Raw genomic sequence first — 115343 nt, 5'->3', positions numbered from 1 at the left:
CAGATCAGCAGGACGTCGATGTAGATGCTGAACGTCTGGACCAGGCCCTGCTTGCCGGGATGCGAGGTCCGCGCCGCCGCGGCCGCGAAGGTGGCCTCACCGATGCCGTTCGCCGACGCGAAGACCGCCCGGCGAACACCCCACGCGACTGCGGCGCCCGCGATACCGCCCAAAACGGGATCGATACCGAACGCCGAGTTCACGATGAGCTTGATTGCGTCGGGGACGCTTTCGAGGTTCGCGAAGATCACGGCCAGTGCCAGCACGAGGTACCCGATTGCAAGAGTCGGAACGAGAGTCTGGGTGACTTTGACGATCCGCGTCGTGCCGCCGAAGATCACCAAAGCGATCAGCGCGGTGACGAAGACCGCAGGCACCCAGCTCGGCAAGCCGAACGCCAGCTGAGCACTGGAAGCGATGGTGCTGACCTGGAACCCGGGGAACATGAAGCCGTAGCCGACCAGCCCGAGAAACGCGATGAGCGCCGCGACCTTCGGAAGCTTCAGGCCGTACTTGATGTAGTACGGCATGCCGCCGATGTCCTCGCCGGCCTTCTTCCGGTCCTCGTCCTCCACCTGACGTTTGAACACCTGCGCGAGGGTGGCCTCGGCGTACCCGACGGTACAGCCGACGAGACCGGTCACGGCCATCCACAGCAGTGCGCCCGGTCCACCACCGCCGACCGCGGTTGCGACGCCCGCGATACTTCCGACACCGACGCGGCTCCCGAGAGCGAGCACGAGCGCTTGGAAGGAGGACAGGCCTCCCTCCCCCTCGCTGTGCTCCCTCAGCTGGCGAATCATGTCGGGAATGCGCCGGAATTGAATGCCTTTCATGGCGATGGTGTATGCCAACCCCAGGCCCAGGACGACATAGGCCATCGGTCCCCAGATTCCGTCTGCCAGAGTCGTGAGTAACTCGGCCCAGTCGATTTCCGGCACGATTTACCCGTTCCGGTCAGCGAGCTTCTTCAGAGCTCGTCCGATTCGCTCGACCTGCTCGGCGGGGAGCTCGGCCGTGGGTCGACGGGGAGCGCCGACCGGCTCGCCCTGCAGGGCAAGTCCCGCCTTGACGGCGGAGATGAACGGAACGGAGATCATCGAATCGATCACCGGGTACAGGTCACGCCACTTGGCGAGCGCGCCGTGGAGGTCGCCGTCGGCGATGAGCCGGTTGACTGCGACGATCTCGTCCGGAACCACGTTTGCGGCACCTGCCATGACTCCGGCAGCGCCCTCGACCAGAGCACTGTAGATGTAGGAGTCCCAGCCGATGAACGTACCGATCACGTCACTGTGGTGGTGGATCAGCTGCAGTGCCTGTTCCCAGTTCGCGCTCGAGTCCTTGATGTAGCGGATGTTGTCGACCTCTTCGGCCAGCGAGCGAACGGTGGCGGGGTCCAGGTTCACACCGGTGACCGCGGGGATGTTGTACAGCATGATCGGCAGTTCCACCGACGAAGCGACATCCTTGATGTACGCCACCGTCTCTTCGGTCGAGAGCGGCTCGTAGAACGGGGTGATCAGCATGAGCACGTCTGCACCCGACTTCTCGGCGGCGCGGGAAAGGCGGATGGCTTCGGCAGTTGTCGTGGCACCGGTCTGAGCGATGACGGGCACCCGGCCATCGGCATGTTCGATGACCGTGTCGACGAGCCGCCGGCGCTCGTCCGACGACAGCGCCCCGACCTCACCGGTCGATCCCGCGGCGACGACTCCGTCGACGCCCGCCTTGATCGAGCGGTCCACCACGACCTCGAGCTTGTTCACGTCGATCTGCTCGTCGGCGTCGAACGGGGTGGTCAATGCAGTGAGGACACCGCTGAGTTGCTTGGACATAAGAGTGACTCCTGGATCGTTGGCGGGTGTTGGGGGGTGTGCGGAATATCAGGCGCTGGCGGCCTGTGCGGCTACGGGGCTGCTGTGAAGTGTCTGACGGTGTGTGGCGAGCACACTGGTCACCTCTTGTGCGGCGGAGAACCCGGAGGTGATCGACGTTTCCGTGTAGAGCGTTCCGAGATAGTCGCCGGCCAGGAAGACGCGACCCGCTCCACGAGTCAGCGTGGGCTGCAGCTTCGCGCGACCCGGGAAGCTGTAGGGCGACGCATTCTTCCATCGCGCGGCCTTGGCCTCGACGACCGTGTCGGAGAATCCGGGCCCGAGGATCTGCTCGAGATCGGCGAGGTGGGTCTGTACGACCTCTTCGTCGCTCTTGTCGAGCAGTGCCTGACCCAGGGCTGCCGGCGAGAACGTCATGAAGCTGCCACCCGGCTGCCGTACGGACTCGCTGCCGCGCACGATGCTTGCCTGGTTCAGGGCAATCGCGAAGGAACGCTTCGGGGCAGCGATGGCGTAGATGTCGTCCCACGGCTGCTTCGTCTTCTCGTCGGTGAGGAACGCCGAGCTGACGTGGGGTCCGTACTTGACCTGCGCGAGCGCTTCACGCAGCTCCTGCGGCAGATCGACACCGACGCGATGCGACACGTCCGCGGTCGTGGCGAGAACGACGGTTCGCGCCTCTACCTCGTGGTCACGGCCGTCTTGGCGGTAGCGGACGACGACCGAATCCTTCTTGTGGACGACCTCCTGCACCTCCGCACCCAACTGAACGCGCTCGCCCAACGACGCGGCGAGGGCTTCGGTGAGGGTGGAGGGTCCGCCGACGATGCCGCGGCTCAGACCCTGTCCGAATCCGAGCACCAAACTGAAGTATCCGATGCCTGCACCGGCTGAGATCTGGTCCATGTTTCCGGCCGACCGGGTGACGGTGGTCTTGAACAGGGCGGCCGCATCCTCCGGCAGGTCTCCGACGAAATCGAGGAACGACTCGTCGTTCGCGAAGTTGTAGATTCGCTGCTGTCGCATTGCGCCGGACTCACCGGCGCGCGTCCGCACCACTCCGGTGTACTTTCCGACGCCCGCAACGATCTTCATTCCGGCACGCATGGTCGCCATCCGCGCCGACAGGGACATCGGGATCCGGAACGGGTAGGTGGCGATGTGTCCCTTTTTGAGGAACTTCCCGTTCATGGAGAGCGCCTGAAGCGACCCGGGAATGTCGACCGACATGACGCCTGCCTCGTTGAGCAGGGCTTCGGTCGACGATCCGGGGCCGGCGAACACGTGGCCACCCCAGTTCAGCCAGTACGACCCGCGACGCTCGGAGCGAATACGGCCACCGACGCGCTCGTCGGACTCCAGAACAAGAGTGTCCCAATGACGCAACCGCCAACCGGCAGAGAGTCCGGCCAGGCCCGCGCCGACAACAACTACATCTCGCACTTCGTATCTCCTTGACTAGCGCCGCGTCCCCCACCGGAGGCATCGGCGAGTTGCTGGCGAATCCTTGTTTCGGGACGCCCGTCCTGGCTTGCGGTAGCGCCGTTGAAAGCCAGGCCGGGTCGAGTCGCACATATCGGGTGTGATGGTGATGCCCGTCATACCCGGACCACCTAAGACTAAAGTGTGATCACAGATCACGCAATCCCGAATCGCGGAAATTTCGGCGATTCCCAAGACTGTGGCGAGCTGACCGTCCGGTCAGGAAGTGATACTGCTGGCGATCCCGTTCGCCGCCGCATTCGGAACGACCACCCACACCCGGCTCGAACATCAAGCCCTCGCGCTCCGCGCTGGTGTGCAGCAGGTCCCGGCCGTCCTGCTCGACGACACCCACCCCGCACCCGACACCCCCGAAGACGCCCTCCGCCCCACCGGCACCAAAGACAGCGCCCGCGCCCGCCGGTCGACACCCCACGGCGAGCACACCGCCGTCGTGCCCATTGACACCCCCGCCAAGGCCGGTCAAACAATCACCATCAGCATCGGCGCCGATGGCAAACTCACCGGACCCATCCCCAGCAGCCGGCAGAACACGGCCCTCGCGGCGACCGCGGCGACCGCGGCCTGCGGAGTCTGGGCACTGTCCGCCGGCGCCCTCCTTGTCCCCACCACACTCACACGCAAACTGCTGCACCGAAAGCGACTGCGGCAATGCGCGTACGAATGGAAACAGCTCGACACCCCACCGGGATAGCACTCGATAAGCCAGAGTGCGGCGATGCAGACTGATCTGGTGATGCTCACTGCGTCGAGCGCGATGTGGGGTCGAGTCCACGGAGGAAGGCCGCGAGGCCGGTGTCGAACTCGTGGTCTTGGCCGAGGGCGACGACTCGCCGTGCGATGTCGACGAAGTGAGACGCTGCCGCGTCGGTTCGATCGGTGGCGACGACGATCTCACCCCCGTCACCCGCCGTCTGCTGTTCGATCGCCGAACCGATGGTGTACCGCGAGATGGCGATCAGAGCCAGCGCGGCGTCCGTATCGCGGAAGCCCGCATCCTCCAGAAGCGCTATCTGTTCGATCGCGTTATCGAGACTCGGACTTCGCGCGCCCGTCGACGCGATCAGTCGGGCGCCGTCGACGAACTCCACCGCGCACCCGCCGAAGTGCGAGCCGATCTTCTTGCACGGCATCGCAGTACCAACTACTCCGTCGTCGACATCGAGCTCATCGACGAGCTCTATCGCGCCGAGTACGCCGAGCGAGTCAGCGGCGACCGTCGGCTGTTCATGCGCCGCGCATCGAGTGTCGACTCGGTCGTCGACACCGCGACCGGTATCAACGTCGTGGTCCGCGACCACATCAGCGGGGCCACCGACACACTCGAGTGTGACGCACTTGTGCTCGCGACCGGGTTTGAGCCGGCGCCACTACGTCCCATTCTCGGTGAGCTCGCACCGACGCAGACCGCCGAGCAAATCGTGTCCCGCGACTACCGACTCGCAACACCCGCAACCGTGACCGCGGGAATCTACCTGCAAGGCGGTACCGAAAAGACACACGGAATCACCTCGTCACTGTTGTCCAATGTCGCGGTGCGCGCAGGGGAAATTCTCGACTCCGTCGTCACCGGGCGAGGTGGCGAGGGCTGCAGCGTACGGGTCGACCCCAGTACCGAAACATCCCGCCGGGTGACTCCGGCAACAACGTTCGCAGGGAGCGCAACACGATGAGCACGAACCCGTTCGACGATGAAGACGGCCGCTTCCACGTTCTGGCGAACGCCGAGGATCAGCACTCGTTGTGGCCGATCTTCACGCAGATCCCGGCGGGCTGGGATGTCATGTTCGGAGAGGCGAGTCGCCCCGCTTGCCTAGCGTACGTCGAGAAGAACTGGACCGATATGCGTCCACGCAGTCTTCGCGAGATGATGGGCACCGTCGCTGCAGTGCCTGTGCCCCAGCGCTGAACTGTCGCAGTCAGAGCGGATTCACCCTCGTACAGGTCCATGGCGCTCAGGCCGCTGTCGACATGCAGCGGCTGCTGGCGCCCCTCTCCACCGGTTGCCGGTGGACGGCGGCTCAGCGGTCCCTTCCGGTCGGGGCGGGCCTTTCGTCACTGCTCATCCGGTGTAGTCCGAGAGGTCGTACACGGTGGCCGACCCCACGGTCGTCGGCTGGAAGTGGGCCGTCACCCAGTCCGCGATCTCGGAGTGCCGGTTTTCCCGTCCCGCGGCGTTCGCCGGGATCCCGCCGGCACCCGCCGCGCTCGGCCGGGTGGTGCCGGCGCCGGGTGCCGTGTTGGGTGCGGTGTTGGGCTGGTGGTCGTCGCCTCGGTTCTCGACGATGTAGTAGGTCACCCGGTGGCCGGTGATGTCGTCGATGAACTGTCCGAGCGTCGGCGCCGGGTCACTTCCGGTGAACCCGCCGACCGCCATGACCGCTGTGCCGGTGGAAAGTTCGAGGTCGGCGGCGGCCGAGGAGCGGTCGATCGCCACCGACCATGTGGTGCCGGTAGCCGCGAGCAGGTGATCGAGTTCGGGATTGTCCGCGTTCTCACCGAACATCCCGCCGCCGCGACCGCCGGGCTGCGACGTGGCCGCGGGCCCGACGGTCGGGCCGCCCCCGAGGTGCGGCTGCCCGATCGTCTCGATCGCATACGCGGTGGGGCCGCCGAGCGCGGCGACCACACCGGCAATGAGCGCTGCTGTCGAGAGCCACCGGACCGGGCGCGCAGCCCGGGACAGCACGATCGCGAGGGCAGCGAACACGGCTAGCAGTAGTAGCGCCCACCGCAATTGCGGAAACCAGCTGCTGTTGCGGCCAAGGATCCACCAGCCCAGACCCCGGCGGTGAGCACCAGCGAGGCCAGGCCCACCAGGCCCAGCCACGACCCGCGCCGGACCCACATCTCGTGTCCACCGATGGCCACCATGCCGGCGATCGCCGGCGCAATCGAGAGACTGTAGTAGGGGTGGATGGTCCCCTGCATGTAGCTGAGCACCAGCCCGTCGACGATCAACCAGCCGCCGAACACGATCCCGCCCGCCCGGACGAGATCGGTGCGTGGTGCCCGCCACCGGGACACGATCACCAGGACGGCGGCGAGCAGTGCTGCGGGCAGCAGCCAGGCGATCTCGTACCCGAATTCACCGGTGAACAGCCGGGGCAGCCCCTGCGTCTGCCCGCCGAATCCGCCGTGGGCAGATTGTTCTGTCGCGGGAGTGCCGGCGTCGGGCAGCTGACCCGTCGCGAACGCGGACGCGCCCGGGCCGGGTCCGGGCCCCTGCCCATCGGGGTGGTTGCGGCCGAGGACCCTGGCGAACCCGTTGTAACCCAGCACCAGGTTCATGAAGCTGTTGTCCGTCGACCCAGCCAGGTAGGGGCGGGCGGACGACGGCCAGAGCACGGTGAGCAGGACGTACCACCCGGACGAGACGATGAGTGCGGTCGCTGCGCCGACCAGGTGCACCAACCGGGTACGCAGCGGCGTCGGCGCTGCGATCAGGTACGCGAGCCCCAATGCCGGCAGCACCATCAGGCCCTCGAGCATCTTCGACAGGAACGCAAATCCCAGGACGACACCCGCCAGGGCGATCCACTTCGCGCTCGCGCGTTCGAGAGCACACACCGTGCCGTAGGCCGCCGCGGTCATCAACAGCACCATCACCGCGTCGGGATTGTTGAACCGAAACATCAACGCCGCCACTGGGGTCACCGCGAGGACGGCACCGGCGAGTAGACCGGCTGCGCGGCCACCGATGCGGGCGACCGCCGCATACAGCAACGCCACCGCGCCGACCGCCATCAGCGCCTGCGGGATCATCATGCTGGCACTACCGAAGCCGAACATTCGGCCGGACAGCCCCATCACCCACTGCGACAGCGGGGGCTTGTCGACGGTGATGAAATTCTCCGAGTCGAGCGAACCGAACAGCAGCGCCTCCCAGTTCCTCGAACCGGCCTGCGCAGCCGCGGCGTAGAACTGGTTACCCATCCCGTTGACGGTGATGTTCCACAGGTACATCACCGCGGTTCCGACAAGCAGCACAATCAGACCCGCGCGTTCCCACCCTGCGATCCGGCCGGGTTCTGCGGGGTCAGTCGACTGTTCGGGCGCTTCCGTCGTAGTGGTCACACCGCATTCACCCACGCCCAGCTGCTCGGGAACTGTCAGCACCCTGTGAAGTAGCTGGCAACTCGGGCTCGTTTTCGTTCGGCCATCCATGGCAGCGCCTCCGAGAACGCGCCGGCGGCCAACTGCCAGGTGTGCCTGCTGCTGACCATGTGCACCGAGCAGGTGATCGCCTACGCGCTCGCGGCGGCGCAGAGATTCTCTGCGGCGCCCTGATTGTCGGGGTTCGAGGCACGGTCCCGCCCGCCGTACCCGTCCGCGGCCGCATCGGCCTGCGGAGGCCGAGACGCGGCGCCACCACCGCGGCCGCCGCCCCGTCCGGCCGTGGTGGTGTCCTCGAACCAGCCCGACACCCCGGTGTAGGGCCCATGGTCGGCGAGCACGATCATCGGGTCGAATCGGGACCACTGTGCCTCGTCGCCGCCGTAGAGTCGTTGCGGGCTACCGGCCCGGGACGGCACAGCTGCCGGTCATCATCTTCCGCAGCTTCTCGAGATCTGACGCAAGATCAACACCGTGCGCTCACGCGCGGGCAACATCGGAAGCAGCTCCTGCTCGGCGCGGATCCCCGTCGGTGCACATGACCGCGTGCCGGTGGAGTTCCTTTCGCACAGCCTTTTCCTGGCTGGACCTGATACCAGGGGGTGTCCCCAGCGCCGTTGCCCCTCGGGGTGTGCAGTTTCAGGCCGCATGTGCGGTCTGATGGACCGTCTCGTATTCGACGGGCGTCAGTCGACCGAGCCCCCGCTACCGGCGCCGACTACACCGCCAGTCCTGTCGTCATCACGAAACTCTCCACCAACACCGAACACTCCTCCAGAAACTCCCCGAACCGCATCAACGCCTCCGTCGCGAACTCGACACCATCGCATACCTAGAAGGAGACGAAGTCTCGCCCGCAGCACTCAAACCGCAGAAGCAGGTACCGCCATACGCCAAACGACCCATGCGCAACCTCGCAGATCACACCACAATTGAGACCACTCGGATCACAGTCGAACCGTCAGAAGGAGGCCGCCGGACACAACGTCCGCACCACAACTTCACTCGCAGACACGCAGGCAGCACACCCCGCGCAGCCGCAGACAGGCAACATGCGCCCCCTTTTGAGGGATCGGTGCTGCACTCCCCGATCGCACCACCCCTGGTGCGGTCGGGGGATCACCCCGCCCGTACGACGGCACCGTCGTACGGGCGGGCCTCCCTGCGCCCGACACCGACCGCCGGCCCCGACCGGACAGCTTCACCGTCGCTCTCCACACCGCCAGCTTCATCGCCGTTGCCGCTACCCGCCCGGCCATCGACCGCGCCAAACTCGACGATCTGATGCCCACGCACAGAACACGATTAACGCGCATCGACTGAATCCAAGGTGCGGGTTGTCGGCGCCAAACCCCGTCGGCACGTAAGTACGGCCCGCCCGAGAAAGTCATGTGTCGTGGGTCACACTTTGGCGATGCGGGCTGGCGGCGGATCTACCATTTCCTCGCACCGGAACACGAAGGAGTAGGTCGACAAGCCACTGCTGCGCCAGCCAAACCTCCACTGGTCAGCAGGGATTGGTGAGCACCAGTCCTGCCGAAAACCGTGAATCCGGTCGACAGTTTCACACGCAGCAAACGTCCGAGGAGATATCAGCGAGTCCAACTACCCAGGTACACCATCGCCGAACCGCACGTCCCGGCGAGGTCCCTGCCGGACCGCTTTGACTCACCTGGGTAGCACACCGAATCTCGGAGCGACGACGCGCGTATGCCACAGCGGCCGAGATGGTTTCAGCTTCCGCCGATACTCCAGCCGTGGGCTCGACGCTCCGAGCTCAGCCCGGTCCGACTGACACCCGCGAAAAGCACACCGGCACACTCCCTGCACCCGTCGTCGACCTCAGCCGACACAGATCAGGACACCCACCACCGCTACTGCGACCAGCGAGGCGCCGCCGCAGATCAGCCACGCCCGCGTTGCCAGCTGCCGGCACTGATCGCACCGCTCGTCCACGCCCGCGACCGGTCCCCTCGGGTTCGGATCAGGGGCTCGGGACTGCGAGAGACGGCGGACCTTCGCGTCCGCCCGTGCTGCCACACCGAGCGAGACGGGAACAACCACCAGTGCAGCCACCAGTAGACCGACCATTGCGCCGATGTTCGTCCCGAACATTGTCGTTCCTTCCACACCACCAGGGCCCGCTATAGGTACCGCGCGTTGATCACCGGTCGTAACGCCGCCACCGGCCCAGGTCCATGAGCCGCGGCGGGCCTACACGCCGGGCATCGGGAACTTCCACACCGCCACCACGACCACGCCCATGATGAGCCCGGCGTACAGGACAGTGCCAACCACACTGACCCGCAACGTATTCAGCAGATTGGTACCCGGATTCTCGGCGATCGGTGCCATGACAACTCTTCTCTCAGGTGCAGATATTCTCGGTTGCCACGTCGATGACGTGGCGTACCAGCTACCTTGGACCGACTTCGGCACCTGCACATTGACCGAAATACCTGCACCCATACCCGTATTTGGGTATGGGGGCTTGGGTCTCGGCTAAGAGTTGCAACCGAACATCCCCGAGCGCCAGGCTTCCCCCATAGATTCAGCTGTGTTTTACGTCACATATTCGGCGTCTGCACTCTGTCGCCCACGCATTTCGCGTCACCGGCACAGATCATGCGGCGGTTGCCGACCAGCTCCGAGCACAATCAGATATGCTGTAGCACAGAGCAATCGGCCGTCTCGACCGATCGGGGTTCTCACGCAACTGCTCGATAACCAAAGTGCGCCGCCACTGCGGTGGCGAAGTACAACACATCAGGTCCGGTCGCACACCCCTGTCGCAGCTCGCGACGATCGCGACTGAGCAACTCCAACCGGATCATGCATGGCGTACGAGGACGTGAAATAACACTTACTGGTCGGTAATTCGGAAGGTGCGAAAATAGTGCAATGGCATGGATCACATTCCCTGGACTTCCATGCGCCGGCTCACCAACATCATTGATGCGCTGCTCGTTACTACGTGCAGGTTGTCCGTGTAGCGCCCCTGCCAGCTGATATACATCGTTGGCGGGGGCTGCGCTTGGCTACGCCACAACAGTCAACCGGGGCCGCCCGGACAAGACGCCGGCCATCGGCGTACCCGAACTCGGCAGACCGCTTCCGACTCGTACATGAAACCCTCTGTCCTCCAGTCACAGTCGCCGTCACTGCGCAGAGCCGACACCGACAACCGGCCCCACGGCCGACATCTCCACACGATGTCGAAGCGTGTGCGCCGGTCACATCCACGACCTTCACCGCGTGCGGATCCCACCCTACGGACAGCCCCCGGGCACGAAATAGGTATATCTACCGGTCGTTCTACCGTCGTCGGATGGACATCTCGCGAGGAGTGTTGGAGTCGAACAACCCCCGAACCCTGCAAGTCGAGGCCCCCTATGCACGATCAGCTCCACTGCTCCCCCCTCGTCGCACGCGACGTGTGCACCATCCGCCACTGCGATCAGTGCCACACCATGCTCGCCGCCAACCCATCCACGTGCTCGTCGTGCCGCAGCACCGAACCGAGCAATGCTCCCTCGTCGGAAACGGCAGGGTCGTGTCGTAGATCGTCGTCGAGTCGCCCGGTCGGACGGGCACCGACTTCACCACCTGTCACCGTCGCGATCGTCGCGCTCGACGATCGGACCGTCAGGCATACACCTGAGTCGACGACTCCCTCACCCCGGGTGCCCGGGGCAAACTCCGCGTCCGCGATGACCGGATGAATGCGGGCCAGCCGACCTCGCCGTTCTTCAGAACGATGTCTGTGCCCTGACTGCCTTGCCGAAGGCTGAGCCTGAAGCCCACGGCCACCGGCAGACAGAGTCCCGCTGCTTCAGGCTCCCGGAAGTCAGCGTGGAGAAATCGTCACATCGAGCCCAGCTCGCCGCCACGAAGAGCGGCCTCGAGATAGTTGCTCGAGGCCGCGAAGAAGAGAGAACTCAATTGAGAAGGCAATACGGGTTTCTAGCGTGTCTCGCAGTCACCCTCGGCGCATTCCTGGTCAACACGCCGACGGCATCGGCCACCGGTGTCGTCTCCAACGGTATTCCCTGGACCGACGACCTGAACCCGATCCCACAGCCCCCCGGCGTCATCGATTTCTGCACGATGGGCGTCGTCGGTACCGACTCGATCGGCAACAAGATCGGCATCTCCGCCGCCCACTGTGTCGACGACGCACCCGACGGTGCGCCCGTCTACCGCTACACGCCGACCGGACCGCGGGAACACCTCGGGAACATCGCGTACCGCAGCCCCGGCGGCGGCACCGGCGTCGACTGGGTGGTCATCCGCCTCAACGCTGACGCGGTACTCACATCAAATGGTCCCAGTGCCCGGGTCGACGGGATCGGCGCCTCCGACCCGGTCGGTCCTCATTGCAAGGACGGGGCCGGTACCGGCGTTCATTGCGGGTCGATCACTTCGCAGAACATGACACGGTTCTACAGCAACGCCCAATCAGGCGGTGGCGACTCGGGTGGTCCCGTACTTCAGAACAACACCGAGATCGTGGGCATGGTCCGCGGATTCGACACTGCGCTCTTCGCATTCGAGTACATCAAATTCGCTGCCGTCCTCGACGGCATCTACGCCCAACCCAACCCTGTCGGCAAGGGCTTCGTCGTCACCAATAACTAACCCGCATCCCAGAAACCCCGAAGCTGAGAAAACGTCGCGGACTCAGGTCGGGTAGAACCGGGGACTACCAGAGCTGCTGCACAATCAGCCACAACCATTCTCGGACAGGTTGAGGAAACGGGCTGTAGTACAACCACCAATTGTCCATTGTCCGTCCTTCCGCATGGGCGCCCCGGCGGTCCGTCGATCATACGTCCGACGTCTCGACAACGACGGGCGATCCGACCTGTCCGACCCCGTAGTTCTTGTCACGCAGCGGCAGACGCGGATCTGTTGTCCCAATTTACGCTGACACGCGAAACGAAGCACATGCCCCGCAATCGAACTGGCGTGGCCCCGACCATGCTGCGGGCACTCAGACTCCGCTGAGACTTGATACGAATTCGTCGACGGCGCCGCTGCGGCCTGGGACGACCACTTTCTCGAAGAGGGTCAGGATCAGCTCGTCAAGGTGGTCGGTGTGCGCGTGGGTGGTGCGCGTGACGCTGACAGAACGGCGTCCGCGTCCGCGCACGAGTTCTGCGAGCAGTGCTCCGTCACGCTCAGCGGTCGCCTTACGGCCGGACGTGTGCCGAAGTGTGTATACGCGTCCGGAAAGGGTGACTTCGGCTCTTTTGTACTTGCGGCGCATCCTTCCGGCCATTTGGTCCGTGACGGCCCCGGTGGTTCCGTCGGCCAGTTCCAGAGATGCTGGTACGCCCTTGCGTAACGCGGCACCGTAACGGTCAATGCGCTCGGCCAGGGATTCTCGCGTGAGGCGGGAGAAGTGGGCGGTGAACTCGTCACCGGGTCCCGGGCGCAGTGTGGCGCGGGCGATATGCGACGGATCGATCAGCGTGACCGAGGACAGGTCGTTGCTGATTCGGGCGGTCCATCCGGTGATTGTTGGTTGATTCCACGACATGTGGTGATTCTGTCAGGCCCGTGTGCAGACCGCGTGACCCGCATCGCGGGCCTTACTCCCCACGTGCCATCAAGCGATCGAGATCAGTAGATCTTGACGGGTACCGTTGCGGCGGACGTGAGTTCCAGCAGTTCGGCGTAGGCCGCGCAGCACCTGGTGTGTGGATCTGCACCGCCGGCCCACGCTAGATCCTGCTGGGCCAGGTCGGCATCGAGGATGGTCCGTAGGGGCCGTGGATGCCCGATCGGCGAGACCCCGCCCCGACGCACCCCGATGCACGTATTGCCTGTTCAACAGCATCTTCGAGGTCCGTTTCTACAAATGTAGGGCAGATCGCGGAAAGCTCTCGTCATTTGCCGGTCGTGACCCAGCTCACGAATTCGTAGCGTTGAGGTCGGTAACAAACGGCCTCGCAGATCGCGAGAAGTCCCCCTCGATAGGAGCATCTGATGACATCCACCGTTGGCTTTGTCGGCCTCGGCAACATCGGTAGCCGGGTGGTCGCACACCTGGTCAAGGCAGGTCACGACGTCGCGGTGTACGACCTGAACACTGCGGCGGTGGAGGCGGCGGTCGCGCTCGGTGCCCGCTCGGTGTCCTCGCCGGTGGAGTCCGCGACGAAGGCGGAGGCGCTGTTCCTGAGCCTGCCCACGCCGGCGATCGTCGAGGGCGTCGTCACCGAGGTGCTGTCACTGGGCAACCAGGGACTGATCATCGTCGATCACAGCACCATCGATCCCGACACCTCCCGTCGCCTCGCCGAGAATGCACAGGCCGCCGGCGCGAGCTTCCTCGACGCTCCTGTCAGCGGCGGCGTGCAGGGCGCCGAGGCCGGCACCCTCGCGGTGATGCTCGGCGGCGACGAGGCCACGGTGAAGAAGGTGATCCCGCTCATCGAGAGCTACGCGGGCAACATCTTCCACATCGGCCCGTCGGGCAGCGGTCAGGCGATCAAGCTCGCCAACAACCAGATCACGGCCGCGAACATCGTCGCTCTCGGTGAAGGTCTGAGCAGTGCCGTCGCGGCCGGTGTCGACCTGGACACCGCGGTCGCGGTGCTGACGAAGAGCTCGGCAAACAGCAACGTGCTGAGCAACTACTTCCCCAAGACGCTGTTCACCGAGGAGCGCCCCACCGGGTTCGCGCTCGATTTCATGCACAAGGACCTCGGCCTGTTCCTCGCCGCGGCGGGCAAGGCCAAGCTCCCCACCCCGGTCACCGGCCTGGTGCGTGATCTGTTCAGCATCGGCCAACGCGACGGCCGCGGCGGCAAGGACTTCACCAGCGTCGTCGAATTCTACGAAGACTTCACCGGCATCCGCCTGCAGACGAAGGGAAATGACAAGTGAGCACCCCCACCCTGACCACCGCCACCAAGGTCAGCCAGCTCATCGGCGGCCAGTGGGTCCCGGCCGACTCCGGCAACTTGATCGAGGTCGAAAACCCCGCCCGCCGAGAGGTTCTGGCCCTCATTCCGGACTCCGGTGCGGCCGACGTCGACCGGGCTGTCGCCGCGGCGAAGGCCGCGTTCGGACCGTGGAAGGCGTTGCCGGCCCGCGACCGCGGCGCCCTGCTGATCAAGATCGGCGACACGATCGCCGAGAACTCCGAAAAGCTGGCCCGGATCATCGCCTCGGAAACCGGTAACGCGCTGCGCACCCAGGCCCGCGGCGAGGCGGCCAGCGGTGCGGACATCTTCCGCTTCTACGGTCAGATCGCCTCCGAGCAGAAGGGCGAGACCCTGCCGTTCGGAGAGAACCTGGTCAGCTACACCGTCCGTGAGCCGCTCGGTGTGGTCGGCGGTATCGTCCCGTGGAACGCGCCGGTCACATTGTCGTCGTTGAAGATCGCGATGGCCCTCGCGATGGGTAACACCCTGGTCCTCAAGACCGCCGAGCTGGCCCCGCTCGCGGTGCTCCAGCTCGCCGAGTGGGCGCACGAAATCCTGCCGGCCGGCGTGCTCAACGTGCTGACCGGTTCGGGCCAGAAGGTCGGGGTGCCGCTGTCGAAGCACCCCGACGTCGCGAAGCTGACCTTCACCGGTTCCACCGGGGTCGGCAAGGAAATCCTCGCCGCGGCCGCGGACCGGATCGTGCCGGTCACCCTCGAACTCGGCGGCAAGTCCCCGGCGATCGTGTTCCCCGACTCCGACGACGACGCCACCGTCGACGGCGTCATCTCCGGTATGCGGTTCACCCGGCAGGGTCAGTCCTGCACCGCAGGGTCGCGCCTGTACCTGCACGAGGACATCTTCGACTCGTTCCTCGAGAAGCTGAAGACCAAGCTCGCCGCCTTCACGATCGGTGACCCCCTCAACGGCGCCACCCGCCTCGAGTTGCACCTCGCGCTCAAAGCCCGCCGCTGGACCCGACGCCCGCGGATCTGAACCTTCCGAACCAGGCGGGCGTACCCGGTCCGGCGATCGGCGACTTGCCTCCACGCGAACCCCGATCAGGCAGACTGAAAGCGCTGGTCGGCCCGCGCCCGCGAGCGCGTGGTGCCCGGACCGACGGGCCTGGAGGAGCACCGTGTTCCAACGCGCGACCGACACCACCGGAGCCGGGCACGTCCTCGACGAATCGCAGGTCGCCGAGGACGCCCCACCTCGCCGACCGTGGCGCGAACTGCTGATGTCCACCCCGGGCCGGCTCACCCTCCTCGGCGCTCTGTTGATTTCAGCCACCCTGGTCGCAGGGGTGGTGCCGTCCGTCTCGGTTGGGGCCCGCCAACAACAAATCCAGACGCTGCGCGGCCATACCGAACCGCTGGCGGTAGCAGCGCAGTCGCTGTACAGCTCACTGTCGATCGCCGATGCAGCCGCCACCACCTCGTTCATCTCCACCGACGCCGATCCGACGACGCTGCTGCACACCTACAATCAAGCGCTTGCGGACGCCTCGGCAGCGCTGGTCGTCGCCGGCACCGGAGTCGACCCGCAGAACCGGGACGCCGTGCAGCAGTTGACGGACATCTCCCGACACCTCGGCGTCTACGCCGGACTGATCTCGACCGCCCGCGCCAACGACAACGCCGGAAACCCGATCGGGGTGGCCTACCTCGGTGACGCGTCCGCGCTGATGCAGGACACCGTGCTGCCGATGGCGCACACCCTCTACTCGGACCAGATCCGTGCCGTCGCCGATACCCAGACCCGAACCGAACAGCTTCCCACGGCTGCGCTCGCGACCACGATCGCGGTCCTGGCGTTGCTCGTCCTCGCACAGCTGTATCTGGTGCGCAAGACGCACCGGCGACTGAACCCTGCCCTGCTCGCCGCCACCGCGCTGGTGGCAGTCATCGCGCTGTGGGTGGGCACGGCCGGTCTGGTGTCCTCGACAGCCGGCGCGCGTGCACGGGTGGAGGGCACCGAGCCGCTCAGTGCGATCGCGAGCGCCGGAATCCTCGCGCAGCAGGCCCGCGCCGACGAAACGCTGTCGCTGTTGCAGCGCGGTTCCGACAGCCGGCCCGAGGTCGACTACACCGCGCACACCGCCGCGCTCGCACACCTGATCGCACAGACCCCGCCGGGATCTGCGGCCGCCACCCCCGTGGCCACGGCGAACGCGGACCTCGAACGGTGGCGCCAGGCTCACACTCGCCAGCAGCAGGCACTCGACCGCGGCGATTATCACGGCGCCGCACGCATTGCGGTGGGTACCGGTGCCGACGACTCCGCGGCCGCCTTCGACGACCTCACCACACACATTCAGGAGGCGATCACTGCGTTGCGGGAAGAGGCAGTGAACGCCACCACCGAGTCGTATCGGGCCCTGTCGGCCCTGGCGGACGGTGCGGTCGCGTTGAGTGTGCTCGCCGCGCTCGCCGTCGGCGCCGGGGTGTGGCCCCGAGTGAACGAGTACCACTGATGCGGCCCCACCCCCTCATGACCGCGTGCCGGAACCTCTTCGGCGTGTTGATCACGGCCGCGGTCCTCCTCTCGGGATGCTCCGCGCCGCAAAAGCTCTCGCCGCCGTCCAACGAATCCTACGGTGACCTCCCCCTCCCGAACGGCGCGACGATCATCACGCCCATCGCCGCCACCGGCGGCACTGCCCCGCCCGAACCGCAATCACCAGCAGAGTGCGGCGCCCTTGCCAGCCTTCGCCCCGCACCGCCGGGCGCGGCATCCGCAGGCGGGGCGGTCGCCGCGATTCGCGCGCGCGGCCGGTTGATCGTCGGTGTCGACCAGAGCACCAACCTGATGAGCTTCCGCGACCCGGTGACCGGCACCCTGTCCGGTTTCGACGTCGACATCGCACGGGAAATCGCACGGGATCTGCTCGGGGATCCGTCCCGGATCGAATTTCGCCTCCTGACATCGGCCGCCCGACTCGACGCACTGGAGAACAACGACGTCGACATCGTCGCCCGCACCTTCACGATCACCTGCGCACGTGCGGAACGAATCGCGTTCTCGACCGTATATTTCCGGGCGAGCCAACGCCTGCTGGTGCGCACCGACGACGCACCAGAGACTCCGGTGAACCTGGAGAGTCTGGCGAACCGGAGAGTGTGCTCGCTCGTCGACACTCCCTCGCTCGATACCGTGCAGCGGCTGGTGCCCACCGCGACGATCGTCGCCGTCCGGGACCTCGACGATTGCCTCATCGTTCTCCAACAGCGCCAGGCCGACGCCGCGAGCACCGATGACGTCATCCTGGCGGGGATGGCAGTGCAGGATCCGCACCTCGAGGTCACCGGCCCCGAGCTGCAGTTGGATCAGTACGGCATCGGCGTGAACATGGACCACGACGACCTCGTGCGGGCAGTCAACGGCACCCTCGAACGCGTACGCTCCGACGGGACCTGGATGCGTTTGTACGACCGCTGGCTTGCCGCCCCGCTCGGTCCGGTGGCCGGCCCGCCCACCCCGACCTACCGTGATTGACAGCGGCAGGCAACGTTGATGCGGTCGGGCCTTCCCCTGCGCCGGGCTCGCCCTCGGCGGCGACGAATCTCCCAGCTGACCGCCCGGTGAACGCGAAACGCTGCACACACATCGGCCACGAGGGCTAGCATCCCCGATCGTGACAACATTGCGCGGCGTGCCGATGACATTTTTGCGAATTAATTATCAATTGCTGCGCATCCCTTTGCAATTCGTGGAGTACGTCGCAATCACGCAACTCGACGAACGAGCGCCGGCGCGCCTCGCCTACGAGCAATTGCTGATTCGGTGCGATCGCGCGGCCGCCTATTTTCTCGACGACGAGAACGCCGACGGCCGAGCGGCGGAACTTCACCGACATACGACTGCCGTTCGAGCCGGGATCGCCCGTCGACAACAGCAAGTAGATGCCGACAGCGCGACGCTCCTGGATCTCCAGCGCGCCCGGTTCCATCAGCGCCGCCACCCCCGCAGGGCCACCGACCCGGCGTGACGCACCGCGCTTCGCCGGCGCGGCAGCGGCCGATGAGGTCGAGCACCGGGCCGACCACTCACCGGCACAGGCTCCGTTCGGCGGTGGCGATCAGGATGCGAGCGACCTCGTCGACGGGGAGGCTTCGCCCCGAGAAGAGCTGGTCGAAGCTGTCGAAGCTCGCCAGCAACCAGAGCAGGTCTGCGGCCTCGTCGACGGTGACGTCCGGCCGCAGGACGTCCTGCTCGGCCAGCCGCCGGGCGAGGTGGACCATCCCCCCGGCCCTGTTCTCCTCGATCCGCTCGATGGCCCCGCCGACGGCATCCGCGTCGAGTTGAGCCATCGAGAACAGTGCCCGGAAGACGTCGCGGTGGGCTGCGAACACCCGGACTCCCGCATCCATCCCGCCGCGCAGGTGCTCGCGCGCGTCCGGGTGCTCCACCGCGTCCACCACCCCCTGGAAACCTGCCCGGTTCCACCACAAGTCGGTGGTGAGTGCGTCGAAAAGCCCGGCTCGTGAACCGAACACCAGGTAGACGGTGGAGCGGGAGACACCCGCCGTCCGGGCCACTTTGTCGACACTCACCGGTGTGGCCGGCGCTTCCCGCAGCCGCTCGTAGACCGCGTCGAGGATGTTGCGCCGTGTTTCCTCGGCCGCCTCCGCACGCAGGCGCTGCTGGTACTTCCTGGTCGCCACAGGCGTCACTCTAACATTTTCACTTGACATGTCGTCTCGTGAAGTTCACGCTTGTAATCGAAAGACATACTGTCCGGCGAAATTGGGAAGTGTCTGTGCACTCCCCTGGCACCGGGACAACCCGCCTTCCGACGAAGGAGCTGACGTCGTGAACAGCCCGACCACACCCACCCACCCGCAGAGTCCCCCGGCGTCCACTCCTGTCCTGGTGGTCGGTGCGGGACCGGCGGGACTGACCGCGGCCATCACCCTGGCTCGCCACGGGATCGAGGTCCTGGCGGTGGAGCGGCGACCGGCCCCCTCCGGCCTACCGCGGGCGGCCTCGGTCAGTACCCGCACGATGGAATTGCTGCGTTCCTGGGGCCTGGAACAGGAGATCCGGGCTGGCGGGGTGGAGGTCGAATGGAAGCAATGGGTCGGTCCCACGCTCGCCGCGACCGGTGACGCACACCTGACGAGCTTCCCGACCCGTGAACAGAGCGCGGTCCTCAGCCCGACCGCCCCTGCCTCGGTTCCGCAGGATCACCTCGAGCCCGTGCTGCTGGACCACCTACGGTCGTTCGGCTCCGCTCGAGTGGAAATAGGTACCGAGGTCGCCGGCCTCGACAACCGATCCGACGGTGTCGACGTGACACTGCGCGACGTCGAAAGCCGCGAAACCCGATCCGTCCACGCCCGCTTCCTCGTCGCGGCGGACGGCGCACGCAGCACGGTGCGTGCTGCCCTCGGGATCGCCATGCGTGGGCCGGGCCGTCTGTCCCAGGCCATCGGAACCGAGTTCCGCGCCCCGCTGTGGGAACTGCTCGGCGACCGCCGCTTCTGCATCTACGCCGTCACCCACCCCGAAGCCGCGGGGGTCTTCGTACCGGCCGGCCGCGGTGACCGATGGGTGTACGGCGTGGAGCACGACCTCGCCCGGCAGTCCGTGTCGAGTCTGACGAAGGAGCAGGCCGCCCGCCTCATCCGGCTCGGCAGCGGACTGGCCGACCTGGAGCCGCGCATCGAACGCATCGGGACGTTCACGTTCGCCGCACAGCTCGCGGACCGCTGGCGGGACGGCGCCGTGTTCCTGACCGGCGACGCGGCGCACCAGATCACGCCACGTGGGGGCACGGGAATGAACACCGCCATCCAGAGCGCCCACGACCTAGGGTGGAAACTCGCTTGGGTGCTGCACGGTTGGACCGGCCCGCAGCTGCTGGACACCTACGAAACCGAACGCCGACCGGTGGCCGCGCACAACGTGGCCCGCTCGGCCGATCCGCTCGGCGGAACCCGGCTCGCCGCGCAGGAATTGCCTGCAGACCTCGGCGGCCGAATCCCGCACGTCTGGCTGCCCTCCCACGCCCACACGGTGTCCACCCTGGACCTGCTCGAACCCGGGCTGACGCTGTTCACGACGCACCCGAGCGCGTCCTGGCAGCGCGCCGCGACCACTCCTTCCGGGCCACCGCTCGTCGTCCACGACCTCGACGCCATCACCGCCCGCGGAATGGGGATCCCCCACGGCGGGGCGCTCCTGGCCCGGCCGGACGGGTCGACGGCCGGATGGTGGCCGGCAGGCACCGAACCAGGCACTGCACTCCGCCACGCAATCCAGGCCCTGGTGACGCCAGCGGAGACTGCGGATCGGCTTGCGGAAGGTGCCGGCTCCCGTTGAGCGGAGCAGGAAGTACCGGAGGAGGCTCGCACGTGCGGCGACGAAACGCACATCCGGGCAACAGAGCCGGGTGGCGAGGTGTCGATTTGCCGCGGCGGAAGTCTCAGCCGATCGGATGGCGTGAGAGGAAATCCATCAGGCCCTGAGCCACTGCCGTCGGGTTTTGCACCATCAGAAGGTGCCCGGCCTCCGGCACGGAGAGGCGCTCGGCCCGCGGGAACCAGGACTGCACGAGCTCGCTCCCTTCGACGAACCGCGTCGCGCTCTCGGCGCCGAGCACATTGAGCACAGGCTGCGTGACGCGTCCGGCCGCCCCTGTCCCGAAACTCCACTGCTGCACGGCCGGCATCTCAGATTGGAAGAACAAGTCGGCCTCGTCGAGCGCCTCGTCGAAGGCGTGTGGAATCACCCGATCCAGCACGGCACGGTAGCCATCTCCGCACACATGTCGCAGGAACCCGTCCACCGCGGCGGCCTTGTCGCCTGATCTATAGGCGGCGATGACCGGCTGTAGCGCGGCAGCGACCTGCTCGGAGCTGGAGATCCCCCGGACGGCGGGTTCGAGCAGTGCCACCGTGCCGACGCGCTCGGGATTCTCCGTCGCCAAGTAGAGTGCGACGAGCGCACCGTAGGAGTGCCCCACGACGTGAGCCTTGTCCCAGCCGACGTGGTCCATCAACCTGACGCAGATTGCAGCATCTTCGGCGACTGTAAGGGCCCGGTATCCCCCAGTGTCCGATTCTCGAAGTCGGCGCCGGTACCGCAAGGTCGAATAGTCCATCAACTGCTCGGCCAGTGGGTCGTACCACGAGACGAAGGCGCTCGCGTGTACGAGGACGACGCGCTCACCGCCCTCGCACAGCTGATAGGTCAGTTCGACGTCGCCGAGCCCCAGACTATCCACGGCGTCCCCCACGGATCCGCTCCATGGAGTCAGTTGTAGCGGAATGGCTCACGAAGTCAAGGGCATCCACGGCACGTCGCACGTAGCGCGAAACGCCTCTAACGAAGCGGGAACCCGAGGCGGATGAGCGATTCCTTCAGCCGATCCCGCCCGTTCAGCCGCGCCGCGGACGCGAGTCGGTCCAGAACCCGTTCGATCCAGGAATGTTCGAGCTGCTGCGCAGAGTAAAAGGCTGCGATCCGCCCCTCGTAGGCGCCGACGTGGTCACGCTGGGCGGGCAGGTCGTATTTCTCGTGGTGCAACACCGCCGCTCGGGGCAGGCGCGGTTTGATCTGGGCGTCGGCGTCCGGATGCGGATGTCCGACGACGAGCCCGAACACCGCGAAGACGTGGGGCGGCAGCCCGAGTTCCGCGGCGACCTCCTCGGGCTTGTTGCGGATCGCACCGATGAAGACCGTTCCCAAGCCGAGGGACTCCGCCGCGGTCACGGCGTTCTGCGCCGCCAGGGCGGCGTCGATGAACCCGAGGTAGCTGCTCTCGAGGAAGTCGGCTCCCTCGATCGGCGCGCCGCGGTCGCCGGCGAGTTGTCGGACGCGGGCGAAGTCGGCGAGCCACACCAGCAGGACGGGGGCCTCGACGATGTGGGCCTGATCGCCGGCGAGCGCGGCCAGACGAGCCTTCCGGTCGGGGTCGCGGACCGCGACCACACTCCACGCCTGGAGGTTCGACGACGTGGCGGCCGACTGCGCCGCCGAGACGAGGACATCGAGGGTCTCGTCGGTCAGCGGATCGGGCAGGTAGCGGCGAACCGACCGGTGCGAATGCAGGGCTTCCAGAACCGGATTCCACTGCGCGGGTTCGGTGAGGGCGGGGTCCCAGTAGCGCTGCTGCAGTGCGGTACGAGGTGCGATGTCTGCGATGGTCACCGGGACAGGAAACCCGACTCCGCGTCCCCACTCCAGGGTTCGGCGCACCGTGATTCCTGCGGGCACCACGAACCGGCCGACCGAACGGCGGCTGTCGAACACCGGCGATCGGCGACAGTTCGATGGTTACCATCAGTTGGTCGTGAGCATGTGTTGTCGACCGAATTGAGGAGTGAACGTGACGGAACGGGTCATCGTCGTGACGGGTGCCGGCTCGGGCATCGGACGATCCATCACGACCGCACTACTCGACGCCGGACACCACGTGGTGCTGACCGGACGGACACGCGACGCCCTCGATCAGACGGCGTACGGGCACGACCACGCGCTCGTGGTACCGGCCGACGTCTCCTCACCCAAGTCCGTGCACAGCGTCTTCGCCGCCGTCGCCGAACGGTTCGGCCGCCTCGACGTACTCGTCAACAACGCCGGCACGTTCGGCCCCTCCGGCGCGGTGGACGAGATCGAACCGGAGGACTGGGACCGGACAGTCGCCGCAAATCTGACTGGGGTCTTCCTCTGCTCCCGAGAGGCGGTGCGAATGATGAAGTCGCAGACACCTCGCGGGGGACGCATCATCAACAACGGCTCACTGTCCGCGCACACGCCACGACCCGCGAGCGTCGCTTACACGGCAACCAAACACGGGGTGTCGGGGTTGACCAAGTCGATCGCGCTCGACGGACGCGACCACGACATCTGCTGCACCCAGATCGACATCGGGAACGCCGCAACCGCCATGACGGCCGGCATCGGCCAATCCGCCCGCCAACCGGACGGATCAGTGCGAGCGGAACCCACCTTCGATCCGCGGTACGTCGCGGACGCGGTGACCCGGCTGGTCGAGCTGCCCCTCGACGTCACCGTGCCGACGATGACGATCATGGCCTCCCGCATGCCGTACATCGGCCGCGGCTGACCACAGTCCGGCGGCGCCCCCGCGGCCGCTACTTGTCCAGTCGACTCGGGCGGCCAGTGCATGCAGCGAACGTTTCCTGCTCTCGTTCGATTCCCCGACCCAGGCGATGCGCCCGTAGACGTACTCGCGAAAGTGCGGTCTTTCGTCACGATTCTGCGAATCCGGTCCGTGCCGAACGCAATTGAACAGCAGCGCCTTCACGTCGTCGTACTCGGCACGGGACGCCTGCGGACGAGTGTTGACCACCAGCCCGGCCAGGTGCTGCCGCCGGTGTGCTCGCATCACCCGGGTCTTGCCGGGGTGGACGGCGAAGCCTTCGTCCGTCACGATCCGGCCGACGGCGTGGATCAGTCGATCCACCGCCAGATCCGAGCCGGAGAACGCGAGGTCGTCGGCATACCGGGTGTACGCGACGCGGTGGGCGCGCGCAAGTCCGGCCAGCCTGCGATCGAGCCGGTGTGCAACCAGATTGGCGAGAGCCGGCGACGTCGGCGCCCCCTGCGGTAGGTGCGCACCCCGGAGCCGGCTCGCCGCGTCGAAGGGAAGCTGCGCGAGGACACCGGGTGGGGTCGACGTCGTGCAGAGCCCGGCGAGCACCCGCGACACCCGGGTCGGATAGCCGAGTGCGTCGAAGACCGCCCGCACCCGCGTCCGCGAAACCGAGGGAAAGAACGCCCGAAGGTCGATGCGCAGCACGACCTCATGCCCCGCATGCGGGCCGGCGAAGGTGTGGACACTGCGGCCTCGGACGAATCCGTGCGCCGCCGCATGAGGCGGAACGCGATCGAGGACGGTCCGCAGAATCCGGCGCTGTACCTCCCTGAGGCGTTCCTTCGGCGCTTCGAGCAGGCGGTTGTCCGGCCGGATCCGATAGCGGTAGTGCTGCAGCGGCGGCGCCTTCGTGCGCAGCCACCCGCCGGGATCGGCGAACCAGTCGAGTTCGGCGGGGGTGAGGCCGACCGCCTCGGCGACCGCGGCGGTGCGCGACCACTGCGGGACGTCGAACCTCCAGTCGTTGCCGGAGACTTCGTCGACAATCGGCTCTGCTCGCTCGATCAGCGGGAGGTCCGACAGCAGCCGAAAGACGCTGTCGATGCCGTCGATCGGCGGCGTGGGCATGAGGTCGTGGAGCCGTGCCGCGATCCGGGCGGCGTCCGGCACTCCGGATTCCTCGAAGCGGAGGACGAGGCCGGCCCTCGTCCAGGTTCCATCGATCGCCGCCGCTGCGAGGCGACGGGCGAACTCGGGCGGCAGGGCCGGACGTTCCGTCATGTGTGCGACGGTGCGAGGTGACCGATACCTGTCGTCTGCGGCGCGCCGGAGCACGCGGAGCATGCGGTCGCGCGTCGGACGGTGTCTCCGGTGAACACTGTCGAGCCAGGGGTTACCCCTGACGTGGTCGCGGTCGGCGAACCGGCCACACCACTCTCACCTCCGCACCGTCGCACCTCGTGAGAATGCCACATGACTTCTGCCGTGCGGGGCCCTATCGGTCTTGCTTTCAAATCGAGCGACTCCGCCGGTCGGAGTGCGCCATCGACCCGGTCAGCGGGGGCACAGGGCGACGACGTCGATTTCGACCAGGAAGTCACCGAGGTGCGATCCGACGGTGGTCCGCGCCGGATACGGGTGCGAGACGAACTTCTGATAGGTCTCGTTGAAACCGGTGAAGTCTCGCGCCGGATTCTGCAGGTGGACGGTCGCTTTGACCACGCGCGAGAAGTCCGAGCCGCACGATTCGAGTACGGCTGCGAGATTGCGCATCGCCTGGTCCGTTTGTTCTTCGATGGTGGAGCCGACGAGCTCCCCCGTATCGGGGTGGTGGGGCGTCTGACCTGCTGTGTACAGGACCCCGTCGGCAATGATCGCCTGAGAGTAGGGCCCTGCGGGGCTGGGTGCATGTTCTGTGCTGATCTGTTGCCTGTTCATGTGCATCTCAATCCTGATTGTTCGTTGCTATCGGTCGCGGGCGGGCGGGTGAGGTGTTCACAGCACCTTCGAGAGAAACGCGCGGGTCCTCTCCTGGTGTGGGTTCCCCAGAACCTCGGCCGGCGGGCCCGCCTCGACGACGACACCCTGATCCATGAAGACGATCTGATCGCTGACCTCGCGGGCAAACCCCAGCTCGTGGGTAACCACGACCATGGTCATACCGGCTTCGGCAAGGGACTTCATCACGTCCAGTACCTCACCGACGAGTTCCGGGTCGAGCGCGGAGGTCGGCTCGTCGAAGAGCAGCAACTTGGGCTTCATCGCCAGGGCGCGGGCAATCGCGATCCGCTGTTGCTGTCCCCCGGACAGCTCCCGTGGGTATGCCTGACCTCGGTTCCCCAGTCCGACACGATCGAGCAGCACGTGTGCCTCCGCCGTCACCTCGTCGCGGGGTCTGCCGAGAACGTGGATCGGGGCTTCGATGATGTTCTCGAGCACGGTCATGTGCGGAAACAAGTTGAAGCGCTGGAACACCATGCCGGCATTCAGTCGAGACCGTGCCGTCTGGCGGGGCTTCATCTCGTGAAGCCGGCCATTGCGTTCCGAGTAGCCGATCAACTGTTGATCCACGTACAGGCAGCCCGCATCAACCTTCTCGAGGTGATTGATGCAGCGCAGGAAGGTTGTCTTCCCAGATCCGGACGGTCCGATGAGGCAGGTCACCGAGCCGCGCTCGACACTGAGGTCGATGCCCTTGAGGATCTCGGTGGCACCGAATCGCTTCCGGACTCCCTCTGCTTTCACCATGACGGTGTTCATTTCGCCCTTCCCAGTGCAAATCGACGGCGTGCGGGGGTGACCGCCGCGGTGAAACCGCGCGCGTAGTGCTTCTCGAGCTTGTCCTGGAAGAAGCTCAGGATGGTGGTCATCAGGAGATACCACAGGCTCGCGACGATGAGCAGCGGGATCGTCTGGTAATTCAGCGAATAGATGATCTGCGCGGAGTACAGCAGATCGGAGATCGCCAGAACGCTGACGAGGGTGGTCCCTTTCAGCATCGAGATCACCTGGTTCCCCGTCGGCGGTAACACCACACGCATCGCCTGAGGAAGAATGACCCGGCGCATCAGCTGAGTCTTGTTCATTCCCAGCGCCTGAGCCGCGTCGTACTGGCCGTTGTCCACCGATCCGATGCCACCGCGGATGATCTCTGCCATGTAGGCCGCTTCGTTCAGGGACAGCCCGAGGAGGGCGGCCCCGAGTGGCGTGATCAGCGTGTTGACGGAACCGATCATGAATTCGGGTCCCCCGAAGGGGATTCCGATCGAGATGGTGGGATACAGGGCTGCGATGTTGTACCAAAAGATCAGTTGGACGAGGAGCGGAGTTCCCCGGAAGAACCAGATGTAGCCGCGGCTGATCGAACTGACGATCGAGTTCTCCGACAGTCGCATGACGGCAAGGAGCGTTCCGAGCGAAATACCGGCAGTCATCGAGACGATCGTCAGGATGATCGTCAGAACAACCCCTCGAAGTATCTCCGGCGCAAAGAGATAGGACGACACGACATTCCAATGGAACCGGTCGTTGGTTGCGACGTTCCACGTCACCGCCACGGCGACGATGAACAGTGCCAGTCCGAATGTTTGCCGGACAGGATGTTTGAGTGGCACAACCGGGATGGACGTGTCCGGGGACGCCGATACCGCCGACGGCGGAGGGAAGGCGTCTCGCGAGGCCAATTGGTGCATGGTAGGTCTCCTTATTGGGCCGCGTTGACGCGAGCTCGGGTGATCATCGCGGACTCCGCACCATATTTCTCGAGGACTTCCCGGTACGCGTCGCCGGCGATGACGGAGTCGAGTGCCGCGGATACGGCGTCGACGAGTGCTGGTTCCTTGGTCACGCCGACCGCGACGGGGGTGTAGTCGAACGTGTCCGACACCTCGATTGCCGGATTGTTGGCCGTGGCGTACTCGAGGATCGGTGAGTCTGCCAGCACAGCATCTTGCCGGCCGCTGGTCAGCGCAGAGATCGCCTGCCGCGTGTCCTGGAACTGGCCGATCCGGATCGGCGGCTTGCCGGCGGCCGCGCAGTCCTGCTCGTAGGCCGGAACGTTGACGGTGAGCTGATACGAGCCCGTCAGGACGCCGACTCTCCTGCCGCAGAGAGTGTCCCTCGTGACGGGCTCCGCTCCCTTCGCGACGACGATGGCATTCCCCATTCGCATGTAGTCGACGAAATCCATTGCCGCCATTCGCTTGGTGGTGGGCGTCATCGAGGACACCGTCATGTCGTAGCGTCCGGCAGCGATGCCGGGAATGATGGAGTCGAAATTGACAACCTTGATGTCGACATCCAGGTTCAGGGCCTTCCCGATGAGTCTCGCAATGTCGGGGTTCGTGCCCGTCATGTACCGGGTGCCCTCCGAATAGAACTGGGTAGGAGGTTCGTTCGTCGGGATCGCCACCCGCAGCGTGTGCCGTGCGGACACCGAACCGGGCAGCAGTGCGACGGCCGATTCGTTCACCGCAAGCGACGGCGTGCTGTCACCCTCGACGGGAGCCGAGGCCGGCGGGTCCGCAAATTCCTCGAGCCGACCGCAACCAACCGTGGAGAGGAGAAGGGCGGCGAGTGCGCCGGCACACAGGAATCGGTGAGAGTAGCCTCCGGGACGACTCGTCATGACGAGGACTTCCGCTTCGGGGTGGCCGTGCGCGGTCCGGTGGACGCGTTCGTCGAGCGGGCGAAGGCGGCGTGGCGGTTCCTCACGAGGGACGGCCCGCTGTCCTGCAGTTCCTTGATGCTCGACACCCCCAGCAGCATCATCGTTCGGGTCATCTCCTCCGCGAAGATCCGCAGCACGTGCGCAACACCCTCCTGGCCCGCCGCCGCGAGGCCGTAGAGGTAGGGACGGCCGATCGCGCACGCAGTCGCCCCCAGCGCCAGCGCCTTGATCGCGTCCGAGCCACGGCGGATGCCGCCGTCGACGATGATCTCGACCCGACCGTTCACGCGTTCGACGATCTCCGGCAGAACGTCCAGCGGGGAGGCCATGTGATCGAGTTGCCGACCGCCGTGGTTGCTGACCTGGATGGCGTCGATCCCGATGTCGGCGGCGATCGCCGCATCGTCGGCGCTGACGCACCCCTTGAGGGCGATCGGACCGCTCCATCGGGAGCGCAAGTCGCAGAGGGTGTCCCAATCGGTGGGTTCGTAGGAACCCGACAGCAGGGTTCGCCACATATCCGGCGTGCTCGCCAGCGGCCCCTCCGCGATGGTTCCGTCGAGATTGGGGAAAGCGATCGCGTCGTTGCGCAGAAACCTCCACGCCCATACGGGATGGAGTGCCCCTTCGACGACCGTCCGCGGTTTCAGGGACGGGGGTGCAGTGAAGCCGTTGCGGTAGTCGCGTTCGCGATGACCGATCGCTCGGCAATCGACGTTGACCAGCAAGGCCTCGTATCCCGCGTTCGCTGTCCGGTCGAGCATCGCCTGGAGCATGCCCTTGTCCGCCATCGGTTCGATGTTGAACCAGCGACGAAGGCCCGGGGTCTGCGCGCTGACCAGTTCCATCGGCGTCGTACTCAGGTGTGCCAGACCGTACGGGACATTCGCTGCGAGAGCAGCACGCGCCGCACCGAGTTCGCCCTCCGGGTGAAAGAGGCGTGTTCCCCCGGTGGGAGAGAGCATCAACGGCATGGCGACCGGCTTGCCCAGGAGACTCGACGCCAGGTCGAGGTTCTCCACCGCGCCCCAGCGTGGCACGAAGGACCAGTCGTCGAACGAGCAACGATTGCGGCGGACCGACGCTTCGTCCTCGCCGCCGCCCTCGATGTAGTCGAAGATGCTCAGCGGGAGACGGGCGGCGGCCAGCTTTCGTACGTCCTCGATGCTGTGGCATCGCCGTGCAAGCCGTTGTGACGCGGACCGAGCGGGGCCCTCGACATTCACTAACGACCTGATATCTCTGAGTTTCATCGGGACTCCTCGAAGTGGTGCTGACACCCGGTGCGCGGGGTGGAACCAATAGTGATCCAGACCTCACCTGGTTCATATGGAGGAGTTTCCAAGCTCGAAAACAATGCTTGTAAGATGTTCCAAATGGATCGAACGGAGGAATCGTCGCCTCATCGCGACACGACACCTGCGCCGATCGCGCTGTCAGCCTGGAACAGGCTGGTGCAGGAAGATCTGCTGCACGTCAACCCGACCGCCGAGAATCTCCGCCGTCCCGTCGCCGACGTACAGCTCTACGACGCACTCGACGACCAGGCGAACGTCAGGAACACCGTCGTCCTCGCGATGGGGGTGTCCTGTGGGTCCGCCGGATTCGAGCGGATACTCGTCCACGCCGCCGACGGCGAGGCCGCCGCCGTGATCGTCAAAGCACGAGGAACACCGATCGAGGACCTGCGGGCCGCGTCCAGTCGTCACGACGTTCCCGTGCTCGTCGTCGGCGACGACGCGGATTGGACACGACTGATCGCGATGGCACGAACAGCGGTCGCGGGTGCTGCGGTCGATTCGGTATCGGGCGTGCGCCTGGGCGATCTGTTCGCCTTCGCCAACGCCGTTGCCTCGATAACCAATGGCGCCGCCAGCATCGTCGATCCTTCGGGCCGCATCCTCGGATACTCCACGGTGCCGGGCCAGCCGATCGACGACCTACGGCGCGAGACGACTCTGACCCTGCAGGAGCGGACACCTCCAGCCCTCGACGCCGATTTCAAGGTCGTCTACTCCTCCACCGCCGCACTGTTCGTGCAGTCGCCCAGCGGGATCGCGGACCGGCTGGCGCTCGCGGTCCGGGCGGGCGGGGAACTGCTCGGATCGATCTGGATCATCGATCCCGGAGGTGAACGCCGCCAACCGGCCCTCGATGCGCTCGACAGGCTGGCGCCGCTGGCCGGACTGCACATGCTTCACGCCCGGTCCGCTTCCGATTTCACCGAACGACGCAACGCCGATCTCATGCGGACGTTGATGGACGATCCGGCCCGGGCCTCGTTCGCCGCCGCGCAACTCGGTCTCGAGTTCACCGACGGATTCGCCATCGCGGCGTTCGCCCTCACCCATCCGAACGGCGGCAGCCTCGACGCCATGCGCGAGCAACATCGGCTACTGCAGCTCGTGACCGTCACGTGCAACGTCCAGTTCCGCAGTGCGTACAGCGCCCTCATCGACTCGGTCGTGTATGCGCTGTTGCCCTGCGCGGGCGACTCTCCCCGTGCAGCCCACCGTCGCGTCATTCGTGACATCGGCTCCTACGCGACGACGATCAGCGCGCATCCCGTCGTCTCCGCTGTGGGCGGGATCGCCGAGCAGATCAGCGAGCTACCTCGATCCCGGACCGAGGCGCTGCGCACACTGCGGTACCTGATGCACCACCAGTCGGTCACGCGAGAGAATCCGACACCTCGAGCCCCGGCAGCGGCTGTGTTCGAAGACTATTGGACCGAGCTCAACCTACTGGAGATCGGTAAGTACATCACCGAGAAGCATCTGGACAAGTTCGACGTCATCGATGCGATCCGGGCGTACGACGCCACCCATCACACCGACTTTCTGATCACTCTACGTGCGTACTTCGATTCGAACGCGAACGTGTCCAAGGCGGCTGACCGAATGCATGTCCACGGCAATACCATTCGGTACCGGATCACCCGTCTCGCCGAAGAGTTTCAGATCGACTTCGACAATCCGACCACGCGGCTGTGGCTGTGGCTCCGACTCGTTTCGACAGACCTCATGTGAGTGGACGCAAGTAGCGTGGCGGCGAGTGCTGCCGCCAGAACGATGCCCGACGCGACGAGCAATGCCAGGTGGTAGCCATCGGAAAGCAGTGGTGTGACGATGAGCGGGCCCCCGATCTGACCGAGACTGTATCCGGTCGTCAGGATCGCGACCGCCCGTGGGAACTGGAGGTGAGCGCCGATCGTCAACGACATCTGACTGATGCCGAGGAATGTTCCCCCGAACAGGAAGGCAGAGATCAGGGCGGCCCAGATGCCGTCTGCCACCGCCGGCAGCGCAATGCCGGCGGCCTGAACGACGAGGGCGGTCACCAGCAGGATCGGGCGAGACCATCGCCGGCCGAGCAACGCCCAGAGTGGAGCGGACGGTAGCGCCGCCAGCCCGACGATCACCCAGGCGCCACTGCCGGCGAAGCTGCCTGCGGTGTGGTCGATCGCTGCGACGAGAAAAGTGCCGGCGATGATGTATCCGACGCCCTCGAGGGAATAGCTGATGAACAGCATGCTGAACCAGCGGCGCTTCCTCTTGGGCGATTTTCGGCGCTCCACCGTCGGCGCCATGGGAGCGCGTTCCGGCGTGAGCGTCCACGCGGCGAGGGTGCAGATCAGGGTCAGCAGTGCAGCCGCCCACCACACCGCCTCCCACGTGCTCATCGACCGCAGGATCAGGACGACGAGTCCCGACAGGGCGATACCCGCCCCGATTCCGCCGAACGCCCACCCCGACAGGTGCGCTGCGTGCCCACTCAGGTGGAAGTGCATGGCGCCGACAGCGACGACGAACACCAACGCACTGGTGACACCTGCGATGAATCGCAACACGCCCCAGAAGGTTTCGTTCGATGCCACCGGCATCAACGCCAGCGTGAGGGTCAGGACGAGCAGCGAGAACCGCAGGGTTGCCGCCGAGCGCATCATCCCGGGAAGGACGATTCCGGCGAGCGCCCCGATGAGATATCCGAGATAGTTTGCCGTCGCCAGAGCGGCGCCCGCCGACGGTGTCAATCCCGCCTGGGCCTCCATCAGCGGAAGTACGGGTGTGTAGACGAACCGCCCGATACCCATGCTGGCCGCCAGTGCAGCCCCCACCTGGCCGACCGTGATCCACGGCGAGGTCGGTGTTCGGAACGTGAATCGCTCGTCGGCGCTACTTAGTGCGTTCATGCCTTCTCTTCCAAGGACGTTCGCCGCCGAACCTAGCGAGCGACGGATCTCAGCGAGGCCGGACGGCTGGACTGGTGGGTGTGGAACAGGAACCGGGACAGGGCCGGTGTCGTCGTCGAGTCCTTCCGGCGGATGAAGAGCGTCTCCGCGCGCGCGTCGGCCGGCGCGAGGTGATGCACCTTCAGGGCCGACGCCAACGGAGACGCGGTCACCACGCCCAGCGGCAGCAGCGTCACACCCACTCCCGCGGCCGCGCACCCGAGGATGCCCTCGAGGCTTCCGAACTCGAGGACGTCCGGGCCCGGCAGACCGTGCTGCTCGAAGAGTCGCTCGAGTCGGGCGCGGTAGGCGCATCCTGCGCGGAGGACGAGGACCTTGTGCCGCCGTCCGTCAGCAGGCACCGAGTCCAGATCCGCGAGGCGAACGCCGCTCACCAGCACCAATTGCTCGACGAACACCTGCTCGGAGACCAGGTCCGGATGCCGCACCGGTCCGCAGACGAACGCCCCGTCGAGTCGATGCTCGAGCACCTGGGTGGTGAGGGCGTCGGTCGTGTCGGTCGTCAGGGTGAAGTCGACTCGGGGGCAGTCCTCGCTGAAGGCGGCCAGCACCCCGGGGAGCCGCAATCCCGCGGTGGTCTCCATGGAGCCGATCGCGAGTCGTCCGGAAGGATCCAGGTCGTCGCCGACGACCTGCGTCACTTCGCGTACGAGCCGAGTGATGTGTTCGGCGTACGGCAGCAGACGTTCGCCGGGGTTTGTCAGAGTCACTCCGCGCGCATGGCGGCGAAACAGTTCCACTCCGAGTTCGTCCTCGAGCGCCCGGATCCGTGAGCTGATGTTCGACTGCACCGTCAGAAGTTCTTTCGAAGCCCGAGAGATTCCCCCGGCGCGGGCCACTGCCAGGAAGAAGCTCAGGTCGCCGATGTCCATCAGACGTCCCGCGCTTCTCTCCACAGGTCCCGGACGATCTCTTCGGCGGGGGCCGACCGGGCACTGCGATACCCGAGGCCGGCCCACAGGGCGAGGCCCTGCGGATCGTCCGCGGCGCCCGCCGCGGCCCGCAGCCCACTGGTCAGCAGGTGAACCTGCGGATATGCCGTCACCGCGTAGGCATCGAAGTCGATGATGAAATCGTTGACCAGGCCGCGGGCGGGACGACCCGAGAACGCGCGGGTGACGACGCTGTCGGTGAAGCGGGCGTCGTGCAACGCGGCCCGGTGGGCGGGTTTGGTCCCTGCCTCGTCGGCGTCGAGGAGAGCGGTACCGATCTGCACGGCAGTGGCACCGGCTTCGAGTGTTGCCGCAACGTCTGCGCCCGTCGCGATCCCTCCCGCCGCGACGAGGGGAAGGTCGACCGCGGCGCGGGCCGCCTCGACCAGTTCTCGGGTCGGACGTGGGTCCGGCTCCGCATCCGGATCGAGCGTCGCCCGATGCCCGCCTGCGTCGACTCCCTGCAGACAGATCGCATCGACGCCCCGCTCGGCGGCCGCCCGCGCCTCGTCGACATCCGACACCGTGGCCACGACCGCAGTGCCGGCAGCGTGCAACCGATCGACGACGCCCCGCGGCGGAAGGCCGAACGTGAAGGACACCACGGACACGGCGAGCTCGACCGCGAGGTCGACCTTGGCGTCGAACGCGTCGTCGTCGTGGTCGACGACCTCGGGCAGCACCACGTTCCGGCGTTCGGCGAGCGGCTGCAACCGCTCCCGATAGGTCTCCACGGCCGCGCGGTCGGCCAGGGGACGGCCTGGGACGAAGAGATTGAGTCCGAATGGTGCGTCCGTCAGAGCGCGAACCGCGTCGACCTCATGGCGAACCGCGTCGACGCTCTTGTACCCGGCCGCAAGGAAACCGAGGCCGCCGGTGGACGAGACCGCAGCAACGAGTTCGGGGGTGCTCGGCCCTCCCGCCATGGGCGCCCCGACGATGGGAATTCGGAGGTCTTCCTCGAAATCGAACACCAGGATCCTTTCGGTGGATGGGTGCGTGAGGAACGAGGTTCACCCCTTCTCACGCTTCCGTCCACCATCGTGCACCGCCGCATCGGGGAGCGGAAATGCCGTTTCGGCTGGATCTATGCTTGGCAGTTATGACCATCGAACTGCGGCATCTGCGAGCGGTCGTGGCGGTCGCCGAGGCGGGCTCGTTCACCGCCGCGGCGACCGCGCTCCACATCACGCAACCGGCACTGACCCGAACGGTGCAGCAACTCGAGGCCTCGCTCGGCGTGCGTTTGTTCGACCGGACCTCGCGTGCGCTCACCCTCACCGAGGACGGCGCCGGGTTCGTCGAGAAGGTGCGCGTCATTCTCGGTGATCTCGATTCCGCGGTGGCGCTGTACACCACCCGAACCCTCGCCCTGGGCTTCAGTTGGCTCCTCCCCGATCCGTGGGCGCAGCAGGTGATCGACGACGTCGAGAGGAACTCCCGCGCCACCGTGGTTCCGCGTCGCTGCGACGACCCCATCGCCGCACTGAACAACGCCACCGTGGACGCCGCGGTCGTCCGCCGGGACGTCCCGGGCGACGAGTTCGTGCAGCATCCGCTGTTCGAGGAGCAGCGGATCGCGGCGGTATCCGCTGCCTCGCCTCTCGCGAGCCGCGAGTCCATCGACTGGGCGGAGTTCGGAACTCTTCCTCTGGTCATCAACACCCTCAGCGGCACCACGTCCGAGGATCTGTGGCCGAACCACGACGGCCCGGTGGTGACGTGCTCGAACTTCGACGAGTGGCTCGAACTGATCGCTGCGGATCGCGGTGTGGGCACGGTTCCGGAAGTCGCCCGGCGGCGGGTAAACCACCGCAACGTCCGGTTCATCCCGCTGGTCGGTGCGCCGCCCGCGGTCGTGAGGTTCGTGTACCGCCGCAACCGGGTGACGCCGCTCCTGCGAGTTCTGCGGGACGCCGCGATCCGCAACTCTCCCCCACCCGGCGCCACCGTCCGTCAACGGCGCTGACCGTCACCGCCGCCACGCAGTTGCGCGATCTCCCGCTCCAGTTCGGCATTGCGGGATTTCAGGATATCGATTTCGTCCTGCAATCCCTTGCGGGCCAACGTGAGCGATTCCTGCATCCGCGCCTCGCCGTACTTCGGGGGAATGTTCTTCGTGCAGTTCCGGTCCAGCGCCTCGACGTGGACGACGAGCGCGCGGTCACAGCCGGCCTTCACGACCCCGTCAGCCGTGGCGAGGAGCCTGGCGACGAGATCCGGATCGTCGGCACGCTCGACGACCTCGGCTCGTCCGTAAACCTTGACTCTGGTGCGGGTGGGGTAGTCGATGAAGAAGAGGGCCACTGCGTCGTTCTCGTCGAGGTTGCCGACCGTGACGAACTGCTGATTTCCCGAATAATCCGCGAGCGCGATCGTCGAGGGATCGAGCACGTGCACGAAGCCGGTCGGACCGCCCCGGTGTTGGATGTAGGGCCACCCGGAGGGCGTCACCGTCGCGACGAAGAACGAATCGGTGGCACGGATCAGTGCGGTCACAGTTGTGTCGAGTTCGTCGGGCCTGCCGGTGTTTTCGCCCTGAGCTCGCCTCCGCCCGTACCAGTGGATGCTTCCCGTCGCCTTCTGCCGCTCGGCCACCGGGGCGGTGAACGCGATCGCACCGTACCGGGTCGGGTGTCTCATGACGAGCACTCGGAATCGATCTGCTTCCACGCCCGCCGGACTATCGGGCTGTCCACTCCCCGCCGCAACGTCAGCACGAACACCACTGCCGTGACCGCGGTGATCGCGACGGGATAGATCAGCCCGGCAAGGACGTTCCCGGTCGCGGTGTTGAGCGAGAGCGCCACCAGAGGGGTGAAGCCACCGAACACGCCGGTCCCGATATGGTAGGCCAGGGACAGTCCGGTGTAGCGGATCTGCGGTGGGAACAATTCGGACAGGAAGGCCGCCGTGGGCCCGTAGATCATGGTGACGAAGACGACCTGGATCGTCAGTGCCAGGACCATCTGGAACTGGTCGCCGTGGACGGCGGCGTGTCGAATCCACGCGAACAGCGGAAGGTAGCCGGCTGCCGAAAAGACCAGTCCGCACAGGATGATCCGGGTCCGTCCATGCTTGTCGGACAGCTTTCCGAAGAGGACGAAGAACGGTGTCGCGATGACCAGTGCGATCCCGACGGAGACATTGGCGGTGAGGAAGTCGATCTTCAAGATCGTCTGCAGGAAGTACAGCGTGTAGAACTGGCTCGTGTACCAGGCGACCCCCAGACCGGCGGTCACCCCGAAGACCACGACGAGTAGCAACGCAAAGGACGGCTTGTGCGCGACGGCATCCTTGATCGGTGAACGCGAGAGGTTTCCGGTCCGTCGCATCTCCTCGAACACCGGCGACTCGTGCATCTTCATGCGGATCTTCAGCGAGAAGAGCACCAGGACCGCGGACAGGAGGAACGGGATCCGCCAGCCCCACGAGTCGAATGCCTCCTCGCCCAAACTGACCCGGCAGAGCACGATGACGCCGATCGACAGCAGCAGACCGCCGGTCGCGGTGGTTTGGAGAACACTCGTGAGAGCTCCGCGTTTCTTCGAAGGCGAGTTCTCCGCGATGTAGACGACGGCGCCCCCGTACTCACCGCCGATCGCGAGCCCCTGCAGCAGCCGCAACGTCACCAGCAGTATCGGCGCCAGGATTCCTATGTGGTCATAGGTGGGCATCAGTCCGAGCATCGTGGTGGCGCCGCCCATGATGAGCAACGTCGTCAAGAACGTCTTCTTACGTCCGACCCGGTCCCCCATTCTGCCGAACACGACGGCGCCGATGGGGCGCACGACGAAGCCCGTTCCGAAGGCGGCAATCGTGACGAGTAGTGCTGTGGTTCCGTTTCCTTCGGGAAAGAACATCCCCGAGAACACGACTGCGAGACTGCCGTAGATGTAGAAGTCGTACCATTCGATCAACGTTCCGACGCTGGACGCGGTGATGATCTTGCGAAGACTGCTCTTCGCGACACCGCTCGCGAGAGCAGGTGGTGAAACGGACTGGCTGGTCATGGGGAATCCTTCTGGGGGACGCGCGGGGTGAGGGTTTGCGAGGTCGCACCGATCGGGCGCTAGGAGCCGATCGCCGCCAGGTCGTGGGAAGTGCGGCCCAGGATCGAGCAAGCCGTGCCGACCATCTCGTCGATGATCGACGCGACGGTGTCGACACGATCGATCTGTCCGACGACCTCACCGACGATCAGATTCGCGACGTCGTAGTCCTCGGCCTTCACCGCTGCCTGGAACTGCGTCTGCCTCTCCCGGAGCGCGCCCCGCAGGCCCGGCTCGTCGCCGTGCCACCGCCGGATGAAGTCGTTGTGCAGGACTCGCCCCGTGTACCGAGTCGGCCAGGGCTTCTCGCGCACGATGTCGAAGGCGCTCTGCCTGATCGTGTCGTCCCCACCCGCCGACAGCGCGCGGTGCTGGGCCGCACGCGGAATCGCCGCCTCCTCGGCCGCCCAGAACCTGGTTCCGACGAGGGCACCGTCGGCACCGAGTGCGAGCGCTGCTGCCAGGCCCCGGCCGTCGCCGATTCCACCGGCCGCCAGCAGCATCACGTCCGGCGCCTCCCGCCGAAGGACATCGGCGATCTCGGGCACCAGGGTGAACGTCGATCGGGCCCCCGTCCCATGGCCGCCCGCCTCTCCGCCCTGAGCAGCGACGACGCTCGCCCCCACCTCGACCGCCCGGCGCGCCTGGTCGACATCGTGCACCTGGCAGATCAGCGGAATTCCCGCGGCACGAATCGCAGGCGCATGCGGCGCCGGGTCGGCGAAGGAGAGGAAGATCGCCGCAGGCCGGTAGCCGATCGTCTTCTCGAGGAGCCGCGGTTGCTGCGCCATGGACCAGGTTATGAAGCCACAACCGACCGCGTCGGTCGTGACGTGGTCGAACTGATCGCGCAACCAGGCCTCGTCGCCGTATCCGCCGCCGATGAGTCCCAGCCCACCAGCCTCGGCCACAGCGGTGGCCAATCGCCAATCGGAGACGTAATCCATCGGTGCAAGGACTACCGGGTGTTCGATTCCGAATTTCTCGGTCAGACGGTTCTGCAGACTCATGCTGGGCTCCTCCACACATTTCCGACGTGTCGCCGTGTTCTCCACGTGCTGCACGTCACACCGGACGGCTTTGCGACAACGCTAGAAGCCGGCAGAAGAGGGGTCCAACGGTTTGTACCGAACCCTGCGTTCTCCAGAACAGAACGCTCGAGAATTCGATGGCAGCGCACAGCGGGATCGCGAAACCCACTGCTCTGCAACAGTTAACGCGCAGCTCGTACAGGAAGCCCCGATTTCTGGGGCCGATCACGCCACGTGGGCGTCGCGCAGGTTCGCGGCCTCCGCGAGGAGGTCGGGGTCTGCGGTCAGTTCGTGGACTGTGCCGATCTCGGCAAGGATCGCGGCCCGAACCTGTTCGAGACCGAGAGCCGGGTTCAGGTCCGTGAGGGACGCCGCCGTGGCGGGGTCGAACTCCAACTCGAGGGCAGCATTGACATCGGCGAGCACCGCCCGCACGGGATCCGAATCGGCGACCACGAGCTCGAAGCCGAAGAGCCACGCGCCGGCGACTATTCGCTGCGCGGTCCCCGCCAACTTGACGCGACCCCCACCGTTCACCGTCCAATCACCGGGGCAATACTCACCGGGAACCGGTCCGATGCGAGCATCGACACCGAGCGTCCTCAGCACGGCGACGATCCTCGGGGTGAGGCGCTGGAAGCGGGGCCGGGCCCCGACGATGCCCTCCGTGTCCGGGGAGACGATCTCCACGACGAGGGTCTGCTCGTGGTATGCCGCCGCCCGACCGCCCGCGCCCCGGACGACGGGCGTGAACCCGTGGTGCCGCGCCGCGGCTGCCGCGGCCGGAAACTGCGGCCGAACAGCGTCCAACCGCCCGAACGACAACGTCCGCGCGGGACTGTAGATCCGCACCAGCCCAGACGCATTCGGATCTCGCCCCGTGCGCCGCAGCAGCGCCGAGGCAAACGCCGCATCCATTACGGGATCATCCGGAAAATGCGTGGTCAGCAACTGCTCGATCGTCATACTCTTCCCGTCGGTCCTCTCCGCGGCCGGCACCTCACTACAGTGTCGCCGAGGTTGACGAAAAGAGCACCCTCTTCGTCGCGAAGCCGCGACACCCGCCCGGACCGGTGGGATGGCCGGGCCGGGCGGGTGTCGCGTTGTCGTGACGCGCCCCGCTGCGTTCACCAAGAAGTTCGGACCGCGGGAATGTTACTGCCGTGCGCGGGCTTACGACCCTACGGCGGCTCGCGCAACCTCCTCGATACCGGCGGCGTCGAGCTTGTAGTGCCGGTACAGGTGGGTCGGCGGTCCGATGAGCGCGTATTCGTCCTTCACGCCGTGCCGAATGACACGAGTGCCGTACCCGTGTTCGGCGACGACCTCCGCGACCGCTCCCCCGAGACCGCCGATGACATTGTGTTCCTCCACGGTCAGGACGATGGGGGACCGCTGTGCGGCGCGGGCGACGGCGTCGGCGTCGAGGGGCTTGACGGTGTGCATGTCGACGACTCCCGTGGAGATCCCGCCTGCGTTCAGAGCCTGCGCCGCCTCGAGAGCGGGATGCACCATCGATCCTGTGGCGATGATCGTGAGGTCGGTGCCGGCGCCGTGTTCGATGGCGGTGCCGATGGTGAAGGGGTGAGTGCCGTCAGCGTAGACGTCCGGGTCCTGACCACGGCCGATACGGAAGTAGATCGGTGCGGGATGGTCGACGGCGGCGCGGAGCGCGGCTCCGAGCTGAGCGGTGTCAGCGGGGGCGATGACCGTGAGCCCTGGGATGCTGCGGGTGATGGCGAGGTCCTCGGTGGCGTGGTGCGAGGTGCCGTAGAACCCGAGCGTGATGCCGGCGTGATGGCCGATGAGCCGGACGGGCTGCTTGGTGTACGCGATGTCGGTGCGGATCTGCTCGCAGGCCAGGTAGGCCATGAACGACGCGAAGGTGGCGACATACGGCTGGAGCCCCGTGGTCGCGAGTCCTGCTGCGGTGGAGACCATGTGCTGTTCGGAGATGCCGAATTGGACGTATCGGTCGGGGTGCCGCTTCTGGAACGCGACCAGTCCGTTCGAATACTTGAGATCGGCGGTTCCGGCGACGATGGGATGGCCCTCGTCCACCAGGTCGGCCAAGGTGTCGGCGAGTATGTGGAAGCCGGGGGCCCGCTCGATCAGGGTAAGCAGGTGCCAGGACTCGGCCTGCAGGCCGGGTGCGACGCTCATCGGTTGTTCCTCAGTTCTTCGATCGCGTTGACTTCGTCTTGTTCTGCCAGCCAGCCGAGATGCCAGCCGAATTCGGATTCCATGTAGGAAATGCCCTTGCCTTTGACGGTGTTCGCGATGATCACCGCCGGACGTGTTCGTTCGGGGTCCTCGACGATCGCGCGGAAGGTCGAGAGCAGTGCGCGGACGTCGTGTCCGTCGACCTCGTGCGCGTCCCATCCGAAGGCGCGCCATTTGTTGCCGAGCGGCTCGATGTTCGTCACGGTGTCGATGCGGCCGTCAAGGGAGTGGTCGTTGCGGTCGACGATCGCGATCAGGTTCGAGACGTCGTGGTGGGCCGCACCGAGCGCGGCTTCCCAGATCTGCCCTTCGTGCAGTTCGCCGTCTCCGAGGAGGACGAAGACGTTGGAGGGGCGGCCCTGCATGCGGGTGCCGAGAGCGATTCCGGTGCCGGTCGACAGAGCGTGCCCGAGCGATCCGCTGCTGAAATCGATGCCGGGGATGCGGGTCATGTCGGGGTGGTCGCCGAACGCGTTGCCGAGGCGGGTGTACTCGTCGAGTTCGGCGGGGTCGAAGAATCCCCAATCCGCCAGGAGCGGATAGAGCGTGGCCGCGGCGTGGCCCTTGCCGAACAGGAAACGGTCTCGGTCGGGCCAATCGGGCTCGCCTTTCCGAAGCCGCATGACGCCGTAGTACAAGGTGGCGAGGATCTCGGCGCAGGAGAAGCCGGAGGCGTAGTGGCCGGTCTTGGCGATGGAGATGAGGCGGACGGTTTCGAGGCGGGCGAACAGCGCGCGTTCGGAGATCAGGTCGACGAGTTCGTCGTCGTGGTCGGTGGCCGGTGGGGTTGGTGTCAGCATGGACGAAAAGTACCAACTGTCGGGCACATTGTCCATAGAGCAGTAAGACTATTGATGGACTGTTTGTCCGCTGAGCGATAATCTGGACGCATGGCAAATGACGGAAGTTTGATGTTGGTACGCAAGGTCGCGGAGTTGCTCGACTTCCTGGCCAAGGGGGAGGCAACCGCCACCGAAATCGCGGAAGCTATGAACGAGCCGCGCAGCTCGATGTATCGACTGCTGGCGAGCCTGCAAGAGGAAGACCTCGTGGAGGCGGGGTCGCGGCGGGGCAAGTTCCGTCTCGGGTTCAAGCTTGTGTCACTCGGTTCGGCGGTGGTCGAACGGTTCGACGAGCGCCAGTTCGCGCAGCCGGTCATGGAAAGACTGCATGCGCTCACCGGCGAGACGGTGTTTCTCTGCGTTCCCCGCGGTGACCAGGCAGTGTGCATCGAACGCCTCGACGGCAAACGCGTGCAGTCGCTGGCCCTGCGACTGGGCGGGTCCCTGCCGATGCATACCGGCGCCGCCTCCCGCGCCATCCTGGCCTTCCGGGACGAAAGCGAGTGGGAGGCCTACATCGCCCGCAACACCCCGCTGACCCGGCTGACCCCCTCCACCCCCGCCGAGCCGTCCGAATTACGGGCACTCCTGCGGCGCACCCGCGACGAGGGGATCGCGATCAGCGACCAGGACGTGACGGTCGGCGTGGCGGCGATCGGCGTCCCGATCATCGACTACCAGGGCCGGGTCCGGGCTGCACTCTCGATCAGCGGCGTCCGCGAATCCATCCTCGGAGCCGACGGCGACCGGTGGAAGGCGGAGGTGATCAGCGGCGGACAGGAGATCTCGCGAGCCCTCGGCGCAGACCTCGCCGGCCAGAAGGTCGCGAACTTCGGGTAACGCCCGTCGCCGCACCTCCTCCTCGCATACTTTGTCTCGCTTGCTAGACATTCCGTCCGTAAGGTGAGACAGTGGTGAGCACCACAGTCCGTGGTACGACTCACCAGCAGGGAGGCAAAGACATGAGCGGCGAGCTTCACGACCGCGTGGTCGTGATCACCGGTGCAGGTGGCGGCATCGGCGGGGCCTGTGTTCGACACATGCTCGCAGCGGGGGCCGAGGTGGTCGGCGCCGATCTCGACGTCACCACCTCGGACCTGCCCCACGATTCCGAGCACCTACGCCTGACGAAGGTCGACCTCCTCGATCCGTCCGGCGCCCAGGCGATGATCGACTTCGCGCTCGACCAGTTCGGGCGCGTCGACGTCCTGGTCAACAACGCCGGCGTAGCGCCGGTGCGCGACAGCTTCCTGACGACGTCCGACGAGGACTGGGCCCTCACGCTGGACCTCAATCTGATGGGCTATGTCCGGGCGTCCCGTGCCGCAATCACGGCGATGCGCCGGCACGGCAACGGCTCCCTCGTCCACATCGCATCGGAAGCGGCCCGGATGCCCAATCCCCGGCTGCCCGACTACAGCGTGTCCAAAGCTGCGATTCTGATGCTCTCGAAAGTCCTCGCCGCGGAGTTCACCCCCGAAGGCATCCGATCGAACGTCGTGTCGCCGGCGTTCATCCGATCTCCGATCTACGACCGGCCCGGCGGTATCGCCGATTCACTGGCCGCCGAATTCGGCGTCGACAAAGAGACTGCGCTCGCCAAATACGTTGAACTGAACAACATCCCGGTGGGTCGATTGGGGACCGTGGACGAGGTGGCGGGAATCGTCGTCTATCTCGCGTCCACCCGCGCAAGTTTCGTGTCGGGGGCGAATTTCTGCATCGACGGCGGCGTCACGCCCGTCGTCTGACCGATCCAGACCAGCAAGAAGGAACAGCCTGATGTCAGTTCTCGATAGAACCTGTCCACCTGCGAAAACGGCGTCGAAAATCGCTGTTGCACTGGGTACCGCGGTGATAGCGGCCGGCACCATGACAGCGTGCACGTCCGGCGCAGGTGCCGGAGACGACGGCAAGACCACGATCGGCGTCACCCTCAATGCGGCGTCGAACCCCTTCTTCCTCGCGGAAGGCCAGGCGATCGAAGAGGCCGCCGCCGAGAAGCGCGTGGAAGTGTCCGTCCAGTACGCCAATGCCGACGTCGCCGTGCAAAGCGACCAGATCGATACGTTCATCCGGCAGAAGGTGGACTCGATCATCGTCGACGCCGTCGATTCCGACGGCGTCGGTCCCGCATTGCTCCGAGCGACGCAGGCGAACATCCCCGTCGTCGCCGTCGATGTCACGGCGATCGGTGCCGACGCGACCGTGACGAGCGACAACGTCCAGGCCGGCCGCGAAGCGTGCACGTATCTCGTCGAGCAACTCGGCGGATCCGGCAAGGTGGCCATCGTCGACGGGGCCGCGGTATCTGCGATCGCGGACCGCATGCAGGGATGCCGGGAAGCGTTCGACGCACACCCGGGCATCGAGGTCGCCGCCACTCAGCGCGCGGATCTCACCCGCGACAAAGCCATGAACGTCGCGAGCACCATCCTCACCGCGAACCCCGATGTGGACGGCTTCTTCGGCGTCAATGATCCCACCGCGATCGGAATCTCCCTCGCTGCACAACAGAAGGGCACCGACGTGAAGGTCGTCGGAGTGGACGGCGCGAAACAACTGACCGACCTACTCGGCAAGAGTTCCATCATCGCCACCTCGGGGCAGGACCCCGCCCAGCTCGGCCGCTCGGGACTCGACATCGCCGTTCGTCTCGCCGGCGGCGAGAAGGTCGACAGCGCACCGACATTGATTCCCACCGTCCTCGTCACCGCCGACACCATCACTGCCTACAAGACCTGGGGATGAACCATGGGTACGCTCACGAAGGTCCCCGCAGCGCGTCTCGAAGGCATCACGAAGTCCTTCCACGGCAATTCTGTTCTGCGGGGGGTGTCATTATCGTTGCATTCCGGATCGGTCTCCGTCCTCGCCGGTGAGAACGGCGCAGGCAAATCGACCCTGATCAAGGTGCTGACCGGTATCTACCAGCCGGACTCGGGAACGATCCACCTCGCCGGCGCCCCAGCGCACTTCACCGGCCCTGGCGACGCACGCGCACACGGACTCACAGTCATCCATCAGGAGCTCAGCGTGGTTCCCGAACTCACCGTCGCAGAGAACATGGTGCTCGGCCGGGAGCCACGGCGGCGCCTGGGCCGATTGGACCGCGGTGCCGCCCGCCGACTCGCGGTCGCGGCCCTGGCCCGGGTGGGGTCGACTATCCGTCCCGAAACCTATGTGGCCGAACTTAGTACAGGTCAGCAACAGTTGGTGGAGATCGCCCGCGCCCTGTCCGAAGAGCCTCGGATCCTCGTCCTGGACGAGCCGACTGCCGCACTCTCGCAGGACGAGGCCGACAACCTGCTCCGCCTCGTTGCCGAACTCAAGTCGCGCGGTCTCGCCATGCTGTACATCAGTCACCGGATGGCGGAGATCGACCGAATCGCCGATCACGTCACCGTCCTCCGCGACGGCGTCGTCGCCGACTCGATGGCCCGAGCAGACATGACCCCGGACCGGATCGTCACGTCGATGGTGGGCAGACCGGTCGAGGCGATGTACCAGCACCGGCGAGCCGCAGCACGCACCGACATCCGACTCCAGGTCAGCGACCTCTCCTCCGACAAAGTGCAACCCTGCTCCATCGAGGTCCGCGCGGGCGAAGTCGTCGGATTGGCCGGCATCGTCGGCGCCGGCCGAAGCGAACTGTGCCGTCTGGTTGCCGGCTTCGACAAAGCCGCGGCCGGCCGCGTCGAGGTCGACGCCCGACACGTCGACCTCGGCAACCTCCGCTCGACCGCGGCGGCCGGGATCGTGATGCTCCCGGAGAGCCGCAAGGAACAAGGCCTGTTTCTCGACATGTCGATCGCCGACAACGTCTGCCTCGGTACAGCATTCGGACGCCATCGCTTCGGGCGGACCTCGCCGGCAGCATTGACACGTGCGGCCACCCGATACACCGAGCAGATGCGCGTCAAGACCACCGGCGTCGACCAGCGCGTCGGGGATCTCTCCGGCGGCAATCAGCAGAAGGTCTTGCTCGCGCGCTGTCTGGCCAAGCAACCGTCGGTACTCATCCTCGACGAACCCACCCGCGGCGTCGACATCGGAGCCAAGGCCGACATCTACGCACTCATCAACGAGGTCGCGTCGAAAGGAGTTGCAATACTGTTGATCTCCTCCGAGCTTCCGGAGGTCATCGGACTCTCCGATCGGATCCTCGTCATGCGCGAAGGCGCGATCGTCGCCGAGGTCTCCGGCGACTCCATGACCGAGGAAGACATCATCCGGCACGCAACCGGAAGCGTTACTGCCCCTCCATCGCTCACCGAGGTAATCTCATGACCACCCCACTTCCCTCCCCCACCCTGCCGGCGGCGCCGCACCGGCCCCCGCGAACGAACGGCATCCGGCACCACGTCACCGCACTCGCCGACCGGCTCGGCGTGGCGCTCGCACTCATCGTGCTGATCGCCGTGTTCTCGGCGGTCGCACCGTATTTCCTGTCGGTGGACAACCTTTTCGACGTCGCCCGGCAGATCTCCGTGACCGCCATACTCGGTGCGGGACTGACCTTCGTCATCATGACCGGAGGCATCGACCTGTCCGTCGGGTCGGCGGTGGGCGTGACCGCGTTCGTGGCCGTCGCCCTCTCCGTCAACGGCGCTCCGGCCCCGGTCGCCCTGCTCGGTGCACTGGCCGCCGGCCTGGTCATCGGATTGATCAACGGTGTGCTGGTGGCCGGGCTCGGGTTGGCGTCCTTCATCGTCACCCTCGCCGCGCTGACGTATCTCCGCGGAGTGACCTACGTCGGTACCGACGGCAAGACCCTGTTCTCGACGGACCTCGGCTACGCCGTCCTCGGCCACGGCGCCCTTCTCGGAGTGCCGATTCCGGTGCTCGTCATGGCCGCGGTCTTCGCGGGCGGGCGGTATCTGCTCAATCGCACCGTCTTCGGACGTTGGGTTCGCGCAGTCGGCGGCAACGCCGAAGCCGCCCGGCTGGCCGGCATCCCGGTCCGGCGAGTGCTCACCACCGTGTACGTGATCTCCGGCATCTGCGCGGCCGTGGGCGGAATCATCGCGTCGGCCCGTCTGCAGAGCGCCGTACCGGACCTCGGCGCCGGATACGAACTGTCCGCGATCGCTGCCGTGGTCCTCGGCGGGACGTCACTGATGGGTGGGCGAGGATCGTTGATCGGCACCTTGGTGGGTGCGGCGATCATCGGGGTTCTCGTCAACGGTATGACGCTGCTCGACGTCTCGACGTTCTACCAGCAGATCATTCAGGGCGCGGTCATCGTGCTCGCGGTGGCGCTGGACCGGCTGCGCATCAAGTCCTCGGGGACGCAGCATGCTTGACACACGATCAAAGGAAACCATGACCTACGAACCCATGAACCCCGATGCCGCACTGGCAAAGGTGCCCACCGAACTGTTCATCGGAGGCCGGTGGGTATCACCCGGCACGGGGCAGACCATCGCGGTGGAGAATCCCGCGACCGGCGACGTGATCGCCGAGATCGCCGACGGCGGGCTCGCGGACATGGCTGCCGCTGTCGACGCCGCCGCGGCCGCCCAACGCGACTGGGCGCGCACCGCACCCCGGGTGCGCTCGGACATCCTGCGCCGCGCCTACACGCTCATGCTCGAGCGATCCGACTACCTCGCCATCCTGACCACCCTCGAGATGGGCAAACCCTACGCCCAGGCGCAGGCCGAGGTGACGTACGCAGCCGAATACCTCCGCTGGTACTCCGAGGAGGCCGTGCGCATCGGCGGCCGCTATACCGTCACCGAATCGGGAGTCGGCCGGATCGTCACAATGGCCCAGCCCGTCGGTCCGTGCCTGTTCGTCACACCGTGGAACTTTCCTCTGGCGATGGGCACCCGCAAGATCGGCCCTGCGCTGGCGGCGGGCTGCACCTGCATCGTCAAACCCGCGAAACAGACTCCGCTGAGCATGCTGGCGACAGCGTCGATCCTCGAGGAGGCCGGTGTTCCCGCCGGCGTGGTCAACGTCGTGCCCAGCACCGATTCGAACCGAATCGTGGCCGCGGCAATGAATGATCCACGGCTGCGGAAGATCTCGTTCACCGGCTCGACCGAGGTGGGACAGTCACTCGTGCGGCAATCGGCCGACCAGTTGCTGCGCGTGTCGCTCGAACTCGGTGGCAACGCCCCGTTCATCGTCTTCGACGACGCGGACGTCGGCTCGGCAGTGGACGCCGCGGTACAGGCGAAACTGCGTAACAACGGAGAAGCCTGCACCAGCGCCAACCGCCTGTACGTCCATTCCTCGATCGCCGGCGAGTTCGCTGCCGAACTCGCCGAGCGCTTCTCCGCGCTGACCATCGGTCCGGGCATGGACCCCGGCACCGACATCGGCCCGCTCATCGACGACAAGCAGCGACGCCAGGTGCAGAGGCTGGTCGACGACGCCGTCGCCAAGGGCGCACGCGTTGTGACGGGCGGGCACGCCCTCGACCGTCCTGGCTGCTTCTTCGCGCCCACCGTCCTCACCGATGTGCCCGGCGACGCGCTCCTCATCCAGGACGAGATCTTCGGTCCGGTCGCGCCCATCATCTCCTTCGACGACGAAACCGCGGTCCTCGAATCCGCGAACTCGAGCCGGTACGGGCTCGCCTCCTACGTGTTCACCCGCGACCTGGACCGCGCGATCCGCGTCGCCGAACAACTCGACAGCGGAATGGTCGCCATCAACCAGGGAACGGTCTCCAACCCCGCGGCGCCCTTCGGTGGTGTCAAACATTCCGGCTACGGGCGGGAAGGCGGCCCGGAAGGCCTCGCCGAATACCTCGAGACGAAGTACATCGCATTGGGCGCGGGCACCGCACCCACGAGCGCCGGAGGCATCGCATGAGCGGCGGAAAGACTCTGGTCGTCGGCGCCCACGGGGTGATCGGCAGCGCGGTGGTACGCACGCTGACCGACGAGGGCAGGGACGTGGTCACGGTGGCACGCCGCGGCCCGGTCGAGTTGCCGGGCGGGGCGGCAGTCACCGACCACATCCAGGTCGATCTCCTCGACGGCGCGGCCACCTCGGCGGCGTTCGCCGGGTGTTCCGACATCGACACGATCGTCTACACCGCGTACACCGAACGTGAGTCGATGGCGGCCACCGTGGCTCCGAACCTCGCAATGCTTCGGCATGTGCTCGAGGCGGTCGGAGGGTCATCCTCCACACTTCGGCACGTCGTTCTGATCGGCGGTGGAAAGTCGTATGGCGAGCACCTCGGCTTCTACAAGACTCCCGCCAAGGAGACCGACCCCCGCCACCTCGGACCTATCTTCTACAACGACCAGGAGGACCTGCTCTTCGCCGACGCCCAGCAGCACGGGTACACCTGGACCGTCCTCCGACCGGATGCAGTGCTGGGTGTGAGCATCGGATCACCGATGAACATGCTGACCGGTGTCGGCGTCTACGCGACCCTGTGCCGAGACCAAGGTCTGCCACTCCGCTTCCCCGGCACCCCGAAGGCTTGGACGGCGCTGCACCAGGCGACGGACAGCGCCGTCGTGGGCGCTTCGGTGCACTGGGCGCTCGAGGCCGAGACGGCACGTGGAGAGATCTTCAACGTCACCAACGGTGACAACTTCCGCTGGGAGCATCTGTGGTCGGACATCGCCGGCTTCTTCGGCATGGACGTCGCACCGATGCAGCCGATGACGCTGGCCGAGCAGATGGCGGACAAATCCGCACTGTGGGACGACGTAGTCGCCCGGCACCGGCTACGTCCCCTTCCGCTGTCCGCGGTGGCCGCCTGGCCGTTCGTCGACGGATGGTTCGCGATGGAGTCCGACATGGTGCAGAGCACGATCAAGATCCGCCGGGCTGGCTTCACCGCGTGCATCGACACCCACGAGAGCTTCGTTGCCAACCTCGAGCAGCTCCGGTCGCTTCGCCTGATTCCGTAATCCCTTTACACTTTTCGACAGGACTACAACATGACCACCACTTTCAGTGACACCGATCTTCGAACCGACGCCCAGGCGTGGCTCGACGGATTCTCCCGGTTCCTCGCCTCCGAACTTGCACCCACCGCTGTGTTCGCCCCGCAGGCCTACTGGCGCGACGTACTCGCGTTCACCGGGGATCTGCGCACGTTCAGCGACGAGATTCCCGCGGAGTTGCTCCGCCGCCAGGAGCTCACGAAGGCGACGAACATCCGCATCGCCGAAGAGCGGACGCCTCCCCGTCTCGTGGAGCGGGCGGGTATCCCCTGCCTGGAGGTCATCTTCGAGTTCGACACCCTCGCCGGGTCCGCCGTCGGGGTCGCGCGGCTGGTCGACGTGCCGGAACACGGTCTGCTCGTGCGCTCCCTGTTCACAACCCTCGACCAGCTCGCCGACCACCCCGAACGCACCGGCGAGCACCGGCCCGTCGGGCAGGCGGACTCGTCCAAGTTCGGTGGCCCCAACTGGCTGGACCGCCGTGTCGCCGCGCAAGCCTTCGAGAACCGCGACCCCGACGTACTGATCGTCGGCGGTGGCCAGTCGGGACTGACCCTCGCAGCCCGGCTCGGCCAGCTCGACATCGACGCGCTCGTCGTGGACACACATGCGCGTCCCGGCGACAACTGGCGCACCCGATACCACGCCCTCACCTTGCACAACGCGGTGTGGCTCAACGACCTTCCGTACATGCCTTTCCCCGCAACCTGGCCGCAGTTCGTTCCCAAGGACAAGCTCGCCGGATGGTTCGAGGCGTACGTCGAGGCCATGGAAATCAACTTCTGGGGTACCACCGCCTTCATCGGCGGAGACTACGACGAACAGTCGCAGTCCTGGGTTGCGCGGGTTCGTCGCGGCGACGGCACCGTTCGCACCCTGCGCCCCAAGCACGTCGTGATCGCGACCGGTGTCAGCGGCATCCCGTACGTTCCGGAGCTACCCGGACTTGCTCAGTTCACCGGTCGCACACTGCACTCGAGCGAATACGACGACGCGAACGACTTCGCCGGTCAGCGAGTCGTCATCATCGGAACTGGGAACAGCGCCCACGATGTCGCCCAGGACCTGCATGCTCACGGTATCGACGTGACGATGGTGCAGCGCAGCTCGACCACCATCGTGAGCGTCGACCCCTCGGCCGCGGCGGCAGATGCGTCGTACCTGACCGCACCGACCCTCGAGGACTGCGACCTCCTGTCGATGGCGACGGTCTATCCCGACCTCTACACCGGCAGCCAGATGATCACGGCAACGATGAAGGAACTCGACAAGGACCTCATCGCCGCCCTCAATCGCATCGGTTTCCGAACCGACTACGGCGAAGAGGACACCGGCCAGCAGATGAAGTTCATGCGCCGTGGCGGCGGCTACTACCTCAACGTCGGCTGTTCGGATCTGCTGATCTCCGGGCAGGTCGGGCTGGTCCAGTACGCCGACACGGCCGGGTTCGTCGCCGCCGGTTTGAGTTTGACCAATGGTGACGTCGTCGAGGCCGACGCCGTCATCCTGGCGACCGGATACCAGACCCAGCAGGAGGGTGTACGCGCCCTGCTCGGCGACGAGATCGCCGACGCGGTCGGCCCCATCTGGGGATACGACGACGAGGGCGAGGTCCGCAACACGTGGAGGCGGACGGCACAACCCGGACTGTGGTTCTCCTCCGGCAACTTCCAGCTCTGCCGGATCTACTCCAAGGTCCTGGCCATGCAGATCCGCACCGAACTCGACAACGGCTGAATCCGACCGGCCGGGCACGTCATCGGTGCGCCGACGACGGGGAGGGTCCGATGCGCCTGCTCGGGCTCAGCGGACTCTCCCCGACAGCACCGGTGCCTTCGAGATGTCCGGTTCGCGGATATCCCCTCGGCCGCACGGTTCGTGGCCCTACCCTGGACACGCCGTAATGCACTCCCCCTGGACGCCTGCGCGCAGTGCGCAGGGCCAGCGCGCCGAGAGGTCGTCAGATGCTCCTCAGATCGAGTGTGGTCGTCTTGTCCTGTGCCGTCGCGGCGGTGCTGTCCGCTTCCCCCGCCCAGGCCACGCCGTCTTCGGGGGTGACCGCACAGATTCTGTTCGAGACGACGGTTCCGGCGGTCGCCGGAAGTTCGGCGGGCACGGATCTGACGCTGCGGCGCATCGAGATCGCCCCCGGCGGCACGACGGGGTGGCATTACCACGACGGCCCGGTGTACGCCTTCGTCGAATCGGGTGTGCTGACGCGCACGTTGCAGGACTGCACGACCGCGGTGACGACCGCCGGTCAGGCGATCACCGAGGACCACGGCAGCGATCACGTCCACGAGGGTTCCAATCTGGGTACTGAATCGCTGGTCCTGCTCGCGTTCTACACCGAACCGGAGGGCAAGCCCCTGTCCGAGGATGCGCCGGCACCGGCCTGCTGACCGGACCGGCCGGGTCATCGTCGCGTGAGAGCGCCGATCCAGGCGATGGCTCCCGCGACGTCGTCCACCGTTGCTGTCGCCGGCGGCAACGGCGGACGGCGAATCATCAGTACCGGGACGCCCAGCGCGCGTGCGGCGTCCAGTTTCGCGTCGGTCTGACCGCCGCCGCTGTTCTTGGTGACGAGAACGTCGATGCGGTGCTCACGCATCAGTGCGGTCTCGTCGGCGACAGCGAACGGCCCGCGGGCCAGGAGCAGCGTCGAGTGCGGCGGCATCGCCACGTCGGGCGGATCGATCGCGCGGATCAGGAACCACAGTGCCTGCAGGTCCGCGAACGCGTCGACGCCCTGCCTGCCGATGGTGAGGAAGACTCTCGTTCCCAGATCGGGCAGCAGTTCGGCGGCGTCGGCAAGGTCCGAGGCGCCGTGCCAATGTTCACCCGGACGCGGCGACCACTCGGGGCGACGGAGAACCACCAGCGGGATGCCGCGACGGTGCGCGGCATCGGCGGCGTTGCTCGTGATCTGCGCCGCGAACGGGTGCGTCGCATCGACGATCGCGTCGACGGGATGCGCGCGCAACCACTCCGCGAGGCCGTCGGCTCCCCCGAAACCACCGATCCGCACGTCACCGACGGGCAGTCGCGGGTCACGGACCCGGCCGGCGAGGGAGGACACGGCCTCGACACCCGGAACGTCCGCGAGTGCTGCGGCCAGCGCGCGGGCCTCCCCGGTGCCGCCGAGGATCAGGATCCGCGCCACGCTCAGTGGGTGGTGCGCTCGCGGGTGGCGGAATACAGGTAGCTGTCCGGAAACCCTTCGGCAGCAAGCACTCTACCGACGATCACCACCGCGGTCTTCGTGACGCCCGCCGCCTTCACCTGTTCGGCGATGGTGGCCAGGGTGCCGCGCAGCACGATCTCGTCGGGACGCGACGCGAACGCGACGACAGCGGCCGGACAGTCGCGGCCGTAGTTCTCGGTGAGTTCTTCGGCGATCTGATCGATCCGGTGCGCACCCAGGTGCACCACCATCGTGGCGCCGCTACGGCCGAGGGAACGCAGGTCCTCACCCTCCGGCATCGCGGTCGACAGGGTGGACACGCGGGTCAGCACAATCGACTGCGAGACACCGGGAACGGTCAGTTCCCGACCCAGCGCCGCCGCCGCCGCGGTGAACGCGGGCACCCCAGGCACCACCTGGTATGCGACCCCGGCGGATTCGAGCCGGCGGACCTGTTCGGCGACGGCACTGAAGATCGACGGGTCACCCGAATGCAGTCGCGCGACGTCCTGACCGGCCGCGTCGGCGTCGATCAGCAGGGCGACGATCTCGTCGAGACTCAGACGCGCCGTGTCGATCACCCGCGCCCCCTCGGGGCATTCCGCCAGGAGTTCCTGCGGGACGAGGCTGCCCGCGTACAGACAGACGGGGCTGGCGGCGATGATCCGCTGCGCGCGAACCGTGATCAGGTCGGCCGCACCGGGACCGGCTCCGATGAAGTACACCGTCATGCCACAACACCTTTCGACTGCTTCGTCACCGACCACTGCGCCACCGGCAGTTGCGGCCGCCACGCGGTGAACCCACCGAGCGGCTCCCCTCGGTACACCTGAAATTTGCGGAGCTGCCCACCGCAGTGTGAGAACCACTGCAGCAGGAGCGCTTCCGATTCCGCCGTCACCGCGTTGGCCACCATCCGGCCGCCGACCCGGAGCCGGGACCAGCACTCGTCCAGCAGACCGTCCTGGGTGACGCCACCGCCGACGAAGATCGCGTCCGGCGCGGACAGTTCGGCGGGCACGTCGTCGAATGCCGCGGGTGCGTCGCCGAACACGGCGAGGGACGGCACTCCGAGCGCTTCGGCGTTCGACGCGATCTGGTCGACGCGTGCCGCACTGCGCTCGAAAGTCACTGCCCGGCAGAGGGGGTGAGTACGCATCCATTCGATCGCGACGGTGCCCGATCCGCCTCCTACGTCCCACAGCGACTCCCCCGCCGCGGGTGCGAGGGCGCACAGTGTCAGGGCGCGGATCTCGTGTTTGGTCATCTGCCCGTCACCGGTGAACGCGGCGTCGGGCAGTCCCGGCAGCCGGGTCAGCCGGACGGCGCCTACCTCGGCGCGGCAGTCGATCGCGATCACGTTCAGCCGGGGTCCCGGCACGGATGACCACGCCGACGCCGTTCCGTCGAGTCTCGACTCGCCGGGTCCGCCCAGTTCGCCGAGCACGGTGAGCCGGGACGGTCCGAACCCCCGTCCCGTCAGGAGTTCGGCGACGGCCGCGGGGGTGTGCTCGTCGCGGCTCAGCACCAGCAGTCGCGTCCGATCGCCGAGTGCCGGCAGGAGCGTGTCCACGGGCCGGTTCACGAGACTGACCACCGGTGTCTCGTGCGCCGCCCAGCCCAGCCGGGCGCAGGCCAGGGTGGCGGAGGACGGGTGCGGGATCACCCGCACGCGGTCCGCGCCGAGGAGTCCGACGAGGGTGACGCCGATGCCGTGGAACATCGGGTCTCCGCTGGCCAGCACACAAATCCGCCGGCTGTGGTGCTGCTCGAACAGGCCGGGCAGCGCCGGGACCAGCGGCGACGGCCAGGTCACCCGCAGCGCAGGCGACTCGGGAATCAGGGCGAGTTGGCGCCCCGAACCCATCACGACGTCGGCGGCCTCGATCTCGCGCCGTGCAGACGGCGACAGACCGTCCCACCCGTCGGCACCGATACCGACGACGACGATCGGGTCGGTCATCGCGGCATCCGGCGCCAGATCGCCTGCGGCAGCAGTCGCATGACGAAGAACACCGGTCGCAACCGTCCCGGCACCCACACTCGGCTCGCGCCGCGGCGCAGGCCCCGCACGGTCGCGTCCGCGACCTGCGCCGGCGTGCTCGACATCGGCGCGGGCGACATTCCCTCGGTCATCCGGCCGATCACGAAGCCGGGCCGCACGAGCAGCAGCAACACACCGCTGCTGTGGAGGGCGTCGCCCAGACCGGAGGCGAACCCGTCCAGTCCGGCCTTCGCCGACCCGTAGACGTAGTTGGCGCGGCGCACCCGCACACCCGCGACGGACGAGAACACCACGATCCGTCCCGACCGCTGCTCCCGGAGCAGGGTGGCGAGATGGGTGAGCACAGAGACCTGCGCCACGTAGTCGGTGTGGACCACGGCGACGGCGTGCCGTGCGTCCCGCTCGGCGCGCGCCTGGTCGCCCAGAATGCCGAACGCCAGCACCGCCACCGACAGCGGGCCGTGGGCGTCGACGACGGATCTCAGCAGCTTCTCGTGGCTGTCGAGGTCGTCGGCGTCGAATTCCACGCAGTCCACCGCGGACGCTCCCGCATCGAGCAGCGCCTGCCGCTCGGCGGCGAGTTCGGTGCTGCGGCGGGCGGCGAGGACGATCGTGCGGCCGGGCGCGAGCCGGGAGGCGATCTCGAGGCCGATCTCGCTGCGACCACCGAGCAGGAGTACCACCCCGTCGTCGGGCTTTCCGCTGTTCTTCTTCGATCCCAGGCTCACCCGTCCAGTGTCCTGGATTACCGTCGGGGGATGGACCGCACCCCCTCCACCCCGATCCGCCTGCCCGACGCGGCGCTCGCCTTCCTCGGCGAATACCACCTCGGTACGCTCACCACGCTCCGCAAGAACGGCACCCCGCACGTCGTCGCCGTCGGCTTCACCTGGGATCAGGAGCACGGGCTGGCACGGGTCATCACCAACGGCTCCTCGCAGAAGGCCCTCAACGCCGAACGCGGAGGGTACGGCGCGGTCAGCCAGGTGGACGGACCGCGCTGGATGACGCTCGAAGGTCCCACCCGGGTCCTCACCGACCCCGAATCCGTCGCCGACGCCGTGGCCCGCTACGCCGCGAGGTACCGCCAGCCCCGGGTGAACCCGACACGGGTGGTCGTGGAGATCGCCGTCAGCCGCGTACTCGGCTCGGCTGCGCTGCGTCACGACTGAACCGCAGCTTCCACGGGACCCGCGCCGACTCGAGCTGCACCGCGAGACTCATCTTGGACACGCCGTCGGTGCGTTCCTCGAACCGGATCGGGACCTCGGCGATCGTCATGCCGCGTTGCACCACCCGGTAGTTCATCTCCACCTGGAACGCGTACCCGTTGCTCTGCACACCCTCGACGTCGATGGCCCGCAGCGTGTCCGCGTGCCACGCCTTGAACCCGGCGGTGGCGTCCTTGACCCGCAACCGCAGGATCGCGTTGACGTAGAAGTTCGCCCACGCCGACAGCGCCTTGCGGTGCCAGGGCCAGTCGCTGGCGACCGCGCCGCCCGCCACGTAGCGGGAGCCGAGCACGACGGCCGCATCCGTCGTCGTCAGCGTCTCCACCATCCGCGGGATGGCCTCGGTGGGGTGCGACAGGTCGGCGTCCATCTGGATCACGATGTCCGCGCCCTCGGACAGCGCCCGCGTCATTCCGGCGACGTAGGCCCGCCCGAGGCCGTCCTTCACGGTCCGGTGCAGCACACCGACCGGGATCGGACCGCTCTGCGCGAGCGTGTCGGCGACCTCACCGGTGCCGTCCGGCGAGTTGTCGTCGACGACCAGCACGTGCAGGTTCGGGATGGCCAACGCCGCGAGAAGCTCGACGATCTTGGGCAGGTTGTCGCGTTCGTTGTAGGTCGGGACGACGACGGTTACCTTCGGGGCGACGCTTTCCATGACACCTTCGGTTGATCTGTGATCCCGACTCTCCGCGGACGTGCAGCGGCGAGTGCGGTCGTGAACAAATGGGAGATGTTACTACCCGCGCCGCACCGCCCCGCACACTCCCGGTTCCCGCGGCGTACTCAGCCCGGGAGAACCGTCAACCCGTGCGGCCGGGTGTTGACCGGCTCACAGCCGTCGGCGGTCACGATGACGATGTCCTCGATGCGGGCACCCCACGCCCCGCGGAAGTAGATTCCCGGTTCCACACTGAAGGCCATCCCCTCGGTCAGTTCGATCGCGTTACCCGAGACGATGTACGGCTCCTCGTGCACCGACAGACCGATTCCGTGCCCGGTCCGGTGCACGAAAACCTCGGCGAGCCCCTGCGCGGCCAGCAGGTCCCTGGCGGCCGCGTCGACCGCCTCGGCGGTGACGCCGGGCCGCACCAGGGCGACCGCCGCCGCCTGCGCCTGCTCGAGCACCGCGAACTTCTCGGCCACACCCGGATCGGGTTCACCCATGCTGTAGGTGCGGGTGGAGTCGGAGTTGTAACCGGGTTCGACGGGTCCGCCGATGTCGATGACCACGACGTCACCCGACTCGACGACCCGCTCGGACACCTCGTGGTGCGGGTCGGCGCCGTGCGGTCCCGAGCCGACGATGACGAACGCCGCCTCGGTGTGCCCCTCGTCGAGGATCGCCGCCGTGATGTCCGCCGCCACCGCGGCCTCGGTGCGGCCGACCTTCAGGAACTCTCCCATCCGGGCGTGGACCCGGTCGATGGCCTGACCGGCCCGGCGCAACGCGTCGATCTCCGCGTCGTCCTTGACCATCCGCAGCTCCCGCAGCACCTCGGTGGCCAGGACCGGCAGCGCCCCGAGCGCCTCGGACAGCGGAATCAGGTGCAGCGCCGGCATCGCATCCGTGACGGCGGTCCGCGCAGGAGACGGCAGCAGACCCGACACCAGCGCGTACGGGTCGACCCCGTCCACCCAGTCGCGGACCGTCAGACCCAGTTCGGACGTGGCGGATTCGGTCAGCGCGGCCAGTTCGAGCCGCGGCACGACCACGGACGCGGTGTCGCCGGTCGCCGGAATCACCAGGCAGGTGAGCCGTTCGAACGACTCCGCGCGCGAACCCAGCAGATACCGCAGATCGGGTCCGGGCGTGATGAGGAGGCCGTCGAGTCCGGCATCGCGGGCCAGGGCGCCTGCGCGCGCGATCCGGTCGGCATAGATGGTCGTCGGGAAGCGTGAAGTCGATGCGCCGAGGGAACTCATGGCTTCAGGCTAAACCGGTTTGGCAGGATGAGGGTCATGACAGGGCCTCTGCTTCTCCTCGACGGTGCCAGCCTGTGGTTTCGCGCGTACTACGCGCTACCCGACTCGATCACCTCACCTGACGGTCGATCCGTCAACGCAGTGCGCGGATTCACCGACATGGTGGCCGCACTGATCACCAAGCACCAGCCGTCCCGGCTCGCGGTGTGCCTCGACCTGGACTGGCGGCCCGCGTTCCGCGTCGAAGCGGTGCCCACCTACAAGGCGCACCGGGTGGCCGAGGACACCGGCGGGGCGGAGGAAGAGGTCCCCGACACCCTGTCGCCACAGGTCCCGATGATCCTGGATGTCCTGGCCGCCACCGGAATCGCGACCGCGGGCGCGGAAGGCCTCGAAGCCGACGACGTTCTCGGCACCCTCGCCGCCACCGAGACCAGCGACCCGGTCGTCGTGGTCACCGGCGACCGCGACCTCCTGCAGGTCGTCACGGACGACCCGGTGCCCGTGCGGGTGCTGTACGTGGTGCGCGGACTCGCCAAGGCAGAGTTGCTCGGGCCCGAAGAAGTGGCGGCCAAGTACGGGGTGCCCACCGATCGGGCCGGCGAGGCCTACGCCGAACTCGCGCTGCTGCGCGGCGACTCGTCCGACGGACTGCCGGGCGTGAAGGGCATCGGCGAGAAAACCGCGTCCAGCCTGATCATGCAATACGGATCGCTCGCCGCACTGCGGGCCGCGGCCGTCGATCCCGAATCGGACATGGCGAAGGGTGCGCGCGCGAAGTTCGCCGCCGCGGCCGACTATCTCGACGCGGCGCTGCCGGTGGTGCGGGTCGTGCGCGACGCGGACGTCGAACTGTCCCGCGAAGACACGCTGCCCGCCGAACCGGTCGACGCGGACCGGCTCGGCAGGCTGGCGGACGAACTCGGAATCGAGAACTCCGTGGGCCGCCTCACGACGGCGATGAAAAAGGTGGCCGCCGCACGGGTTCCGTGACGGCCGGGTGGGCCGCCGCCTAGCTGGGGCGGCTCACCTCATACGTGCCCTTGTCGTCGGTGAAGGTGAGAGTGACCTGCTTCTTCTCACCGTCGACGGTGAGGCTGCACGTGAAACTGTTGCCCTTCTTCACTTCCTGACCCGAGGGGCAGGTGACACCGGACACGTTCTCGGCGCCGTACGAATCGGTGACGATGCGCTCGACACCGTCCTCCGCCGCCTTCTGATCGAGAGTGTCCGTGCCGAACACCGTGAACGCCAGCACCAGAGCGATACCCACGATCACCAGCAGTGCCACCACACCGCCGATGATCAACGGCAGCTTCGATTTCCCCGAGGACGGAGGCTGACCCCACTGCTGCTGGCCGGGGGCCGGCCCCCACTGCTGCGGCTGACCCGGTTGCTGACCCCACTGCGGCTGCCCGGGCTGCTGAGGCTGCTGGCCCCACTGCCCCGGACCCGGCTGTCCGAGCTGACCGGGCTGCGGCTGCTGACCCCACTGCGGCTGTCCGGGCTGCTGACCCCACTGCGGCTGCCCGGGCTGCTGAGGCTGACCCGGTTGCTGACCCCACGGCTGGGCGGGCGGCTGCTGACCGTACTGCGGCGCGCCGTACTGGCCGCCGGTCTGGTCAGGATTACCCTGGCCCGGTTGCTGTCCCTGGGCCCATTGCCCGTTCGGGTCGTTCGGTCCGTAAGGGCCGCTCATCGTCGCCTCCCGCTCACGTGTCAAGTTTTGTACCTACCGTAACGCCCCACCATCGGATTCGGGCCCTCGGACGGCGTGCGAATCCAACCACACGGCGTCGGGTCACGCAGCATCCACGGCGACGACGCCGCGACGGATCGCCGCGACCGCACGACTCGCCGCCTTGCCGACCTCCGGATCGGGCGACGTCGAACGGACCTGCTCGAGGAGGTCGATCACCTGTCGGCACCACCGCACGAAGTCGCCGGCGGACAGCGCGCGCCCCTGGTCTCCCGCCGCGATCAGCGCCTCGACGAGCGAATTGTCGCTGGCCCAGTGGTAGATCGCGGCGGCGAAGCCGAAGTCCGGTTCACGGGTGGGCGGCAGCTTGTGCCGAATCTCGTCCGCCCGCAGTTCCCGCCACACCCGCACGGTCTCGTCGAGGGCGTGCCGCAGCGCTCCCGGACCGCCGCTCTCGACCGTGTCCCCCTCGCGGCGCGATTCGAAGATCACGGCGGACGCGACGGCGGCGAGTTCCGCGGGCCCGAGCCCCTTCCACACACCCTGCCTGAGGCACTCGGCCACCAAGAGGTCGCTCTCGCAATAGATCCGGCTCAACCGGGTGCCGTGCTCGGTGGCATCGGGGTGCTCACCCGCCGAGACGTAGTCGCGCTCGGCGAGCAGCGACAGGATCCGATCGAACGTGCGCGCCAACGAGTTCGTCGTGGCGGCGACCTTCTGCCGCATCGTCTCCGTCTCGCGGGCCAGCCGGTTGTAGCGCTCACCGATCCGGCTCAGCTGCTCGCGGTCGGGCCAGCTGTGGCACGGATGCTGCCGGATCGCGCGCCGCAGCCGCGCGATCTCGGCGTCGTCTCCGGCCGCACCCGACTTCTTCCGCTTCCGCCGGCCCGGGGAGACGATTCCGGTGCTGCGCAACGCCGATGCCAGATCGCGTCGCACCCGGGCCGTGTGGTGATCGAAGCGTCGCGGCAACCGCATCGATCCCAAAGACCGTGCCGGCTCGGGGAAGTCGCCCGCCGACACCCGGCCCGCCCACTTCGCCTCGGTGAGGATCAACGGCTTCGGGTCCGTCGGATCCCGGTCCGGTTCCAGCACCACCGCCAGACCGGAGTGCCGTCCCACGGGGATCGCGATCACGTCGCCGCGCCGCAGGGCGACGAGCGACGCGACGGCGGCGTCCCGGCGTTCGGTCCGGCCTGCGCGTTCGAGCGATCGTTCCCGGCTGCTCAGTTCCTCCCGCAGCCGCGCGTACTCGAAGTACTCGCCGTCCTCGCCGCCGAGCCGTTCGCTGAGCGTGGTGAGCGCGGCCTCGTTGCGTTCGATGCCGCGCGTCAGGCCGACCACCGACCGGTCGGCCTGGAACTGGGCGAACGACCGCTCGAGCAGGGCCCGCGATTCCGCCGCACCCATGCGGTCGACCAGGTTGATCGTCATGTTGTAGCCGGGACGGAACGAACTGCGCAGCGGGAACGTGCGGGTGGACGCCAGCCCGGCGACGTCCACCGGTTCCACCCCGGGCTGCCACAGGACCACCGCGTGACCCTCGACGTCGATGCCACGACGTCCCGCCCGGCCCGTGAGCTGGGTGTACTCCCCAGGGGTGAGTTCGGCGTGGGCCTCGCCGTTGTACTTGACGAGGCGTTCGAGGACGACGGTGCGGGCGGGCATGTTGATGCCGAGCGCCAGCGTCTCGGTGGCGAACACGGCCCGGACCAGTCCCTTGACGAACAACTCCTCTACCGTCTGCCGGAACGCGGGCAACATCCCCGCGTGGTGCGCGGCGAGGCCACGTTCGAGCGCCTTGCGCCATTCCCAGTACCCGAGGACCTCCAGATCGGCCTTCGGCAGTTCGCCGGTGTGGGCGTCGACGATGGTCCGGATCTCGGCGACCTGCTCCGGCGTCGTCAGATCGAGTCGGGATCGCAGGCACTGGGCCAGCGCGGCGTCGCACCCGGCCCGGCTGAAGATGAACGTGATCGCCGGGAGGAGCCCCTCGTCGTCGAGGCGGGAGATCACTTCCGGCCGAGGCAGCGGCCGGAAATCGCTGGAGTACCCGCGGCCGCCGCCGCGTCGTCCCCTGCCCCGCGACTCCCACGAGTCGGCCCGTTCGAGGGCCTGCCGCTGCTTGACGTGACGCACCAGATCCTGGTCGACCACCAGATCCTTGCGGACGTCCCCGCTGCGCGCCCTCGTGTCGAACAGGTCGAACAGCCGCTTTCCGACCATGATGTGCTGCCACAGCGGGATCGGGCGGTTCTCGTCGACCACCACGGTGGTGTCGCCGCGCACCGTCTCCATCCACGCACCGAACTCCTCGGCGTTGCTGACGGTCGCCGACAGACTGACGAGCCGGACGTCCTCGGACAGGTGCAGGATCACCTCTTCCCACACCGCCCCACGGAACCGGTCGGCCAGGAAGTGCACCTCGTCCATGACGACGTGCGACAACCCGCGCAGCGCGGCGGAATCGGCGTACAGCATGTTCCGCAACACCTCGGTGGTCATCACGACCACCGGGGCGTCCGAGTTGATGCTCGAATCTCCGGTCAGCAGCCCGACGGTGTCCTTGCCGTAGCGTCGCACCAGTTCCGCGTACTTCTGATTGCTCAGCGCCTTGATCGGTGTGGTGTAGAAGCACTTGCGACCGGCCGCGAGCGCCAGGTGCACGGCGAATTCGCCGACCACCGTCTTTCCCGCGCCGGTCGGGGCGCAGACGAGGACGCCGTGGCCGCCCTCGAGCGCGCGGCAGGCGTTGATCTGGAAGGGGTCGAGCACGAAACCGAGCTGCGCCGAGAACACATCGAGTTCGGTGCCGCCGGTCCTGTCACCTGTTGTCACTGCCACCCCGTCAGATTGTCACAGGGTGTCGGAGAAGTCCTGACCCGGTGTGTTGCTGCCGGTCGTGCTCGCGTCGTCGTTCTTGTTCGCAGCACCGGACTTCCCGGACTTGCGGGAACGACGGAACCGGCCCGCGGGCTCGGGGACCGCGGTGGCGGCCACGTCGAACGACTCGTTCAGGTCCGACGGCGACGCGATCGTCGACGCCTCGTCGTCGTCGAGGGCACCCCACTCCTGCTCCGTGCGACGAGCCTTGCGGCGGTCGTTGACGCGGGCGATCTGCACGGCGATCTCGAACAGCAGCGTCAACGCAAACGCGAGCGCGAGCATCGAGAACGGGTCCTGACCGGGTGTGGCGATCGCGGCGAACACGAAGAGGGCGAAGATCAGGCCGCGGCGCCACGCCTTGAGCTTCGCGTAGGACAGGATGCCGACGAAGTTCAGGGCGACGATGAGCAGCGGGATCTCGAAGCTGACGCCGAAGATGATCAGCAGGTTGATGATGAACCCGAAGTACTCCGCGCCGCCGAGTGCGGTGATCTGGACGTTGTCGCCGATCGTCAGCAGGAAATGCAGGGCCTTCGCGACGACCACGTACGCCAGAACGGCGCCGGCCATGAACAGCGCCGCGCCGGACACCACGAAGCCGATCGCGTAGCGGCGTTCCTTCGCGTACAAGCCGGGGGTGATGAACGCCCACAGCTGGTACAGCCAGATGGGGCAGGCGAGGACGACGCCCGCCGTGAACGCGACTTTGAAGCGGAGCATGAACTGCTCGAACGGTCCGGTCGCGAGGAGTCGGCACGACCCGTCGTGGCTCAGGTCGGCGCGACTCGACTCCGGCAGCGAACAGTACGGCCCACGCAGGAGTTCGCCGAGACTCTCGATGCCGAAGATCTCGTGGGAGTACCAGAAGAAGCCCACCGCGGTGGTGACCACGATGGCCAGCACCGACAGGAGCAGTCGCGTGCGCAGCTCGTAGAGGTGATCGACCAACGACATCGTGCCGTCGGGGTTGGTCCTCCGCTTGCTGTGGCGCGGATCGAACGGAATTCGCACTGTTGTTCGCCCTAGTCTTGGTCAGCAGTCAACCGGGGTGAAGAGTCACCCCGGTTGTCAGGCGGCTCGGGCTACGCCGACTTGGGCTCGGTGTGCTGCGACTGCGGCTGCACCGGCGCCGGAGGAGTGACCGGTGCGGTGGTGGTGTCCGCCACGGGCAGCTCGGCGGGCGCGCTCTGCGCGGGGGGCGCACTCTGCGCGGTGGGCGCCGGCGTGCTGTTGTCGTTCTGCATCTCCTTGACCTCGCTCTTGAAGATGCGGAGCGAACGGCCGAGTCCACGAGCCGCGTCGGGCAGCTTCTTGGAACCGAACAGGATGACGACGACCAGCGCGACGATGGCCCAGTGCCAGGGGCTCATGGCTCCCATGATGAAACCTCCAAAAGATCAGGTGACCCTGATGCTACCGGACATACACGGCACCGGTTCGGTCGAAACCGGCTAGTTGCGCTGCCGTTTCCCTGCCGGTTTCCTGGGTCCCCGCTGTGAGCGCAGATCGGCGAGCAAAGCGTCCCCGGACCACTGCCGGTTCCCGCCCGCCTCGGCCTCGCGGATCAGTGCGACCAGCCTCGCGTTCACCGGCGCGGCCGTCCCCGACGCCTCCGCCAGGCGCACGATCTCCCCACTGATCCAGTCCACTTCGGTGCGCCTGCCCGCCTCGAGGTCGTCCCACATCGACGACCGCGCGTGCGGGTCGATGGCCAGCATCCGACTACCCGCCACCCGGAACACTCCGTCCGGGACGGTCAGCAACCGGGGAATCCACTGCGGCGGCAGCGGTGTGAGCTTGGCGACAGCGATACCGCGGGCGGCCAGCAGTGCGAGGGCTTCCCGCTGCGCCAAGGCGAGGGCCCGGCGGAACGGCCGCCACGACAACTCCTCGCGGAGCGGCAGACCGGACAGGGCGTTGACCGGGTTGTTCAGGTTGAGCAGCAGCTTCGCCCACTGCACCGAACGGAAGTCCTCATGGGCGTGCAGCGGCAGTCCGGCGTCGTCGAACACCGGCGCGAATGCGCGCACCGCCGGATGCTGCTCGATCTCGAGGTCGCCCTCGGAACCCTGGTGAAAGTGCCCGTCGCCGCGGTGCACCACGTTGAACGGCACCATCGCCGCGAGTACGACCTGCTCCGGGAGTGCGGCGCGCAGGGTGTCCGCGTTGCCCAGCCCGTTCTGGGCGCTGACCACGACGGTGCCGGGGCCGATCGCCGACGCGAGTGTGGCACCCGCCTCCGGTGTCCCCGCCGACTTCACCGACACGACGACGAGATCGGCGGTGGCCGCCGACGCGGCCCCGGTGTCGAAGGCGATGTCGGGGGCACCGACGCGGATGTCCGATCCGTGCAGGTCCGTCAGCCGCAACCCGTGGTCACGGATCTCGGTCCCGACCCGCTCCCGGCCGATCAGGGTCACCTCGGCGCCGGCTGCGGCGAGCCGGCCCCCGAGATAGCACCCGATGCTGCCCGCCCCGAACACACTGATCCGCAGCGGACGCGCGGCACCGGTCATGCCTCGACAGCCTCGTACGCGGACAGCGCCTCCACGGCCCGGCGGCGCACCTCGTCGACCAGAGCGGGTGGTTCGAGCACGGTGATTCCGGAACCGAACCCGAGCACGAGCCGGGCCATCCACTCCAGCGCCCCGTAACTCATGGTCGCCTCGACCGAACCGTCGGCGGCGACCGTGGCGACATCCATCGGGTAGTAGTCGAGCACCCACACACAGTCGGCGCGGATGTGCAACCGTGCCTGGGGAAGGGATGCGTCGCCGCTGAACAACTCCAGGTTGGAGTCTCGCACGAGCGCCTGCGCCGGCGGGGTGGACGGCTCGTCCAGTTCGGTGGCGGCGTCGATCCGGTCGAGGCGGAACAGCCGGACCCCCTCGGCCTGCCGGCACCACGCCTGCAGATAGCTGTGATTGTCGACCAGCACGATCCGCACCGGGTCCACAGTGCGCTCGGTGACCCGGTCCCGGGACGCCGAGTAGTACGTCAAGTGGAGGGCCCGCCGGCGATGGAGTGCGGATCGCACCGCGGCGGCGATGGGATCTTCCGGCACGTCCTCCACCGCGTCCCGCTCGGACGCCGGCGTCACCGCCGCACGGGCCGCCGCGGTGCCCGCGGCGTTCTCGATCTTCGCGATCGCACTGTGCGCGGCGGACGGGTCGACCATGCCCGGCAACTCCACCAGCGAACGCAGGGCAATCAGCAGGGCGGTCGCCTCGGTGGACGTCAACCGCAGCGGACGGTCGATGCCCGCCGAGAACGTCACCTCGATGCTCTCCTCGGAGAACGACAGGTCGATGAGGTCACCGGGACCGTAGCCGGGCAGCCCGCACACCCACAACTGGTTGAGGTCGGACATCAGCTGTGTGGTGGTGACGCCCAGTTCGGCGGCGGCCTCGGCGGCGCTCATCCCGGGGTTCGCGATGAAATACGGCACCAGGTTGAGGAGCCGGGACAGTCGCGACGACAGCCTGTTGCTCACGACGTCCCTCCTTCCCCTGCGGCGTCCTTCAGCTTGGTCAGCACATCGTGTCGTAGTTCCGGCGGATCGAGGACCAGGGCGTCCGCCCCGTGACCCGCGACCAGCCGCGCGATCCAGTCCCGGGAGTGGACGGGGATCCGGAGCACGGTGCCGCTGCGCTCGTTCACCCGCTTCTCCTCCGCGGTGGTCGCCAGTCGGCGCAGTTCCTGGGCTCGGCCCTCGGCCACCCACACGGTGGCGGTGCCGGTGACCTCACCCGAACCGGTGACCCGGTCGACGATGTCCCTGAGGTCGACGCCCGCGGGTTTGTGGACGACCCCCGACGGTCCGAACTCCGTCACGTCGTCGCCGATCCGCGACAGCCGGAACGTCCGGACGGCTCCCCGGTCGACGTCGTGACCGACGAGGTACCACCGGCCGTGGGCGGTGACGACACCCCACGGTTCCACGGTGCGTTCGGTGTACGGCTCGTTGAGAGCCCCGCGGTGCGGGAAGTGCACGGCGCGGCCGGCGTCGACCGCCGCCAGCAGCTTGCCGAGCGCCGGTTCGGAGCCGCGGGTGCGGGCGGGCACCGCCGTGATCGGGGTGGCCGCCGAATCCGGATCGACCTGCACACCCGCCGCACGCAGCTTGAGCAGCGCCCCCTGCGCCGCGGACGTCAACTCCGGCGACTCCCACAGCTGAACGGCCACCGCGACGGCCGCCGACTCCTCCTGGCTGAGGTCGATGTCGGGGAGCTCGTACGCATTGCGGTTGATCCGGTAGCCCTCGACCGTCGAGAACCGCGACGCCTGCCCGGTCTCGAGCGGAACACCGAGATCCCGCAACTCGTTCTTGTCGCGTTCGAACATGCGGCTGAACGCCTCGTCGCTGGCGGAGTCGGCGTACCCGGCAACGCTCTCGCGAATCTTCTCGGCGGTGAGGAACTGTCTGGTGGACAGCAAACAGATCACCAGGTTCATCAAGCGCTCGATCTTGGAAGTCGGCACGCCGGGAAGCCTAGTGGGTGAGCCCGTTACGGACTCCCCGAGCGCCGCTACATCGAGGCAATCAGCCGCTCCACCCGCTCGTCGACCGACCGGAACGGGTCTTTGCACAGCACGGTCCGCTGGGCCTGGTCGTTGAGCTTGAGATGCACCCAGTCGACCGTGAAGTCGCGTCCGGCCTCCTGCGCGGCGGTGATGAATTCGCCGCGCAGCTTCGCCCGGGTGGTCTGCGGCGGAGTGTCCACCGCGGCCTCGATGGTCTCGTCCTCGGTGATCCGCTTCACCAGACCCTTGCGCTGCAGCACGTCGAACACGCCGCGACCGCGTTTGATGTCGTGGTACGCCAGATCGAGTTGCGCGATCTTCGGGTCGGCCAGTTCGAAGCCGTGCCGGTCCTGGTAGCGCTGGAACAGCTTGCGCTTGATCACCCAGTCGATCTCCGTGTCGACCTTTGCGAAATCCTGCGTCTCGACGGCGTCCAGCATGCGGCCCCACAGGTCGACCACCTGCGTGACCTGCGGATCGGGGTCGCGGTTCTGCAGGTGTTCGACGGCGCGGGCGTGGTACTCCCGCTGGATGTCGAGGGCGCTGGCCTGCCTGCCGCCTGCGAGCCGCACCGGGCGGCGCCCGGTGACGTCGTGGCTGACCTCGCGGATGGCGCGGATCGGGTTGTCGAGCGCGAAGTCGCGGAACGACACCCCGGCCTCGATCATCTCGAGCACGAGCGCCGCCGTGCCCACCTTCAGCATCGTGGTGGACTCGGACATGTTGGAATCGCCGACGATCACGTGCAGGCGGCGGTACTTCTCCGCGTCGGCGTGCGGCTCGTCGCGGGTGTTGATGATGGGCCGCGACCGCGTGGTCGCCGAGGACACGCCCTCCCAGATGTGCTCGGCGCGCTGCGACAGGCAGAACGTGGCCGCCTTCGGCGTCTGCAGTACCTTGCCGGCGCCGCAGATCAGCTGCCGCGTCACCAGGAACGGGAGCAGCACGTCCGAGATCCGGGAGAATTCGCCGGCCCGCGCCACGAGGAAGTTCTCGTGACAGCCGTACGAATTACCCGCCGAGTCCGTGTTGTTCTTGAACAGGTAGATGTCGCCGCCGATGCCTTCCTCGGCGAGCCGCTGCTCGGCGTCGATCAGCAACTCCTCGAGGACGCGCTCACCCGCCCGGTCGTGGTTGACCAACTGGATGAGGTTGTCGCACTCGGCTGTCGCGTATTCGGGGTGCGAGCCGACGTCCAGATACAGGCGGGCACCGTTCCTGAGGAACACGTTGGAACTCCGGCCCCACGACACCACCCGCCGGAACAGGTAGCGCGCAACCTCGTCCGGGCTCAGTCGCCTGTGACCATGGAAGGTGCAGGTCACACCGAACTCTGTCTCAATTCCCATGATTCGTCGCTGCACACCTCGAGAGTACAACGCCGATCACCCGGCGGAGCGGGAAAACCGTCCGGCGACACTCCGCGCCTACGCTGAGACGGTGAACCGACACCTGCACCGCATCCACCGGGCCGACGAAATCGTGTTCGGCCGCAGCGCAGATCTGCGCCCCTCCGAGGTCGACCGGGCGATGCGCTTCCTCAGTCACGCGGCCGACAAGGGGGTCTTGTGGTGGTGCGTGGCGGCGCTGCTGGGACTGGTCGGCGGACGCGCCCGGCGCGGTGCCGTGCGGGGCCTGCTGTCCCTCGCGATGGCGAGCGGTCTCGCCAACGGCATCCTCAAACCGGTGTTCCCGCGGCGGCGCCCTCCCGCCCGCGCCTGGACGAACGCGCTGCGCGGGGTGCCGATCCCCCGGTCCTCGTCCTTCCCATCGGGACATTCGGCGTCGGCGGCGGCGTTCACCACGGGTGTCGCCTTGGAATCGCCCGCGGCCGGTGCCGCACTCGCCCCCCTCGCGGCCGCGGTCGCGTACTCCCGGGTGCACAACGGCGTGCACTGGCCGTCGGACGTCGTCGCCGGGCTGATACTGGGCGGGGCCGTCGCTTCGGGAACCCGCCGCTGGTGGGCGGTGCGCACCGAGGACCCGGCGGAACTGGGCCGCGCGGTCGACGCGCCGGCGCTGCCGGGCGGTGAGGGCCTGCTCGTGCTGGTGAACCAGGAGTCCGGGCCGGACACTGTGGATCCCAGTGAGGAGATCGCCACCGCGCTCCCGAACGCGCACGTGCGCGCCCTCGACACCGACCACGATTTCGCCGAGCAACTCGACGCCTGGGTGGCCGAGACGAATCCGCGTGCACTCGGAGTGTGCGGCGGGGACGGGACCGTGGTCGCCGTCGCGTCCGCGGCGGCGCGTCATTCGCTGCCGCTGGCGGTGTTCCCCGGCGGCACACTCAATCACTTCGCGCGCGACGCCGGCGTCGCCGACATCTCGGACACCGCGAAGGCCGTCGAGACCGGACGTGCGGTTCTCGTCGACCAGGCCGTCGTCCACACCGATGTCGAGGAACCCGCCCCGTTCCTCAACACCGCCAGTCTCGGCGGCTACCCCGACGCGGTGCGGCTGCGGGAGAAGTGGCAGCCCCGGTACGGGAAGTGGCCCGCGGCGTGTGCGGCGATGATCCGGATTCTCTCCGCGGCAACACCGCTCGCCGTCACCATCGACGGCAGGCCCGTGAAGGTGTGGATGCTGTTCGTGGGGAACGGTCGGTATTCCCCCGGCGATCAGGTTCCGATGTCGCGTCCCGCCATCACCGGCGGACTGCTCGACGTCCGCTACGTGCGGGCCGACCGGCGAGCGTCCCGGCCGCGGCTACTGTTCGCCGCCGCCACCGGGACGCTCGGAAGCAGCCGGGTGTACGTGCGATCCCTCGTGCCCCGGCTCACCGTCCGCGTGGACGGCTCGCCGGTTGCGCTGGCCACCGACGGTGAAGTGGTCGCCGACGCCCTGCGCTTCGACTTCCGGTCGGCGCCCGAAGCGATCGCCGTGTACCGGCCTCAGTCCTGAGTGTCGGCCGGCTTCGTCTCGGTGTCCGGCTTCGACTCCGAAGCGGGCTCCGAGGCGGCCGCAGGCTCTGCGGGGATCAGCTGTTCGAGCGCGGGTCCGGCGATCCGCCGGAACGCGCGGCGCGGCCGGGACTGATCGAGCACGGCCACCTCGAGGCTGGCCACGTCGACGTTCCGCTTCTCGCCCTCCCCGGCACCGCCCTGACGTAGGGCGTTGACCGCGATACCGACCGCCGCCTCGAGGTCGAGGTCGGCACGGTACGACTCGCGCATGGCGGTCGCGATCGGCTCGGTCGTGCCACCCATCACGACGAAATGCTGTTCGTCGACGATGGATCCGTCGTAGGTGATGCGGTACAGCTGGGGAGCCTTCGGGCTGCCCACGCGCCCGACCTCCGCGACGCAGATCTCCACCTCGTAGGGCTTGGGTTGCTCGGTGAAGATCGTGCCCAGGGTCTGCGCGTACGCGTTGGCCAGCGATCGGCCCGTCACGTCACGGCGGTCGTACGAGTAACCGCGCATGTCGGCGTGGACGATCCCTGCGCGCCGCAGATTCTCGAACTCGTTGTACTTGCCGACGGCCGCGAAGCCGAGCCGGTCGTACAGTTCGCTGACCTTGTGCAGCGCGGTGGAGGGATTCTCGGCGACGAACAGCACGCCGTCGCGGAACGTGAGCACCACGACGCTGCGTCCGCGGGCAATTCCCTTGCGCGCCAATTCCGAGCGGTCCCGCATGATCTGCTCGGCGGAGGCGTAATACGGCATGGTCATCGCGCAGACCCCCCTTGTTCGGTGCGCTCGGCGACGATGCGCCGAGCCAACTCGGACGTCGTCTCCTCGGACACGTGTACGGCACCGGCCTGGGTGATCGTGACCGCGGTCGGGTAGATGCCGCGGGTCAAGTCGGGCCCACCGGTGGCCGAGTCGTCGTCGGCCGCGTCGTACAGCGATTCGATGGCCGCCCGCAGGGCGGTCTCCTCGTCGCTGTCCGGCGAGTAGATCTTCTTCAGTGCCGACTTCGCGAACAGCGAACCCGAACCGACCGCGTGGTATCCGGCGCGTTCCTCGTACCGGCCGCCGACGACGTCGTACGAGACGATGCGGCCCGCATGGGCCTCGTCGTCCGCGTCGAGGTCGTAGCCGACGAGCAGCGGGACGACCGCGAGACCCTGCATCGCCGCCCCGAGGTTGCCCCGCACCATCGACGCCAGGCGGTTGGCCTTGCCGTCGAAGGTCAGCTGAACGCCCTCGATCTTCTCGTAGTGCTCGAGTTCGACGGCGAACAGGCGGACCAGTTCGATGGCGATGCCCGCGGTGCCGGCGATACCGGCCGCCGAGTATTCGTCGGTGACGTACACCTTCTCGACGTCCCGGCTGGCGATCAGGTTGCCCTGGGTCGCGCGCCGGTCGCCTGCCAGCAGGACGCCACCCTTGTAGGTGAGCGCCACGATCGTGGTTCCGTGCGGTGCGAGATCACCGCTCTCCATCCCGTCACCACCCCGTGTCGAGTGCGAACGATGGCCGATCCGATTCTCCGGCAGCAATTCTGGTGCGTGACCACGCAGATACTCGGTGAACGAGCTCAGATTCGAACCGAAACTGAGTCTCGTGTCACCGTCGCCTGTCCGCAATGCCGGTCGATCCGCCGTCACTGGCCGCCCTTCTGGACATAGGCCCGGACGAAGTCCTCGGCGTTCTCCTCGAGCACGTCGTCGATCTCGTCGAGCAGGTCGTCGGTGTCCTCGGCCAGCTTTTCGCGACGTTCCTGACCGGCCGCACCGTCACCGCCCGGGGTGTCGTCCTCGTCGCCGCCGCCAGTTCGTTTGGTCTGCTCTTGCGCCATCGCCGCCGACCTCCTTGTGTGAAGGGAGCTCTTCTTCCGAGCGTCCTGTGCTGCCAAGCAGTCTGACTACATCATCCGCTCGGACCTTCACCCTACCGAGCGTCGCCGCCCCACGTGTGCCGACGCGACGGCGAGTTCCGGGCAGATCCGTGCGGGAACGGCCGAGATGTCAGTTCGTGAGCTCGTCGACGAGCTCTTTCGCGGTCTCCACCGACTCCAGCAACTCCCCCACGTGCGCCTTGCTGCCCCGCAGCGGCTCGAGGGTGGGAATGCGGACCAGGGAGTCGCCACCGAGATCGAAGATCACCGAATCCCAGCTCGCAGCCGCGATGTCGGCGCCGAACTTGCGCAGGCATTCACCGCGGAAGTAGGCGCGGGTGTCGGTCGGCGGGGTGTCGACGGCGTCGAGCACCGCCTGCTCCGACACCAGGCGCTCCATCGACCCGCGGGCGACGAGCCGGTTGTACAGACCCTTGTCGAGGCGGACGTCCGAGTACTGCAGGTCGACCAGATGCAGTCGCGGCGCGGACCAGTTGAGGCCCTCCCGGTTCCGGAAACCCTCGAGCAGACGCAGCTTGGCCGGCCAGTCCAGCAGGTGGGCGCATTCCATCGGGTCCCGCTCGAGGAGGTCGAGCACCATCGCCCACTTCTCCAGCAGATCGGCCACGCGGGGGTCGTCGTTGCCCTCGGCGGACATGAACTTGTCGACCCGGTCCAGATAGATCCGCTGCAACGCAAGCCCGGTCAGTTCCCGGCCGTCGGCCAGCGCGACCGTGGCGCGCAGCGTCGGGTCGTGGCTGATGTGGTGCACGGCGGTGACCGGTCGGGCCAGCTGCAGGTCGGTGAGGTCGACACCGGCCTCGATGAGGTCGAGGACCAGCGCCGTCGTCCCGACCTTCAGGTACGTGGACATCTCGGCGAGGTTCGCGTCGCCGATGATGACGTGCAGACGCCGGTACTTGTCCGCGTCGGCGTGCGGTTCGTCGCGGGTGTTGATGATGCCGCGCTTGAGCGTGGTCTCGAGCCCGACCTCCACCTCGATGTAGTCGGCCCGCTGGGACAGCTGGAAGCCGGCCTCGTCACCGGACTGGCCGATGCCCACCCGGCCCGACCCGCAGATCACCTGACGGGACGCGAAGAACGGCGTCAGCCCGTTGATCACCGCAGAGAACGGCGTGGCCCGGGACATCAGGTAGTTCTCGTGGGTGCCGTACGACGCGCCCTTGCCGTCCACGTTGTTCTTGTACAGCTGCAGTCGCGGGGCACCGGGGACGCTCGACGCGTGCCGGGCGGCCGCCTCCATCACGCGTTCGCCGGCCTTGTCCCAGATGACGGCGTCCAGGGGGTCGGTGACCTCCGGGGCCGAGTACTCGGGGTGCGCGTGGTCGACGTAGAGCCGGGCGCCGTTGGTGAGGATCATGTTGGCCGCGCCGACCTCGTCGGCGTCGATGACGGGCGCCGGGCCGCTGAGCCGGCCCAGGTCGAATCCGCGGGCGTCCCGCAGCGGGGATTCCACCTCGTAATCCCATCGGGTGCGCTTGGCGCGCGGCACTCCCGCGGCTGCCGCATAAGCCAGCACCGCCTGGGTGGACGTCAAGATCGGATTGGCCGAAGGCTCGCTGGGTGAGGAGATTCCGTACTCGACTTCGACACCGATGATCCGCTGCATGCTGCCGAGCCTATGCGATCACCCACGCCACCCGGCGGCACACTCCTGCCGCGCGAGCCGTCGGTGTCCGGCGACTAGCCCGGCGAGCACTCCAGGTACTGGTCCGCCGCGATCACCTCGAGCACGGTCCGGACCCCGGGCGGCGCCCAGGAGTGGGTGCCGTCGGTGCCGATTCGAGGGTCCGTCAGGTGCACCGTCCGGCGGCGCGTCACGATGGTGCATCCGCCCGCCGCCACCACGTTTCGCACCCAGTCGCTGTGCGCTCCGTACGTGAGGGCGAACCGGTAGCGGCCGTCCACGACGAACACGTTGACGGGCGTGCGATACGTCCTACCGGATGTGCGGCCGCGGTGCTCGACCACGGCGAACCCGGGCAGGATTGTCGCGACGCGACGGCTCACCCGGTTGGTGAGGACCCGGTTGAATCGGGCGATCGAACGCGGCAACGCCATGAACTCTCACCCCTTCGGCACCGGAACGAGCAACCGACCTCGACAGTACCGACGTTCGCCGGGGTGCTGGCAGGATCGACTCATGGATTCCGCACCGAACACCCCACCCGGCACGGACGAAGTGGTGGCGGTGTTCGACAGTTCCGGGCGACCGGTGGGATCGGCCGCGCGTTCCCGTGTCTACGCCGAGGGACTGTGGCACGCGAGCGCCGGGGTCCTCGTCCGATCCGGTGACGAGCAGCGCCTCTACGTGCACCGGCGGTCGGACACGAAGACGGTGCTCGCCGGACACCACGACTGCCTGGCCGGCGGGGTGGTCGATCCCGGGGAGACGCCGGAAGAGGCGGCGGGCCGGGAACTGGCGGAGGAACTGGGCATCACCGGGGTGAGCCTCACCCCCATCGCGAGGGTGGCGTGGGACGGCGAGTGGCAGGGCCTGCGGCTGCGCTGCCACCTGTACGCCTACGAGACGCACTGGGACGGGCCCGTCGTCCACCAGGCCAGCGAGATCGCGTCGGGCTGGTGGTGGACACCCCACGAACTGGTGACGCACCTGCGCGACCCGCGGTGGCCGTTCGTGCCGGACACGAGGGCACTCCTCGAGGACTACCTCGTCGCACGGGACCGCTGACACACGGCCGACCCGCGCGGCGGGAACCGTCCCCGGTTCCCGCCGCGCGGGTCGTACCGATCGGCCTACAGGTACTGGCCGGTGTTGGACTCGGTGTCGATGGCGCGGCTCGCGCTCGCGTTCTTACCGGTGACCAACGTGCGGATGTAGACGATCCGCTCACCCTTCTTGCCCGAGATCCGGGCCCAGTCGTCGGGGTTGGTGGTGTTCGGCAGGTCCTCGTTCTCCGAGAACTCGTCGACGATGGAGTCGAACAGGTGCTGGACGCGCAGGCCCGGGGCACCGGTGTCGAGCACCGACTTGATCGCGTACTTCTTGGCGCGGTCGACGATGTTCTGGATCATCGCCCCCGAGTTGAAGTCCTTGAAGTACAGGACCTCCTTGTCGCCGTTGGCGTACGTGACCTCGAGGAAGCGGTTCTCCTCGCTCTCGGCGTACATACGGTCGACGACCCGTTCGATCATCACCCGGATGCAGGCCGTGCGGTCGCCACCGAACTCCGCGATGTCGTCGCTGTGCACCGGCAGTGTCTCGACGAGGTACTTCGAGAAGATGTCCTGCGCCGACTCCGCGTCGGGGCGTTCGATCTTGATCTTCACGTCGAGGCGGCCGGGGCGCAGGATCGCGGGGTCGATCATGTCTTCGCGGTTGGAGGCGCCGATCACGATGACGTTCTCGAGTCCCTCCACACCGTCGATCTCACTGAGCAGCTGCGGCACGACGGTGGTCTCGACGTCGGAGGAGACACCCGACCCGCGGGTGCGGAAGATCGAATCCATCTCGTCGAAGAACACGATCACCGGGGTGCCCTCGGACGCCTTCTCCCGGGCCCGCTGGAAGATCAGCCGGATGTGCCGCTCGGTCTCGCCGACGAACTTGTTCAGCAGCTCGGGGCCCTTGATGTTGAGGAAGTAGGACTTGGCTTCCTTGCTGTCCTGCCCCCGGGCCTCCGCGATCTTCTTCGCGAGGGAGTTGGCGACCGCCTTGGCGATGAGCGTCTTGCCGCACCCGGGCGGACCGTAGAGGAGCACACCCTTCGGCGGGCGGAGCTCGTATTCGTGGAACAGGTCCTTGTGGAGGAACGGCAACTCGACGGCGTCACGGATCTGCTCGATCTGCCGGCCGAGGCCGCCGATGTCGTCGTAGTGGACGTCGGGAACCTCTTCGAGGACGAGATCCTCGACCTCGGCCTTGGGGATCCGCTCGAACGCGTACCCGGCCTTCGTGTCCACGAGGAGGGAGTCGCCCGGCCGTAGTTTGCGGGTGGGCGATTCGGCGTCGTACGCGACCGACTCTCGTTCGCTGTCCGCGTACACGGTGGCGAGGGGTTCGGCCAGCCAGACGATCCGTTCCTCGTCGGCGTGACCGACCACGAGGGCGCGCTGACCGTCGTCGAGGACCTCGCGAAGCGTGCTGATCTCACCGACACGCTCGAAGTTGCCCGCTTCCACGATCGTGAGTGCCTCGTTGAGGCGCACAGTCTGGCCGAGCTTGAGGGTCTCGGCGTCGACGTTCGGGGAGCAGGTCAACCGCATCTTGCGTCCGGAGGTGAACACGTCCACGGTCTGATCGTCGTGCACTCCGAGCAGCACGCCGTACCCGCTCGGCGGCTGGCCGAGGCGATCGACTTCCTCTCGGAGCGCAATGAGCTGCTGACGGGCCTCCTTGAGGGTGTCCATCAACTTGGTGTTCCGGATGGACAGCGAGTCCACTCGCGATTCCATCTCACGAAGCTGTTCCGGCGACTCCGCGAGCTGCCTGCGCAGTGCCGACGCCTCCGCGCGCAACGCCTCGAGCTCTCGTGCGGCCGCAACCGAATCGGGGTTCTCTGTCGAGCTCATGTGCGTCTCCTCCCAATGAGATCTATCAACGCTACCGGCACTGCCCGAATTCTGCGCCGTGACACGGATTCTGCCGATTGCGAATCGGCATACGCGACACCCGGGGCCATCGAAACTCTCATGTTAGCCTTACCTACCTGTCGAGCAGTTTCCTCTCTGTTCCGTGTAACGAAAGGGTTCGTCGTGATAATCCGCAAGCCCCTGAACGGCACGTCCTTCACCGGTAGGTCCGTGGTTGCCGTGGGCGCGGTGGTCTTCGCGCTCGGAATGTCGGCCTGCTCGTCCGACGACGGTTCCGGCACCGCCGCGGCGACGTCCGCGGCCACGTCGTCGCAGGTAGACGCGACCGTCGCCGCCCCCACGTCGGAGGAACTGCTCGGTACGCTCCAGCTGCTCGTGGACCCGGCCCGGCCGGTCGACGAGAAAACCGTCGTGGTCGTCGACGGCGACGAACGCCGCCCGAATCTGGAGGCGATGACCGCCGCCATGGCCAACTACCCGGTGTCCTTCACGGTCACGGACGTGCAGGTGGAGGGCGATACCGCGACGGCGAACGTCGCGATCGTGAGCCCGTACGGCACGGCCGCTCCGACGGCGTGGACGTGGGAGAACGTCGACGGCGTGTGGAAGGTGTCGGACGAGAGCACGTGCACCCTGCTCGGCATGGCACGCGCGGGCTGCAGCTAGCCCGGTCCTTCGGCGGCGCCCGCTCCGGGCGCCGCCGAAGCCGTGTCTCAGCCCTTACCCGACCGGCGCTGCGGCTTGGGGGTGACGGTTCCCTCGGCGAGACGCCGGGCGCTCACCAGGAACGCGGTGTGGCCCTGCATCCGGTGTTCCGGCCGCACGGCGAGCCCGACGACGTGCCAGCCACGGACGATCGACTCCCAGGACCGCGGCTCGGTCCAGCACTCCTGCTCGCGCATCGCCTCGACGACCTTGGAGAGCTGCGTCACAGTCGCGACGTAGACGACGAGCACGCCGCCGGGGACCAGCGCCTTGGACACCGCGGGCAGCGCGTCCCAGGGTGCCAGCATGTCGAGGACCACCCGGTCGACCGGGCCGCCGGCCGCGTCGGCGTCGAACTCGGCGACGTCCGCGATGGTCAGGTCCCAGTTCGCGGGGCGTTCCCCGAAGAACGTCTCGACGTTCCGCACCGCGTGCTCGGCGTGGTCGTCGCGCACCTCGTACGAGATGACCCGGCCTTCCGGCCCGACCGCCCGCAGCAGGGAGCACGTCAGGGCGCCCGAGCCTGCGCCGGCCTCGAGGACGCGGGCGCCGGGGAAGACGTCGCCCTCGTGGACGATCTGCGCGGCGTCCTTCGGGTAGATGACCTGCGCCCCGCGGGGCATCGACAGGACGTAGTCGACGAGCAGCGGTCGCAGCGCCAGGTACGGGGTGCCGTTGGTCGACTTGACCACGCTGCCCTCGTCGGTGCCGATCAGGTCGTCGTGCAGGATTCCGCCGCGGTGCGTGTGGAACTCCTTGCCGGCCTCCAGGTTGACCGTGTAGTGCCGGCCCTTGCCGTCGGTCAGCTGGACGCGATCGCCCACCCGAAACGGTCCACTCGGTCGCGTTTCGCGTCCCACCATCGTCACCGACTCCTCAGCCTGTTCGTCCGGCGCCGTCCGGCGCCCGCCCCGCTGCCCCGACACGACTGTCGGACCGGGGGCCTACCCTGCCAGGTGTGAGCATCTCAGAGTCGCCAGCCCCCGTCACACAGGGTTCCCCGTCACAGCCCGGCGACACTTCGGTCACCCGCAGGCGCCCCGCCCTGTCGCCGTCCCGCGCCGGCGACTTCAAGCAGTGCCCGCTTCTCTACCGCTTCCGTGCCGTCGACCGGCTCCCGGAGGCGCCGTCGCGCGCGCAGGTGAAGGGCACGGTCGTGCACGCCGCGCTCGAGACGCTGTTCGCGTTGCCCGCCGCCGAACGGGTTCCGCAGAAGGCGGTCGATCTGATCCTCCCGTCCTGGGAGCGCCTCCTCGCCGAGGCCCCCGACCTGATCGACCTGGTTCCCGAGGACCAGCGCGAGTCGTTCCTCGACGAGGCGCGGTCGCTCGTCACCGCCTACTACGAACTGGAGGACCCCACCCGGTTCGAGGCCGAATCGTGCGAACAGCGTGTCGAGACCGAACTCGCCGACGGGATGCTGCTCCGCGGATTCGTCGACCGAATCGACGTGGCCCCCACCGGTGAGGTGCGGGTGGTCGACTACAAGACCGGTCGCGCACCCCGCGAGATGTCCGAGTCCAAGGCGCTGTTCCAGATGAAGTTCTATGCGCTGGTCCTGCTGCGCACCCGCGGCATCGTCCCGGCGCAGCTGCGACTGCTGTATCTCGCGTCCGGGACGGTCCTCACCTACGCACCCGACGAGGACGAACTGCTGCGGTTCGAGCGCACACTGTCGGCGATCTGGAAGGCCATCCTGGCGGCGGGTGTCACCGGCGATTTCCGACCCAAGCCGAGCCGGCTCTGCGACTGGTGTGATCATAAGTCCCTGTGCCCCTCGTTCGGAGGAACGCCGCCTCCCTACCCGGGATGGCCGGAGGGGCCCGCCGAAGACGCACCAGGTTTCGAGGAGATTGTCGAATGAGTTCCGAGTCCTACTACGTACCACTCGGTTCGGAAGCACTGGGTGCGCCGGAAGTGGACTCGGACCAGAAGATCACGGTCGAGCGATTCGACAGCACGGATCTGACGATCAGCGTGTGGGCCGAGACGATGCAGCACGGCGCTCCCCCGTCCGCGCTGCTCGTGCGGGCACTCGAACGGTGCGCCCCTCGTGACGACGCGCGCATCACGCGGGTCGTTGTCGAGATCCTCGGCCCGATCCCGATCGCCGAACTCGAGGTCCGGTCCTGGGTGCAGCGGCCGGGCCGCCGGGTGGAGTTGGTGGTCGCCGAACTGTGGACCGTCGGCGACCGGCCCCGGGCCGTGGCGCGGGGCTCGGCGTGGCGCATGGAGACCGTCGACACGAACGATGCCGTCCACGTCGTCGACCCGCCGCTCGAACCTCGGTCCACCGGCCGGGAGGGCAAGTTCAGCGAAGGCTGGAATTCGGGCTACCTGACGACCCTCGACTGGCGGTGGATCGCCGAGATGGGGTGCGAGGGCCCCGGCAAGCTGTGGGCGAGGCCGCGGCCCGCGCTGGTCCTCGGCGAGACCATGACGCCGCTCGAGCGGCTCTTCTCCATCGCGGACGTCGCCAACGGTGTGGGATCGAAACTCGACCCGGCCGACTGGACGTTCCTCAATACCGACCTCACCGTGCACATCTTCCGGGTCCCCGAGGGCGAATGGGTCGGCGTCGGCTCCGAGACGTCCATCGGCCCCGACGGCGTGGGGATGTGCGCGGGCGTGCTGTACGACGAGACCGGCGCGGTCGGCCGGATCGCCCAGACCGTACAGGTCCGCGCCCGCTCCTGATCGGAACGGGCGCGGATCGTCCTGCGGCGGAACGAGATCAGAGGGCGCGGCAGGACCGGATGTTCGACGCGAGGATGGCCTTGGCGCCGAGGTCCGCGAGTTCGTCCATCACTCCGTTGTGACCCTTGATCGGCACCATCGCCCGGACCGCGACCCAATTCTCGTCGGCGAGCGGCGACAGCGTCGGCGACTCCAGTCCGGGGGTGATCTTCAGCGCGTCGTCGAGGATCGTCTTCGGGCAGTCGTAGTCGAGCATCAGATTCTGCTGCGCGAAGACGATGCCGCGCACCCGCTCGACCAACTGGTTGCGTGCGGAATCGTCGGCGGGCGAACCGGCGCGCTCGATGAGCACACCCTCGGAGTCGCACAGGGTGTCACCGAACGCGACCAGGTTGTGCTGGCGCAGGGTGCGGCCGGATCCGACGACGTCGGCGATGGCGTCCGCGACCCCGAGCTGGATCGAGATCTCCACGGCGCCGTCGAGGCGGATGACCGAGGCCTCGATCCCGCGTGCGGAGAGGTCGTCGCGCACCAGGTTGGGGTAGGACGTGGCGATCCGGAGTCCAGCGAGATCCTCGACCTTCCAGTCCTTGCCCGCGGGGGCGGCGTACCGGAACGTGGAGCGGCCGAAGCCGAGCGACAGCCGCTCGGCGACCGGGGCGCCCGAGTCGCGGGCGAGGTCGCGGCCGGTGATGCCGAGATCGAGTTCACCGGATCCGACGTAGATCGCGATGTCCTTGGGGCGGAGGAAGAAGAACTCGACCTGATTGGACGGGTCGAGGACGGTCAGGTCGCGGGAGTCGGTGCGACGGCGGTAGCCGGCCTCGGAGAGAATTTCGGCGGCGGACTCGGACAGCGAGCCCTTGTTGGGGACTGCGACGCGCAGCATGGCTGAGGTTCCTTTCGGGAGCGGGTGGAGGAGTCTCGATCACCGATCACAGATGTCGGTAGACGTCCTCGAGTTTCAGGCCCTTGCCCACCATCAGCACCTGCGTCCAGTACAGCAGCTGGGAGATCTCCTCGGCGAGCGCCTCGTCGCTTTCGTGCTCGGCGGCGATCCACACCTCACCCGCCTCTTCGAGGATCTTCTTTCCCTGCGAATGGACGCCGGCGTCGAGGGCGGCAACGGTGCCGGACCCCTCGGGGCGGGTAGCGGCACGCTCGGTCAGCTCGGCGAACAGGGATTCGAAGGTCTTCACGAGGACCCATTGTTTCACGCCGCCGCGGACCTCTCCGAACCGGTCACCACCCGAGTCTGCGGCGACTCTCGAACCGGCGGACCCGGCCCGAACGGGGATCGGTGAACTCGATGGCCCGCGCCAGCAACCGCAACGGGGTCGAGAAGTCGCCGGGCTCGGATCGGCGGAAGTCCGGGTAGTAGTTGTCGCCCTCGATCGGCAGCCCCAGCGACGACATGTGCAGCCGCAGTTGGTGCGTCCGGCCGGTCTTCGGCAGCAGCCGGTAGCGTGCGCGACCGTCCCGGGTCTCGATCAGATCGACGACGGTTTCGCTGTTCGGTTCTCCCGGTTCCTCCGTGGCCGTCATGATCCCGTGTTCCTTGACGATGCGGCTGCGGATGATGCGCGGAAACTCCAGTGCGGGATCGTGCCCGGCGACGGCCTCGTATTCCTTGGTGACCTGCTGGGAGACGAACAGTTCCTGATACGCCCGGCGGTCTTCCGGCCGGATCAGGAACACCAGCACACCGGCCGTCATCCGGTCGAGCCGGTGCGCCGGGGTGAGATCGGGGAGGTCGAGCGTCCGCCGCAACCGCACGACCGCGGTCTCGGTGATGTGCGCGCCCCGCGGGATGGTCGCGAGGAAATGGGGCTTGTCGATCACCACGAGGTGGTCGTCGCGGTGGAGGATGTCGATCTCGAACGGAACAGCGATCTCGGGTGCGGGGTCGCGGTAGAAGTACACGAATCGGGTCGGCGCATAGCGGGTGCCGCGGTCGACGACCCGGCCGTGTTCGTCGACGACTTCCCCACCGTCGATCAGCGACAGCCAGTGCGCCCGCTCGTCGGGGTACGTCTCGACCAGGAATTCGGCGACGGTCTTCGCCCCGAGCCCGGCCGGCATCCGGATGCGATCGGGACCGAGACCGTTGCGGACGGGCAGCGGCGCCCCGGCCACCTCAGCCCGCCCGGTTCTCGGTGCAGCCGGCGCACACGAGCACGAGTTCGCGGCCCCGATCGTCCGGCAGATTCTCGTACCGGGACGTCGGACCGCCGCATCGGGTGCAGCGACCCAGGGTCGTGGCCTGGTCGCTGAACTCGATGGTCATCCGCTTGTCGAAGACGTACAGCGACCCCTCCCACAGACCCGTGTCGCCGAACGCCTCGCCGTAGCGGACGATGCCGCCGTCGAGTTGATAGACCTCGCCGAACCCGCGCGAGCGCATCAGCGAGGACAGGACCTCGCACCGCACTCCCCCGGTGCAGTAGGTGACGACGGCCTTGTCCTTGAGATGGTCGTATTTGCCGCTGTCGAGTTCGTGCACGAAGTCGCGGGTGGTGGACACGTCCGGCACGACGGCGTCCCGGAAGCGGCCGATCTCCGCCTCGAAACCGTTGCGTCCGTCGAAGAAGACGACGTCGTCACCGCGCCCCTCGACCAGGCGGTGCACCTCGTCCGGCGCCAGGTGGGTACCGCCGCCGACGACGCCGTCCGCGTCCACCTTCAGCTCGCCCGGCGCACCGAACGTCACGATCTCCGACCGCACCTTGACGCTGAGCCGCGGGAAGTCGTCACCGAGACCGTCCGACCACTTGATGTCGGCGTCCTTGAACGGCGCGTAGCCGCGGGTCCCCTTCACGTACCGCTTGACGTCGCGGATGTCGCCGCCGACGGTCGCGTTGATGCCGTGCTCGGAGACGAGGATCCGCCCGGTCAGGTTGTGTGCCTCGGCGAGCGTGTACTGCCACAGCCGGATCGCCTCCGGGTCGGCGAGCGGAGTGAACACGTAGAACAGCACGATTTTCGGGACAGCCACGGGGAACCAGACTACCTAGAGACGCACACCGCTCGGCTGCGCCCAGGCCTCGGCCAGATCGGAACCGGTGAGACCTTCGAGGCTGTCCCGGAACACCCGCCCCGGGCCGTCGGCCACCGGGATCTCGCACGGGACGATCAGCACGACGCAGCCCGCGGCCTGCGCGGACGCCGCGCCGGTGGGCGAGTCCTCGATCGCGAGGCACTGCGACGGATGCAACCCGAGAAGTTCGGCACCCCGCAGGTACGGGTCGGGATGTGGTTTGCCTGCCGGCACCTCGTCGCCGCACACCGAGTGGTCGAAGTGGTGCCTGCCGAGCGTCTCCAGCGCCCGCTCGGTGAGGCGGCGCTCGGTGTTGGTCACCAGCGCCGACCTCAGGCCGTGGGCCCGGGCGGTCCGCAGTGCATCGTGGGCGCCCGGCCGCCACGGGATGCCGTCGCCGAACAGTTCCTCGACGCGGGTGAACATCCATTCCTTGGCCTCGGCGAGCGCCGCCGGATCCCGGTCGAGCCCGAGGGCGTCGAAGATGACGCCGAGCGCGTTGGCGCTGGACGCGCCGATCGTCTTCAGCCGGGTCTCCTCCGTCATCGGCCCACCGAGGTGCATCGACAACTCACGGACCGCGACGTCCCACATCTTCTCGGAATCGAGCAGCGTTCCGTCCATGTCCCACAGCACGCCTGCGAGACCGTCGAATGCGTCAGACATTGAAGTACTTCGCCTCGGGGTGGTGCAGCACGAACGCATCCGTGGACTGCTCGGGATGCAACTGCAGTTCCTCCGACAACTTCACACCGATCCGTTCCGGTTCGAGGAGAGCGACCATCTTCGCGCGGTCCTCCAGGTTGGGGCAGGCGCCGTAGCCGAACGAATAGCGGGCGCCGCGGTAGGCGAGGTCGAAGAACCCGGACACCTCCGACGGATCCTGCTCGGCGACGTTGTGGCCGCCGGGCAGCACGAGTTCCTCGCGGACCCGTCGATGCCAGTACTCGGCCAGCGACTCCGTCAGCTGCACGCCGATGCCGTGCACCTCGAGGTAGTCGCGGTACGCGTTGGCGGCGAACAGCTCGTTCGCGAAGTCCGCGATCGGCTGCCCCATGGTGACCAGCTGCATCGGGAACACGTCGACCTGGCCGGTCTCCTTCGCCTCGGTGCGGGACCGCACGAAGTCGGCGACGCACAGGAAGCGGTCGCGGTGCTGGCGCGGGAACGTGAACCGGAAGCGTTCGTCCGCGTCGGGCGCCGGGTCGGTGAGCACGACCACGTCGTCGCCCTCGGACACGGCGGGGAAATAGCCGTACACCACGGCGGCGTGCGCGAGGATTCCCTCGGTGCTCAGCCGGTCGAGCCAGTACCGCAGGCGCGGGCGGCCCTCCGTCTCCACCAATTCCTCGTAGGTGGGACCGTCGCCGGAACGCTGCCCGCGCAGGCCCCACTGCCCGAGGAACAGGGCGCGCTCGTCCAGCAGTCCGGCGTAGTCGGACAGCGAGACACCCTTCACGATCCGGTTGCCCCAGAACGGCGGGCTCGGGACGACGATGTCGGTGGCAACGTCGGACCGTTCCGGCACCTCGACCGGGGTCTCGGCGGCCTTACGCTTCTCCGCGATCCGCTTGGACCGTTCGTGGCGCGCCTTGCGCTCGGCCGCCTTCTCCCGGGCGGCGATCGCTTCCGGGCTGTCCGGGTCGGGTCCGCCGCCGCGTTTGACGGCCATGATCTCGTCCATCCTGTGCAGGCCCTCGAATGCGTCGCGCGCGTAGCTGACGTCGCCCTCGTACACCTCGGCCAGATCGTTCTCCACGTACGAGCGGGTCAGCGCAGCACCGCCGAGGAGGACGGGGAACTTCTCCGCGACTCCCTTGGCGTTGAGTTCCTGCAGGTTGTCCTTCATCACCACGGTCGACTTCACGAGCAGACCGGACATGCCGATGACGTCGGCCTTCTGCTCGATCGCCGCGTCGAGGATCGTCGCGATCGGCTGCTTGATGCCGAGGTTCACCACGTCGTACCCGTTGTTGCTGAGGATGATGTCGACGAGGTTCTTGCCGATGTCGTGGACGTCGCCCTTCACGGTGGCGATGACGATGCGGCCCTTGCCGTCCTCGTCGGTGGCCTCCATGTGGGGTTCGAGGTACGCCACGGCCGCCTTCATCACCTCGGCGGACTGCAGCACGAACGGCAACTGCATCTGCCCGGACCCGAAGAGTTCGCCGACGGTCTTCATGCCGGACAGCAGGGTCTCGTTGATGATCGCGAGCGGCGGCTTCTCTTCCATCGCCGCGGTGAGGTCGTCGTCGAGGCCATTGCGCTCACCATCGACGATGCGCCGTTCCAGCCGCTCGAACAGCGGCAGCGCCGCCAGTTCCTGGGCGCGGGATTCGCGTGCCGACGCCGCGGAGACGCCCTCGAACAGCTCCATCAACTTCTGCAGCGGGTCGTAGCCCTCGCGCCGGCGGTCGTAGACCAGGTCGAGGGCCGTTTCGCGCTGTTCGTCGGGGATCCGTGCCATCGGCAGGATCTTCGACGCGTGCACGATGGCCGTGTCGAGGCCGGCCTCGGTGCACTCGTGCAGGAACACCGAGTTCAGGACCTGACGGGCGGCCGGGTTGAGACCGAACGAGATGTTGGACACGCCGAGGGTGAAGTGCACCCGCGGGTGCCGCTTCTTCAGTTCGCGGATCGCCTCGATCGTCTCGATGCCGTCGCGGCGGACCTCTTCCTGACCAGTGGAGATCGGGAAGGTCAGCGCGTCGATGATGATGTCGGACTCGTCGAGGCCCCAGTTCACGGTGATGTCGTCGAGCAGGCGCTCGGCGATGCGGACCTTGTGCTCGGCGGTGCGCGCCTGGCCCTCCTCGTCGATGGTCAGCGCGACGACGGCGGCGCCGTGTTCCTTGACGAGCCGCATGATCTTCTGGAACCGCGAGTCCGGTCCGTCGCCGTCCTCGTAGTTGACGGAGTTGACGGCGCACCGGCCGCCGAGGTGTTCGAGACCGGCCTGCAGGACCGCGGGCTCGGTGGAGTCGAGCATGATCGGCAGCGTCGACGACGTCGCGAACCGGCTCGCGAGGGCGGCCATGTCGGCGGCGCCATCACGTCCGACGTAGTCGACGTTGAGGTCGAGCATGTGGGCGCCGTCGCGGGTCTGATCCTTCGCGATGTCGAGGCACTTCTGGTAGTCCTCGGCGATCATCGCCTCACGAAATGCCTTGGAGCCGTTGGAGTTCGTGCGCTCGCCGATCATCAGGATGCTGGCGTCCTGCTCGAACGGCACCGCCGTGTACAGCGACGACGTCCCCGACTCGTGCACCGGGTTGCGCGCGGCCTTCTCGACGAGGCGGACCGCCTCGGCCACCTGCCGGATGTGCTCCGGGGTGGTGCCGCAGCAGCCGCCGACCAGACCGAGACCGAACTCGGTGACGAAGCCGCTGAGCGCCTCGGCGAGTTCCTCCGCGGTGAGCGGGTACTCGGCACCCTTCGGGCCGAGCTGCGGCAGTCCGGCGTTGGGCATCACCGATACGGGGAGCGAACTGTACTTGGACAGGTGGCGGAGATGTTCGCTCATCTCGGCGGGACCGGTCGCGCAGTTGAGCCCGATCATGTCGATACCGAGCGGTTCGAGCGCGGTCAGCGCGGCACCGATCTCACTGCCGAGCAGCATCGTGCCGGTGGTCTCGACCGTGACGTGGGTGATGATCGGCAGCCGCGACCCCAGCGTCTCCATCGCCCGCTGACTGCCCAGGATCGCCGCCTTCACCTGCAGCAGGTCCTGGCAGGTCTCGACGAGGATCGCGTCGGCGCCCCCGTCGATCATGCCCATCGCGGCCTCGGCGTAGGCGTCGCGCAGGATCGCGAACGGCGCGTGGCCGAGCGTCGGCAGCTTGGTTCCGGGCCCCATCGAGCCGAGGACGAAGCGGCCCATGCCGTCGCGTCCCGGCCCCATCTCGTCGGCGACCTCACGCGCCAACCGGGTGCCCTTCTCGGCCAGTTCCCGGATACGGTCCGAAATGTCGTAATCGGCGAGGTTGGGGAGGTTGCACCCGAACGTGTTGGTCTCGACGGCGTCGGCCCCGGCCTCGAAGTACGCGCGGTGGATCTCTTTCAGCACGTCAGGGCGGGTGTCGTTGAGGATTTCGTTGCAGCCTTCGAGCCCGAGGAAGTCGTCGAGCGTGAGGTCCGCGGCCTGCAACATGGTGCCCATGGCTCCGTCGCCGATGACAACGCGCTGGTTCAACGCATCGAGCAGGGCAGAGTGAAATGGCGCAGACATGCCGTCCAGACTAGTGGGCGGGGGAACCAACGCTGGCCGTAGGCTGGGTGGGTGAGTTCCAGTGAGTTCCCCGTCACGCCTGCGGGCCCCGACGACGACACCCCCGACACCGCCGACGACGGTGCCACCGACAGCGCCGACGACGGTGCCACCGACACTGGCGTGCCCGTACTTCGTGACCCTGTTCTCGTCGCCGCCTTCGAGGGCTGGAACGACGCCGGCGACGCCGCGAGCGGAGCCGTCGAGCACCTCGAACTGACCTGGGACGCCCAGCCGCTGGCCGAGCTGGACTCCGAGGAATACTACGACTACCAGGTCAATCGCCCCACGGTCCGGCAGGTCGACGGGGTCACCCGGGAGATCGTGTGGCCGGCCACCCGGCTGTCGGTGTGCTCGCCTCCTGGCAGTGACCGCGACGTGGTGCTGCTGCGCGGAATCGAACCGAACATGCGCTGGCGCAGCTTCTGCGAGGACCTCCTCGAGCTGATCGATCAACTGCAGATCAACACCGTGGTGATCCTCGGGGCACTGCTCGCGGACACCCCGCACACGCGGCCGGTCCCGGTGACGGGCAGCGCGTACAGCAGCGAGGCCGCCGAGCGGTTCAAGCTCGAGCAGACCCGCTACGAGGGGCCGACCGGGATCACCGGGGTGCTGCAGGACGCGTGCGTCCGGGCCGGTGTGCCTGCGGTGTCGTTCTGGGCGGCCGTGCCCCATTACGTGTCCCAGCCGCCGAACCCCAAGGCGACGGTGGCTCTGCTGCAGCGCGTCGAGGACGTCCTGGACATCGAGGTGCCGCTCGGGGAACTCCCGTCGCAGGCCGACGACTGGCAGGAAGCCGTCACCGAGATGACCGCAGACGACGAGGAGATCGGCGACTACGTCCGCTCCCTCGAGGAGCGCGGCGACGCCGAGACCGACATCTCCGAGGCCATCTCGAAGATCGACGGTGATGCGCTGGCGGCCGAGTTCGAGCGGTATCTCCGCAGGCGTGGGCCCGGCAGCTTCGGGCTGTGACGAAGAACTCGTCCGAGTCGCTTCGTTCCTCGCTCCAGCGCACGGCGCTCTACGCCGGCGGTTTCCTCGGCCCGTTCGGCGGCGGGGTGGTCGCCTCTATCCTTCCCGAGATCGGTGACGACCTCGGCGTGAGTGCATCCGCCGCGGCCGGGTCGCTGACGGCGTACCTGCTGCCGTTCGCGTTGCTGATGCTGGTGTCGGGCACGCTGGGCGCCCGGTGGGGACAGATGCGGACCGTGCGGATCGCGTACGGCGTCTACCTGCTGTCGTCGCTGGCCTGTTTCGTGGCGCCGACGCTGCCGCTCTTCCTCGGTGCCCGCGTGCTCCAGGGGTGTTCGAACTCGTTCACGACGCCCCTGCTGCTGGCGGCGCTCGCCGCCTCGACCCCGAAGAAGCATCTCGGCCGGGCGCTGGGGATCTTCGGCGCCTTCCAGGCTGCGGGACAGTCGAGCGCGCCGCTGGTTGGTGGGCTCGCGGCGGAGGTCGACTGGCGTCTCGCGTTCCTCGTCATCGCCCTCGTGGCCGCGGTGCTGGGGATGGTCGGCGTTCCCGACAGCGCTCCCGCCGAGCCGGGGGCGCCGCGCCCGCGACTGCGCGACGCCCTCACCCCGTCGGTGCTGAGAATCGGGGTGGTCGCACTCCTCGGGTGGGGCGCGCTCGGTGGGCTGAGCTTCCTGGTCGCGTTCCGCGCCGAGGACGTCTTCGGGCTGAGCCCGACCCAGCGCGGGCTGCTGCTCACCGGGTTCGGCGTGGCCGGCATCCTCACCGCACGTCTCGTCGGCGGTGTCATCGACAAGATCGGGGCCCGGGCGGCCGTACTGATCGGCGCGTTCGGCGGGGCGATTCTCGTCGCGGCCGCCGGGACCGTGTCCCTCCTCGCAGTCGTGGCCGTGGCGTGGTTCGCGGCCGGGGTCGCCGGTCAGTTCATCCTGGTCGGGGTCAACGCCGCCGTGCTCGGGTCGCCGGGCCCGAACCGGGGCGGCGCGGTGTCCGTCGTGCAGGCGCTGCGATTCATGGGCAACGCGCTCGCCCCGATCACCCTCACCCCGGTGTATTCCGTGTCGCCTGCGGCCGGCTTCCTTCTGCCCGCCGTGCTGCTCGCCGTGCTGGCCCCGCTGCTCATGCCCCGCGACCACGCACCCGCCTGACACGCCTTCCCGGAGGACTGTGAGGTGTTCCTGATTCCCACGTAACGTGCGCGCAGCCGTTACGACACTCCCGGGGCGCAGCCTCTGTGCATGGCCCACACACCGAGTTCGAGCAAGCTGCTGGTCGTCGGCAACGGTATGGCCGGCGCACGCACCGTCGAGGAGATCCTCAACCGTGGCGGGCGTGAGCGTTTCGAGATCACCATGATCGGCGACGAGCCCTACGGCAACTACAACCGCATCATGCTCTCGCACGTGCTGTCCGGGGAGGCGGCTGTCGACGACGAGGACCTGATCCTCAACCCGATGGGCTGGTACACCGCCAACGGCGTCAAACTCCACGCCGGCGACCGCGCGCTGGCGCTCGACCGGTTCGCGAAGACCGTGACGTGCGAGAGCGGCCGCGTCGTCGACTACGACGTGCTCATCATCGCCACGGGAAGCAATACGTTCTTCCCCAACATGGACGGACTGCGGGAGCACGACGGGCGCCTGGCCCGCGGGGTGTTCGGATTCCGGAACATCGCCGACACCAACGGCATGCTGCAGATGGCGCAGGCCCGCGACGACGTGTCCGCGGTGGTCATCGGCGGCGGTCTGCTCGGCCTCGAGGCCGCGTACGGGCTGCGCACCCAGGGCCTCACCGTCAACGTCGTGCACTCCCCGGGGCACCTGATGAACCAGCAGCTCGACGAACGCGGCGGCAGCGTCCTGCGCGCCGAGATCGAGAAACTCGGCGTCGGCGTCCACACCTCGATGCGGACCACCGCCGTGCTGCGCGACGAGGCGGGCCTGGTGACCGGGGTGTCGTTCGTCGACGGCTCCACCCTGGCCGCCGACATGGTCGTCGTCACCGCCGGAATCCGGCCCAACACCGAACTCGCGCGGGCCGCCGGGCTGGTGGTCGAACGCGGCGTCGTGGTGGACGACCAGATGCGCTGCGAGGACGAGGGTTCCGTGTACGCCGTCGGCGAGTGCGCACAGCACCGTGGGGAGACCTACGGCCTCGTCGCCCCGGTGTGGGAGCAGTCGGTCATCCTCGCCGAAGTCCTCACCGGCTCCAATCCCGAAGCGGCGTACGTCGGTACACGCACCACTACGAAACTGAAGGTCGCCGGTGTCGACGTGGCCGCGATGGGCGTCAAGGGACCCGAGACGGCGGACGACGAGTTCATCCAGTACTACGAACCGCGCAGCGGCACGTACAAGAGCCTCGTCGTCCGCGACGGCAAGCTGATCGGCGCCACGCTGATGGGCGACATCAGCAAGGCGGGTTTCCTCACGCAGGCGTTCGACGGCAAGGTTCCGCTGCCCGAGGAGCGGATCGGCATGCTCTTCGACGTCGGAGCCCCGAGCGCCGCGACGAGTGTCGCCGACCTCCCCGACGACCTGCAGGTGTGCAACTGCAACGGCGTGAGCAAGGGCGATCTGGTGGCGTGCGTCCATTCCGGCGCCAAGACGCTCACCGACGTCTGCGCCCAGACCCGGGCAGGCAAGGGCTGCGGCTCGTGCAAGGGACTCGTCGCCGACATCGTGGCCTGCGCCGCAGGCGGCGAACTCGAAGCCGACCCCTCCGCCGACTGGTACGTGCCCTGCATTCCGATGACGAAGCCCGAACTCATCGCGACCATCCGGGAACGCGATCTCCGCGCCGTGTCACAGGTGTTCGTCGAGCTCGCGGTGGACGCGAAGGAGGACGCGTCCGCGAAGATGCCCCTGGCCTCGCTGCTTCGCACCATCTGGGGTCCCGACTGGGTGGACGAGCGCGGCGCGCTGTTCATCAACGACCGCGTGCACGCCAATATTCAGCGCGACGGCACGTTCTCGGTGGTCCCGCAGATGAAGGGCGGTGTCACCACGCCGGAGCAACTCCGCAAGATCGCCGACGTGGCGGACAAGTACGGCGTGCCGCTCGTGAAGGTCACCGGCGGGCAGCGCATCGACCTGCTCGGCATCAAGAAGGAGGATCTCCCCAAGGTGTGGGGTGACCTCGACATGCCGTCCGGGTTCGCCTACGGCAAGAGCATGCGCACGGTGAAGACGTGCGTCGGAACCGACTTCTGCCGCTACGGTCTCGGCGATTCGACGAGCCTCGGCATCGCTCTCGAGGAGCGGTTCCAGGGCCTGGAGACGCCCGCGAAGCTGAAACTCGCGGTCGCCGGATGCCCACGGAACTGCTCGGAGGCCCTGTGCAAGGACTTCGGTGTGGTCGCGGTCGGCGACGATCGATGGGAAATCTACGTCGGCGGCGCCGCCGGAGCGCATATCCGCAAGGGCGACCTGCTGGCCACGGTCGAATCACCGGACGCCGTAGTGGAACTCGGCGGGCGGTTCATCCAGTACTACCGCGAGAACGCGAAATGGCTCGAACGCACGTACGACTTCGTGCCGCGGGTAGGACTCGAACATCTTCAGGCGCTACTGGTCCGAGACGAGGAGGACATCGTGACCGGATTGGACGAGCGGATCCAGACGGCGGTGGACGGCTACCGGGATCCCTGGAAGGAGCGCAGCGCGCCGAAATCGCCCGCACAGTTCGCTCCCTCGCTGCCGCTGCTGCCGCTCCCCCAGGTGCCGGTCCGATGACCGCCCTGATCGAGGGTCCCGCCGAGGTCGCGGTGGGACCGGTCAGCGACCTGACACCGGGCGAAGGCCGGACGTACGTCGTGCAGAACCGTCAGGTGGCCGTATTCCTGCTGTCGGACGGCACCGTTCGGGCGATGGATGCGGTGTGCCCGCACAAGGGTGGTCCCCTCGCCGACGGGCAGATCGACGCCACCGGCGTGACGTGCCCGCTCCACCAGTACGCGTTCGCCTTCGACACGGGCGCATGCGGATCCGAGGGTGTGGGCTCGGTCCGCACGTACCCCGCGTCGGTCCGCGACGGGTCGGTCGTCGTGCACGTGTGAGTGTTCGCCCGATTGTGCTCTGCCCTGGTACGGCGTGCCTTTCGGGAAAACTGCGGCACCGCTGTCATCATGAGGCCAGTGCTGCAGCTGAAGGGGCTCGTCGCATGGACAGATCGCTGATCGAGTGAGTACCGTCGCCAGTTCGGAACGACGGGGCCGATCCGGTAACCGCCCTCAGGCCGGTGACCGGACCGTGGGAACCGTGTTCCGTACGGACATCGAGGGTCTGCGGGCCGTCGCGGTGCTGGCCGTGGTGTTCTTTCACGCGGGTGTGCCCGGGATCGACGGCGGATTCGCCGGTGTCGACATCTTCTTCGTCGTCTCGGGGTTTCTCATCACCGGGCTGCTGTGGCGGGACGTGGCTGCCACCGGCCGCGTGGGACTGGCCGAGTTCTACGGCGCCCGTGCCCGGCGACTGCTGCCCGCCGGGTGCGTCGTGCTGGTGGCCACCGCGATCGGCGCGGCCCTACTCCTTCCTCCGTTGCAGGCCCGCGCGGTCCTCGGTGACGGGATCGCGAGCGCGCTCTACGTCGGCAACTACCGACTGGCGCTGCACGGCACCGACTACCTGGCCGCGGACACGCCCCCGTCACCGTTCCAGCACTACTGGTCGCTCGGCGTCGAAGAGCAGTTCTACCTGCTGTGGCCTGCGCTGATCATCGGGGTCGCCTGGCTCGTGCGGCGCAGAACACGACGCCAGGGCCCGGACCACGCACCGTCGACGACCCCGTATCTGGTGGTCCTCGCGGTGGTCGCGGCGGTGTCGTTCGCGGTCTCGCTCGACTGGACCCGCACGCTGCCGCCGTGGGCGTTCTTCTCGCTGCCCGCCCGCGCCTGGGAGCTGGCCGCCGGTGGGTTGGTCGCGCTGTCGGTTCGGCACTGGCGGCGGCTGCCGCCTGCGGTCGCCGCGGCCGCCGGTTGGGCAGGCCTCGCACTGATCGTCTTCGCCTGTCTTCGGCTGGGCGAGAAGACACCCTACCCCGGCACCGCCGCGCTGCTGCCGGTGCTCGGCACGGTGCTGGTGATCGGAGCGGGCTGTGCCGCACCGCGGCTGGGGGTCGGCCGGGGCCTGTCCCTGCCGCCGATGCGGGCGGTCGGGCGGGTGTCCTATTCCTGGTATCTCTGGCACTGGCCGGTACTGCTGCTCGCGCCGATCGTGCTCGGCCGCTCTCTCGATCTGACCGATCGGCTGGCGATGGTCATGGTGTCCGCAGGTCTGGCCGGACTCACACTGGCCCTGGTCGAGAACCCGGTTCGCTTCGCGGCTCCGCTACGTCTCTCGGCCTCACGCAGCCTCGTCCTCGGCGGAGCCGTCACCGCCGTCGCCGTCTGTGCGGCACTGGTTCTGCTGGTGGCGCGGCCGGTCCCGGTCGGACACGGCGCCGCCGCAGCAGCCCTCACCGTCTCGGCACCGGTCGAATCGGCCACTCCCGCAATCGATCCGCGTGACGCGGCGGTGAACGACATGACCGCTCAGGTGCAGGCGGCGGTCGCGGCGGCTGCTGGGCTGCAGTCGGTCCCGTCGAATCTGTCGCCACCGCTCGCCGACGCACCGGCAGACAAGCCTGCGGTGTTCGTCAACGGCTGCGTGCGGTCGTGGCTCGAGGTGGGGCAGGACGAGTGCGCATCGGGTGACGTGACATCGGCGACGACGGTGGCGCTGGTCGGGGATTCGCATGCCGCGATGTGGGCCCCGGCGTTCGAAGCGGCCTCCGAGCAGCATCATTGGCGGCTGGAGACGATGGGCAAGGTCACCTGCCCACTCCTCGACCTTCCCCTCACCAGCCCCTACCTCGGGCGGGAATACACCGAGTGCGAGCAGTGGCGCGGCGAGATCGTCGACCGGCTGCGGGCCGAGCGGCCCCGGTTGGTCGTGCTGAGCATGTCCCGGCGGTACGGCGCCGATTTCGGTTTCAGCGTCTATGCCCGGCCCTGGCTCGACAGCCTGACGCGGCTGGTCACGGAACTGCGGGCCACGGGTGCGGCCGTCCTCGTCCTCGGTCCCGTCCCGGATCCGCAGTCGACCGTCCCGACGTGCCTGTCCGCGCACCTCGACGACGCGAGTGCCTGCTCGCCCCCGCGTGCGGTCGCGGTCAACGACGCCGGGGTCGCGGCCGAGGCGACCGCCACCGCGGCAGGCGGCGGCAGGTACGCCGATCTCACCACCCTGTTCTGCACCGCCGAGCGCTGCCCGGTCGTCGTCGGCAACGACCTCGTGTACCGCGACGACAACCATCTGACCCTCGAACACGCGCAGGCGCTCTCACCCGTGATCGCCGCGCTGGCCGACCGCGCACTCGCGCAGGGCTGAGGGGCGGCCGGCGAAAAAGATCCGGTTCGGATGTCACATTCGGCTCGTGGCCGGTGTCTCTATGCCGAGAACATTCCAACCGGAGGAGGAATCATGACCAGGATCCCGCAGGCAGAGCTGACCGGCATCTACGGTGCGGTCGTCAAGCGGATGTCCCGCAAGATGCTCGGCGACGTACCCGACGGGGTGGGGGTAGTGTGGCACAACCGCAAGGTGCTGAACTTCAGCTTCAGCGTGGGCCGCAAGGTACAGAAGTGGGACCGGTGTGACGAGAATCTGAAATCGTTCGCCCACATGGCGGTGGCGAGCATGGTCGGCTGCGGCTTCTGCCTGGACTACGGCTACTTCCAAGCCCACAACAAGGGACTGGACGAGACGAAGGCACGCGAGGTGCCTCGGTGGCGCGAGTCGGACGTCTTCACCCCGTTGGAGCGGGACACGCTGGAGTATGCCGAGGCGATGACGCTGACCCCGCCGACGGTCACCGACGAACTGTCGGCCAGGCTACTGAAGGCACTCGGCCCGGCCGCGATGGTGGAACTGACCGCGTTCATCGCACTGACGAACTTCATGACCCGCTCCAACACCGCGTTCGGCATCGAGTCGCAGGGCCTCGCGGCGTCGTGTGGCCTGAAGCCGCTGAGCGCACGCTCGACGACCCGTACTCAGCCGATGTCGTAGGACAGGACGAATTCGTAGCCGCCCTCGCCGGGTCCGGCGATGGACAGGTCCGCGCTGCCACGCAGGTCGGTCAGACCGCCGGTGCCCATACCCGGCACCACCTCGATCCGTGCCGACACGGAACCCTGGTCCTGGCTGCCGAGGTGCTGGAACACGCACGTTCCGTCGTGCCCGCCGATCGAGCCCTCGAAGCGCTCGAGGCCGAGCACCGGGGCGGCATCGGCCTTGTACGCGATCAGGTAGGTCACGGTGCTCGTTCCCTCGATGTCGCCGGAGTACGAATATTCGACGGCCGCTCGCGTGGCGCCGCGTGCGGGGTAGTAGGTGTCGCCGGCGGTCGTACCTTCGCCGTCGATGTCGGTGATCAGCGATTCCGACCACGCGGCGATGGTGAATTTGCTTCGTGCAGTGTGTGAGTAGCTCATGTCAGGAGACTCTAGGTACGCGGCAGCGTGGCGCTCTTGAACATTCGCGACACTAGGATGAGCGAGTGCCGAATGTGCCAGGACATCCCGAGGCGATCGTCCGCCCGACCGCCGACGCACCCGGTTTCGAGGTCGAACGAGTCGCTCCCCGAGCAGATTTGGCCGAGTTCGTCGACTACCACTGGCTGGTGAGGTGGTCGGTGCCGAAGCCCCATCGGCAGCAGGTGGTTCCTCAGCCGCGCGTTCACGTCGCCGCCGAGGACGGACAGTTGCTGGTGCACGGGATCTCCCGGTCGCCGTTCTCCCGAACGTTGACGGGACACGGCCACGTGCTGGGTGCCGCCTTCCACGCCGGCGGGTTCCGGCCTCTGCTGAAGAGCAGTCTCGGCGCGATCTCGGGAACCGTCCAGCCCGGACGGGATCTGCTGTCCGGTGACGATCGCCCGGTCGCGGAACGGATCCTCGCAGGCACGGACAGCGCGGAGATGATCGACACCTTCGAGCGGTATCTTCTGCGCAGCGATCCCGTTCCGGATCCTACGGGACGGGAGGTCACGGCCCTGGTCGGCGACGCCCAGCGCCGCCGGGACTTCGTCCGCGCAGACCAGCTCGCCGCGCACGCCGGCTGCAGCCTGCGTACCCTGCAACGGCTGTTCACCGAATACGTCGGCATCGGCCCGAAGTGGGTGATCCAGCGGTTTCGCATCCTCGACGCGGCCGCCGCCGCCCACTCGGGCGAGAGGATCGACTGGTCTGCGCTCGCCTACGAATTGGGGTTCAGCGACCAGGCCCACCTGACCCGGGTCTTCACCCAGGTCGTCGGCACACCGCCTGCCACCTACCAGCGCGCGAACGGCCTGCTGTAGCGCGTCCGGCTCCGCCGCTCAGCCGGCGAAGCCGAGTCCCCGCTCGGCGAGTTCCTCCTCGAGGATCCGGATCGCTTTCGGTCCGACGCCGTGGATCTTCAACAGCTCCTTGGCGGTGACCGTCGTCAGTTGATCGAAGCGCGTGTAGCCGTGGGACGCGAGCTCACGACGGGAGACCTTCCCCATACTCGCCGGGAATTCCGTCTCGCCTGCGGTGTCGGAAGACGACATATCCGTCCTTTCTTCTCGGCGTGCGCCGATGCCGCCCACATCGTATGGGCCGTGCACCGTAGGCGTGCGTTCGTCACGCCGGCGGAGCGTCGTCCGCGGCGTGCAGGTGTGCCCGCTCCCCGTCGTGGTCGAAGATCGTGAGGATCTCCACCGGACCGTCGTGGGCGCCGATGGAGTGCGGCACCATGGTCGAGAACTCCGCTGCGGCACCGGCTTCGATCAGGATGGTCCGCTCCCCCAGTTGCAGGCGGGCCGTCCCCGACAGGACGGTGAACCACTCGTGACCGGGGTGCACACAGACGTGCTCCGGGCCGGCCGGCCGTTCGGGGGTGATGCGCATCTTCGCCACGGTTGCGCCGTGGAGGGCGCGTTCGCGGGACAGGAGCCAGGTCGTGAGGCCTCGCGTGTGTTCGGGCATCGGCCGGATCACCACGTCCTCGTCGTCGACGGACTCGACGAGCTGATCGAGCGTGGTGCCGAGAGCCCGCGCGATCGGAACCAGTTGGTCGAGGGCGATCCTGCGGTGGCCCGTCTCGATGCGGCTCAGCGTAGACGGACTGAGGAAGCAGCGGGCGGCGAGCGCGTCGAGGGACCAGCCGCGGGCCAGCCGTAGGCCCCGGATGCGCTGCCGGATCACACCGTCCAATCCGAGTTCTTGCGTCATACGCAAGAGTGTATGCGTATAGAGCAGAACGTGACTAGCCTTGGAGTCATGACACAGCATTCGCATCACCACGCCCACCACCACGGCGAGCACACACTCGCCCACGAAGCCGCTCTGCCGGATCTCCTCGACCTGGACGCCGAGATCTTCGGCTCCTACCTGGATCAGGTGGCCGAGTGGGCCGAACGGCGCGTCGGGGAGACGCCGCGCCGGGTCGTCGACGTGGGCGCGGGAACGGGCGTCGGCAGCCTGACGCTGGCTCGGCGGTTCCCCGCGGCCGAGGTGGTCGCGATCGACAGGTCGGAGGTGATGCTCGAGCGCGTCCGCACAGCCGCGCGCGGGCAGGGCCTGGCCGACCGGGTGAGCGTCGTGCACGCCGATCTGGATGCCGGCTGGCCCGCAGTCGAGGCCGCCGATGTCGTGTGGGCGGCCTCTTCGTTGCACGAGGTCGCCGACCCCGACCGGGTGCTGCGCGACATGTACGCCGCGCTGAACACCGACGGCGTGCTGGTGGTCGTCGAGATGGACGCCCTGCCCCGCCTCCTGCCGGACGACCTGGGCATGGGCCGCCCGGGCCTGGAGTCGCGCTGCCACGAGGCCTTGGCGCGGATGGACTGGAACGCTCACCCGAACTGGCGGGACCACGTGGAGAGAGCTGGTTTCGTGGACGTCGAGGAGCGCAATTTCACCAGTGAGGCAACCCCCACCCCGCCCAGCACCGGACGCTACGCACATACCTTTCTGAGCCGTGTTCGCTCCGCCCTCGACGGACAACTGGCCGCCGACGACCGCGACACTCTCGATCGTCTTCTCTCGGAAGACAACCCGGACAGCGTCCTGCACCGCGGGGACCTGACGGTCCGCGGCAGCAGGACCGCCTGGACCGCCCGACGCCCCTGAAATCGTGTGCGTGCCCTTGTCCGAGCTTTCGGAACGGGTGTTGTGCGGTGGTGAGGATCGGCGGGATCTGCATGCTCGGTGACCTACGGAACGGAACCCCAGAATTCGGTCTTTTACGCGGTTCCGTCTCGGACCGATTGAGTAGACTGGCGAAGTGCCGAATCAGGAGAACCCCGAATTCGCCGGGAGCGAGCCCAAGGTCCCGTTCCCCAAGCCGGAACGCGACATCGATCTCTACCGCCGGGCGATCGCGACCCTCCAGGCCGCACTCCCCCACGGCTGGTCGCTGACGTCCGGAAAGTCCCGCTCCCTCGCCGACGCACCGGAACGGTTGCTGGTCGGTGCCCCGGGCGGCGAGGTGGCGTCCTTCTCCGTCATCCCCGCCCGCGGGGTGCTCGCGGGGGACGCCGCCCGGTTCGCCGACGGACTGTCCGGATCCGATCGCGGATTCGTCTGCGCCCGTTATCTTTCCGAACCCGTTCGCCGCCAACTCGACGCCAGGGGTCTGTCGTACGCGGACGCGACGGGCAACACCTCTCTGTCGGCGGACCGGCCCGCCATCTGGGTGCGAGACCGGGGCGCGGACGCCGACCCGTGGCGTGGGCCCGGCCGTCCGGCCGCCCAGCTGACCGGCGATCCCGCCGCGCGGGTCGTGCGTGCCCTCGCCGATCACTCGGGTCAGCTGACGGTCCCGGAACTCGTCCGGCTGTCCGGCGCGTCCACCGGCGCGACCTATCGGGTGGTGGAGACCCTGGAGGAACGCGATCTCCTCGAGCGACTCCCCCGCGGCCCCATCACCAGTGTTCGGTGGCAGCAGATGCTGCGCGCCTGGAGCAGCGACTCCAGCTTCAAGGACTGCCCCACCGTCGGCTACTTCGCACCCGAGGGAGTGCAGTCGTTCGTCGCGAAACTCGGGAAGGTCTCCGACCATCTCTACGCGGTGACAGGCTCGCACGCCGCAGCAGCGTTCGTCGAGTACGCGCCGGCGCACCACGTGCAGATCTACGCCGACAACGCCGAGGCGCTGGCAGGCGCTCTCGAACTACGTCCCGTCGATCAGGGTGCCAACGTTCTCGTCGCCACTCCCCGATCGGCCGCGGTCTTCGAACGCACCCTGTTCCGCGACAACGTCCGCCTGGTCGCCCCGGCACAGGCCTTCGCGGATCTCCTCGCCGGCACCGGCCGCCATCCGCAGGAAGCGGAGCATCTCCTCAGCTGGATGACCGAGAACGTGACCGGGTGGAGAACGGCCCTCGGCGCGCCCACGGTGACCTGACTCGATCACTCGTCGCAGGCGGAAACTCCCGAGTGTGTGCAATACGACCACGCCACGCCGCGCGTGATGGCGCGCACAAGCACCCTCGGGTAGCAGGATGTACATCTTGTGGCCTCACCGACCGAGTCGGGCGGGCCTGACGGAAGTCGCAATCCGTTCGCAACACGAATAGGGGTTCTTGCATGTCCATGGGAGTCGGGCTCAGGATCGGCAGTGTCGTGTCCACCGCGGTGGTGGCGTCGAACGATCCAGGATCCCCGGATCCGATCGTCATCGTCCGCGACACCGTCTTGCACATGTGCCCGGACGGCACCGCAATTCTCGGCGGATCGGCGCCGCACACGATCGGAGATACCCACACCGTGTCGGGGTTCCTTCCCCGCGTCGGCGACCCCGCCGGCGTCGCGGTGGGCGACGGATCGCGGTACCGCGCAGAAGACCTGGTCGCGGGTGCGATGCGATGCCTGCTCCGCGAGTGCGAACCTCTGCCCGACCACGGCGGCCGAACGGGTGGCGCCCCCGACATCATGGCCACCTATCCGACCCGCTGGGACTCGGCCGCGGTCGCAGCGCTCCGCGACGCGCTCGACTACGCCGACATGTCGTATCTGTCCCTGGTCTCGGATGCCGAAGCCGCCGCGGCCTGGTTCGAATCCGAGATCGCCGAGCGCCCCGGGCAGTTGGTCGGCATCTATCACGTCGACGACACCGGATCGACGGTCGCGCTGATTCGCTCGGGGGTCGAGGCAGGCAAGGCGTTCCGGTTCTCCTCGGGGGGCTCCCCGACGGCCCAGATCGCGACCGCACTCGGTGCGTTCGGCTGGCTGCCCAGCAACCTCGACGCCGTGGTCGTCACGGGCGACGGTCTGATCGCGAGGGACTCCGCGGCCGTTCACGGATTCGCGGCCACGATCGGCGAGAAGTTCGATGTCCGGTGCGTCGTCGGCCCGGGCCCCGAGCAGACCTCGGCGCTCGGTGCCGCCATCCGCGCCGCCGGGTTCAATCCGACCACCCACAGGGTGACCCCGATCGGCCTGCCACCGTCGTACGACGTCACCGAGGTGATCGACGCCGTCGTCGGCGAGCCCGTGCCGTCGACGTCCGCAACCCCGAACCGGGCCGCCACACGCACGCAGAACCCCGCGTCCGCCGCAGCGGTGGGCGCCTCCCCCGCGCGAGTGTCGGGCGGAACGGCAGTCGCGACGCCGCCGGAACCGCGCGCCGTCGTGCAGTCCGGGGAAGATTCCGACAGTGCCTCCCGGGCGTCCTGGCTCGTCGCCGCAGCGGTCGGGCTGGCGCTCGTGCTGGTCGCGATCGTCTTCGTGCTGTTCGTCCTCTGATTGCCCCGCCTCCCTTTCGTCGGTGTCGTGGTGGGGTGAGGGGTGCAGGTCGGCACGGCGTTCGCTCGACCGCTGCACGACCGCATAACCTGTCACGGTGAGTGAATCAGGCAGCGATCCAGGTCGGTCCCCGTCGGGGCTGCGCGCCGGGCGTCCGGCGGTCGCTCCCCCGCTCCGGGACGACCGGCTGAAACTGTTCTCCTTCGCCACCGCGGAGAAGCGGGCGGAGTATCTGTGGGTGCTGCGGGCCTTCGATCACGCCCGCGCCAACTACGTCGTGCTGCTCCACGCCGGCGACGTCGCCCGCATCCTGGACGGCCTCGCCGGCGACGACCCGGCCGGGCAACTCGGCGCCGGAGACGTCACTTCCCTGCTCGAGCAACTCCACGTCTGGGAAGTGCTCGAACGCAGTTACGACGGAACGCGCGCCGCGACACTCGCCGAATATCGGAACCGGCACTTCGTGTACCAGTTCAGTCAGGCCGGCTACCAGGTGTTCCGGGCCGTCGAGGACGCACTCGCGGCCCGGCTCGACGACGCGTCGCTGTCCCGGCTGGCGCTCCCGGACCTTCTCGCCGACATGAACGACCTGGCCGCGGCGAATCGCGCCGCCGACAACGACCTGGTGTACCGGAAACTCAACCGACTCGATGCGACGCTGTCCGACATGGCCGGACGTGCGGCCCAGTTCTATCTGACCCTGGGCGATCTCGTCCGCACCACGGAGATCACCCCGGAGACGTTCATGTCCCACAAGGACGCTCTCCTCACCCACATGCGCGAGTTCAGCTCCGACCTGTCGCGGTATGCGCCGAAACTCGCCGCGGCCATCGCGCTCGTGGAAGACACCGGTGTCGAGGCGATGGTGGCGCGGGCCGCCGCCAGCGACGAGCGGGTGTTCCTCGATGTCGAAGAGCGCGAAGCCGATTGGCGCGCCCGGTGGACCGGTTTGACGCACTGGTTCGTCGGGAGCGAGGCGGGTCCGAGCGAGTCGGAACGCCTGCGCGAGGGCACGATGAGCGCCATCGCCGCCGTCCTGTCGCTGTTGCGCCGCGTCACCGAGACCCGCAAGGGCGGCGTCAGCAGGGAGAGCCAATTGCGCCACCTTGCAGGCTGGTTCGCCGCGACTCCGAACGAGGACGCCGCGCACGCGCTGTTCCAGGCGGTGTTCGACCTCGGGCGTCCGCGCCACCTCTCGATGGTGCACCCGGACGCCGACATCATCCCCGACACCCGGTCGTGGTGGGAGGCGCAGCCCGTGGAGATCTCCCGCACGCTGGCCGAGACCGGACGTCCGCCGTCCCCCGGCCTGCCCGCGCGGGTGCAGCGCAACGAGGGCAGCGTGCGCCGCCTGCGTGAGGAACAGCTGACCGCACAACGAAATCGCGCGGCCGCCGCCCAGTCGCTGGCCCGGGGCGGAGTCTACGAGCGGGAACTCGACGAGGCCGAAACCGACGTGCTGCTGAGCCTGCTCAACGCCGCACTGACGGCCCGGGTACCGGTCAGCGGCCGCGTCACGAGCAGCACCGGATCGGAGAACGGCGTGAAGCTCACCCTCAGCCCGCACAGCGAATCGACGGTGGTGCGCACCGCCCGAGGACGACTGCACCTCGACGGACTGCAGGTGAGCGTTCGGTGAAGGCACGGGAGATCTCACCGCTCGCCCTCGATTCGTATCAGCGCGCCGCCCGCGTCATCCTGTCGAATCATCTGGTGACGCAGACCTATCCGGATCGCATCGCGCTTCCCCTGCTCCGCCGGTGGGCCACCGAACTGCGCGACGATCTGATGACGCTCTTCGGGTACCGGCTCGAGGTCACCGAGACGACCGCCCGACTGTTCACGGTCAGCGACCGACTCGACGCCGGGACCCCGGCCAAGACGGCCACCGACCGCACGTTCGACCGGTACCGCTACGCCTACCTCGCGTTGGCGCTGGCCGCATTGGGTCGCGCCGGCAACCAGATCACCCTGTCCGAACTCGCCGATCACGTCGCCGCCGACGCCGCGCAGGTCGACGGGGTGGACCTGTCCACCGAACGCGCGTCCGACCGGGACGCGTTCGTCGACGCCGTCGGCTGGCTCGCGGCCCGCGGCGCGATCGCCCTCGCCGACGGTGACGCGGGCGGCTGGGCCGCCAATCCCGATGCGGGCGAAGCGCTCTACGACATCGACCGGTCCGTCGTCATCGCCCTGTTCCGGCCGCCGCGCGCACTGCAGCATCTCCGCTCCATCCGCGGTCTGCTCGCCGGCGCGGACTCGATGACCGACGACGACGCCGCGGAGTTCGGGACGTCCCGGACGGTCGACGTGAAAGAGACGGCGCGGCGGGTCCGGCGCGCTCTCGTCGAACGGCCCGTCGTCTACGCCGCCGACCTGGACGATCACGAACTGGTGCAGCTCGCGCTCCCCCGCACCGCAGCCGATGTCGAGTTGCTCACCGGACTGGTCGCGGAACGGCGCGAGGAGGGCGTCGCGATGATCGACTCCTCCGGACGGCTCTCCGACGTCCGGTTCCCCGGGACGGGAACGGTCGCGCAGGTCGCGCTGCTGCTCGCGGGGGAGATCGCCGATCGTGTCCTGGATCCCGACACGCCGGAGACGGCCCGGATGCCGCTGCCGCGGGGCCGGTCCGAGGACCTGGTCGAACAGGTCGACAGCGCGATTCCGCAGTCCGGGATCTTCGACAGCCTGGCAGGCCACGACGGGGTCGAACCCGAGGAGCCCGCCCCCGCCGACCGGCTCTTCCCGGTCGTCGAGGACCAGTGGATCACCGACACCGTCCGGACCCTGACCGACAGATTCGGGCGCACGTTCGCCGCCGGGTGGCAGGCCGACCCCGACGGTCTGGGACGCGCCGCTCTGGCGCTGCTCGAGCGGCTGCGCCTCACCGCCGCGGTGCCGGGCGGCGTGCTCGCGCTCCCGGCGCTCGCCCGCTACCGCGGTGTGGTGGTCACGATCCGCGACCGCACACCGGAGATCGACCTGTTCCAGAGCTCAGCGAACGACAGCGAGGACATCACAGCATGACGAGTGCGCGTTTCCGGCCCACCCGAGCCGGGATCATCAACCTCTGGGACTACCGGGATCAGGAGTTCTCCTTCGCCGATGGCCGCCTCGTTCTTCGTGGCCCCAACGGTTCCGGCAAGACCAAGGCGCTCGAAGTGCTGTTCCCGTTCGTCTTCGACGGCAGGATCGAACCGCGGCGTCTCAACCCGTTCGCCGGCGAGGAACGGACCATGAAGTCGAACCTCCTGTACCGCGGGCAGGAGAGCGCGTACTCGTACGTCTGGATGGAGTTCTGCCGCGGCGCGAAGGACGACCCCGAGGCCGTCACCGTGGGCATCGGCATGCGGGCCTCCCGCACCAACGACAAGGTCACGCGCTGGTACTTCGTGGCCGACGGCCGGGTCGGCGTCGACTTCTCCCTGCTCGGCACCGACGACCGTCCGCTCACGAAGAAGCAACTCGGCGAGCAGATCGGCACCGACTCCATCACCGACCGGCCGCTCGACTACCGCGCCGCCATCGACGCCCGGATGTTCGGGCTCGGTGTCCAGCGCTACGACCAGCTGATCAACCTCATCCTCACGCTGCGCCGCCCCCAGCTCGCGAAGAACCTCGACCCCAAGGGACTGTCGCAGGCGCTCACCGACGGTCTGCGACCCCTCGACGAACAGCTCGTCCTCGAGGCGGCGCGCTCGTTCAGCGACATGGAAGAGGTCGGCCGGGCGCTCGAGGGGCTGGCGGCGGCGGATCAGGCGGCGCAGAGCTTCGTCGGTGTGTACGCGAAATACCTTCGCCAGCAGGCGCGTACGGACGTCGACCAACTCGCAACCCGTCTCGACGCGGTGCGATCCGGCATCACCGCCCTCCACGGGGCGGCAGCCGACCGGGCGCGCAGCCAGGCGAGCCGGGAGGCCGCCGAGGAACGCTTCACCGCCGCCGACCGCGCACTCGACCAGGCCAACGCCACCCTGGACGCACTGAAACGGTCGACCGCCTACGAGGGGCGGACTCAACTCGACGACCTTGCGCAGGCCGTGTCGACGCTGGAGAAGTCGACGGAACTGCAGGCCGAGAAGGCAAAGAAGGCCAAGGCGACCCTCGAACAGCGGTCCGAGGAGCACGAGAAGGCGGGCGACGCCGTCACCCGCGCCGTCGAGGCGCTCGCCCACGCCGAAGACGAACTTCACGTCGCCGCCGAGGACGCCGGAATCACCTGGACCGCACTCCCCGACGACGCGCGCGCCGACCAGTTGACCGCGGCGCTGCGCGGGCACGCCGAGGAACGCGACGGCGACCTGCGCGCGGTCCGGGCCGCGCTCGCCACCGTCGAGAAGGCCGCCACCGAGCGGACCCGCGCCGACGACGCGGCACGTCGTGGCCAGGAACAACTCGACACCGCGACGGTGGCGGTCCTCGAAGCCGAGACCGCGGTCGAATCGGCCCGCAGCCGATGCGCCACCGAACTCCGCTCCTGGTGGACGGAACAGTCGTCCCTCTACGCCGAGATCGAGGCGCCCGCTGCGCTGTTCGACGCACTGGACGGCGCCCTCCGCGGGATCGGCGACGACGACGCCGCCACCCTGTCGGAGACGCTGACAGAGCAGACCACGGACGCCGTCGACGCACTCCGGCTGCGTCGTCAGCAGTACGACCGGGACGCCGCCGCCGCGGCCGAGGCGATCGCCGAATACGAATCGGCGCGCGCGGCAATCGAATCCGAGCACGACGACGCCCCACCGCTCCCGGCAGGCAGGCACGACGCGCGGTCCGGGCTGACCGGTGCGCCGCTCTGGCGTCTGGTCCGGTTCGCCGACGGCGTCGACGCCGCGGTCGCGGCGGGAATCGAGGCCGCACTGGAGGCCGCGAATCTCCTCGACGGCTGGGTCACCGTCGACGACGCGCTCCCCGACGTCGAATCCGAACAATTCCTCGTGGCTCTTCCCGCCGAGGATCGGCCCACCGGCAGGACCCTCGCCGACGTCCTCGACGTCGAGCAGGACACCGGTGTCCCCGACGATCGTGTGCGCGCAATCCTCGAATCCATCGCCCTCGAATCCCTCGACCTCGCCGAGGGTCCGGTGGGCGTCGCCGGGGACGGGGCCTACCGCCAGGGGATCCAGCGGGGACGGCACACGAAATCGGATGCGGAGTACATCGGAACCACCGCGCGGGCCCGCAGGCGCGCCGCCCGACTCACCGAACTCGACCGGACGCTCGAGGAAACCCGGGCGCGGCTCGACGACACCCGGGCGTCCGCGGATACGGCGGCAGCGTTGCTGACGCGGACGACCGCGGCGGCACAAGCCCTGCCTCGCACCGGATCGATCCTCACCGCGCTGAAGAAGGTCACCGAATCGGCAGGCGCGCTCCGCAGCCGCACCGACACCGCGACCGCCGTCGGCCGCGAACTCGACCAGGCCATCGCCGACCTGTCCGCGAAGGAAAAGCAACTCCGGGCCACCGCATCCACGCACCGGACTCCCCACGTCGCCCGCGAGATCGACTCGCTCGCCGCGGCCGTGCGGCATTTCGAGAAGCAGGGCGAGATGGTGCAGCGGTGCAGGCGCGAACACGGCAAGGAGGTGGAGCACACGCGCCAGTCCGAGGACCGGCTGCACGAGGCGCGCGGCAACGCGGAGGAATTCGCGGAGGAGGCCGCCGTCGCCGAAGAGGTGCTCGCGCAACAGATCCAGCGTCTCGAGACGCTCCGCGACACACTGGGCGCGGGGGCCGAACAACTGGACCGCCAACTCGAGGAGGCGCACGCGCGGATCGAGGCGTGCAAGAAGGAGCAGCGCGACGCCCGCAAGGCGGACAAGGATGCGGGCGAGGCCATCGGTAAAGCCGAGGGCGCGTACAACACCGCCGTCCAGACGCTTCGGCTGGCGCTCACCGAAACCCACGCCGACGCCGCCCACCTCGCGCCGTACGCCCGGCGCGACCTGCTCGAACTCCTCGGCGTCGACGGCGGCCACACCTGGCCGGCCAGTACGGCGGCGTGGATGAGCGCCGAACAGCTGGTGTACCGCATCCAGAACGCCGACCAGGACACTCCGATCCTGCCGCCCGAAGCGGATGCGCTGTTCCGCGCACTGGACGGCGCCACCGAATCGGTGCGGGTCAGCGACTCGGCACGCAAGTCGACGCGGACGGCGCTCACCACCGCGCTGCAGGACTTCGACGCACAACTCGCGGCTGCCGGCCAGGACTACCGGCTGCAGTGGGACGCGCCCGACGGCCTGACGGTCGTGCAGGTGCAGGACGACGAGGGTTACTCGTCGATCGGCGAGTTCGCTGCCCATATCGCGTCTGCGCGCTCCGATCAGGAACTGCTGCTCACCGAATCCGAGCGCCGCATCCTGGAGGACGCGCTGCTCACCGGTCTCGCCCAGCAGATCCACGAACGCACCGTCGACGCCCGCGAACTCATCGCCCGGATGGGCACCGAGATGCGGGAGCGGCGGATGTCGTCCGGCAACACTATCGGCGTCCACTGGGTGCTCGCCGACAACCTCGACGACAGCGCGAAGGCCATCTCCAAACTGCTCGAGCGCGACACCTCGGCGCTGGGCCCAGACGAACTCGCCACGATGCGCGCCCACTTCGCCCACCAGATCAGGACCGCCCGCGCTGCCCACCCGGAACGGTCGTACCCGGAGATCCTGGCGTCCGCCCTCGACTACCGGCGGTGGCGGGTGTTCTCGTTCACCCTGATCAGCGGGAACGGCAACGAGGACAGGCTGACGGTCGCCCGGCACAGCGCACTCTCCGGTGGCGAGCAGTCCGTCTCACTGCACCTGCCGCTGTTCGCCGCGGCGCACGTCATGCTCGACTCCGCCGACCCGCACGCCCCGCGACTGCTGGCGCTGGACGAGGCGTTCGCCGGCGTCGACGACAACGGCCGGGCCGAACTGCTCGGTCTCAGCGTGCAATTCGACCTCGACCTGTTCATGACCGGGTTCGACCTGTGGATCACGTACGGCGGCGTGCCGGGCTGCGCGCACTACGATCTGGCGCACTCGACGGCCGAGCAGAGCGTCAGCGCCACCCTGCTCGTGTGGTCCGACGGTGAGCTACTCGCCGAACACGACGGCACCGACCTGGCGCAGGCGCTCGGTTCGCCCCTGCGCCGGCGCGTCCCGACGCCCGCGGAGGGTGCCCTCGAGTTCGCCTGACCCGTGAGTACTTGTTAACCGCGGGCGGTTAACAAGTACTCACGGGCGGCGAAGCCGCACACCGAGAAGGGCATCCACAGCCGCAACGAATTCGCTCGGCGCGTTCGTGTCGGAACCACCGTTGTCGAGGGCGCGGCGGGCCCAGCCGTCGAGGGCGTCGAGCGCCTTCGGGGTGTCGAGGTCGTCCGCGAGATGCTGGCGCAGCCGGGCGATCGTGTCGGTGGCGGACTGCGCTGACTCGAGTGCGGCGGCATCTTTCCACAACTGGAGCCGGGTGTGGGCGTCGGCGAGAACCTGCTCGGTCCACGGACGGTCCTGCCGGTAGTGCCCGGACAGCAGTCCGAGGCGGATGGCGGTCGGGTCGACGCCCTCGCCGCGCAGTTTCGACACGAACACGAGGTTGCCGCGGCTCTTCGACATCTTCTCGCCGTCGAGACCGATCATGCCGGTGTGCACGTAGTGGCGCGCGAAGCGGCGATCCCCGGTAGCCGACTCGGCGTGCGCCGCGGAGTACTCGTGGTGCGGGAAGATCAGGTCGCTGCCGCCGCCCTGGACGTCGAAACCCGAGCCGATGCGGTTGAGGGCGATGGCCGAGCACTCGATGTGCCAGCCGGGACGCCCGGGACCGAACGGCGACGGCCAGGACGGCTCGCCCGGCCGGGCCGCACGCCACACCAGCGCGTCGAGGGGATTCTGCTTGCCGGGGCGGTCCGGGTCGCCGCCGCGTTCGGCGAAGAACTTGTCCATCGTCGCGCGGTCGTAGCCGGATTCGTACCCGAACTGCTCCGTCGCGTCCGCGCGGAAGTACACGTCGGGGAATTCGGCGTCGTCGACGACGTAGGCGGCGCCGGACGCGACGAACTTCTCGACCATCTCGATCACTTCGCCGATCGATTCCACCGCGCCGATGTAGTCGCGCGGGGGAATCACCCGGAGGGCTTCCATGTCTTCGCGGAACAGAGCCGTCTCGCGCATGCCGAGGACGACCCAGTCCTCGCCGTCGCGGTTGGCGCGCTCGAACAGCGGGTCGTCCACGTCGGTGACGTTCTGGACGTAGTGCACGTCGTGCCCGGCGTCACGCCAGATCCGGTTCACCAGATCGAACGTCAGGTACGTGGCGGCGTGACCGAGGTGGGTCGCGTCGTAGGGGGTGATACCGCACACGTACATCGTGGCCGTGCGTCCGGGAGTGACGGGGCGCACCTGCCGGTCGGCGGTGTCGAACAACCGCAGCGGAGGCCCCTGGCCTGGAACGGACGGGACAGCGGTTTCGGACCAAGACTGCATGACAGCGAGCCTAATGGACCCGCGTTTCCGCCTCGGAGGGAGCCGCCGCCCGCCGGGCTCCGAACGGGTCGCTCAGAACGCGGGCCACGGGATGGGCCGGTGACCGTTCGGCCGGGGCATCACGGGTGCGGCGAGAAGGTCCACGGCGCGCTCGTACAGCGCGGCCACCTCGCCGGACGTGATGTGCTCGCCGAGCCGCGCGCCGAAGTCGCCCTCGAGTGAGGAGATCAGTTCGGCGATGTCGACGACGAGGGCGCCCGGCACCTCCGTCCCGGCCCACCCCCACAGCACGGTCCGCAATTTGTTCTCCGTGTGCAGGCAGATGCCGTGGTCGACGCCGTAGACGGAACCGTCGAGACCCTCGAGCGCGTGGCCGCCCTTGCGGTCGGCGTTGTTGATCAGCACGTCGAGAACGGCCATCCGCTGCAGCCGCGGGTCGTCCGCGTGGATCAGTGCGACCGGTTCGCCGTCCATGTCGGTGGCGCGCAAGATCTCGAACCACCCCTCGGGGACGGCGTCGGGCGCGCAGATGTCGACCAGGTCGAGACCGCCGGTGTCGTCGGCGTGCCGGTCCGGGGTGTCGACCCACCGCTGCACCATCCCCGGGCCGAACGGACCGTCCCGCAGGAGAGTGCGGGGAATCACACCCCACCCGAGCTGCTCGGACACGAGATACGACGCGTACTCCCGTCCGGCGAGCGTGCCGTCCGGGAAGTCCCACAGCGGGCGTTCCCCGCGGACCGGTTTGTACACGCAGCGGACGGTGTTCTCACCCGCGGCCGCGTCGCAGACCAGGGTGGCGTTACTGGCGTGGGTGATCTGGCCGATGAGGGTCAGCTCGCCGGACTCCAGGGGATCGGACTCCTCGGCAGGCAACCGTCAGTCCTCCTCGTCCATTTCCGGGGTGAGTCCGAAGCTCTGGCCGCGGCGGTACCCGTTGGTGCGGATGCAGATGTGTCCCTCCGGGGCGAGCGGCTCGCCGCACAGCGGGCACGGTGCGCGACCGGCGGCGATGACCCGCTCGGACCGCAGGGAGAAGTCCCTCGCCTGCAGCGGGGTGAGGAAGACGCGCACGGCGTCCGGTCCGTCGTCGGAGTCGTCGAGGACGACGGACTCGTCGAATTCCGTCTCGCTGACGGCGAGCAGTTCCACGACGACGGCTCCGGCGTCCGCGTCCCAGCCCAGGCCCATCGTGCCGACCCTGAACTCGGCGTCGATCGGGGTGACGAGTGGGCTGGAGTCGTCGAGTTCGGCCCCTTCCGGGGGAACCTCCGTGCCGAACCTGCGGTGCACTTCCTCGAGGAGAAGTCCCATCCGGTCGGCCAGGACCTGTACCTGCTGTTTCTCCAGTAGGACGCTGATCACTCGCGCCTCGTGTACTGCCTGGAGATAGAACGACCTGTCGCCGGGTTCGCCCACCGTCCCGGCAATGAATCGGTCAGGAGTGCGGAATACGTGAATTGCGCGTGACATTGCACCTCCTTCAGCTGGAGCCGGGCCCTACTGCGGCGCTGCCCACTCGTTGTTCCGTCTCGGACTGTTCCTCGCAGCATGCTGCGTTCATTATCCGTCAATCGTTACCGGCGGTGTCCGCCCAATCATCACAACCGGACCTCCCCGCCCGGCACCGATCCGGATACTTCGGCCCGGGCGCCGTCTCCCGACGCCGGTGGCACGTTCACCCCCGACAGATCGGCCCCGGTGTCGTTCATCTTCAGCACGTAGGGGCGGGTGGAGGTGTACCGGACGACGCTGATGGAGGCGGGTTCCGCGACGATCCGCTGGAATCCGTCGAGGTGCGCGCCGAGGGCGTCCGCGAGGACCGACTTGATGACGTCACCGTGCGAGCAGGCCACCCACACGACGTCGCGGCCGTGGAGTTCCGCGAGCCGGGCGTCGTGCTCCCGGACCGCGGCGACGGCCCGCGCCTGGACCTGGGCGAGCCCTTCTCCGCCGGGGAACACGGCGGCGGACGCGTGCTGCTGCACGATCTTCCACAGCGGCTCCTCGAGCAGGACCTTCAGCTCGCGACCCGTCCACTCGCCGTAGTCGACCTCGACCAGCCGATGTTCCACCACCGGGGTCAGGCCCCGTGCTCGGGCGAGCGGTGCCACCGTCTGCTCGCACCGCAGAAGCGGTGAGTGCACGATCTCCTCGATCACCACGTCGGCGAGCCGGGCCACGATCGCCTGCGCCTGCTCGCGGCCGCGGTCGTCGAGTTCGACTCCCGGTGACCGGCCGGCGAGCGTGTGTGCAGTGTTCGAGGTCGACCGCCCGTGGCGCAGCAGCACAACTGTCATTGGCCCAGCCTAGTGTCGCGCACTCCCCGACCGCCCGATCTCAGGTGGCCGACACGACGCCGGTCGCGAGAAGCGACAGGACGATGACGCCGAGGATTATGCGGTAGCCGACGAACCAGTACATGGAGTGGTCGACGACGAAACGCAGCAGCCACGCGATCGACGCGTAACCGATGGCGAAGGCGATCGCGGTCGCGACGAGGAGCTGCGGACCGCTCGCGTTGAGACCCTCACCGGCCGGTTCGAATGCGTCCGGCAGGCTGAACAGCCCGGATGCGACGACCGCGGGGATGGCGAGGAGGAACGAATAGCGGGCCGCGGCTTCGCGGGTGAGTCCGAGGAAGAGGCCGGCGCTGATCGTGCCGCCCGACCGCGAGACTCCCGGGATCAGGGCGAGCGCCTGGGCCGAGCCCATGATGATGCCGTCCTTGGCGCGCAGGTCCTCGACGGGACGCACCTTCCGCCCGTAGTACTCGGCCGCCGCGATGACGAACGCGAACACGATCAGCATGGTGGCGATCAGCCACAGGTTGCGGGCTCCGGTGCGGATCTGGTCCTTGAACAGGAACCCGAGCACACCCACCGGAATCGTGCCGATGATCACATACCAGCCCATCCGGTAATCGAGGTCACTGCGATGCTCGGCATGAAACAGTCCCCGGAACCAGCCGGCGATAATCCGTCCGATGTCCCGGGCGAAGTAGATGAGCACCGCGGCCTCGGTGCCGAGCTGGGTGACGGCGGTGAACGAGGCACCGGCGTCGTCACCGAAGAAGACCTCCGACACGATCCGGAGATGGCCCGACGAGGAGATGGGCAGGAACTCGGTCAATCCCTGGACGGCACCGAGGACAATCGCCTGGAGCCAGGTCATCGCCTCGCCCATCACTCACCGGTCCCGAGGCCGAATGTGCCGCTCTGACGCCAATTTCCCATGTCGCGTTCGTAATTCACCGGCGCCACGGTACCGGTGGGGGTGACCTCCGGCAGAATCCGGCGTGGCAGGACCCCTGCCACGCGATACCCCACTACTCTGCTCCTGTGGTGGCCGGTCCCGGGGGCACCAGCATCTTCGGGGGATGCCCGGGTTGCAGCTACGGTACGAGACGCAGGCGGTTATGGAACAGAGATCGGTCGGAGCAAGCGGGTTGCGAGTGTCACGTCTCGGCCTGGGCACGCTCACCTGGGGTCGGGACACCGACGGCGACGAAGCCGCCGCGCAGATCGCGGCGTTCGTCGATGCGGGCGGAACCCTCGTCGACACCTCCCCCGCATACGGCGACGGTGCGGCGCAGCGGATCCTGGCGGAACTGCTCGACGACGTGGTGCCGCGCACGGAACTCGTCCTGAGCTCGAGTTCGGGCATCAACCCGGCGGGACCCTCGCGAATCGACTGCTCGCGACGGGGACTCGTCGCCCAGCTCGACGCGACCCTGCGCGAGCTCGGCACCGACTACCTGGACATGTGGCAGGTCGCCACGTGGGATCCGTTCACGCCGGTCGACGAGGTCGCCGCCACACTCGATTTCGCGGTGTCCAGCGGCCGGGTCCGGTACGTCGGGGCGAGGGGCTACCTGGGCTGGCAGCTGGCGACCGCGGCAGGCGCGTCCCGGGGCACCACGCTCGTCGCCACGCAGGTGGAGTACTCGCTCCTCGCCCGGGGCGTCGAGGAAGAGCTCGTTCCGGCAGCCGCCCATCACGGCGTCGGGATGTTCGCGGCCGTGCCGCTGGCCCGCGGGGTGCTCACCGGCAAATACCGCAACGGCATCCCCGTCGATTCGCGCGGGGCCGACGAAGCGCACGCGCAGGACGTCCAGAGTTACCTCACCGACTCGTCCGTGCGGGTGGTGGACGCGGTCGTGACCGCAGCCGACGGTCTCGGCACGTCCCCGCTGGCGGTCGCACTCGCCTGGGCACGCGACCGTCCCGGGGTCGCGAGCGCGGTCGTCGGGGCCAGGGACATCGCCCAGCTGACCGGAGTGCTCGTCGCCGAGGAGCTGGAATTGCCCGCAGCGATCGCGGCCGCGCTCGACGACGTCAGCGCGTAGCGCGGGCGGGGCAGGCGGACGTGCACCTGCAGTTCACGTGCAGGGCAGGCTAACCTGGTGCTCACCGGCCGACGTCCGTAGATCCGCAGGAGAGTCCATGACCACGCTGAACGAGGCCGACGCGGCCGACCGCGGAACCGTCGGCTTCGCCGAGCGCATCAAGGCGGGCACGGACGCCGCTCACCGGGAGACCGAGCAGTCCCGCTTCGTCGGGGCCCTGCTCGCCGGTGAGCTCACCTCGGACGGCTACGCCGAACTGCTCGCGCAGACGTACCTCGTCTACCGCGAACTCGAGGACGCCGGACGCGCCCACACCGGCAGCCCCGTCGTGTCGCCGTTTCTCCACGACGAGCTGTTGCGGGTTCCGTCGCTGGAAGCGGATCTCGAGTTCCTGCGCGGGCCGTCGTGGCGGGACACCGTCTCCGCGCTGCCCGCCACCACCCGGTACGTGGAACGGCTCCGCGAGGTGGCGTACGAATGGCCCGCCGGTTTCGTTGCGCACCACTACATCCGGTACATGGGCGACCTGTCGGGCGGGCAGATCATCCGGCGCATGCTCGAGCGCGCCTACGGGTACAGCACCGAGGGCCTGCAGTTCTACACCTTCGACGAGATCCCGAAACCGAAGGTGTTCAAGGATACCTACCGCGCGACACTCGACGCGGCGCCGCTGTCTCCGGAGGACCAGCAGCGCGTGATCGACGAGGTCAACCTCGCCTACCGCCTCAACGGCGCCCTCTTCGCCGACCTCGAAGCCGGCATCGACCGGTATCGCGCACGATGAGGCTGGTGTCCCGTACCCGCGCAGACAGGTCGCTGTTCGCCGTTCTCGTCCTGCTCCTGGTGGCCGCGGTGGCCGTGTCGGCGTGCAGTTCCGGTACCGGCGACAGCGCGGGCGGTACCGGCGGCGCGCGCACGGCGGTCCTCGACGACCTGAATCCGGAGCCTCTCGCGTCCCCGGCGACACCGGCGCTGCCCGTCACGGTCCGCAGTTTCGACGGGGTGGACGTGACGATCACGGACGCGAGCCGGATCGTGACCGCGGACCGCTACGGAACGCTCACCGAGACGGTGTTCGCGCTCGGGCTCGGCGACAACGTGGTGGGCCGGGACATCGCGTCCGAGTTCCCGGCCGCGCAGGACGTGCCGGTGGTCACACCGGGTGGGCAGTCCCTCAATGCCGAGGCCATCCTCGACCTGGCGCCGACGGTGATCCTCACCGACACCAGCATCGGACCGCAGGCGGTGCAGGATCAGCTGCGGGCCGCCGGGGTGCCGGTGGTCTATTTCGATCCGACGCGCACCCTCGACGGCGTGCCCGGCCAGATCACCGCGGTGGCGGATGCGCTCGGGGTGCCGGAGCAGGGCCGGGAACTCGCGGCCCGCACGGAGAGCGAGATCGCGGCGGCCCGCAGTCGCGCGCCCCAGGGCGAGAATCCGCTGAAGATCGCGTTCCTCTATCTGCGCGGCACCGCGATCACCATGATCGGCGGCCCGGGATCGGGGGCCGACTCCCTGATCGACGCGCTCGGCGCCGTCGACGCCGGTACCGCCTCGGGGATCACCCAGCAGTTCGCCCCGATCACCAGCGAGGCACTGATCGCCGCCGCCCCCGACGTGCTTCTCATGATGACCGGTGGACTCGAATCGATCGGCGGGATCGAGGGCCTGGAGAAGGTCCCCGGGGTGGCGCAGACACCGGCGGGCAGGAACCAGCGGGTCGTGGACATGCAGGACGGGGTGCTGTTGAGCTTCGGCCCCAACACCGGTCGCGTCCTCGGCGCTCTGGCCGACGCCGTCTACCCGGCCGCCACTCCATGACGGTCGAAGACCTCGACGCTCCTGGTAAGCCCTCGTCACGCACCCGGACCGGTGCCGTTCTCGGCGGTCTGCT

109 protein-coding genes and 2 pseudogenes (2 of these 111 only partly in view) are annotated in these 115343 nt (G+C 67.9%); 46 read left to right on the top strand and 65 right to left on the bottom strand.

The annotated features are described in order from the left end of the window. From BLV94_RS43385 to BLV94_RS43375, 3 genes are all read right to left on the bottom strand, one after another. A protein-coding gene (locus tag BLV94_RS43385) for an alanine/glycine:cation symporter family protein (RefSeq protein ID WP_072941933.1) crosses the window boundary here: on the bottom strand, positions 1-881 show its 5' portion. Its footprint begins 553 nt before the window's first position; 881 of the gene's 1434 nt are visible here — the first part of the coding sequence; its start codon is at positions 879-881; the stop codon falls past the left edge of the window. Positions 882-944: 63 nt separating this feature from the next. Continuing rightward, entirely contained in the window at positions 945-1838 is an 894-nt protein-coding gene (gene dapA / locus BLV94_RS43380) for a 4-hydroxy-tetrahydrodipicolinate synthase (protein WP_072941606.1), read from the bottom strand. 48 nt (positions 1839-1886) lie between these two features. Then, entirely contained in the window at positions 1887-3281 is a 1395-nt protein-coding gene (locus BLV94_RS43375) for a protoporphyrinogen/coproporphyrinogen oxidase (RefSeq protein ID WP_072941607.1), read from the bottom strand. A gap of 265 nt (positions 3282-3546) precedes the next feature. On the opposite strand from BLV94_RS43375, the gene BLV94_RS43370 reads away from it, so the two are divergent. Next, on the top strand, positions 3547-4035 hold the full coding sequence (locus BLV94_RS43370) for an Rv1733c family protein (RefSeq protein WP_072941610.1): 489 nt from the start codon (positions 3547-3549) through the stop codon (positions 4033-4035). Between the two features lie 46 nt (positions 4036-4081). Here BLV94_RS43370 and BLV94_RS51185 read toward each other — a convergent pair whose 3' ends face one another. Then, a complete protein-coding gene (locus BLV94_RS51185) occupies positions 4082-4474 on the bottom strand; it encodes a TetR/AcrR family transcriptional regulator C-terminal domain-containing protein (protein ID WP_244163775.1) in 393 nt (130 codons plus the stop codon). Between BLV94_RS51185 and BLV94_RS51180 the strand changes: the two are divergent. Both BLV94_RS51180 and BLV94_RS43360 read left to right on the top strand, forming a co-directional pair. Beyond that, a pseudogene (locus BLV94_RS51180) lies at positions 4415-5014 on the top strand (SidA/IucD/PvdA family monooxygenase); the annotation flags it as partial. The gene BLV94_RS51185 and the pseudogene BLV94_RS51180 overlap by 60 nt on opposite strands. Beyond that, on the top strand, positions 5011-5250 hold the full coding sequence (locus tag BLV94_RS43360; RefSeq protein ID WP_072941615.1) for an MbtH family protein: 240 nt from the start codon (positions 5011-5013) through the stop codon (positions 5248-5250). The pseudogene BLV94_RS51180 and the gene BLV94_RS43360, both read left to right, overlap by 4 nt. Positions 5251-5403: 153 nt before the next feature. Here the strand turns inward: BLV94_RS43360 and BLV94_RS51885 are convergent, their stop codons facing one another. From BLV94_RS51885 to BLV94_RS49760, 6 genes are all read right to left on the bottom strand, one after another. Next, a complete protein-coding gene (locus BLV94_RS51885) occupies positions 5404-6051 on the bottom strand; it encodes a mannosyltransferase YkcB-related protein (protein WP_307718312.1) in 648 nt (215 codons plus the stop codon). 2 nt (positions 6052-6053) lie between these two features. Next, positions 6054-7418 carry an ArnT family glycosyltransferase gene (locus BLV94_RS51880; RefSeq protein WP_307718313.1) on the bottom strand — a complete coding sequence of 455 codons (1365 nt, stop codon included), beginning with the start codon at positions 7416-7418 and terminating at the stop codon, positions 6054-6056. Between the two features lie 170 nt (positions 7419-7588). After that, positions 7589-7876: a hypothetical protein gene (locus tag BLV94_RS43350; RefSeq protein ID WP_072941617.1), complete on the bottom strand. Its 288-nt coding sequence runs from the start codon at positions 7874-7876 to the stop codon at positions 7589-7591. Between the two features lie 1423 nt (positions 7877-9299). After that, positions 9300-9572, bottom strand: a complete 273-nt coding sequence (locus BLV94_RS43345) for a hypothetical protein (RefSeq protein WP_072941620.1) — start codon at positions 9570-9572, stop codon at positions 9300-9302. Between the two features lie 99 nt (positions 9573-9671). Then, positions 9672-9812: a hypothetical protein gene (locus BLV94_RS49765; protein ID WP_167372219.1), complete on the bottom strand. Its 141-nt coding sequence runs from the start codon at positions 9810-9812 to the stop codon at positions 9672-9674. A 1102-nt stretch (positions 9813-10914) separates the two neighbouring features. Further along, the gene (locus BLV94_RS49760; protein WP_167372218.1) at positions 10915-11070 is read right to left on the bottom strand and encodes a hypothetical protein; all 156 of its coding nucleotides are present in this window, start codon (positions 11068-11070) and stop codon (positions 10915-10917) included. Positions 11071-11399: 329 nt separating this feature from the next. Between BLV94_RS49760 and BLV94_RS43340 the strand changes: the two genes are divergently transcribed. Beyond that, the gene (locus BLV94_RS43340; protein ID WP_072941622.1) at positions 11400-12095 is read left to right on the top strand and encodes a chymotrypsin family serine protease; all 696 of its coding nucleotides are present in this window, start codon (positions 11400-11402) and stop codon (positions 12093-12095) included. A 355-nt stretch (positions 12096-12450) separates the two neighbouring features. Here the strand turns inward: BLV94_RS43340 and BLV94_RS43335 are convergent, their stop codons facing one another. Continuing rightward, positions 12451-12999: a hypothetical protein gene (locus BLV94_RS43335; protein WP_072941624.1), complete on the bottom strand. Its 549-nt coding sequence runs from the start codon at positions 12997-12999 to the stop codon at positions 12451-12453. A gap of 83 nt (positions 13000-13082) precedes the next feature. After that, positions 13083-13268, bottom strand: a complete 186-nt coding sequence (locus BLV94_RS52250) for a YbaK/EbsC family protein (protein WP_072941627.1) — start codon at positions 13266-13268, stop codon at positions 13083-13085. Between the two features lie 180 nt (positions 13269-13448). On the opposite strand from BLV94_RS52250, the gene BLV94_RS43325 reads away from it, so the two are divergent. The 5 genes from BLV94_RS43325 (at position 13449) to BLV94_RS43305 (ending at position 18380) form a co-directional block, all read left to right on the top strand. Then, positions 13449-14348: an NAD(P)-dependent oxidoreductase gene (locus BLV94_RS43325; RefSeq protein WP_072941629.1), complete on the top strand. Its 900-nt coding sequence runs from the start codon at positions 13449-13451 to the stop codon at positions 14346-14348. Beyond that, positions 14345-15385 carry an aldehyde dehydrogenase family protein gene (locus tag BLV94_RS43320; protein WP_244163774.1) on the top strand — a complete coding sequence of 347 codons (1041 nt, stop codon included), beginning with the start codon at positions 14345-14347 and terminating at the stop codon, positions 15383-15385. Before BLV94_RS43325 ends, BLV94_RS43320 begins: the two co-directional genes overlap by 4 nt. Before the next feature lie 142 nt (positions 15386-15527). Beyond that, the gene (locus tag BLV94_RS43315; RefSeq protein ID WP_072941632.1) at positions 15528-16865 is read left to right on the top strand and encodes a hypothetical protein; all 1338 of its coding nucleotides are present in this window, start codon (positions 15528-15530) and stop codon (positions 16863-16865) included. Further along, positions 16865-17887, top strand: coding sequence for a glutamate ABC transporter substrate-binding protein (locus BLV94_RS43310; protein ID WP_072941635.1), 1023 nt, complete (start codon positions 16865-16867; stop codon positions 17885-17887). The genes BLV94_RS43315 and BLV94_RS43310 overlap by 1 nt, the downstream gene beginning before the upstream one ends. 139 nt (positions 17888-18026) lie before the next feature. After that, positions 18027-18380 carry a hypothetical protein gene (locus tag BLV94_RS43305; RefSeq protein ID WP_371851552.1) on the top strand — a complete coding sequence of 118 codons (354 nt, stop codon included), beginning with the start codon at positions 18027-18029 and terminating at the stop codon, positions 18378-18380. A 58-nt stretch (positions 18381-18438) separates the two neighbouring features. On the opposite strand, the gene BLV94_RS43300 is transcribed toward BLV94_RS43305, so the two are convergent. Further along, positions 18439-19056 carry a TetR/AcrR family transcriptional regulator gene (locus BLV94_RS43300; protein WP_072941640.1) on the bottom strand — a complete coding sequence of 206 codons (618 nt, stop codon included), beginning with the start codon at positions 19054-19056 and terminating at the stop codon, positions 18439-18441. 148 nt (positions 19057-19204) lie between these two features. Between BLV94_RS43300 and BLV94_RS43295 the strand changes: the two genes are divergently transcribed. Then, positions 19205-20716 carry an FAD-dependent monooxygenase gene (locus BLV94_RS43295; RefSeq protein ID WP_072941642.1) on the top strand — a complete coding sequence of 504 codons (1512 nt, stop codon included), beginning with the start codon at positions 19205-19207 and terminating at the stop codon, positions 20714-20716. Between the two features lie 103 nt (positions 20717-20819). Here BLV94_RS43295 and BLV94_RS43290 read toward each other — a convergent pair whose 3' ends face one another. Beyond that, the gene (locus BLV94_RS43290; RefSeq protein ID WP_083395839.1) at positions 20820-21632 is read right to left on the bottom strand and encodes an alpha/beta fold hydrolase; all 813 of its coding nucleotides are present in this window, start codon (positions 21630-21632) and stop codon (positions 20820-20822) included. Positions 21633-21718: 86 nt separating this feature from the next. After that, the gene (locus BLV94_RS43285; RefSeq protein WP_072941939.1) at positions 21719-22546 is read right to left on the bottom strand and encodes an NADPH-dependent oxidoreductase; all 828 of its coding nucleotides are present in this window, start codon (positions 22544-22546) and stop codon (positions 21719-21721) included. Between the two features lie 172 nt (positions 22547-22718). Here BLV94_RS43285 and BLV94_RS43280 point away from each other — a divergent pair, with 172 nt between their 5' ends. Continuing rightward, the gene (locus BLV94_RS43280; protein ID WP_072941643.1) at positions 22719-23465 is read left to right on the top strand and encodes an SDR family oxidoreductase; all 747 of its coding nucleotides are present in this window, start codon (positions 22719-22721) and stop codon (positions 23463-23465) included. A 336-nt stretch (positions 23466-23801) separates the two neighbouring features. On the opposite strand, the pseudogene BLV94_RS51175 reads toward BLV94_RS43280, so the two are convergent. The 6 genes and pseudogenes from BLV94_RS51175 to BLV94_RS43250 all read right to left on the bottom strand — a co-directional run. After that, positions 23802-24584, bottom strand: a pseudogene (locus BLV94_RS51175) (reverse transcriptase family protein); the annotation flags it as partial. Positions 24585-25010: 426 nt separating this feature from the next. Further along, positions 25011-25394, bottom strand: a complete 384-nt coding sequence (locus BLV94_RS43270; protein WP_072941942.1) for a RidA family protein — start codon at positions 25392-25394, stop codon at positions 25011-25013. A 57-nt stretch (positions 25395-25451) separates the two neighbouring features. After that, positions 25452-26216 carry an amino acid ABC transporter ATP-binding protein gene (locus tag BLV94_RS43265; RefSeq protein WP_072941645.1) on the bottom strand — a complete coding sequence of 255 codons (765 nt, stop codon included), beginning with the start codon at positions 26214-26216 and terminating at the stop codon, positions 25452-25454. Further along, complete coding sequence (locus tag BLV94_RS43260) at positions 26213-27148, bottom strand: amino acid ABC transporter permease (protein WP_072941646.1); 936 nt, start codon at positions 27146-27148, stop codon at positions 26213-26215. Before BLV94_RS43260 ends, BLV94_RS43265 begins: the two co-directional genes overlap by 4 nt. Positions 27149-27159: 11 nt before the next feature. Then, positions 27160-28083, bottom strand: coding sequence for a transporter substrate-binding domain-containing protein (locus tag BLV94_RS43255; RefSeq protein WP_072941648.1), 924 nt, complete (start codon positions 28081-28083; stop codon positions 27160-27162). Next, positions 28080-29378, bottom strand: coding sequence for an alpha-hydroxy acid oxidase (locus BLV94_RS43250; protein WP_244163773.1), 1299 nt, complete (start codon positions 29376-29378; stop codon positions 28080-28082). Before BLV94_RS43250 ends, BLV94_RS43255 begins: the two co-directional genes overlap by 4 nt. A gap of 51 nt (positions 29379-29429) precedes the next feature. Between BLV94_RS43250 and BLV94_RS43245 the strand changes: the two genes are divergently transcribed. After that, positions 29430-31154 carry a PucR family transcriptional regulator gene (locus tag BLV94_RS43245; RefSeq protein ID WP_244163772.1) on the top strand — a complete coding sequence of 575 codons (1725 nt, stop codon included), beginning with the start codon at positions 29430-29432 and terminating at the stop codon, positions 31152-31154. On the opposite strand, the gene BLV94_RS43240 is transcribed toward BLV94_RS43245, so the two are convergent. Genes BLV94_RS43240 through BLV94_RS43230 form a run of 3 tightly spaced genes read right to left on the bottom strand, consistent with a single transcriptional unit; the run spans position 31082 to position 34283 of the window. Continuing rightward, entirely contained in the window at positions 31082-32317 is a 1236-nt protein-coding gene (locus tag BLV94_RS43240; RefSeq protein ID WP_083395838.1) for a YbfB/YjiJ family MFS transporter, read from the bottom strand. The two genes, BLV94_RS43245 and BLV94_RS43240, sit on opposite strands and share 73 nt — an antisense overlap. Before the next feature lie 32 nt (positions 32318-32349). Next, a complete protein-coding gene (locus tag BLV94_RS43235; protein ID WP_072941651.1) occupies positions 32350-33249 on the bottom strand; it encodes a LysR substrate-binding domain-containing protein in 900 nt (299 codons plus the stop codon). Then, positions 33249-34283, bottom strand: coding sequence for an NAD(P)H-dependent flavin oxidoreductase (locus BLV94_RS43230; protein WP_072941653.1), 1035 nt, complete (start codon positions 34281-34283; stop codon positions 33249-33251). Before BLV94_RS43230 ends, BLV94_RS43235 begins: the two co-directional genes overlap by 1 nt. Positions 34284-34411: 128 nt before the next feature. Here BLV94_RS43230 and BLV94_RS43225 point away from each other — a divergent pair, with 128 nt between their 5' ends. After that, entirely contained in the window at positions 34412-35278 is an 867-nt protein-coding gene (locus tag BLV94_RS43225) for a LysR family transcriptional regulator (protein ID WP_072941655.1), read from the top strand. Here BLV94_RS43225 and BLV94_RS43220 read toward each other — a convergent pair. The 6 genes from BLV94_RS43220 to BLV94_RS43195 form a co-directional block, all read right to left on the bottom strand. Further along, positions 35266-35952, bottom strand: a complete 687-nt coding sequence (locus BLV94_RS43220; RefSeq protein ID WP_072941948.1) for a pyridoxamine 5'-phosphate oxidase family protein — start codon at positions 35950-35952, stop codon at positions 35266-35268. The two genes, BLV94_RS43225 and BLV94_RS43220, sit on opposite strands and share 13 nt — an antisense overlap. Next, a complete protein-coding gene (locus BLV94_RS43215) occupies positions 35949-37322 on the bottom strand; it encodes an MFS transporter (RefSeq protein WP_072941657.1) in 1374 nt (457 codons plus the stop codon). Before BLV94_RS43215 ends, BLV94_RS43220 begins: the two co-directional genes overlap by 4 nt. A gap of 59 nt (positions 37323-37381) precedes the next feature. Further along, entirely contained in the window at positions 37382-38371 is a 990-nt protein-coding gene (locus tag BLV94_RS43210; RefSeq protein WP_072941660.1) for an NAD(P)H-dependent flavin oxidoreductase, read from the bottom strand. A gap of 246 nt (positions 38372-38617) precedes the next feature. Beyond that, complete coding sequence (locus BLV94_RS43205) at positions 38618-39358, bottom strand: lipoate--protein ligase family protein (RefSeq protein WP_072941663.1); 741 nt, start codon at positions 39356-39358, stop codon at positions 38618-38620. Between the two features lie 207 nt (positions 39359-39565). Further along, positions 39566-40555, bottom strand: coding sequence for a transketolase family protein (locus tag BLV94_RS43200; RefSeq protein ID WP_072941666.1), 990 nt, complete (start codon positions 40553-40555; stop codon positions 39566-39568). Continuing rightward, positions 40552-41415, bottom strand: a complete 864-nt coding sequence (locus BLV94_RS43195; protein ID WP_072941669.1) for a transketolase — start codon at positions 41413-41415, stop codon at positions 40552-40554. Before BLV94_RS43195 ends, BLV94_RS43200 begins: the two co-directional genes overlap by 4 nt. A gap of 90 nt (positions 41416-41505) precedes the next feature. Here BLV94_RS43195 and BLV94_RS43190 point away from each other — a divergent pair, with 90 nt between their 5' ends. From BLV94_RS43190 to BLV94_RS43150, 9 genes are all read left to right on the top strand, one after another. Then, the gene (locus BLV94_RS43190; protein ID WP_072941672.1) at positions 41506-42297 is read left to right on the top strand and encodes an IclR family transcriptional regulator; all 792 of its coding nucleotides are present in this window, start codon (positions 41506-41508) and stop codon (positions 42295-42297) included. A gap of 122 nt (positions 42298-42419) precedes the next feature. Beyond that, positions 42420-43208: an SDR family NAD(P)-dependent oxidoreductase gene (locus tag BLV94_RS43185; RefSeq protein ID WP_072941675.1), complete on the top strand. Its 789-nt coding sequence runs from the start codon at positions 42420-42422 to the stop codon at positions 43206-43208. A gap of 121 nt (positions 43209-43329) precedes the next feature. Next, entirely contained in the window at positions 43330-44208 is an 879-nt protein-coding gene (locus BLV94_RS43180; protein ID WP_072941951.1) for a substrate-binding domain-containing protein, read from the top strand. Between the two features lie 3 nt (positions 44209-44211). Next, a complete protein-coding gene (locus BLV94_RS43175; protein WP_072941678.1) occupies positions 44212-45747 on the top strand; it encodes a sugar ABC transporter ATP-binding protein in 1536 nt (511 codons plus the stop codon). Further along, a complete protein-coding gene (locus BLV94_RS43170) occupies positions 45744-46763 on the top strand; it encodes an ABC transporter permease (protein WP_072941679.1) in 1020 nt (339 codons plus the stop codon). The genes BLV94_RS43175 and BLV94_RS43170 overlap by 4 nt, the downstream gene beginning before the upstream one ends. 19 nt (positions 46764-46782) lie before the next feature. After that, positions 46783-48285 (top strand): NAD-dependent succinate-semialdehyde dehydrogenase, encoded by a 1503-nt coding sequence (locus BLV94_RS43165; RefSeq protein ID WP_083395836.1) that lies wholly within the window; start codon positions 46783-46785, stop codon positions 48283-48285. Continuing rightward, positions 48282-49343 carry an SDR family oxidoreductase gene (locus BLV94_RS43160; RefSeq protein WP_072941682.1) on the top strand — a complete coding sequence of 354 codons (1062 nt, stop codon included), beginning with the start codon at positions 48282-48284 and terminating at the stop codon, positions 49341-49343. Before BLV94_RS43165 ends, BLV94_RS43160 begins: the two co-directional genes overlap by 4 nt. A 30-nt stretch (positions 49344-49373) precedes the next feature. Continuing rightward, entirely contained in the window at positions 49374-51116 is a 1743-nt protein-coding gene (locus BLV94_RS43155; protein WP_072941685.1) for a flavin-containing monooxygenase, read from the top strand. A 227-nt stretch (positions 51117-51343) separates the two neighbouring features. Next, a complete protein-coding gene (locus tag BLV94_RS43150) occupies positions 51344-51781 on the top strand; it encodes a cupin domain-containing protein (RefSeq protein WP_072941687.1) in 438 nt (145 codons plus the stop codon). Positions 51782-51795: 14 nt separating this feature from the next. Here BLV94_RS43150 and BLV94_RS43145 read toward each other — a convergent pair whose 3' ends face one another. The 4 genes from BLV94_RS43145 to dprE2 are packed head-to-tail and all read right to left on the bottom strand — an operon-like array spanning position 51796 to position 55296. Next, positions 51796-52542 carry a cobalt-precorrin-6A reductase gene (locus BLV94_RS43145; RefSeq protein ID WP_072941690.1) on the bottom strand — a complete coding sequence of 249 codons (747 nt, stop codon included), beginning with the start codon at positions 52540-52542 and terminating at the stop codon, positions 51796-51798. Between the two features lie 2 nt (positions 52543-52544). Beyond that, positions 52545-53294, bottom strand: a complete 750-nt coding sequence (cobM, locus tag BLV94_RS43140; RefSeq protein ID WP_072941693.1) for a precorrin-4 C(11)-methyltransferase — start codon at positions 53292-53294, stop codon at positions 52545-52547. Then, positions 53291-54526, bottom strand: coding sequence for a precorrin-6y C5,15-methyltransferase (decarboxylating) subunit CbiE (gene cbiE / locus BLV94_RS43135; RefSeq protein ID WP_072941695.1), 1236 nt, complete (start codon positions 54524-54526; stop codon positions 53291-53293). Before cbiE ends, cobM begins: the two co-directional genes overlap by 4 nt. Continuing rightward, entirely contained in the window at positions 54523-55296 is a 774-nt protein-coding gene (gene dprE2, locus BLV94_RS43130; protein WP_072941696.1) for a decaprenylphospho-beta-D-erythro-pentofuranosid-2-ulose 2-reductase, read from the bottom strand. Before dprE2 ends, cbiE begins: the two co-directional genes overlap by 4 nt. Positions 55297-55326: 30 nt before the next feature. Here dprE2 and BLV94_RS43125 point away from each other — a divergent pair, with 30 nt between their 5' ends. Beyond that, complete coding sequence (locus tag BLV94_RS43125) at positions 55327-55740, top strand: TIGR03618 family F420-dependent PPOX class oxidoreductase (RefSeq protein ID WP_072941697.1); 414 nt, start codon at positions 55327-55329, stop codon at positions 55738-55740. Here BLV94_RS43125 and BLV94_RS43120 read toward each other — a convergent pair. Both BLV94_RS43120 and BLV94_RS43115 read right to left on the bottom strand, forming a co-directional pair. Next, positions 55700-56458: a polyprenol monophosphomannose synthase gene (locus BLV94_RS43120; RefSeq protein ID WP_072941699.1), complete on the bottom strand. Its 759-nt coding sequence runs from the start codon at positions 56456-56458 to the stop codon at positions 55700-55702. The two genes, BLV94_RS43125 and BLV94_RS43120, sit on opposite strands and share 41 nt — an antisense overlap. Positions 56459-56586: 128 nt before the next feature. Beyond that, entirely contained in the window at positions 56587-57726 is a 1140-nt protein-coding gene (locus BLV94_RS43115; RefSeq protein WP_072941700.1) for a M24 family metallopeptidase, read from the bottom strand. Positions 57727-57762: 36 nt separating this feature from the next. On the opposite strand from BLV94_RS43115, the gene BLV94_RS43110 reads away from it, so the two are divergent. Further along, positions 57763-58719, top strand: a complete 957-nt coding sequence (locus BLV94_RS43110; protein WP_072941702.1) for a 5'-3' exonuclease — start codon at positions 57763-57765, stop codon at positions 58717-58719. A gap of 19 nt (positions 58720-58738) precedes the next feature. Here BLV94_RS43110 and BLV94_RS43105 read toward each other — a convergent pair whose 3' ends face one another. From BLV94_RS43105 to pafA, 8 genes are all read right to left on the bottom strand, one after another. Then, entirely contained in the window at positions 58739-59425 is a 687-nt protein-coding gene (locus tag BLV94_RS43105; RefSeq protein WP_072941705.1) for a DUF4333 domain-containing protein, read from the bottom strand. A 102-nt stretch (positions 59426-59527) separates the two neighbouring features. Further along, complete coding sequence (locus BLV94_RS43100) at positions 59528-62263, bottom strand: DEAD/DEAH box helicase (protein ID WP_072941956.1); 2736 nt, start codon at positions 62261-62263, stop codon at positions 59528-59530. Positions 62264-62281: 18 nt separating this feature from the next. Beyond that, entirely contained in the window at positions 62282-63322 is a 1041-nt protein-coding gene (gene tatC / locus BLV94_RS43095) for a twin-arginine translocase subunit TatC (protein WP_072941708.1), read from the bottom strand. Between the two features lie 71 nt (positions 63323-63393). Beyond that, on the bottom strand, positions 63394-63690 hold the full coding sequence (gene tatA / locus BLV94_RS43090) for a Sec-independent protein translocase subunit TatA (RefSeq protein WP_072941710.1): 297 nt from the start codon (positions 63688-63690) through the stop codon (positions 63394-63396). A 72-nt stretch (positions 63691-63762) separates the two neighbouring features. Further along, positions 63763-64827: a 2-dehydropantoate 2-reductase gene (locus BLV94_RS43085; RefSeq protein ID WP_072941713.1), complete on the bottom strand. Its 1065-nt coding sequence runs from the start codon at positions 64825-64827 to the stop codon at positions 63763-63765. Continuing rightward, a complete protein-coding gene (locus BLV94_RS43080) occupies positions 64824-65804 on the bottom strand; it encodes a helix-turn-helix transcriptional regulator (protein WP_072941715.1) in 981 nt (326 codons plus the stop codon). The genes BLV94_RS43085 and BLV94_RS43080 overlap by 4 nt, the downstream gene beginning before the upstream one ends. Next, positions 65801-66793: a helix-turn-helix transcriptional regulator gene (locus BLV94_RS43075; protein ID WP_143051464.1), complete on the bottom strand. Its 993-nt coding sequence runs from the start codon at positions 66791-66793 to the stop codon at positions 65801-65803. The genes BLV94_RS43080 and BLV94_RS43075 overlap by 4 nt, the downstream gene beginning before the upstream one ends. Positions 66794-66840: 47 nt before the next feature. Continuing rightward, positions 66841-68199, bottom strand: a complete 1359-nt coding sequence (gene pafA, locus BLV94_RS43070; RefSeq protein ID WP_012687833.1) for a Pup--protein ligase — start codon at positions 68197-68199, stop codon at positions 66841-66843. A gap of 76 nt (positions 68200-68275) precedes the next feature. Between pafA and BLV94_RS43065 the strand changes: the two genes are divergently transcribed. Next, positions 68276-69739: a phosphatase PAP2 family protein gene (locus tag BLV94_RS43065; RefSeq protein ID WP_072941958.1), complete on the top strand. Its 1464-nt coding sequence runs from the start codon at positions 68276-68278 to the stop codon at positions 69737-69739. On the opposite strand, the gene prcA is transcribed toward BLV94_RS43065, so the two are convergent. From prcA to BLV94_RS43040, 5 genes are all read right to left on the bottom strand, one after another. After that, positions 69730-70509, bottom strand: coding sequence for a proteasome subunit alpha (gene prcA / locus BLV94_RS43060; RefSeq protein ID WP_072941720.1), 780 nt, complete (start codon positions 70507-70509; stop codon positions 69730-69732). The two genes, BLV94_RS43065 and prcA, sit on opposite strands and share 10 nt — an antisense overlap. Next, positions 70506-71390 (bottom strand): proteasome subunit beta, encoded by an 885-nt coding sequence (prcB, locus tag BLV94_RS43055; RefSeq protein WP_072941723.1) that lies wholly within the window; start codon positions 71388-71390, stop codon positions 70506-70508. The genes prcA and prcB overlap by 4 nt, the downstream gene beginning before the upstream one ends. Then, positions 71387-71581, bottom strand: a complete 195-nt coding sequence (locus BLV94_RS43050) for a ubiquitin-like protein Pup (protein WP_005242990.1) — start codon at positions 71579-71581, stop codon at positions 71387-71389. Before BLV94_RS43050 ends, prcB begins: the two co-directional genes overlap by 4 nt. A 169-nt stretch (positions 71582-71750) precedes the next feature. Then, positions 71751-73250, bottom strand: a complete 1500-nt coding sequence (dop, locus tag BLV94_RS43045; protein WP_007299057.1) for a depupylase/deamidase Dop — start codon at positions 73248-73250, stop codon at positions 71751-71753. Positions 73251-73324: 74 nt separating this feature from the next. Then, positions 73325-73702 (bottom strand): nitroreductase family deazaflavin-dependent oxidoreductase, encoded by a 378-nt coding sequence (locus BLV94_RS43040; protein WP_072941725.1) that lies wholly within the window; start codon positions 73700-73702, stop codon positions 73325-73327. An 82-nt stretch (positions 73703-73784) separates the two neighbouring features. Between BLV94_RS43040 and BLV94_RS43035 the strand changes: the two genes are divergently transcribed. Beyond that, positions 73785-74333 (top strand): NUDIX domain-containing protein, encoded by a 549-nt coding sequence (locus BLV94_RS43035; RefSeq protein WP_072941728.1) that lies wholly within the window; start codon positions 73785-73787, stop codon positions 74331-74333. Between the two features lie 65 nt (positions 74334-74398). Here BLV94_RS43035 and arc read toward each other — a convergent pair whose 3' ends face one another. Beyond that, positions 74399-76174, bottom strand: a complete 1776-nt coding sequence (arc, locus tag BLV94_RS43030) for a proteasome ATPase (protein ID WP_072941731.1) — start codon at positions 76172-76174, stop codon at positions 74399-74401. Between the two features lie 183 nt (positions 76175-76357). Here arc and BLV94_RS43025 point away from each other — a divergent pair, with 183 nt between their 5' ends. Next, positions 76358-76861 (top strand): WKL family lipoprotein, encoded by a 504-nt coding sequence (locus BLV94_RS43025; protein ID WP_072941734.1) that lies wholly within the window; start codon positions 76358-76360, stop codon positions 76859-76861. 47 nt (positions 76862-76908) lie between these two features. Here the strand turns inward: BLV94_RS43025 and BLV94_RS43020 are convergent, their stop codons facing one another. Next, positions 76909-77763 carry a tRNA (adenine-N1)-methyltransferase gene (locus BLV94_RS43020; protein WP_072941736.1) on the bottom strand — a complete coding sequence of 285 codons (855 nt, stop codon included), beginning with the start codon at positions 77761-77763 and terminating at the stop codon, positions 76909-76911. A 95-nt stretch (positions 77764-77858) separates the two neighbouring features. Here BLV94_RS43020 and BLV94_RS43015 point away from each other — a divergent pair, with 95 nt between their 5' ends. After that, positions 77859-78764, top strand: a complete 906-nt coding sequence (locus BLV94_RS43015) for a RecB family exonuclease (RefSeq protein WP_072941738.1) — start codon at positions 77859-77861, stop codon at positions 78762-78764. After that, positions 78761-79597 (top strand): thioesterase family protein, encoded by an 837-nt coding sequence (locus BLV94_RS43010; RefSeq protein WP_072941740.1) that lies wholly within the window; start codon positions 78761-78763, stop codon positions 79595-79597. Before BLV94_RS43015 ends, BLV94_RS43010 begins: the two co-directional genes overlap by 4 nt. A gap of 37 nt (positions 79598-79634) precedes the next feature. Here BLV94_RS43010 and hisG read toward each other — a convergent pair whose 3' ends face one another. The 6 genes from hisG to metH are packed head-to-tail and all read right to left on the bottom strand — an operon-like array spanning position 79635 to position 86862. After that, positions 79635-80486 (bottom strand): ATP phosphoribosyltransferase, encoded by an 852-nt coding sequence (gene hisG / locus BLV94_RS43005; RefSeq protein ID WP_012687844.1) that lies wholly within the window; start codon positions 80484-80486, stop codon positions 79635-79637. 46 nt (positions 80487-80532) lie between these two features. Further along, a complete protein-coding gene (locus tag BLV94_RS43000; RefSeq protein WP_009473527.1) occupies positions 80533-80814 on the bottom strand; it encodes a phosphoribosyl-ATP diphosphatase in 282 nt (93 codons plus the stop codon). A 25-nt stretch (positions 80815-80839) separates the two neighbouring features. Continuing rightward, the gene (locus tag BLV94_RS42995; protein ID WP_072941741.1) at positions 80840-81733 is read right to left on the bottom strand and encodes a pseudouridine synthase; all 894 of its coding nucleotides are present in this window, start codon (positions 81731-81733) and stop codon (positions 80840-80842) included. Position 81734: 1 nt separating this feature from the next. Beyond that, entirely contained in the window at positions 81735-82592 is an 858-nt protein-coding gene (trhO, locus tag BLV94_RS42990; RefSeq protein ID WP_072941743.1) for an oxygen-dependent tRNA uridine(34) hydroxylase TrhO, read from the bottom strand. Between the two features lie 15 nt (positions 82593-82607). Continuing rightward, positions 82608-83300, bottom strand: coding sequence for an HAD family hydrolase (locus BLV94_RS42985; RefSeq protein WP_072941745.1), 693 nt, complete (start codon positions 83298-83300; stop codon positions 82608-82610). After that, a complete protein-coding gene (gene metH / locus BLV94_RS42980) occupies positions 83293-86862 on the bottom strand; it encodes a methionine synthase (RefSeq protein WP_072941746.1) in 3570 nt (1189 codons plus the stop codon). Before metH ends, BLV94_RS42985 begins: the two co-directional genes overlap by 8 nt. 51 nt (positions 86863-86913) lie before the next feature. On the opposite strand from metH, the gene BLV94_RS42975 reads away from it, so the two are divergent. The 6 genes from BLV94_RS42975 (at position 86914) to BLV94_RS42950 (ending at position 94928) form a co-directional block, all read left to right on the top strand. After that, positions 86914-87879 (top strand): PAC2 family protein, encoded by a 966-nt coding sequence (locus BLV94_RS42975; RefSeq protein WP_072941748.1) that lies wholly within the window; start codon positions 86914-86916, stop codon positions 87877-87879. Continuing rightward, positions 87876-89027 carry an MFS transporter gene (locus tag BLV94_RS42970; RefSeq protein WP_072941750.1) on the top strand — a complete coding sequence of 384 codons (1152 nt, stop codon included), beginning with the start codon at positions 87876-87878 and terminating at the stop codon, positions 89025-89027. The genes BLV94_RS42975 and BLV94_RS42970 overlap by 4 nt, the downstream gene beginning before the upstream one ends. 90 nt (positions 89028-89117) lie before the next feature. Further along, the gene (gene nirB, locus BLV94_RS42965; protein WP_072941751.1) at positions 89118-91613 is read left to right on the top strand and encodes a nitrite reductase large subunit NirB; all 2496 of its coding nucleotides are present in this window, start codon (positions 89118-89120) and stop codon (positions 91611-91613) included. Further along, positions 91610-91936: a Rieske (2Fe-2S) protein gene (locus tag BLV94_RS42960; protein ID WP_072941754.1), complete on the top strand. Its 327-nt coding sequence runs from the start codon at positions 91610-91612 to the stop codon at positions 91934-91936. The genes nirB and BLV94_RS42960 overlap by 4 nt, the downstream gene beginning before the upstream one ends. Before the next feature lie 124 nt (positions 91937-92060). After that, positions 92061-94247: an acyltransferase family protein gene (locus BLV94_RS42955; protein WP_072941756.1), complete on the top strand. Its 2187-nt coding sequence runs from the start codon at positions 92061-92063 to the stop codon at positions 94245-94247. 93 nt (positions 94248-94340) lie between these two features. Further along, positions 94341-94928, top strand: a complete 588-nt coding sequence (locus BLV94_RS42950) for a carboxymuconolactone decarboxylase family protein (protein WP_072941757.1) — start codon at positions 94341-94343, stop codon at positions 94926-94928. Here the strand turns inward: BLV94_RS42950 and BLV94_RS42945 are convergent. Beyond that, complete coding sequence (locus tag BLV94_RS42945; RefSeq protein WP_072941759.1) at positions 94913-95353, bottom strand: DUF3224 domain-containing protein; 441 nt, start codon at positions 95351-95353, stop codon at positions 94913-94915. The genes BLV94_RS42950 and BLV94_RS42945 overlap by 16 nt on opposite strands. A 65-nt stretch (positions 95354-95418) precedes the next feature. Here BLV94_RS42945 and BLV94_RS42940 point away from each other — a divergent pair, with 65 nt between their 5' ends. Next, on the top strand, positions 95419-96219 hold the full coding sequence (locus BLV94_RS42940) for a helix-turn-helix domain-containing protein (RefSeq protein WP_072941761.1): 801 nt from the start codon (positions 95419-95421) through the stop codon (positions 96217-96219). Between the two features lie 18 nt (positions 96220-96237). Here the strand turns inward: BLV94_RS42940 and BLV94_RS42935 are convergent, their stop codons facing one another. Both BLV94_RS42935 and BLV94_RS42930 read right to left on the bottom strand, forming a co-directional pair. Beyond that, positions 96238-96450: a helix-hairpin-helix domain-containing protein gene (locus BLV94_RS42935; protein WP_072941763.1), complete on the bottom strand. Its 213-nt coding sequence runs from the start codon at positions 96448-96450 to the stop codon at positions 96238-96240. Positions 96451-96523: 73 nt separating this feature from the next. Further along, complete coding sequence (locus BLV94_RS42930) at positions 96524-97114, bottom strand: helix-turn-helix domain-containing protein (RefSeq protein WP_072941765.1); 591 nt, start codon at positions 97112-97114, stop codon at positions 96524-96526. A gap of 48 nt (positions 97115-97162) precedes the next feature. On the opposite strand from BLV94_RS42930, the gene BLV94_RS42925 reads away from it, so the two are divergent. From BLV94_RS42925 to BLV94_RS42900, 6 genes are all read left to right on the top strand, one after another. Continuing rightward, positions 97163-98014: a class I SAM-dependent methyltransferase gene (locus BLV94_RS42925; protein WP_072941766.1), complete on the top strand. Its 852-nt coding sequence runs from the start codon at positions 97163-97165 to the stop codon at positions 98012-98014. Positions 98015-98168: 154 nt separating this feature from the next. Then, the gene (locus tag BLV94_RS42920; protein ID WP_072941769.1) at positions 98169-99290 is read left to right on the top strand and encodes a helix-turn-helix domain-containing protein; all 1122 of its coding nucleotides are present in this window, start codon (positions 98169-98171) and stop codon (positions 99288-99290) included. A 182-nt stretch (positions 99291-99472) separates the two neighbouring features. Further along, the gene (locus BLV94_RS42915; protein WP_072941771.1) at positions 99473-100630 is read left to right on the top strand and encodes a hypothetical protein; all 1158 of its coding nucleotides are present in this window, start codon (positions 99473-99475) and stop codon (positions 100628-100630) included. Positions 100631-100817: 187 nt separating this feature from the next. Continuing rightward, positions 100818-102269, top strand: a complete 1452-nt coding sequence (locus BLV94_RS42910; RefSeq protein WP_072941961.1) for a TIGR02677 family protein — start codon at positions 100818-100820, stop codon at positions 102267-102269. Next, positions 102266-103660, top strand: a complete 1395-nt coding sequence (locus tag BLV94_RS42905) for a TIGR02678 family protein (protein WP_072941773.1) — start codon at positions 102266-102268, stop codon at positions 103658-103660. Before BLV94_RS42910 ends, BLV94_RS42905 begins: the two co-directional genes overlap by 4 nt. Beyond that, positions 103657-107814 (top strand): TIGR02680 family protein, encoded by a 4158-nt coding sequence (locus tag BLV94_RS42900; RefSeq protein WP_072941775.1) that lies wholly within the window; start codon positions 103657-103659, stop codon positions 107812-107814. The genes BLV94_RS42905 and BLV94_RS42900 overlap by 4 nt, the downstream gene beginning before the upstream one ends. Before the next feature lie 39 nt (positions 107815-107853). On the opposite strand, the gene mshC is transcribed toward BLV94_RS42900, so the two are convergent. The 5 genes from mshC to BLV94_RS42875 all read right to left on the bottom strand — a co-directional run bounded on the left by mshC (position 107854) and on the right by BLV94_RS42875 (position 112287). After that, a complete protein-coding gene (gene mshC / locus BLV94_RS42895; RefSeq protein WP_072941777.1) occupies positions 107854-109101 on the bottom strand; it encodes a cysteine--1-D-myo-inosityl 2-amino-2-deoxy-alpha-D-glucopyranoside ligase in 1248 nt (415 codons plus the stop codon). Positions 109102-109173: 72 nt separating this feature from the next. Beyond that, positions 109174-109977, bottom strand: coding sequence for an SCO1664 family protein (locus tag BLV94_RS42890; RefSeq protein ID WP_072941779.1), 804 nt, complete (start codon positions 109975-109977; stop codon positions 109174-109176). A gap of 3 nt (positions 109978-109980) precedes the next feature. Next, positions 109981-110574: a DUF3090 domain-containing protein gene (locus tag BLV94_RS42885; protein ID WP_072941781.1), complete on the bottom strand. Its 594-nt coding sequence runs from the start codon at positions 110572-110574 to the stop codon at positions 109981-109983. A gap of 128 nt (positions 110575-110702) precedes the next feature. Further along, positions 110703-111401 carry a histidine phosphatase family protein gene (locus BLV94_RS42880; RefSeq protein WP_072941784.1) on the bottom strand — a complete coding sequence of 233 codons (699 nt, stop codon included), beginning with the start codon at positions 111399-111401 and terminating at the stop codon, positions 110703-110705. Positions 111402-111441: 40 nt separating this feature from the next. Beyond that, on the bottom strand, positions 111442-112287 hold the full coding sequence (locus BLV94_RS42875; RefSeq protein ID WP_072941787.1) for an undecaprenyl-diphosphate phosphatase: 846 nt from the start codon (positions 112285-112287) through the stop codon (positions 111442-111444). A 232-nt stretch (positions 112288-112519) separates the two neighbouring features. Between BLV94_RS42875 and BLV94_RS42870 the strand changes: the two genes are divergently transcribed. The 4 genes from BLV94_RS42870 to BLV94_RS42855 form a co-directional block, all read left to right on the top strand. Next, the gene (locus BLV94_RS42870) at positions 112520-113449 is read left to right on the top strand and encodes an aldo/keto reductase (RefSeq protein WP_072941788.1); all 930 of its coding nucleotides are present in this window, start codon (positions 112520-112522) and stop codon (positions 113447-113449) included. A gap of 97 nt (positions 113450-113546) precedes the next feature. Next, a complete protein-coding gene (locus BLV94_RS42865) occupies positions 113547-114233 on the top strand; it encodes a biliverdin-producing heme oxygenase (RefSeq protein ID WP_072941791.1) in 687 nt (228 codons plus the stop codon). Beyond that, positions 114230-115270 carry a heme/hemin ABC transporter substrate-binding protein gene (locus tag BLV94_RS42860; protein ID WP_072941792.1) on the top strand — a complete coding sequence of 347 codons (1041 nt, stop codon included), beginning with the start codon at positions 114230-114232 and terminating at the stop codon, positions 115268-115270. The genes BLV94_RS42865 and BLV94_RS42860 overlap by 4 nt, the downstream gene beginning before the upstream one ends. Next, positions 115267-115343, top strand: the start of a protein-coding gene (locus tag BLV94_RS42855) for a FecCD family ABC transporter permease (RefSeq protein ID WP_072941795.1). 997 nt of this gene lie beyond the right edge of the window; the window shows 77 of its 1074 coding nt (coding positions 1-77); the start codon lies at positions 115267-115269; the stop codon falls past the right edge of the window. The genes BLV94_RS42860 and BLV94_RS42855 overlap by 4 nt, the downstream gene beginning before the upstream one ends.

Source organism: Rhodococcus koreensis (assembly GCF_900105905.1).
Taxonomy (GTDB): domain Bacteria; phylum Actinomycetota; class Actinomycetes; order Mycobacteriales; family Mycobacteriaceae; genus Rhodococcus_F; species Rhodococcus_F koreensis.
Note: the sequence above shows the minus strand (reverse complement) of the source record. Positions and strands in the feature narration are given on the sequence as shown.

Coding starts and splice junctions, on each gene's coding strand:
- BLV94_RS43150 (WP_072941687.1), top strand. CDS start 51,344: ATGCTCCTCAGATCGAGTGTGGTCGTCTTGTCCTGTGCCGTCGCGGCG.
- BLV94_RS43185 (WP_072941675.1), top strand. CDS start 42,420: ATGAGCGGCGAGCTTCACGACCGCGTGGTCGTGATCACCGGTGCAGGT.
- BLV94_RS42900 (WP_072941775.1), top strand. CDS start 103,657: ATGACGAGTGCGCGTTTCCGGCCCACCCGAGCCGGGATCATCAACCTC.
- BLV94_RS43265 (WP_072941645.1), bottom strand. CDS start 26,216: ATGAACACCGTCATGGTGAAAGCAGAGGGAGTCCGGAAGCGATTCGGT.
- metH (WP_072941746.1), bottom strand. CDS start 86,862: ATGTCTGCGCCATTTCACTCTGCCCTGCTCGATGCGTTGAACCAGCGC.
- BLV94_RS43170 (WP_072941679.1), top strand. CDS start 45,744: ATGACCACCCCACTTCCCTCCCCCACCCTGCCGGCGGCGCCGCACCGG.
- BLV94_RS42985 (WP_072941745.1), bottom strand. CDS start 83,300: ATGTCTGACGCATTCGACGGTCTCGCAGGCGTGCTGTGGGACATGGAC.
- BLV94_RS43195 (WP_072941669.1), bottom strand. CDS start 41,415: ATGCTGACACCAACCCCACCGGCCACCGACCACGACGACGAACTCGTC.
- BLV94_RS43270 (WP_072941942.1), bottom strand. CDS start 25,394: ATGAACAGGCAACAGATCAGCACAGAACATGCACCCAGCCCCGCAGGG.
- BLV94_RS43175 (WP_072941678.1), top strand. CDS start 44,212: ATGGGTACGCTCACGAAGGTCCCCGCAGCGCGTCTCGAAGGCATCACG.
- BLV94_RS43345 (WP_072941620.1), bottom strand. CDS start 9,572: ATGTTCGGGACGAACATCGGCGCAATGGTCGGTCTACTGGTGGCTGCA.
- BLV94_RS43020 (WP_072941736.1), bottom strand. CDS start 77,763: ATGGTGGGACGCGAAACGCGACCGAGTGGACCGTTTCGGGTGGGCGAT.
- nirB (WP_072941751.1), top strand. CDS start 89,118: ATGGCCCACACACCGAGTTCGAGCAAGCTGCTGGTCGTCGGCAACGGT.
- BLV94_RS43335 (WP_072941624.1), bottom strand. CDS start 12,999: ATGTCGTGGAATCAACCAACAATCACCGGATGGACCGCCCGAATCAGC.
- cbiE (WP_072941695.1), bottom strand. CDS start 54,526: ATGACCGACCCGATCGTCGTCGTCGGTATCGGTGCCGACGGGTGGGAC.
- dapA (WP_072941606.1), bottom strand. CDS start 1,838: ATGTCCAAGCAACTCAGCGGTGTCCTCACTGCATTGACCACCCCGTTC.
- dop (WP_007299057.1), bottom strand. CDS start 73,250: ATGCAGCGGATCATCGGTGTCGAAGTCGAGTACGGAATCTCCTCACCC.
- BLV94_RS42950 (WP_072941757.1), top strand. CDS start 94,341: ATGACCAGGATCCCGCAGGCAGAGCTGACCGGCATCTACGGTGCGGTC.
- BLV94_RS43115 (WP_072941700.1), bottom strand. CDS start 57,726: ATGAGTTCCCTCGGCGCATCGACTTCACGCTTCCCGACGACCATCTAT.
- BLV94_RS42865 (WP_072941791.1), top strand. CDS start 113,547: ATGACCACGCTGAACGAGGCCGACGCGGCCGACCGCGGAACCGTCGGC.
- BLV94_RS43360 (WP_072941615.1), top strand. CDS start 5,011: ATGAGCACGAACCCGTTCGACGATGAAGACGGCCGCTTCCACGTTCTG.
- tatA (WP_072941710.1), bottom strand. CDS start 63,690: ATGGGAGCCATGAGCCCCTGGCACTGGGCCATCGTCGCGCTGGTCGTC.
- BLV94_RS43105 (WP_072941705.1), bottom strand. CDS start 59,425: ATGAGCGGCCCTTACGGACCGAACGACCCGAACGGGCAATGGGCCCAG.
- BLV94_RS51185 (WP_244163775.1), bottom strand. CDS start 4,474: ATGCCGTGCAAGAAGATCGGCTCGCACTTCGGCGGGTGCGCGGTGGAG.
- cobM (WP_072941693.1), bottom strand. CDS start 53,294: ATGACGGTGTACTTCATCGGAGCCGGTCCCGGTGCGGCCGACCTGATC.
- BLV94_RS42915 (WP_072941771.1), top strand. CDS start 99,473: ATGTCCATGGGAGTCGGGCTCAGGATCGGCAGTGTCGTGTCCACCGCG.
- BLV94_RS42935 (WP_072941763.1), bottom strand. CDS start 96,450: ATGTCGTCTTCCGACACCGCAGGCGAGACGGAATTCCCGGCGAGTATG.
- BLV94_RS43215 (WP_072941657.1), bottom strand. CDS start 37,322: ATGACCAGCCAGTCCGTTTCACCACCTGCTCTCGCGAGCGGTGTCGCG.
- BLV94_RS43110 (WP_072941702.1), top strand. CDS start 57,763: ATGACAGGGCCTCTGCTTCTCCTCGACGGTGCCAGCCTGTGGTTTCGC.
- BLV94_RS43205 (WP_072941663.1), bottom strand. CDS start 39,358: ATGACGATCGAGCAGTTGCTGACCACGCATTTTCCGGATGATCCCGTA.
- BLV94_RS43325 (WP_072941629.1), top strand. CDS start 13,449: ATGACATCCACCGTTGGCTTTGTCGGCCTCGGCAACATCGGTAGCCGG.
- prcA (WP_072941720.1), bottom strand. CDS start 70,509: ATGACCATGCCGTATTACGCCTCCGCCGAGCAGATCATGCGGGACCGC.
- BLV94_RS43035 (WP_072941728.1), top strand. CDS start 73,785: ATGGATTCCGCACCGAACACCCCACCCGGCACGGACGAAGTGGTGGCG.
- BLV94_RS43235 (WP_072941651.1), bottom strand. CDS start 33,249: ATGGACATCGGCGACCTGAGCTTCTTCCTGGCAGTGGCCCGCGCCGGG.
- BLV94_RS43120 (WP_072941699.1), bottom strand. CDS start 56,458: ATGGAAAGCGTCGCCCCGAAGGTAACCGTCGTCGTCCCGACCTACAAC.
- BLV94_RS43085 (WP_072941713.1), bottom strand. CDS start 64,827: ATGACCGGTGCCGCGCGTCCGCTGCGGATCAGTGTGTTCGGGGCGGGC.
- hisG (WP_012687844.1), bottom strand. CDS start 80,486: ATGCTGCGCGTCGCAGTCCCCAACAAGGGCTCGCTGTCCGAGTCCGCC.
- BLV94_RS42870 (WP_072941788.1), top strand. CDS start 112,520: ATGGAACAGAGATCGGTCGGAGCAAGCGGGTTGCGAGTGTCACGTCTC.
- BLV94_RS49765 (WP_167372219.1), bottom strand. CDS start 9,812: ATGGCACCGATCGCCGAGAATCCGGGTACCAATCTGCTGAATACGTTG.
- BLV94_RS43180 (WP_072941951.1), top strand. CDS start 43,330: ATGACAGCGTGCACGTCCGGCGCAGGTGCCGGAGACGACGGCAAGACC.
- BLV94_RS43225 (WP_072941655.1), top strand. CDS start 34,412: ATGACCATCGAACTGCGGCATCTGCGAGCGGTCGTGGCGGTCGCCGAG.
- BLV94_RS42860 (WP_072941792.1), top strand. CDS start 114,230: ATGAGGCTGGTGTCCCGTACCCGCGCAGACAGGTCGCTGTTCGCCGTT.
- BLV94_RS43310 (WP_072941635.1), top strand. CDS start 16,865: ATGCGGCCCCACCCCCTCATGACCGCGTGCCGGAACCTCTTCGGCGTG.
- BLV94_RS42925 (WP_072941766.1), top strand. CDS start 97,163: ATGACACAGCATTCGCATCACCACGCCCACCACCACGGCGAGCACACA.
- BLV94_RS43050 (WP_005242990.1), bottom strand. CDS start 71,581: ATGGCGCAAGAGCAGACCAAACGAACTGGCGGCGGCGACGAGGACGAC.
- BLV94_RS42885 (WP_072941781.1), bottom strand. CDS start 110,574: ATGTCACGCGCAATTCACGTATTCCGCACTCCTGACCGATTCATTGCC.
- BLV94_RS43190 (WP_072941672.1), top strand. CDS start 41,506: ATGGCAAATGACGGAAGTTTGATGTTGGTACGCAAGGTCGCGGAGTTG.
- BLV94_RS43255 (WP_072941648.1), bottom strand. CDS start 28,083: ATGACGAGTCGTCCCGGAGGCTACTCTCACCGATTCCTGTGTGCCGGC.
- BLV94_RS42930 (WP_072941765.1), bottom strand. CDS start 97,114: ATGACGCAAGAACTCGGATTGGACGGTGTGATCCGGCAGCGCATCCGG.
- BLV94_RS42960 (WP_072941754.1), top strand. CDS start 91,610: ATGACCGCCCTGATCGAGGGTCCCGCCGAGGTCGCGGTGGGACCGGTC.
- BLV94_RS42945 (WP_072941759.1), bottom strand. CDS start 95,353: ATGAGCTACTCACACACTGCACGAAGCAAATTCACCATCGCCGCGTGG.
- BLV94_RS43010 (WP_072941740.1), top strand. CDS start 78,761: ATGAGTTCCGAGTCCTACTACGTACCACTCGGTTCGGAAGCACTGGGT.
- mshC (WP_072941777.1), bottom strand. CDS start 109,101: ATGCAGTCTTGGTCCGAAACCGCTGTCCCGTCCGTTCCAGGCCAGGGG.
- BLV94_RS43240 (WP_083395838.1), bottom strand. CDS start 32,317: ATGAACGCACTAAGTAGCGCCGACGAGCGATTCACGTTCCGAACACCG.
- BLV94_RS43165 (WP_083395836.1), top strand. CDS start 46,783: ATGACCTACGAACCCATGAACCCCGATGCCGCACTGGCAAAGGTGCCC.
- BLV94_RS43155 (WP_072941685.1), top strand. CDS start 49,374: ATGACCACCACTTTCAGTGACACCGATCTTCGAACCGACGCCCAGGCG.
- BLV94_RS43125 (WP_072941697.1), top strand. CDS start 55,327: ATGGACCGCACCCCCTCCACCCCGATCCGCCTGCCCGACGCGGCGCTC.
- BLV94_RS42875 (WP_072941787.1), bottom strand. CDS start 112,287: ATGGGCGAGGCGATGACCTGGCTCCAGGCGATTGTCCTCGGTGCCGTC.
- BLV94_RS43220 (WP_072941948.1), bottom strand. CDS start 35,952: ATGAGACACCCGACCCGGTACGGTGCGATCGCGTTCACCGCCCCGGTG.
- BLV94_RS43160 (WP_072941682.1), top strand. CDS start 48,282: ATGAGCGGCGGAAAGACTCTGGTCGTCGGCGCCCACGGGGTGATCGGC.
- arc (WP_072941731.1), bottom strand. CDS start 76,174: ATGAGCTCGACAGAGAACCCCGATTCGGTTGCGGCCGCACGAGAGCTC.
- BLV94_RS43200 (WP_072941666.1), bottom strand. CDS start 40,555: ATGAGCGTCGCACCCGGCCTGCAGGCCGAGTCCTGGCACCTGCTTACC.
- BLV94_RS43250 (WP_244163773.1), bottom strand. CDS start 29,378: ATGAAACTCAGAGATATCAGGTCGTTAGTGAATGTCGAGGGCCCCGCT.
- BLV94_RS43040 (WP_072941725.1), bottom strand. CDS start 73,702: ATGGCGTTGCCGCGTTCGATCGCCCGATTCAACCGGGTCCTCACCAAC.
- BLV94_RS43260 (WP_072941646.1), bottom strand. CDS start 27,148: ATGCACCAATTGGCCTCGCGAGACGCCTTCCCTCCGCCGTCGGCGGTA.
- BLV94_RS43210 (WP_072941660.1), bottom strand. CDS start 38,371: ATGAGTCTGCAGAACCGTCTGACCGAGAAATTCGGAATCGAACACCCG.
- BLV94_RS42880 (WP_072941784.1), bottom strand. CDS start 111,401: ATGACAGTTGTGCTGCTGCGCCACGGGCGGTCGACCTCGAACACTGCA.